The organism is Kluyvera sp. CHPC 1.2972 (genome assembly GCF_036759925.1).
Classification (GTDB): Bacteria; Pseudomonadota; Gammaproteobacteria; order Enterobacterales; family Enterobacteriaceae; genus Kluyvera.
This window is the reverse complement of the sequence record NZ_JAPKIB010000008.1, coordinates 1-115343: the sequence shown is the minus strand read 5'-3', so window position 1 is coordinate 115343 and position 115343 is coordinate 1. Positions and strand designations below refer to the sequence as shown.

The following is a 115343-nucleotide window of genomic DNA, read 5'->3' as shown; positions in this document are numbered from 1 at the left end:
CAGGCGCTTGCCGCTTTCACCGGCGTGCATTTTGGCGTTCACGTCGAGCGCCGCAAACAGCGGGTAGAACGGGCTGGTAGAAGCATGCATCATAAAGGCGTTGTTCATGCGCTTATGGCTGACATAGCGCTGCTGGCCCTTGATATGGCTGTCTTTTTTATGGATCTGCGAGGTCTGAGAGAAGCCCGCCTGCTGTTTGTGTACCGACTGGGTCACCAGAATGCCCGGATCGTTTTCGTTCAGATCCAGCAGCAGCGGCGAGCAGTCTTTCATCATCGGAATAAACTGTTCGTAGCCAACCCAGGCAGAGTCAAACAGAATGTAGTCGCACAGGTGGCCAATCTTATCCACCACCTGACGGGCGTTATAGATGGTGCCGTCGTAGGTGCCGAGCTGGATAATTGCCAGGCGGAACGGGCGCTGCTGGTTTTTACGTTCCGGCGCCACCTCTTCCACCAGCTTACGCAGGTATTTTTCATCGAAGCAGTGGGCGTCGATACCGCCGATAAAGCCAAACGGGTTACGCGCGGTTTCCAGATACACCGGGGTCGCCCCGGCCTGTAGCAGCGCGCCGTGGTGGTTCGATTTGTGGTTGTTGCGGTCAAACAGCACCAGGTCACCCTGAGCCAGCAGCGCGTTCAGCACCACTTTGTTCGAGGACGACGTCCCGTTCAGCACGAAGTAGGTTTTGTCAGCGTTGAACACTTTCGCCGCGTGCTGCTGCGCTGCACAGGCCGCGCCTTCGTGGATCAGCAGATCCCCTAATGCCACATCGGCGTTGCACAGGTCAGAGCGGAACAGGGTTTCGCCGAACCAGTCGAAGAACTGGCGGCCTGCCGGGTGACGGCGGTAGAACTGGCCGCCCTGGTGCCCTGGGCAGTCGAAGGCCGCGTAACCTTTGCCCACGTAATCCACCATGCGGCTGAAGAACGGCGGCAGCATTTCGCTTTCGTAGCGATCGGCAGCGGCGTCGAGCTGTTTGCCATAGTAGTCGGTGTTATCGTCGCACAGTTCAAAGACCCCGGTGACGCGCGGCAGTACGTCGGCCGGCAGCGTGTCTTCACAGCAGACGGCGACGAATACCGGCAGGCCAAAACCGGTCGCTTCGATGGTTTTCAAAATACCGTTAGTGGCGTCTGCTACCGACAGCACCACGGCGGAAACGTCGGTGAAGTCGGTGCCGCGCACATCGCAATTTTCACGGCGGCTGGCGAAGCAGGAAGTAATAGTCGCGCTCACCGCAATTTTGTTATTAAATTGGTTCATCATTTTCTCGATATATAAAAATAAATAAGGGGAGACCCTCCGACATCATGTATTTGTCGGATAATCAGAAATAGGTTCTAATAGGTTGTATGTTTTATTTAATTACGCGTGACAATTCCTCACCTTGCAGTGAAAAAGGGAAAGCCACAAACCAGAAATAAATAACGGGTACGGCGCAGCGTTATGCGGATGCACAATACACGATAGATTCCGGTGCTTAAGGGCGTAATAGCGATAAAACAGACATGACGTGGCGGAATAGCGTTCCGACCCACACCATTGAAGGGAGGTTATTTAGAGTTGAAGATATGAAAGTCGAAGCAGCTACGTTGGCTTACCATCATAATATGGGTAATACGTCTGATATGCGGCCAGGAATGGCTATTGTTTTCCATGTTCGTCTACTCATTGGAATTTGCGCTTATTCTGATTAAATCGCATGAGACGTTTCTTGATTTTAATCAATTAAACGAACAAGTCGCTCCCGCGCCCCTTTTTTCCAGGAATGAAAAACTGAATGAAAAATCTATTTTTCGGGCAGACATAGATTGTCATATTCGTACATATTCGCGTTCATCGTTGTCGTGCACCCGGCGACAGGCCTGTAGAAGCAGGATTATTTGTCATACAAATAATTTTTTATTGCGCGCCGCCGTTGTGAAAGTGCTGGAGGAACGGCAGGCACGACGTCATAAAAATCGCATAAAAATGCAATGTTATGAATTTAAATTCATTACGGTATTTAACGAATAATGTGACGTTTAGCACAATAAGCTTATTACCCCCTACTACTGATGAGGTAATTCTCAGCGTAACCATACGCACAAATTCTGAAAATCAGTATGATCCGCCCTTTGTGCTAGCCTGAACCGCTTCAGCAACGATATCATTTGCTAGCCAATCTTTTTACTTCTCTGACCCCGACAAAGGAAAAATAATGACGACGCAACGTCTGGTGAGCCTGATCACAGGCGTGCTGATTATCGCTATTTTCCTACCCATTGCCCTCAGTCTATGGCTGGCAAATCGTCAGGCGAATGACCTGTTCGAGAAAGAGATGAGCAGCTACGCCGAGCGCGTGCTGGCGCGTACCCAGCGCGTAAAACAGCAGACCAAAACTGCGCTGATGGAAGTGAACCGTTTTCAGGGCACACCCTGTACTCTGGCGCACCTGCGGGAGATACAGAAAATCTCCTATATCCATCAGTACATTCAGAACGTGTTCTACCTTGATAAGCATAACAGCGCCTGCGACCTGCTGAGCAACACGCTGTCTGAAAAGGTCCCCGGCACCGAATTCACCACGCCTGCGGGCTATACCGTCTTTCTCACCCTGCGCCACGATCTGCAAACCGATGCCCCGATGCTGGCGGTAAGTCACGGCAAATATATGGTGATGATTGACCCGGACTCATTGATTGACGTACTGCCGGACCCGACCTATCCGATTTACGCGGCCCTGATCAACACCCAAAATCACCATATTATCGCCAGCAACCATCCGCTCGACCCGGACATCTGGGAGCACCACCTGCAGGCCTATCAGCCGGTTATGGAGTATGACCAGACGGTGTACCGCCAGCGCGTGCTGCCTGACGTTGGGGCGATTCTGCTTACCTGGTCCTCAGTGAAGCCGCTATCGACCAGCTGGCATCGCCAACTGATGCTCTGGCTGCCATTGGGGCTGCTGATTAGCGGGCTGGCCTCCTTTTTAATTCTGCGCATTTCGCGCCGCCTGCAGTCTTCCCACTACCGCGTACTCGAGGCGATCAAAGCCAAAGAGATCACCGTACACTACCAGCCGGTGGTTTCGCTCGAGGACGGGCGGCTGGTCGGCGCCGAAGCGCTAGCTCGCTGGCAGCAGGCCGATGGTCGCTGGCTGCCGCCGGATCTTTTTATTGCCGTGGCGGAACAAACCGGCGTGATTTGCCAGTTGACCGAGCATATCGTGCGCTGCGTGTTTAACGATCTGGGCCACTGGCTTTCGCAGCATCCTGAGGTCACGATTTCGATTAATATCACCGCCGCCGATCTGAGCTCGCCCACCCTGCCCGACCTGCTGCGCCAGCAAATCCAACTGTGGAACGTGGCACCCACCCAGATAGCGCTGGAGCTAACCGAGCGCGACCTGATCGCGCCGCAGACCGCGCGCCCAGTGCTACAGGCTTACCGGGAAATGGGACACAAGGTGTACATCGATGATTTTGGCGTCGGCTACTCGAGCCTGAGCTACCTTCAGGAGCTGGAGGTCGATACGCTTAAAATCGACAAAGCCTTTGTCGATGCGCTGGAGCACAAGGTGGTTACCGGCCATATCATTGAAATCGCCAAATCGCTGAACCTGAGCATGATTGCGGAAGGTATTGAAACCACGCATCAGCGCGACTGGCTGCGCGCGCACGGCGTCCCGGCCGGACAAGGCTGGCTTTACAGCAAAGCGTTAGCAAAAAAAGAGTTTATGCAGTGGGCGCAGGCCAACCTCTCGCAGAACCACAGCGAAGAGAACATCTCCCTGCAGACAGCGAGTCAATAGTCGACTCGCGTTATCTGGAACGGGGTGAGCCTTAGTGCTCCCCTCGCTTTGCCAGCCATACGGTATGCCCACCGCACTCCGAGTCTTCCATTTTCATCTCCAGCACCGCAAAACCGTGTTCCGCCAACAGTTCCCGATACGCTTCTGGGGCCAGGCTAGCGTGGAACAACGGTTCCCCTTCAAATTCACCCATGGCGATGCCGTGACCGGTGCCGCTGGTGAACATCAAGGCGCTGCCGGGATGGCTATGACGGGCGAAGACGGAAAACATGCGGCGCTGGTCATCCTGGGTGAGGTGGAAAAAGCTGTCCCAGGCAATCAGGCCGTCGAAGGTTTCAGCAAGATTTAGCGTCCGCATATCGTGGTGCAGCCAGCGCTGTTCGGGAAAACGCGCACGGGCGCGGGTCAGCATCGCCGGTGCGCCATCTACCCCGGTCAATGCGCAGCCCTGCTGGATAAAATAGTCGGCAATCGGCTGACCGTTACCGCAGCCAAGATCGAGCATTTTCCCGGTCGTCCCCATCGCCGCCAGCAGCTTATCCAGCCAGCGTTGTTCAAACAGCGTTCGTGAGCGTTGTTGGTAAAACGCTTCGGCGTGACGCTGATACAGGTCGAGAATAGTACGCGCGGCGGGATGGTCCATCTTGGGCCTCATGGTGGTGGAATGACGTGCTGAATTCACAGATTAGCCCATCTCATAGGCAAAAGTCCCCGTCTGGTTTTCATTCGTGCATTCCCTTTCCCCGCCGCGCCTCCAACAATGGCAGAGCATCTGCACACAACGAAAACGTGGAGAAAACCATGACTGAACAGCACCCTTCCCAGGACTGGCTCGACCTCAGCGGCAAGGTTTTTGCCGTCACCGGCGCGGCAAGCGGCATCGGCGAAGCCATTGCCACCGCGCTGGCACTACAGGGCGCCAACGTCGCGCTACTCGACAGCAACCCGCAGCGTTGCGATGCCGTGCGGCAGAAACTTGAACATCTGCCGGGAAAACGCGTGGCGGTAGCCTGCGATGTCAGCCGCGAAGAGCAGGTTAAAGAAGCCGCGCTGAGCGTGCGTTCGCTGCTCGGCCCGTGCGATGGCTTAGTCAACGCGGCGGGAATTTTGCGCCCGGCAGGGCTGGCGGAGATAAGCCTTGAGCAGTGGCAAGCCCAGCTCAACGTCAACCTGACCGGCTATCTGCTGTGCGCCCGCGAATTCGCCCACGATATGCGGGCGGCAAAGCGCGGCAGCATGGTGCATATTGGTTCCATTTCCGGGCGCATTCCGCAGCCGTGGAGCGGCGCGTATAGCCCTGGTAAAGCCGCCGTGGGTCTGTTGTCACAGCAGATTGCCGTGGAGTGGGGTCAGGACGGGATTCGCAGTAACCTGGTGGCGCCGGGAATGATCGAAACCGCACTGACCGCTGAGTATTACGCGCAGCCGGGGGTGCGTGAGAGCCGTGAGGCGTTTACCGCCAGCCAGCGAATCGGCAAGCCGGAAGATATCGCCAACGCGGTGCTGTTCCTGCTGAGTGACAAATCGAGCTATATCAACGGGGCAGAAATTGGCGTCGACGGCGGCCTGCCGACCATGCTGATGGGCAAACTGCCGCGTCCGGGCTTTACCCGCTAAACGCTACATTGCCTGGGCAGGCTCCGCGCATTCCTGCGTCGGCTTCTCGCGAAAATCACGCGGCGAGAGGCCGGTGCTGCGACGGAAAAAGCGGGAGAAATAGGTAGCGTCGCTAAAGCCGAGGTAGTCCGAAATCTGGCTGACCGTCATGCTGGTATAAAGCAGGCTGCGCTTGGCCTCCAGCAACAGCCGCTGGTGCAGCACGCTGAGCGCGCTGCAGCCGTGAAACTCTCGACAGAGGGTGTTGAGATGCACCCCGGACATGCCAATCTGGCGGGCGTAGTGCGCCAGCGGGAAATGTTCGCGGTAGTGGTTTTCCACCAGTTGGTTAAAACGGCGAATGGCGGTGCGCTTACGCTCCACCTTATCACTCACCTCCGCGGGCCCGCTGGTCTGGCGGTTGAGCCAGACCATCAGCGCGCTCAGCAGCGAATGCAGCATCATGTCGCGTGCGTCGTTATCGGCCTGATACTCCTGCTGTAAACTCTGAAACAGGGTATGAATTTGCGCTCCCGCATCACCGACCGGTACGCGAACGGCGCGGTTTAGCACCTGCAAGGGGCGACCAAACAGCTGTTCAAATTTTGCCACCAGCGGTGCGGCAAGCGACAACGAATAGCCCTGGGTTCCCGGCGAAAAGCGGAAACCGTGGACGCAGAGCGCAGGCATGACCTGCACGCAGGCGTCGGTGAACGGCTGGCGAACGCCTTCAATTTCGATTTCACCCTGGCCCTGTTGGATATAGAGGATCTGCACCAGATCGGTATGTTGATGGGCGCGGATGCTCCAGTCGTAGAGGCTGCTGCGACTTTGGATCGATTCGCAGTGCAGGAGGTCCGGCGTCGGCCAGTGCCAGCTTTCGCCGTAGAGTTTAAAAACCGGGATGCTGTTGGCGAGGTTCATGGTGCCTCCGTTGGGGTGGAGAGAGGATTTCCCCTCACCCTAGCCCTCTCCCCAAAGGGGCGAGGGGACCGATTGGTGTTGTTTGTCGATTTGCTCCCTCTCCCTTTCAGGGAGAGGGCCGGGGTGAGGGTAACGTCGTCGCCCGAATCAACCGCGTCTCCTGCGCCACAATAAACGGCTCAGAAGCTTTAAGATAGGCGGCAAAATCCGGATGCGTATCGCGCAGGCGGCTACGACGTTCATACTCCGCCAGGCTCTCATAGCCCCACAGGTGCACAAACTGGTTCTGCGGCCCGACGAGGCTGGTGTAAAACCCCAGCGGGTTGCCCAGCGTTTCACGCAGTATCGGCATCGCCAGCCGGTCAAACACCTCAAGAAATTCGTTCATTTTGCGCAGACGGATAGTGTAGATACGGTGATCGATAATCGGCAAGGTCATGATTTAGCCTCCTGCGCTTGATGGGTCGGCCAGCCCAGCGGCCCAAAGCGGTCGTAGGGTTTCGGCCACGGTGCGGTTTCGCCAAGCGCAATAGCGGCGTGAATCGGCCAGTTCGGGTCATCCAGCATCCCCCTGCCAATCGCCACCAGATCTGCCCGCTTCTCCTGCACGATCGCCTCGGCCTGCTGCGCTTCGTAAATCAGCCCGACGGTAATCACCACCGCCTGCGGCAGCGCCTGTTTTACCGCCTCGGCGAACGGTACCATATAGCCCGGCTGGTCGGCATCCGGCGTCTGGTGATAGATGTTATAGCCGCCGGAAACGTGCAGATAGTCGTAGCCCAGCGCGTGCAGTTCGCGGGCAAACTGCACCGCTTCATCAAGCGACAGCCCACCTTCAGCAAATTCACCGCCGTTAAAGCGCACGCCCAGTGGGCGGGTTTTCGGCCAGACTTCACGCAGCGCACGGGCGACCTGTAGCGGGAAACGCATACGGTTTTCCGGGCTACCGCCGTAGTCATCTTCACGCTGATTGCTGATCGGCGAGAGGAATTGGTTCAGCAGATAGCCATTGGCCGCGTGCAGTTCGATAAAATCGACCCCGGCGTTCAGCGCCCGTTGGGCGGCATCCACAAAGCCCTGAGTGATGCGCCTCATTCCTTCTTCGTCTAATACCTGCGGTACGCGCCAGCCGGGTTTATACGGGATAGCTGAAGGGGCCACCGTCGGCCAGCCACCCTCTTCGTCCGCCAGCGAGGCACCCTGGTTACGCCACGGCGCATTGGTGCCTGCCTTGCGGCCCGCGTGGTTGAGCTGCACGCCAATCGGCGTGTTGCTGTAGGTGCGAATGTCGGCCAGCAGCTTTTGCAGCGCCTGCGCCTGTTCGCGACTCCACAACCCGAGACAATGCGGGGTAATCCGCCCGTCCGCCGTGACGCCGTTGGCCTCGCAGATCACCATACCCGCGCCGGAAATCGCCAGGCCGCCGATATGTTGGGCGTGCCACGGAGTCGCCACGCCGTCCGCCTGCGCGGAGTATTGCGACATCGGCGGGACAACAATACGGTTCGCCAGCGTCAGCGGGCCGACCTGTAGGGGACTAAAAAGTGTAGACATCATGTTCTCCTGATTTATGAGGCTTCGCGTTCGGGTAACCGCGCCGTGTCGCCGCGTGCCGCCATGCTGCGGGCGGCGATATAGCCGAAGGTGGCCGCCGGGCCAATGGTGATCCCCGCGCCCGGATAGCTGCCGCCCATCATGCTCGCCATCTCGTTACCGGCGGCGTAAAGGCCCGGAATGGGCAACCCCTGGTTATCCAGCACCCGCGCTTCACCGTCGGTTTTCAGGCCATGGAAGGTACCGAGGTCGCCCATATAGAGCTTCACGGCGTAGAACGGCCCCTGCTCTATCGGCGCGACGCACGGGTTCGGCTGATGGTTGGCGTCGCCGAGGTAGCGGTTATAGGCCGACTCGCCGCGCCCAAACTGCGGGTCTTTGCCCTGACGCGCGTCGGCGTTGTAGTGGTTAACGGTGCCTTCCAGCGCGTCAGCGGAAACCCCCATTTTCTGCGCCAGCTCGCTGAGGGTTTTTCCTTCCAGCAGATAGCCGCTTTTCAGGTAGACCGAGACCGGGATCGGCGCGGGTTTAGCAAACCCCATACCGTACTTACGCAGCGCCCGGCGGTCGCAGATTTGCCAGGCGAAGGTGTCGCTATCGTCACGGCAGGTTTCAATCATCGCGATACCAACGTCGTGGTAGGAGTCGGCCTCATTGCAAAAGCGCACGCCGTGGCGGTTGATCATGATAAAACCTGGCTTGTAGCGGTCGACCAGATGCGGGAAGACGTACGACTGACGACCAATCTGCACCTTTGAGGCCGGGATCCACGCCGCGCCGTTGGCGTAGCTGTCGTCAAAGCGGGCGCCAATACGCTCGGCCATGGCAATCCCGTCGCCGGTATCCACGCCGGGCGGCGTCGGCGAAAGCTGAATTCCACCGCGACGCACGTGCGGGTAGAGTTTTTTCAGCCGCTGCTCGTCGCGGGCAAAGCCGCCGGAGGCCAGCACCACGCCGCGTCGGGCGTACAGGTTGACCCGCTCACCGTTCAGATCAACCACCACACCGCACACAACGCCATTTTCAACAATCAAATCCTTCGCCGCCACGCCGGTGTGAATCGGTATGCCGAGATCCAACGCCGAACAGGCCAGGCGGGCCACCACCGCATTGCCGCCGTTGGCGGTGATCCCGCGCCCGTAGCGCGCGACCTCCAGCAGGTGGCGGCTCAGGCGTTTGACCACGTAGGCGAACGATTTCAGCGAGCGGGTGGCGTTGAAGAAGTGCTTCAGGTCGTTATTCGAGGAGCTAAACATCATCCCCATAAACGTGATGGTGCGCAGCGGTTTGCGCAGGCGCGGCATGGACTTGCCCAGTTCGCGAATATCAAACGCCTCCGGTACCACTGAACGCCCGCGCATCACGCCGCCGGGGGCATCGGGATGGTAATCGGGGTACTGGTAGAGGTTGCAGCGAAAGCGAGTGTGCTCTTCAAAATAGCGCAGCATCTCCGGGCCGTTTTTAAGAAAGGCATCGACCACCTCCGGGCGGAAGCTGTCCCCTGCTTCGCCCTGCAGGTAGGTTCGCGCGGCGGCCTGACTGTCTTCAATGCCCTGCTGGCGTGCCAGATGGTTGTCGGGGATCCACAGCACGCCGCCGGAAAACGCGGTGGTGCCGCCGAAGACTGTCTCTTTTTCGATAACCTGGACATCCAGCCCATTCAGGCCCGCGGTGACCGCGGCCGACAGCCCGCCGACGCCGCTGCCTATCACCAGCACATCGCACTCGCGGACGGGGAGTTCTACAGCCATAGGGTACCTCGCAGATGAATGATTTTTATTATTTTGCTGATGTTATAAAAACGTTACATATGCATTTTTCACAGCCCACTGGGGAAAAAGAAGGGCACTTTCACACCAAAACCTGCACTTTTCGACAATTGCGAAGAAGTGTGTTCTGGCGCAAATTTTTGCCTTCGCCGCTATAGAGAAGCGACGTTTTTCCGCCCTATCCACGTCACAAGATGAAGATTCAGCACTTGCGCGATGGCGCGTTTTATCACCGAATAAACGTTATTCGCCATCAGTGCATCACTCACCGCTACAGGACAAAACCGGCATCATGCCTGCTCACGCTAACGCGCGCCGAACGCTACCCAACTACGCCCTTTACGGCGCGCAGGACGATCCCACCGCCGTGGATAGCGTGCATCACGAGCGCATTCCGTCGCGGGCCAGTCGCTTTGGGTTTGAGATTGAACCGCACTTTCACGACGCATTAATCCAGGCGCTGTACATCACCCACGGCGGCGGCGAGACCTCGATAGACGGCCAGACCTGGCAGCTGGAAGCGCCGTGTCTGGTGGTTATTCCGGCACGTTCCGTTCACGGCTTTCATTTTCGCGATGACATTGACGGCCACGTGATCACCACCGCCCAATCGGCCATTGAGTCGATCGCCATGACCGCCGCCCCTGAGCTGTTAGCCTTCGTGCGCACGCCTGCGGTGCTGGCCGTTGACCCGGCGAGCCCCCGTGGCGCACCGCTGGAAGCGTTGTTCGATGCCATCGGCCGTGAGGCAGAACACCCGGAACGCTGGCAGTACACCGCCGGGCTGGCGCTGACCATCGCCCTGTTCGTGCAGATTGCCCGCCTGAGCGAAAAAGCGCGTCTGGCGGGTAACCCCTCACGTGCTGCGCTGGTTGCCCGCATTGAGCGCTTTCGCCTGCTGCTCGACGATCGCTGCCGTAGCCGCCAGCCGGTAGCCAGCTACGCCAGCGCCATGGGCATTTCCGCCGGCCAGCTCACGCGGATTTGCCGGGAAGCGTTCGGCATCTCCGCCATTGAGGCCATCGACCGCCGCGCCGTGCATGAAGCCCGGCGGCTGCTGGTCTACTCCAGCTTCAGCGTCAAGCAGATAGCCCGCGAGTTGGGCTTTCGCGACGAGGCCTACTTTGGCCGCTTTTTCCGCAAGCAAACCGGGCTGCGGCCCACTGAATACCGTATTCAGGAGCAGGGCCGCCTGTCGCACGCCGTTTAATCTTCGCGCGCGCGCATCTGTACAAACAGGTGCTCCGGCCCTGAGTTGGTGAGGTTGTTGCCGCGGACATACTGGATGGGACACGCCGGGTCGAGACTCATCGCCCCCACTTTGCGCGCCACCAGCTTCGCGGCAATCAGCGTTTCGAGCTTGGCCAGCGGCTGGCCGAGGCACTTGTGAATGCCGTTGCCAAAACCAAGATGCCCGCTGCTGTCGCGGTCAATGTTGAAGGTCTCACCATCGATAAACTTGCGGCTATCGCGGTTAGCCGCCGACAGCAGCAGGCGTATCACCGCGCCTTTCGGGATGGTCACCCCCGCCACGGTGGTGGCCTCGGTGGTGATGCGGCTGACTCGCTGGACGGTGCCGCGATAGCGTGCCACCTCTTCCACAAAGCGGTCGGCGTCATCGGGGTTTTCGCGAAGGCGCGCCACCAGCTGCGGCTGTTCGGCAAACATGCGGAAGGCGTTCGCCACCAGGATGGTGGTGGTGTCGTGCCCGGCGATAAAGACGAAAGCGCACAGCTCTTTTGCCTCTTTTTCGCTCAACTGCCCCGCTTTCCACATGCGGGCAATATGGCCACCAATCGACTGGCTGTTGCTGAGATAGAGCCGCTCCATCGCCTCTTTCAGATAGGCAAAGAAGGCCATTGCGCTCTGCTCGTCGGTGCCAGTACCGGGGGCATTGCGCGCCAGGCGGCCAAAGTAGCTGAAGGTTTCATCTGACCAGAACTTCATTTTCTCTTCGTCTTCGTTCGGCACGTCGATCATCGCCGAAATGGTGGCGATACTGAGCGGAATGGCAAAATCTTCCACGACATCACCGCCGCCGTTGGCGATCATCTGGTCAATTAAAGCCTCAGCGCGGCGTTCGATTTCAGGGATAAACGGTTCAAGCGACAGCGGCATAAACGACGGCTGCGCCACTTTGCGCAGGCGGGTATGCCCAGGCGCATCGAACAGCGTGAGGAAGGTCAGCGGCGGCGGGCTCACGACTTCTGAAGAGAAAAGTTTCGGGTTACGGATCGCCTGGTAGACATCGTCATAGCGCGACAGGAACCAGACGTCGGTGGTGGCCGACTGGCAGCGCAGCACCGGCGCGTGTTCGCGCATCCAGCGATAGTGCTCATACGGGTCGCCCTGCGAACCGTCATCCACTACTTTGAACGGTGCAAGCCCTTCTGGCCACGCCAGTTCGTGGGAGTAAGGCGGCAGCGAGGGCTGAAGATCATGGAACGGGCAGCGCGGCGCTTCTGGCTCCAGCGCGGGTGGCGCGACGGGGAGTCCAATGGCGGCAGGGGCCGTTTTCAGCGCCAGCGCCCGGCTCATGGTGGTACGCGAGTGCTGCGCGTGCTGGGCCAGCACATCGCGGGCAGCGTTAAGATCGCCATATTCAAAGGCCGAGACCAGATCCCGGTGCTGCTGCACGATATCGCCGACGATCTCCACGCTGACGGTCAGCGCGCGGTCGATATAGTCACGCACCGTCAGCTGGGCGTAGAGCGCAATCAGCTGCGCGTTGCGGGTGGCCTCAATCAGGAACTGATGGAAGGCGTGGTTAGCCTCCACATAGCGCGGCACATCAAGGAAGCGCCGTCCGGAGACGAATGCCGCCGTGGCCTCGGCCAGGCGACGGAAGGTGGTCAGCTGCTCTCCGCTAAGCCGCCCCATGGTTAACTGCACCGCGCCAAGCTCCAGCGCCAGACGCAGGTCAAAGGCATCGTCCACATCCGCAGCGGCAATCGGTGCCTCCACGCTCGGCGCCGTCTGCGCTGCGCCCGCAAATTTCTCGTAGTAGAAGTTACGCGGCGTCAGCCCTTCGGCGTCCAGATAGCGACGCACGGCATCCACCATTGGCGGTGGGCCGCAGAGGTAAACGTCGGCATCACCGCCGTTCAGCATGCCCGCATCGATATGCTGGGTGACGTAGCCCTTGTGCGGCGCGGCGCTTTCCGGGTCGGCGACGGTACAGCGGTAGCTGAAGTTTGGCAGCTGTCGGGCGTAATCGTCGAGGGTCTCAATCGCCACCCGATCTTCATCGCGGGTGATGCCAAAAATCAGGTGCACCGGCTGGTGCGTGGCGTTGTCATCCACCAACGCGGCCAGCATCGACAGGAACGGTGCCAACCCGGTGCCACCAGCCAGGAACAGAACCGGACGCTCCACCGGGCGCAGGTAAAAGCTGCCCATCGGCCCGCGCAATGACATCGCATCGCCGACACGAGCGCGCTCACTCAGCCAGGTCGACATCAGCCCCTGCGGCACGTTACGCACCACGAACGAGACCTCGGTTTCTCGCGGCCCGGAGCTGAATGAGTACGAGCGCGTCTGGTCGCTGCCCGGCACCTGCACGCTGACGTACTGGCCTGGCAAGAAGCTCAGCGCCTGGCGGTCGTCGAGCGCAATGGAGAAGGTTAACGTTGTCGGTGACAGCGCGCGGCTGGCGGTGATATGCCCTTGATACGTAGCCACACAGGCGGCGTCTGACGCGGCGGCAATCTCTACCACGCAGTCGCTGGACGGGCGCATCTGACAGGTCAACACCCTGCCCGCGCGGGCCTCTTCGGTGGAGAGTGCGTCGTCCACGTAGTCGCCGTGCTGATAATCACCGGAGGCGCAGGTGGCCTTACAGGTGCCGCAGACGCCATCACGGCAGTCGAGCGGAATGCTGATTCTGGCGCGCAGCGCGGCATCAGCAACGGTCTCACCGGTGCGGCACTCCAGGGTCTGCATCGCGCCGTCTTCAAAACGAAGGGTAATCTGATGGGTCATCTCTCTCATCCTCCAGGCTATTGCGGTCGGAAAATCCGATGCCTCATCAAATGCTGGATGGCGTTCAGGTACAACGGACAGAGATGACATTAAGCAGGACAAAACCGGCATGCTGCTAGGTTAGCGGGGGCGGTCACATTTATTGGGAGGGGAAAAAAGGGAATTAGACTTATGGAAAACGGGGTTATTGCGGTGCTTTTCCCCTCACCCTTTTAGGGAGAGGGCCGGGGTGAGGGTATTAGTTAAACAAACAATCAATGGAACGCTAATTATTTTCATATTGAATTGATAAGCATTATCAATTCAATATATTGTCGCCAGCTCTCTCCAGGATATTGGATATCCTGCATTTTTCGCCTCGGGACAGGCGGGAGGTTCACTGAATTTACCCTGTTCCATAAGGTTATCCGATGAATTCCAGCCTTGCCTCCAGCGCCGACTCCCCCGCGCTGGCGATTGCCGCCCGCTATCGTCGGGTGGTTATGCAGCGTTACCTGCTTGCCGGCGTGGTACTGCTCTGCATCCTCTGCTCCCTGCTGCTTGATTTTACCCTCGGCCCCTCGGGCATCTCCGTATCGACGCTGTGGCAGACGCTGTTCCACGCCGACGCCGCCGATGCGGGCACCCGCGTGATTGTCTGGGAGTTGCGTTTACCGTTCGCGCTGATGGCGATTCTGGTCGGCATGGGCTTAGGGCTTGCCGGGGCGGAGATGCAGACCATCCTCAACAACCCGCTGGCCAGCCCGTTTACCCTCGGCGTCTCCTCTGCCGCCTCGTTCGGCGCGGCACTGGCGATTATTCTGGGGATCGGCATTCCGGGCATTCCCGACCAGTGGTTTATCTCGGTGAACGCCTTTGTCTTTGCGCTGATGGCCTGCTTTATTCTCGACGGCATCAGCCGCTGGACGCGGGTTGCCACCTCCGGCGTGGTGCTGTTTGGCATCGCGCTGGTTTTCACCTTTAACGCGCTGATATCCATTTTGCAGTTCGTCGCCAGCGAAGACACCTTGCAGGGTCTGGTGTTCTGGACGATGGGCAGCCTGGCGCGCGCCTCGTGGGACAAGCTGGCGATTCTGGCGGTGGCGCTGCTGATTATCACCCCGCTGTCATTGAAAAACGCCTGGAAGCTGACCGCGCTGCGCCTTGGCGAAGACCGCGCCGTCAGCTTTGGCATTAACGTGCGTAAACTGCGTCTGGCGACGCTGCTGCGCATCAGCATTATCTCAGCGCTGACCGTGGCCTTCGTCGGCCCCATCGGCTTTATCGGCCTGGTCGCGCCGCACATTTCCCGCATGATGTTTGGCGAAGACCACCGCTTCTACCTGCCCGGCAGCATGCTGATTGGCGCGCTGGTGCTGTCGCTGGCGTCGGTGGTGTCTAAAAATATCGTCACCGGGGTCATTATTCCGGTGGGCATCGTGACCTCGCTGGTCGGCGTGCCTTTCTTCCTGAGCATTATTATTCGCCACCGAGGAACGCTGTAATGGATGGCCTCTCTATTCGCGACCTCCATACCGGGTATGGCAAAAAGAAAATCATCGACGGTCTGACCACGCCAATTCTGCCCCGCGGCCAGATTACCGCCCTGCTCGGTCCGAACGGTTCGGGTAAATCGACGCTGCTGCGCGCGCTGGCGGATCTCAACCCGGCGCAGGGCGTGCTGTCGCTGAATGGCGAAGACCTGATGACGCTGATGCCCGCCAAACGCGCCCAGAAGGTGGTTTATCTGCCTCAGTCGCTGCCCGCCGGTGTGCATCTGCACGCACTGGAGTCGGTTATCGTGGCGCGTCGCGCCAGCGGCTACCACGAAGGCAACGCCGAGCAGGAAGCCTACGCCATTCTGGAAAAACTCGGCGTCGCCCATCTGGCGATGCACTACCTCGACCAGCTCTCCGGCGGCCAAAAACAGTTGATTGGCCTGGCGCAGTCCCTGATCCGCCAGCCGGATCTGCTGCTGCTTGATGAACCGCTGAGCGCCCTCGACCTCAACTTCCAGTTTCACGTGATGGATATCGTCGCCAGAGAGACACGGCTGCGCAATATCGTCACGGTGGTGGTGATCCACGATATCAACATTGCCCTGCGTCACGCCGAATATGCCGTGATGCTGAAAAACGGTGCGCTGGTAGCAAGTGGCGTACCGGATGAGGTGGTGATTCCACAAAATCTGGCGACCGTTTACGGCGTGCGTGGCCGGGTCGAACATTGTTCACAAGGGCTACCGCACGTGGTGGTCGATGGATTAACGACATAACAATAATCGTAAGACGGGGAAATCATGACGATGAAGAAGGCACTATTAGGCGCAGCGCTGCTGCTTTCACCGCTGCTGGCGATGGCGGGTAACTGGCCGGTAACGGTCAAAGATATGGACAACCGGACGGTCACGGTCACGCAGGAGCCGCAGCGCATTATTCTGCAGGACGGCCGCGATATTCTGACGCTGGCGGTGCTGGAGCGCGACAATCCGTTCGCCAAAGTGGTGGCGTGGAACAACCTGCCGAAAAAACAGGATACCGAAACCTGGAACGTTCTGAAGCGTAAATGGCCCGAGGCGGATAAGATCCTCGATATGAAATTCTCCGACCAGGGCAACGTTGACCTGGAGACGGTGATCTCTCGTCACCCGGATCTGATGATTGCCCAGCTGCGCGCGAAGCCATCGCTGGTACAAAGCGGCGTGCTGGCGAAGCTCGAGGCGCTCCACGTGCCGGTTGTTTTCGTTGACTATGAACTGCATCCGGTTGAGAACACCCTGCCAAGCATCGCAATGCTCGGCAAAGTGCTCGGCCAGAGCGACCGCGCGCAGGCCTATATCCACTTCTATCAGCAGCGCCTGGACACCATTCACCAGCGCCTGGCTAAGGTTGAGAAGAAGCCATTAGTGTTTATCGAGCCGATTGCCGGGGTTGCCGGGCTGGATAACGGCTGCTGCTTCACCCATGCGCGCAACGGCTGGGGCGGTCTGGTCGAAGCCGCAGGCGGCGTGAACATTGGTTCGCAGCTGCTGCCGGGCGCCACCGGCAATATCTCGGTGGAGAAAATCATCTCCATGAATCCGGACTACTACCTGATGACCGGCTCTAAACGCCCGGGCAAAGGCACGGCGATTATTCCGTTCGGCTACAACGTGCCGGAAAGCGACGTGGTCAGCGCCTTTAACGCGCTGCTGGCGCGTCAGGGTGTGAGCAGCATTCCGGCGGTTGTCGCAGGGCATACCGGGGCGCTGTATCACCACTTCTATAACAACCCGTACAACATTATCGCCATCGAGACGCTGAGTAAGATTTTCTATCCAACGCAGTTTAAAGATGTCGATCCCCTGGCGGATTATCATCAGCTGATTACCCAATTCACCCATATTCCGGATGATAAGGTGATTCTGAGCTATACGCCTGGGAAGTAAAAAACGTGTGGCGTCAGTGAAATTTTTCACTGGCGCCTTTTTTATTCTATTTTACCGATCAACGATCGCTATTCTGAAATCGCTATTAACGTCGGTTATATTCAGCTAAAATAATAATAAAGTCAGTGACTATCATTCGATAAACAGTAGTACTAAATCCTATACCAAATAGGTAATAAAATTAAAATGACGTTAAAAATAAAACACTAACCTCCCCCACTTTATCTTTATATATCATAGTGATTTTCAAGTTTTAATATTTTCAAAACAAACGCAAATTCACAAAATATCGTGTAAATTGATATACATCAGTTTCAAATTAATTCCCTGTAGACACCATCAATCTTGATTTTAGTCAACGCCCGGTCAGGTTATAAAATGCATTTTATAGCGCTCTTATATTGACTAGGTGAATGATTAATTGGTTTTAAGACTTGAACAGATGTTTAGCAGGCCATCAAGCCTGTGGGGTTGGTTGATGTGTAATGCCCTGAACGGCATTGCGATCGTTATCTGCTTTGCCTCCATTAGCGCCGTTATCGGTATCAGAGAAGGTGTCTGGCATATTGTCATCACCGTCGCCATTATTATTTCAGCATTTTATAGCGCTAACTATTTCGCTGCCCTGGAATCACGTAATGATTCCCGCCGTTATTATTTACTGGTGTGGGTAATTATCACTATCGCAACTAACTTTATTCGCGTCTGGGGCTAATCCCTACGCTGCATAAAATACACAACGCACAACAATAAGGATGCACGCCTTGACGCTGGCAATGATTTTTATCCTCATCAATAACCATAAAGGGCTGTCGGCACTGCTACTGCTGATAATTCTGACGCTGTTCTGGATACTTGGCCCACGGGTAAAAAAGCTGCTGGACGGCATTAAAGACCCGTCCTGATAGCTTGATGGGTTACCGATGCGCCCGCATCGGTAACCCATCACGATAATTAGCCCATCTCACTGCACTGGCAGCCAATCTTAACGCTCGCAAACTTGTATGCCGCCACGAGATAAAATAGCGCAATCGCAAAACCGACAATCGGATAGAACAGCAGGCTAAACAGCGCGACAACCAGAATATGCCCCACACCCGCCATTAAAAAACCACGACGCTTTAAGCGCAGTCGCCCGTAAGAAAAGACAAACGCCAGATAGGCGATGATAAACAGCACAATCACTAGTTTGAACGATAAAAACTGCACCGAGAAATTCATCCCAGCGACGCCCAGATGCGGCAGCGCAAGAAGCACGAACAGGGTGAAAAAGAGCAGCGAGGCGAGCTTGACCCACGCCATTACGCCCTTCCAGAAAGAGATACGCGTCATCATGAAATCCTTAATTCGAAGATAAGCGGCGTTGGGGCATGTCGAATAACCTCAACGCCGGGAAGGTATTGCTAGACCGGAATATTGCCCGGCGAGTAGCCCGGCAGTCGACGAGCCGGGAGAATGGCCAGCGCGGAGATCAGCGCCATGATCAGGATCCCGAGCTTCAGCGCCTTCAGCCTGGAGGTCTCGTTAATGTCCATCGCTTCCTGCACCTGCGCAGGCGTCGCCGAGGTATTTTCCAGCACCGTCTCCAGACGCTCGTTGCTGACAAAGTTGATGTTATCCAGATTCACCTCCGCCTGAAGTTCAGCGGTGACCACCGGCGAGGCCACCACGCTTTTCATCACGCTGGCACTGAGCAGGCCAACCAGCAGCGCACCCGCAACCGCCGTACCAATGGCGTTTGCCAGATTACTGGTGGTGCCGCGAAGCGCCCCTACGTCGCTTGCCAGCGATTTAGGTGAGGAGCTGACCAGTACGTTGAACACCAGCGTGACCAGCGCCCCCTGCCCCATGCCGAAGACAATCAGCCCCACCATCACCGGCCATTCACTCCAGTTATTGGTGACAACCCAGGAGAGCCAGACCAGCGCCGCGCAGCAGACGATGAACCCCGAGGTGGCAATCTGTTTCGGCGTGAATTTGTCGTACAGCTTAATCACCAACAGCGCGGAGAAGAACACCGACAGGTTGAACGGCAGCATCGCCACGGTGGTCGCCATCGGCGTGCGTCCTTGCACAATCTGGATATACAGCGGCACGGTGAAGTTCAGCATCGCCTCCAGCGCCACCACGGCGAACATCACGGTGACGGCGGCTTTCTCAGACGGCGAGTCCATCACTTCTAGCGCAATCAGCGGCGTGCGGCCGCGCTGTTTGATATGACGGTTCCACATCACAAACCCTTGTAGCAGGATAAAGCCCACCACAATCATCACCGGCGCGGGTGACAGGCCGTTCAGAGTGAACGGCGCGGCGGGTTTCGCCATCAGGCCACCCCAGCCGTTCAGGTTATTGAATCCCAGCGAGAGCAGTACAATAGCGCTGGCAGCCAGCAGCAGGCCGACCACATCTATCTGCACGCTGGGGTCGCCTTCGTCTTTACGCAGACGGAAGCTCAGGGCAAAGGTGATAAGCGCCAGGACAATCATCACGGCAAACACCGGACGCCAGCCGATCCAGGTGCCAAAAACACCGCCAATCAGAAACGCCGCTACGCCTGCACCCGCGCGGGCGGAACCGAGTGAACCGAGTGCCGTCGCCTGCTGCTTGCCCTTGTAGTTTTCCGCAATCAGCGCCACCAGCGATGGCACCAGCGCGGCGGCGGTAAGCCCGCAAAGCGCCTGCGCGGCAATCATGGTTTGCACGTTCTGGCTGATAACCATGAAAATCTGCGCGCCGCCAAAGACCAGCACCGACACACGAAAGACGATGACCGGACCAAAGCGCTGGCTGAGCTTAGAACCCGCCATCACAAACGCGGCGACGGAGAGCGAGTACATAATAATGCCGGTGGCAATATCGGTAGGCGGCACGTTAAAGCTGTTGACCATGCCGCTAAGCGCAACCGGCAGTGAAGCGACGTTAAATGACATCAGCACCTGGGCCAGCGCGATGGCGATCATTGGTGCCCAGGAGCGCTGCTGTTGTTCTGCGGTTATTGTACTCATCGGTTACTCCTGCGCCGTTAGGCTACGGTTATCGGTATAGGGTTTAGCGACCAGCAGATCCATCCCCAGACAGCGCGATAATGATCGAATGGCTTTCTGCGCTTTAACGCTATTTCCGGCACCATCGAGCAGCGGAGAGAAAGCGCTTAACGCACATTTTCCCGGCGAGACGGCAATAATGCCGCCGCCGATACCGCTTTTAGCGGGCAGCCCGGTTTCATATAGCCATTCACCGGAGGTTTCATACATTCCCGACGTCAGCATCACGGCGAGGGTATAATGACAGATGGCATTATTAATAATTTTATCTCCGGTTACCGGGTTAATTCCGCCGTCGGCAAGGGTTGCCCCCATCACGGCTAAATCACGGGAATTAATATTCAGGCAGCATTGACGGGTATACAGTTCGGTAGCCATTTCCGGGTCACACCCCAGGCGTCCGTAGCTATAAAGCAGATGGGCAATTCCACGATTGCGATAATTACTCTGGCAGGCGGATTGATATATTTCTTCGTTTAACGTCAGCTTACGCCCGGCAAATCCGCAGAGGCCGTTATAGATATAGTGCCATTTCTCTTCTTTAGTTTTTCCCGGCGTAAAGCTGGTGGTGGCAATGGCCCCGGAATTGACCATCGGGTTCGTCAGTTTTGTGGTCGACTGCTCAATGGCTGATACCGAGTTAAACGGCATCCCGGTACCGTTGACGCCAAGCCGTTCGCGCGCCGCTTGCGGCCCAATGGCCTGGCACACCAGCGCAAAGATAAAGGGCTTGGAGATGCTCATGATAGTGAACTCGGTCTCCACATCACCGATGGAGAACTCGTAGCCGTCCACGCCTTTGAGGTAGATGCCAAACAGGTTCGGGTCGACGCGGGTTAATGCCGGATAGACCGTCGAAACGGCACCCTCTTGCTCGGAGCGCAGGGCCGAATAAACGTCCGTAATCAGGCGTTCAATGTGTTCACCGCTGGGCAGCGATATATTTTGGTTATGGTGGTCCCTGGAATAATATTCCATAAAGACGTTCCTTTATTTTTGGCGCACAGCAGAATAACAAAATTTATGATTTAAATTTTGCTGTACGAATAAGCGTATTGAAAGACGTAGCGTGACCTATGCGCTAGACAGGGTAAATAACCGTCGAGCGGTAAGGAAAAAAATAGTAGGTGCTGTGAGAAACAGCGGGGGCAATTATGGCGTAGAAGGGGGTTTGGTCTGCAGGTAGCGTTGACTTCGGGTGGTGATATACATTTGCTTATCCATAGCATATGACTCATTGGTAATGAATGATTGATGTTTTTCCTTAGAGCGGCGGCATTATAGCGTTATTTCCGTTAAAGATTCGCCAACTGAATGTAAATAAGTGTCATTTGAGATACCAGTTAAACAATATAACCATAAAGTGGTATACCTGAAATATTTAAATAATCTGACAGGGGTAATTCTGGTAAATTACCTGCTGTTATTAGCGCTTAATTGTAGATATTTTTCCTGTTTCCCAGTTCCGCGCATTACCCTTACCCCGACCCTCTCCCTGGAAGGGAGAGGGGGATACGCGTCATATCAGGGTTTCGGACCAAACATTGCCTCAAGCTGTTTCTCATCAGGCATCCCCACCACCTGCTGCAGCTCGTTCTTGTCGTTCATATAGTAAATTGCCGGCGTGGCGTTCGCGCCTAAATCATCCATCATCTTCTGATGCTGTTGCAGCAGATTGAAGGTTTCGCGCGGCGTGACGCCGTCAAAACGCGGTAATTTCTTACCGTTGGACAATTCGTAATCTCGCCAGGCCGCTACCGGATCCGCCGCGTTAAGAATGGCCGTCGCGTTGCGCCCGCTTTTCGGGTTCAGGAAGGCCACTAGCAGCGTATTGAGCTGGACGTGACCTGCCTCAACCCACGGCTGCGCCGCCGCCCAGAAAGTTTTGCAGTAAGGGCAGAAAGGATCGGCAAACACAAACACCTTTCTCGGCGCGGTATCGGCCCCCTCCTTCAGCGCGTGGGCGCTATTGAGCGTTTTCCACATCTCCTGGCCCATCGGTACGTAAATCGCTTCGGTAAAGTAGCCTTCACTCAGGTTTTTACCTTTGTCGTCATAAAGGTACCCCGATACCACGTGCTTGCCGTCGGGAGTCAGGAACAGGTTCACCCCCATATCCTGATACTTCCCGACCCAACTTTTCAGCCCGCCGGGAGCCTCCACCTCTTTAATGATGGTGATGTTCTGCTGTTCGCTAAAGCGCTTCACGATATCGGGAAGCGGCGCGCTGGCGTAGGCGAACGCCGGGAGTAGTGCCAGCGACGTTAGGATAATCGATTTCATCATCGTCCCTCTCTGAACGGGGGATCGCTCCCCCGGAAGTGAATTTACTGTTTTTTCAGCGCGTCGCTGACCATAGCATCAAACTGCTCATAAGGAACCCAGCCGGAGAGCATTTCATCGCCGATCAGCGTGGCGGGCGTACCCTGAATACCCAACTGTTGCGCCAGCGCGAGGCTTTTCTTTACCGTTTCAAAGCTCTCACTGTCCGGTTCATTCACCACCACGCCCGCTTTCTGCTTGGCCTGAGCGATGCTGGCATCGTCGTGATAACCCTTTTTCGCCATCAGCAGATCGTTAAACTTCATAAATTGCTCCGGGTGAGCACGCCAGACGGTGAGCGCATCCCGGGCCGACGTCACCGAGCTTTCCGAGCGGTAAGGCAGGAATTTGAACACCACGGCAACGTCCGGGTATTTCGCCACGATCTTCTCCAGATAAGGATCAAATTTCTTGCAGTATGGGCAGTTATAGTCGGTAAAGACCACCAGCGTCAGACGCGGTTTCGCCGCCCCGATACGCGGGGAGTTGGGGTCGCGATAGAGAAAATCGCTGTTCTGCGCGATGACCGATTTCATCTGCTGCTGGCTGGCCTCGGCGCTTTGCTGATCCAGCTTTTCTGCCGCAGCGGCCAGAATTTCCGGGTGCTTAAGCAGCGTCTCCTGCACTAATTCCTGGACGCGAGCCTCCTGGGCTGGCGTAAGCGCTGGCGCGGCAACGGCCTGCAGTGAGGCGGTCATTAAAAGCGTAAACAGAAGCGTGTATTTCATGATTCATTAACCTTTGGCATGTTTCAGGGCGGTGAGCAGCGTTTGTTGGTCCAGCAGCGGCGAGAGGATCTCGCCCTCGGGCTGGCCCGGCCCGTAGACTTCATTGAAGGGGATGGCGTAGCGGTTGCGCTTTTGCAGGAAGGCGGCGATCGATGCGGAAGGCTTGCTCCAGTCACCGCGCAGCGCCACCACATCCGGGGCGTTCAGCGCCGCGACGATCTCCGGCTGGTTCAGCACGCGCATTTCATTCACTTTGCAGGTCACGCACCAGTCGGCGGAGATATCCACGAAAACGCGTTTGCCCTGCGCAAGCGCCTGATCAATCGCCGCTTCGCTGAGCGGCTGCCAGCGAATGTCCGCGCTGGCCTCGGTGGACGAGGCTGACGGCGACTGAATCAGCCCGCGCAGCTGGTAGCCGCCAAGGCCGGTGAGCAGAATCACCGCCAGATAGAACGCCGCGCCGCTGCGCGGGCCAGTGAATATAACGGCCACCAGCGCCACAATGGCCAGCAGCAGAATGACCATATCGCTGACCCGGTCACCCAAATGCAGGCTCAGCAGCGACGCCAGCCACAGGCTTGAAGCCAGCATCATCAGCGCCAGAATGGTTTTCAGCATCGCCATCCAGCGTCCCGGACGCGGTAAGAGCGCGGCGGTTTTTGGCAGCAGCGCCACCAACAGCCAGGGAATCGCCATCCCGATACCAAGCGCGATAAAGATAAGCCAGAGATCCTGAAGCGGTGCCCCCAGCGCAAAGGCCACAGCGGTGCCGAGGAACGGCGCTGAACACGGTGTGGCCAGCAGCGTAGCAAACATCCCCTCAAAGAAACTGCCCAACATCCCGTTGCCACCGGCGGTTGCCATCCTGCCGACCATGGATGACGGCAGCAGTACGGCAAAGGTGCCAAACAGGTTTAGCGCGAAGATAAAGGTGACGGCGACCATCAGGCCAATAAACCACGGGTTTTGGAACTGGATCCCCCAGCCCAGTGCCGCGCCGGTCAGCTTCAGCACCGTGACCATCGTCGCCAGCAGCGCAAAGGAGACAAGGATCCCGGCGCTGGTCGCGAGGAATCGCAGGCGGATACTGCGCGTATCCGACCCGGCGTGGAGCACCGCGCTCAGTTTCATCCCCATCACCGGCAGCACGCAGGGCATCAGGTTGAGGATAAACCCGCCGAGCAATGCAAACAGCAGCATCTGCACGATACTGACGCTGGCTGCATCGGGCGCATTGGCGGTCTGATCGGCCCCTACCGTCAGAGTGGTTTGCTGGGCTTTGCCGTCGCTGGTGAGGACAAAGGAGAGCGTTTTCCCCGCGAGTGTTGCCGGTTTTTCGCCCCACTCGTCCGTCACCGGCGCACTCACAACCAGCTCCGCGCCGTGCATTTTGATACTCGGGTCGCCGGGAATAATGCCGCCGTCCATCGGGTCAAAATAGATTTCCGGGGAACGCCACGTCCCCGCAGTGGTGCCGGTGATCACCAGACGATCGCCCTCAAGGTGCGCCGCGAGATCTTCCGAAATACCCTTGTCCGCCGGGATAGTGCGCATTGCCTGCTCGAACGTATCCTGAAACTGGCCGTCGACCGGCTGGTTAAAATCAAGATGCAGCGGGTAGTCCGTTAATAGACAGACGTTGCTGCAGGTCGAGAGCGTCAGCGTGCCGTCCAGCACATCCCCCGGATTACCGGTGATGATCATCGGGATCACCACCCGGTTATGGTAGCCCTGGGTAGTCAGCCCCGAAATATCAAAGCGCGACGGCACCGGCCAGTACCACTGCGCCTTTTCACCGTTTTTCCAGTGAATTTCGGGCGCCACGCCCCCTTCTCCCGGCGATCGCCAGTAGGTTTTCCAGCCGGACTGTAGCTCAACGGTCAGCAAGCCATACAGGCGGTCCTGCCCTCTTTCCGCCTGGAAACGAATCTTAGCGTGGTCATTTTGCGGGGACGTAAGCCACCCGGTATCGGCAGCGTGAGCGGCACCCACGCAGGCCAGCAACAGGAGGAGTAATCCCCTGAAGATATTCAACATGTTTTTTCTCCGTGAATTAAATAATCAATCGTCGTCAGGACGATGATTCATTCACGGAAAACGCAGTTTTTGAGGTGTATGCGAAGCGTGGGCGGCCGTCTGGGCACGTCGCGGAAGACAAACGTACGCACTTCAGCGAATAGCTGAATCAGGGCCAGGAAGATGATAACGGCAGGCAGCGCGCCGTCGAAGAAAACGGGCTGCGCGCACAACAGCGAGTTGGCGCTAAGCTGGCACGGTGAAGGCCCAACCTGGGATTCGTCCGTTGCCGGCGTGGAGAGAGTCTGAACCGGGTTGCCGACCTGCTCAAGAAAATGGTGCAGATAGACCGCCCGCTGCACCAGGCAAAGCGCCATGGCGAGGCAGGTCACTATCAAGAACCCTTTAGCAAGAAGCTGACGATTACGCATAAATTACCAGACGTTTCAGAACAGCCGAATCATAAACAATCCTCAACAATGCGCAAGGCCGCGAGTGTAAGGTTTTGTCTTACTGAGGCGGGTTCCTGCTCTATAGTTAATCCATCATCACCCGATTGAGGCTGCACCGACCATGATCGCGGCATTTCCCGGCATGTTCATGCTTCTGCTGACTTCGCTGACCTTCAGCACCGCGCTGCAAGCGGCGGACGGACAGCGCATTAAACAGCGGGCCGATGCGGTGCTGACGCTGATGAGCTACATGATTGTGCCGGATATTACCGCCAGCGATCTCAATATCGGCTCGGGCTCCGACGATAAAACCGAGCTGTCGATCACCCAGTTTGGCGGTGGCGCAACGATGGGCGACACTTTTCCGCTTTATCTCGAAGGGGCGATGGGCTACAGCCGCTACGATCCGCAGTTCGTCATCAGCGATGGTGACCAAAGCCGACGTATTCCGACCAAATGGAACAGCCTGACGGCCACCGGCGGTATCGGCTGGGATTTCAGCCTGCACCGCGACCGTTGGGGCGGCAACCTGGTACTGCGTCCGATTGCCAACGTGATGCTCGGCACCATGGCGAGCGATCTGCGGGTCGGGAAATGGGCGCTGGAGCGGCATCGCAACGCCGAGTATGACTTTCTCGACGGCGGCCGGCTCAATGCCTATGGCCTGGGCGGTTCATTAATGCTCGACTATGAACTGGTCTCCCCGGCGCAGGATATTGACATTGAACTGCGCTATACGGGCATGAATCTGCAAACCTTCGGCAACACATCCAGCGCCGTTGAGGGCAGCGCCACAGCACAAAACCTCGGGCTTTATCTGCGCCGTCGCGCCCCACTTTTCGACTGGACGCTGCTGAAAAGCCCGGTGCGCTATGTGCTGGAAGGGGCGCATACCGAGTACCTCGGCGAACAACGCGGCACGTTAGGGTTTGATAGTTTGAGCTCGGTCGGGATTGGGATTGAGATGGACAGCAGTAAGTACCCGGTCTTTATTACCCGCACGCGGCTGGTGGCGCGCTATATGTTTGGCAACGGCACCAGCGGCTATGGCGTGGGATTAGCCATGAGCTTTTAGCCGCCAGGAAAAAGGCCTGACAACGTCAGGCCTTATCGTAGATTACGGTGCGGTGCTGTGAATTTCCGCTACACGTTTACGAACGCCGAACCATCCGGCCACCAGCAGAATAGCAATCAGCGGCAGCGAGGCGATGGTGTAGGTGCCGTTCGGATAATCGAACGCCATCAGAACCAGTACGCTCAGCAGGAACAGCAGCGTCAGCCAGGAGGTAAACGGCGCGCCCGGCAGCTTGAAGTTCACGTCCGCGGCCTTGCCTTCTTTAATGGCCTTACGCAGGCGCAGTTGGCACACCATGATAAACGCCCACGAAGCGATAATGCCCAGCGAAGCGAAGTTCAGCACGATTTCAAAGACCTGAGACGGCACCAGATAGTTCAGGAACACGCCCACCACGTAGACTACCAGCGTCGCCATAATGCCTGCGTACGGCACGTGCTGGCGGCTCATTTTGCTCATAAACTTCGGTGCGGAACCGCCCATCGCCATCGAGCGTAAGATACGCCCGGTACAGTAGAGGCCAGAGTTAAGGCTGGAGAGCGCCGCCGTCAGTACCACGATGTTCATGATACTGCCGATATAAGGCACACCGAGCTTAGAGAAGAAGGTCACAAACGGGCTCTGCCCCGCCTGGTAGGCCGTCCACGGCAGCAGCAGCACCAGCAGCACCACCGAACCCACGTAGAACAGGCCGATGCGCCAGATAACGCTGTTGATGGCGCGCGGCACCATGGTCTGCGGGTCTTTACACTCGCCCGCCGCGGTACCGACCAGTTCAATGGAGGCAAAAGCAAATACCACGCCCTGTACCAGCACCAGCGCAGGCAGCAGGCCGTGCGGGAAGAAGCCGCCGTTGTCGGTTATCAGATGGAAGCCGGTAGCATTGCCGTCCAGCGGTTTGCCGCTGCCCAGATAGACGGTCCCGACGACAAGGAACACCACAATCGCCAGCACTTTCACCAGCGCAAACCAGAACTCCATCTCGGCGAACCACTTCACACCAATCATGTTCATGGTGCCGACAATCGCCAGCGCGCCCAGCGCAAACACCCACTGCGGCACGTCGCCAAACGCGCCCCAGTAGTGCATATAGAGCGCGACTGCGGTGATATCGACAATACCGGTCATTGCCCAGTTGACGAAGTACATCCAGCCCGCCACATAGGCGGCCTTTTCGCCGAGAAACTCACGGGCATAGGAGACGAAGCTGCCGCTCGACGGGCGGTGCAGTACCAGCTCGCCCAGCGCGCGAAGAATAAAGAACGAGAAGATGCCGCAAACCAGGTAAACCAGCGCCAGCGCCGGACCTGCCATTTGCAAACGCGCACCTGCGCCGAGGAATAAACCGGTACCGATAGCGCCGCCGATGGCGATCATCTGTACCTGTCGGTTACCCATCGCCTTGTGATAACCCTCTTCGTGGGCGTTCAGCCAGCTTCGTTTTGCCGCGCGTTGCTCCGCGGCCTGTGAGTGTTGTGTTTCCATTATTACCCTGTACCTGTCTGATGTATGGAATGCATAAGGTTATCGAATGAATACGGAACGCCTATCCAGGACAACCCGCGCGGTTTTTCCCGTCATTCTGCGTAGGGATAAAACTGCCGCGAAGCATCCTACCTGCAATTATTAAGCGGCGCAAAACATACGCTTACTCTTCAGACCTCTTTCACGCATAAAACGGTGCCCTCTGCGAAAACGCCGGTCACTTGCTCTGGGTTAGTGCTTTCCCCGGAGACGGGTACAAAAAAGGCCTCCCATAGGAGGCCCGTAAACGCGATGATTTATTGGGTGGAATAATTTAACGGTGGCCTGCTTTCTGCCGACGGAATATTTCCACCGATGCCGCCAGGCAGAGAATATAGCCAAAGAGTTCCGTCCCTTCTTCCACCATATTTTTCACCTCCCGAACGTAGCCATCCTGTAACAGGGAGTGCCAGAGCAACGACATGCCAAACAGGCGAGAAAACACCAGCGTGGCCAATAATCCCACGAGCATAATCCCGAAGGCGGGTTTTGCTGTATACAGAGTGAGTTGATGTAATACTCGCTGAGGCTGTCGAAACGCGTAGATAAGCGCCGTAATACTGACTGCCAGTGCAAACCATACCCAGCTGCCGTGGTGGATCAGGTCAAAAATGCCGTCGAGTTCGCGGATCAGCATGGCCATAAAGAAGCCGGCAATCAGGGTATTACATTGGCGCATATCGGGTTGCTTACGTGCCGCCACGAGGTGGATCAGGACGATAAGCAAGAGGATAGTCTCCTGAACAATCTCGGTGAGCGAGACTTCAGACAGGCTATTTTTGAGAATATTGACATCAATATGCAGGCATAAAATAGCAGCGCCGGTCGCCAGCGATAAAAAGAAGCAGCGTAAAAATAAATTAACTAAAATCATAATATTCACGGTCTTTTAATAAACAAACAGTTTACATTGCAGACCGTAACAGAACTTATCCTTATGTGCCTCAACGAGGCATGAAATTTAACAATTATTGCGTTATTCCAGAATAATAATTAATACCACCATGGTACCTGGAATATATTTTAGTATGAGAAATACCTGACAAATATATTAGGCGCGCTGCGGTAAAGATGCTTCTTCAGGGGACTTCGGGGCTGCGAGAAGCTGGGCGCAAGGGTAAGGGGAACTCCAACACTGAGCGGCTTTTAATGCTTACGTCATCATCAATCTGTGACCACGTTGCATGGCTTTTATTCGTGTACGATTGCGATACCGGTGATGTGATATAGGTCAGTAGACAACTAAAAAAAACCGTCAGCAAATAGGTAAAAGCAAATGCATTCTCGCATTTGCTTTTTATTTCTCATGATAATTAAATAGGTTTATTCACGTTGATATTCGGTGCCCATAATGATGATGCCACCTTTCGATTTTTCAATCGAAATATTATTATACGTCGTGTGAGCGACATAGGTTTGTTGATCCTTGCTGACATCCCATTTGTCGACAGCAAGGTTTCCCACCCCAGGGAACTTGATGTTTTTCTCATCAATCTTAATCACTAGCCCCGTCCCGGCGTTCTTCCACGTACCATAAACCCCGTCATCACCGCATCCCGACAACAACGCCACCAGACCAACAACCCAGAGAAGTTTACGCATATCCATTCCTTCGCCATCACCATTTTTGGTGGTCTATTCGGCCACCGTCCCAGAGGCTTTATCTTTAACCAGCAAGCGTCTCCGCACTGTTAACGCCAGCGAGAATTAAATGAAATTTTTCCAGCCTCGTATTATTTGATCATTTAAAAATAAAACATTTAATAGCCATGAGCTATCACCAACAATGATAGTAGACATAGTGTGAATAAGTTATAGGTCAATATTTGAAGTGTGTCATGTAGACTATAGTCAGAAATGGAAAAGACATTTCTTCTGAAAGATTGTGGGCCTGTGCAGTACATCAATGCACTTAACCCGTTTTTACACAGCCAGGGAGGATTATCATTACAGAATATTGACTGTTACTTAAATTCTCAGCGTATTAGATAGGCGTTTCACTTCAACACCCCCCACGCTTTCAGCAACCAGTCCATCAATGAGGCCTCGTCGCTAAACGATTTATAATTGCTGTCTTTTTTGCCTCCACGCGGACCAAACGTCGCGAGACTCACTGTAAACCCGTCGCTGGTTTCCGATTTACTGATCCACATATGCAGGGTATCGCCGTAATTATAGCTATAATGTGCATCACCATACTTGCTGCTCTGGCTGGGTTCCTGGTAGTTCCAGTGCCCTTTAAATTGCTCATTCTGCGCCGCCAGCTCCTCGGACAGGCGTCGCGTGGCCTTTGCTTTCGGGTGGTGAACCAGATCGGCCGTGCCACTCTTCATTTTGCGGATTTGGTCAGCAATAGACCCCTCCGATGCAGCAGATTCTTCCTGCTGTGCCGCTGCAATACCGTTCTCGGATAACGACAGTTCCAGAGCGGCAATCTTCTCACCGCGGGCCTTATGGGCGCGAACTACGGTGTTATAGCGGTCGACCATGTCGTTGTAATCCGCTTTGAGAACGGAAAGCTCACGACGCAACTCTGCTAACAACTCGCCGCTGGCGGAGTCGTTCTTTATTTGCAGTAGGCTTGCCGGGTTTACGCCCTGCTCTTGCATCGCACTGGCCAGCATTTTCAATGCCTGTGCGGCCTCATTGGCGCTGGAGTTGTTAAACGCCATTTGCATGAACTTGTTCAGTTTGGCATTCATGGTTTATCTCCAACTAATCCAAAGGGTTGCGTAGCTGATATTGTGCTGAATATTCAAAGTCCGTCCCAACACACCAAAGCAAAAAGGGGTTACCTTTCGGTAACCCCTTCTTTTAATTGGCGGAAGCGTAGAGATTCGAACTCTAGAACCCTTTCGGGTCGCCGGTTTTCAAGACCGGTGCCTTCAACCGCTCGGCCACGCTTCCAATGAGGCGCACTATAAACATCCCGAACGGACCTGTAAAGCACCAAAACGTTCGTTTGCCTGAAAAACAGTCAAAATGCTGTTATTCGCCTGAAAAAACAACAAAATGGCTATTTTACCAACGCTTTATTCCTCTGATTTCCGCCTAATGCTTTTTGATATAGATATCTTTCGTGGAGAAATTCCCCAGTCTATCCGGTGTGAAGCCGCCAACCCATGGTTTCACCAGGTGCGTACGCACATAGTGATAGACCGGAATTGCCGGTACATCTCGCCCCAGTAGATCTTCCGCTTTCTGGTAATCACGCGCACGTTGGGCAACATCCTGCGTCTTCGCCGCGTCGCGTAGCGCTTCATCGTAGTCCGGGTTGCTGTACTTCGCCGTATTCTCGCTGTCGCCGGTACGGAAAGTGTTGAGGAACGTCGACGCATCATCGTAGTCAGCAATCCAGGCGTAGCGCACGACGTCAAAATTACCGGTATGCATCGCATCCAGCATGGTTTTCCATTCCTGATTCTGGAGCTTGGCTTCAACGCCGAGATTTTTCTTCCACATTGAGGCCGCCGCAATCGCGATGCGCTGGTGCGATTCTGAGGTGTTGTACAGCAAGTTGAACGACAGCGGGTGCGCTTCATTAAACCCAGCTTCTGCCAACAGCTTTTTCGCCTCAGCCAGACGCTTATCGCGCGGCCAGGAGGCGTATTCAGGCCCGTGAAGCTTCACGCCGCCAATATCTGGCTGGCTCACCACCCACGCCGGGCGCTGCCCCTGCCCCAACACCTTATCGGCGATGATGTCTTTATCCAGCGCCATATTCAGCGCGCGGCGCACGCGAGCATCGTTAAACGGCGGTTTCGTGGTGTTGAACTCATAGTAATAGGTGGCCAGCTGTGGCTTAACGTCCACCTGATCGCCGAGCGTCTTTTTCAGCTGGCTGAACTGGTTAATCGGTAAGGTATAAACAATATCGACTTCCCCAGCCTTGTAGCGGTTTACATCAGAAGCTTCAGAACGAATAGGCAGATAGGTCACCTTGTTGACTACCGTCTTCGCATTATCCCAGTAGCGCGGGTTGCGCTCGGCCACAATGCGCTCGTTAACCACCCATTGCGAGAGCGTATAAGCGCCGCTGCCCACAAAGTGCTCCGGCTTCACCCATTTATCACCAAAGCGGCCTATCAGGACTTTATCCAGCGGGACCATCGACGGGTGCGCGAGCATGGCGAGAAAGGCGGAATTTGGTTGATTAAGGGTCACTTCGATTGTGGTATCGTTCAGCGCCTTCACGCCGAGGGTGTCCGGGGCTTTCTTACCTAAGGCGATATCCGCCGCATTCACAATATGCATATTGCCCGGGTAGCTGGCGTAAGGGGACGCGGTGGCCGGGGTAACCAGGCGCTGCCAGCTCCAGACGACATCCTGCGCAGTAATCGCAGAGCCATCCGACCAGGTAATACCGGGACGCAGGTGGAACGTCCAGACGGTGTTGTCTTGATTGTCCCAGGACTCCGCCAGTCTTGGCTCAATGCTGCCGTCGGGTTTCACCGCCACCAGCCCATCAAACAGATCGTTGAGGATGTTAAACTCAACGTCGCTTTCCACTTTATGCGGGTCAAGTGAAGCAGGTTCATTGCCGTTGCCGCGCACCAGCTCCTGTTTGTCCGCCAGCGCAGTACCTTCCGGTACGTTTGCAGCCTGTGCAGCACCGCTTAAACCTAGCGCCAGTAGCGCGATCGTGATGTTGTTATTGTGTTTTAATTTCATTTCCATTGCCTTGTCGTTATAACCCTTTTCACTCTTGGCATGAAGCGGTGATAACGCAAGGGCTTTCAACAACCTATAAGAGATTGATCTCGCTCTTTCTGGCTTTATTGATAGAATCTGTGACCGACCAGTAATACCCTGATTCGGCAGAGTAAAGATGGGTAAAATCATTTGGGAATAAAAGAGAGATTTCTTATTCTATGCCACTAATAACATCTGTCATAAGAGAGTGACTCATGGATCGCATAATTACTTCATCGCGTGACCGCTCATCGCTGCTGAGCACACATAAAGTCCTGCGTAACACCTATTTCCTGCTGAGCCTGACGCTGGCGTTTTCCGCCATTACCGCCACGGCCAGCACCGTGCTGATGCTGCCGTCTCCGGGCCTGATCCTGACGCTGGTTGGCATGTACGGGTTAATGTTCCTGACCTATAAAACGGCCGATAAGCCGGTGGGTATTCTGTCCGCTTTCGCCTTCACCGGCTTCCTGGGCTATATCCTGGGGCCAATTCTGAACGCCTATCTGTCTGCGGGCATGGGTGACGTTATCGGGATGGCGCTGGGCGGTACGGCGCTGGTGTTCTTTAGCTGCTCGGCCTACGTGCTGACCACCCGTAAGGACATGTCCTTCCTCGGCGGTATGCTGATGGCCGGTATCGTGGTGGTGCTGATTGGTATGGTGGCAAACATCTTCCTGCAGCTGCCTGCCCTGCACCTGGCGATTAGCGCGGTGTTTATCCTGATCTCTTCCGGTGCCATCCTGTATGAGACCAGCAACATCATCCGCGGCGGTGAGACCAACTACATCCGTGCTACCGTTAGCCTGTACGTCTCGCTGTACAACATCTTTGTCAGCCTGCTGAGCATTCTGGGCTTCGCAAGCCGCGATTAACCCCGACTCAACGGACTCAAGGCCTCGCTTATGCGGGGCCTTTTTATTTGCTACACTTCCCGCCATCTGTTTGTTGCGTGAAATATTATGCTTATCTACGAAAACACCGAAATTGAGACCGATAGCGAAGGCTATCTCAAAGACACCACACTATGGAGCGAAGGGCTGGCAGAGGCGATTGCCGCCAATGAAGGCATTACGCTGAGCCCTGAGCACTGGGAAGTGGTGCGTTTTGTGCGTGCGTTCTATCTGGAGTTCAACACCTCGCCGGCGATTCGTATGCTGGTTAAAGCGATGGCGAACACCTTCGGCGAAGAGAAAGGCAACAGTCGCTATCTGTATCGTCTGTTCCCGAAAGGCCCGGCCAAGCAGGCCACCAAAATCGCGGGCCTGCCTAAGCCTGTGAAGTGCATTTAATAGCGAATACTGAAGTTGCTCCACGCTTTTTCGGGTTGATGAGGTTCGGCCAGAACTTTATCAACCCGGGCGCTGCGCGGCCCGCCCGCTTTTAACCATGCCAGTAGCTTCTCAACCTGTTCATCATTGCCGCAGGCCACAACCTCCACGCTGCCATCATCCAGGTTCAACGCATAGCCGCGCAGGCCAAGGCGCGCAGCCTCCTGCTGGGTAAAAAAGCGAAAGCCTACGCCCTGTACCTGGCCGTAAACCCAACAAATCACGCATCTATCCATGCGGTTCTCCTCCGGTATGGTTCAGACGATTAACCCCACTCTACCGCCAATTGCCCTGACATTCTTCCGCTGTTCGTTGCATTTGTGCAGCGAAGTCGGGAAAATGCAGCCTGATCCCTTCCTATATAGTCAGATAAAAAACTATGAGTGTACGTTTAGTGTTAGCCAAAGGGCGCGAAAAATCATTGCTGCGCCGTCATCCCTGGGTCTTTTCCGGTGCGGTTGCTCGCATGGAAGGCAAAGCTAGCCTCGGTGAGACCATTGATATTGTTGATCATCAGGGTAAATGGTTAGCCCGTGGCGCATATTCTCCAGCGTCGCAAATCCGCGCTCGCGTGTGGACATTCGACGCCAACGAAACCATCGATATCGACTTCTTCGTACGTCGTCTTCAGCAGGCGCAAACCTGGCGTGACTGGCTGGCGCAGAAAGACGGGCTGGACAGCTACCGTCTGATCGCCGGTGAGTCTGACGGCCTGCCGGGCGTGACTATCGACCGCTTCGGTTCCTTCCTGGTGCTGCAGCTGCTGAGTGCCGGTGCGGAATACCAGCGTGCGGCGCTGATTAGCGCCCTGCAAACGCTGTATCCGCAATGTGCGATTTACGATCGTAGCGACGTTGCCGTACGTAAAAAAGAAGGCATGGAACTGACCCAAGGGCCAGTGACCGGCGAGCTGCCACCTGCCCTGCTGCCGATTGAAGAGCACGGCATGAAGCTGCTGGTCGATATCCAGGGTGGCCATAAAACCGGTTATTACCTCGACCAGCGCGACAGCCGTCTGGCAACGCGTCGCTACGTGGCGAATAAACGCGTCCTGAACTGCTTCTCCTACACCGGAGGCTTTGCGGTTTCCGCGCTGATGGGCGGCTGCAGCCAGGTGACTAGCGTGGACACCTCTCAGGAAGCGCTGGACGTTGCACGTCAAAACGTCGAGCTGAACAAGCTGGACCTGAGCAAAGCCGAATTCGTTCGCGACGATGTCTTTAAGCTGCTGCGTAAATACCGCGACCAGGGCGAGAAGTTCGATGTGATCGTCATGGATCCACCGAAATTCGTGGAAAATAAAAGCCAGCTGATGGGCGCCTGCCGCGGCTATAAAGACATCAATATGCTGGCGATCCAACTGCTGAATCCAGGCGGTGTGCTGCTGACCTTCTCCTGCTCCGGCCTGATGACGACGGATTTATTCCAGAAAATCATCGCCGATGCCGCAATTGATGCCGGTCGTGATGTACAATTTATAGAGCAGTTCCGTCAGGCAGCCGATCACCCGGTGATTGCAACCTACCCGGAAGGATTGTACCTGAAAGGATTTGCCTGCCGCGTCATGTAACTTGAAAAGCGAAATGGTGTCTATATATGTAGAGATACAGAGATAACGCCATTTCCCGGGAGGTGAGTATGATGATTACCAGCAAATTCGGTATTGGCCAGCAGGTGCGTCATTCCCTGCTGGGCTACCTGGGCGTGGTGGTAGATATCGACCCGGTTTACTCACTTGACGATCCTGACCCCGACGATCTGGCGGCAAGCGACGAGCTTCGTGCTTTGCCGTGGTATCACGTGGTGATGGAAGACGACGAAGGCCAGCCGGTGCACACCTATCTGGCCGAAGCCCAGTTGAGCAGCGAACCGAGAGAAGATCACCCAGAGCAACCTACGATGGATGAACTGGCGCGTACCATCCGCCGACAGCTACAGGCACCGCGGCTGCGTAACTAGTCGCCGCATTAATGACAAAACCCCGCATTGCGGGGTTTTTTGTTATGAAGTGACGGTGAACATCTTTATTTCGCGAGGCCCAAACGAGGGATCTCAATCGCAGGGCAACGGTCCATCACCACCTGCAGACCCGCGTTGCGCGCCAGCACGGCCGCCTGTTCGTTAATCACCCCAAGCTGCATCCACAGCGTTTTGGCGCCAATCGCAATCGCCTCCTGCGCCACGCCCCATGCGGCTTCGGAATTGCGGAACACATCCACCATATCGACCTTCTCTGGCACATCAGCAAGCGTGGCGTAGCCCTTCTGCCCCAATAGCGTACCGCCAGCCACCTTCGGTGACACCGGGATCACGCGATAGCCTTGATCCAGCAGGTATTTCATCACCCGATAGCTCGGGCGGTCAGGTTTATCGCTCGCCCCTACCAGCGCAATGGTGTGGGTGTTGGTCAAAATGTTGGCAATATCATTTTCTGTCATCATTATCCTCCTGGCTAATAGATTAAGTGTACGCGAGCACGCTGATGTCGCGCGTCAAATTTTTGCGATTCAGAGCTTGCAGGCTGATTTGCTTGCAGTAATCTGTCTGGATTACACACTTAGGGAATGGCTTTATGGAACTGACGACCCGCACCTTACCGGCGCGTAAACACATTGCTCTGGTGGCACACGACCACTGCAAAGATATGCTGATGAAATGGGTGCAGCGCCACCGGGATTGCCTGGCACAGCATACGCTGTCAGCTACCGGCACCACCGGTAACCTGGTGCAACGCGCCACCGGTCTGGAAGTGAAAGCTATGCTGAGCGGCCCAATGGGCGGCGATCAGCAGGTTGGCGCACTGATTTCTGAAGGTAAAATTGACGTCCTGATCTTCTTCTGGGACCCGCTAAACGCCGTACCGCACGACCCGGACGTTAAGGCGCTGCTGCGTCTGGCAACCGTCTGGAACATCCCGGTTGCCACCAATGCGTCCACCGCCGACTTTATCATCCAGTCACCGAACTTTAGCGAGCCGGTTGATATTCTGATCCCCGACTATCAGCGCTACCTCTCCGAACGCCTGAAATAAGCGTCCGCCAGGCCCGGAGTCGCAACAGCGACTCCGGCTTATCTTACGGTTTACGTGCCACTGGCACCGATAGCTGCTTCAAAATATCGACGAACGGTGACGGCTGTTTAGCATTAAACAGTAACCAGACGCGCAGACGCGCGCGGGTGATCGCCACATACAGCAAACGACGTTCTTCGGCATCCGGGAAATCTTCCGGCGCAGGCAGCAACGCTTGTTCCATAATCGACTCCCGCGCGGGCGCCGGGAAGCCATCAAACCCTTCCTGTAATCCCAGCACGATAACGTAATCGGCCTGCTGGCCCTTGCTGGCGTGAACGGTCATAAAATCGATATTCAGCTTCGGCCAGCGGGTCACCGCTTTTTCCAGTGCAGCCGGTTTCAGATGGTGATAGCGCGCCAGTACCAGAATCCGCTGATCCTCGGTGGCATAGCCGCTGAGCTTATCGAACAGCGCATCGAGCTTATCGTCCTCAAGCAGCGTCACCGCATTTTTATCGCCTGCCGTCAGGCTGTTGAGCGGTTTACTCAGTTGATGAGGGTTCTGCTGAATAAAGCGATTGGCAATTTCGCCAATACGACCGTTGAAACGGTAAGTGGTGTCGAGCGCACAGTTATCGCCTTCACCAAAATAGTGATTAAAGGCGGTTGTCAGCGACAGTTGCGCGCCGCTAAAGCGATAGATTGCCTGCCAGTCATCGCCCACGGCATAGAGCGAGGTGTGCGAATTCTGTTTGCGCAGCGCTGCCAGCAAAGCGGCTCGCTGCGGGGAGATGTCCTGAAACTCATCAACCAGAATATGCTTCCACGGGCTGACAAAGCGCCCTTTTTCCAGAATATTGATGGCCTGATGGATAAGCCCGGAGAAGTCGACGGCGTTTTCTTCTTTCAGCGCCGTTTTCCATGCTTTCAGCAACGGAGCCATCAGCTTAACGCGTTTGCCAAACAGATCGCGTACCTCTTCCGGGGCGCCAGCAATCATCTCCGCCTGCGAGCCGCCGTGCATGCGCATCAGGCTCACCCAGCGGTCGAGGCGGCTGCCCATGCGCTTAACGATCTTTTCATCTTCCCAGAAATTCCCCTCGGCAACGTCCCAGCCCAGTTCATCCTGTATCCACTGCCGCCAGCCCTTAGCCTGAGCTTTTTTCTCCCGACACTGCTGCTGCCAGCACTGGGTAAAAAGCGTATAACGGGCAGTTGTATCATTCTCTAGCTTGCTAACCACGGGCACTTTTTTGCTGCCCTGCTGAATAATATGGAGCGCCAGTGCGTGGAAGGTTCGCGCTGTAATAGCATCGGTATGCAGGCGCGTTTGCAGGCGCTCATCCATCTCCTGCGCCGCTTTGCGCCCAAAAGCCAGCAGCAGAATTTGCTCAGCAGAGGCTTCGCCGCGCGCCAGCAGCCAGCCCGCGCGTGCCACCAGCACGGACGTTTTACCACTGCCAGCCCCCGCCAGCACCAGCAGCGAACGCTCGCCGTTTACCACCGCCCTGGCCTGAGAGGCATTCAGCGGCGATGACTCTATCTGTTCGAAAAATTCATGGTACTGCTCGAGCATGGCATCGGTATAACGCTGATTATGCAGCGCACGCCCACTCTCTTTATCTGCGAACCATGCCTGGCACTGCTGCCACGGCTCGCGGCAGTTATCAAATGCCTCGAGGCGATCGGTCGGCAGCGGTAAACCTTCCAGCGCCTGCATTATCTGCTCGCGTATCTTTTTCGCCTGTTGACGCGTGAGCCACTGCGTTTCCACACTGCTGCCAGCGATAATCGCCAACTGCTTTTCGAGCAGTTCAGCAGCAATTTCGCTCATCTCCACGCCCCACTGCTGCCAGAGCCCGCTTAAATGACGGTGAAAGCGCTGCGTCTCTCCCCATTCAGTTCCGTGCAGACGCACAACTTTGTCCTCAGGCAACACAAACTCCAGCTCCCCCCACACCAGGCCACGCTTGCAGTTAATCGCAAGGAGCTGGTTGAAAGGAATGAGGTATTCATGTTGAGGGCCGGAAACTCTGACGCCCGCATTGAGGATCTCAACCCGGTCGTAGGGGTGCTGCGCCATGCGCTTGCCCAGCGTCGTTGCTTTTAATTCCATGTTGTGTCGAATCCTGACTTTTTCGATACCTCACAGTGTAACCGCCAGAGAATAGGTGCTCCAGCGCAAAAAAACGTTACAATCATCAGGTCTTATTATTCACAACGCAGCACAGGGGATTTATGCGTACAGTTCTGAATATTTTGAATTTTGTATTAGGTGGATTTCTGACAACGCTGGGCTGGCTGTTTGCGACGCTGGTCAGCATCATTCTGGTTATCACGCTGCCGCTTACCCGCTCCTGCTGGGAGATAACCAAACTGTCGTTATTACCTTACGGCAACGAAGCCGTTCATGTCGATGAGCTGGACCCTGCAGCCAAAAACGGCGTGATGAACGCAGGTGGGACCGTGCTGAATATCGTCTGGTTCGTGCTGTTTGGCTGGTGGCTATGTCTGACGCATATCGTCGCCGGAATAGCCCAGTGTGTCACCATTATTGGTATCCCCGTCGGTATCGCTAACTTTAAAATTGCCGCCATCGCCCTTTGGCCGGTGGGCCGACGCGTAGTGCCAGTGGAAGTGGCACGCGCGGCGCGTGAAGCCAATGCACGCCGCCGTTTTCAGTAATCAGGACGACTAATCGCTATGCTAAGCCCGTTGCTTCGCCGCTATACATGGAATAGTACCTGGCTCTACAACGCCAGAATCTTTATCGCGCTCGTTGGCACTACCGCACTGCCCTGGTGGCTGGGCGATGCCAAACTGACTATTCCGCTCACCCTGGGCGTGGTTGCTGCGGCGCTGACCGACCTTGATGACAGACTTACCGGGCGGTTGCGCAACCTGGTGATCACCCTTATCTGTTTCTTTATCGCGTCTGCGTCGGTCGAGCTGCTGTTTCCATGGCCGTGGTTGTTTGCGCTGGGTTTAACCATTTCGACCATCGGCTTTATTCTGCTCGGCGGCCTGGGGCAACGCTACGCGACCATCGCCTTTGGTGCGCTGCTGATTGCCATTTACACCATGCTTGGGGTCTCGCTCTACGCGCACTGGTATCAACAGCCAGTGCTGCTGATTGCCGGCGCTGTCTGGTATAACGTGCTGACGCTAACCGGGCACCTGATCTTTCCTATTCGTCCGTTGCAGGATAATCTCGCCCGCAGCTATGAGCAGCTTTCCCGCTATCTTGAGCTAAAGTCGCGTCTGTTTGACCCGGACCTCGATGATGAAGACCAGGCACCGCTGTATGAGCTGGCGCTGGCGAATGGGCAGCTAATGGCGACGCTCAATCAAACCAAAGCGTCTCTATTAACGCGCCTGCGCGGTGACCGCGGGCAGCGCAGCACTCGCCGAACGCTGCACTACTATTTTGTCGCCCAGGATATTCATGAACGAGCCAGTTCATCACATATCCAGTACCAGGCATTGCGAGATACCTTCCGCTACAGCGACGTGATGTTCCGCTTCCAGCGCCTGCTCTCCATGCAATCGATAGCCTGTCAGGATCTGGCAAAAGCCATTTTGCTGCGTACACCCTACCAGCATGACGCCCGGTTCGAGCGCGCGTTTTCCCATCTCGATGCAGCGTTAGATCGCGTTCGCGCCAGCGGTGCCGCACCAGAACAGATGAAAGCGCTTGGCTTTTTACTCAACAACCTACGCGCCATCGATGCGCAGTTGGCAACCATCGAGTCTGAACAACTGCAATCGCAGGCAAAAAGTGAAACGGAAACCCTGCTGGCGGACGATAGCCTGCACGGTTTTGCCGATATTCGCTCACGCCTGAGCCGCAATATGTCGCCGGAATCGGCGCTATTTCGTCATGCGGTGCGTATGTCGCTGGTGCTGTGCGCAGGCTATGCGTTTATTCAGTTTACCGGTTTAGAGCATGGCTACTGGATCCTGCTCACTAGTCTGTTTGTTTGCCAGCCCAACTATAACGCCACCCGTCACCGCCTGGCGCTGCGTATCATCGGTACGTTAGTCGGCGTGGCGCTTGGGTTGCCGATACTATGGCTGGTACCTTCGCTTGAGGGCCAACTGGCACTGATTGTTGTCACCGGCGTACTGTTCTTTGCCTTTCGCAACGTTCAGTATGCGCACGCCACAATGTTTATCACGTTATTGGTGCTGCTATGTTTTAACCTGCTCGGTGAAGGCTTTGAAGTGGCGCTGCCGCGCGTGGTGGATACATTGATTGGTTGCGGTATAGCCTGGGTCGCCGTCAGCTTTATCTGGCCGGACTGGAAATTCCGCAACCTACCTCGCGTGCTGGAACGCGCGGTAGATGCCAACTGCCGCTATCTGGATGCAATTCTTGAGCAATACCACCAGGGGAGAGACAACCGCCTGGCGTATCGAATAGCGCGACGAGATGCCCATAACCGTGATGCCGAACTGGCCTCAGTGGTCTCAAACATGTCAAGCGAACCGAAAGTCACCGCCGAAATGCGGGAAACGGCGTTTCGTCTGCTGTGTCTGAACCATACTCTGACCAGCTATATTTCCGCTTTGGGTGCCCATCGGGAAAAACTGACGACGGCGGAAATTCTGGCTCTTCTGGACGATGCGGTGTGCTACGTCGATGACGCGCTGCACCACCAGCCTTCTGATGAAGCGCGGGTGCAGCTAGCATTAAGCGGTTTAGCCGCGCGAATCCAACATCTCGATCCTCGCCCGGACAGCAAAGAGCCATTAGTGTTACAACAAATTGGCCTGATGATTTCGTTGTTACCTGAAATCTGCCGCCTGCAAAAGCAGGTTATGGCATAACGTCAGCATCATGGGCATAGGCCAATGCCCATTCCAGCAGCTCCTGTCGCCGTTGCGCCGGGAGCGCTGCGGCATGAACGCCAGCGATCGCGCCTTCCAATGAGTACAGCACATTAATACTGAGCTGTTTGCGAATGCGTCGAAGCGCTAACCACGCCTTTTCCGCGCCTATCTGCTGTAGCATTCGAACATCCTTAATGCCCGCTTCACTCAGCAACAGTTCCATATGAAAAGAGAGATTGGGTAGATCTTTTATCCTCAGCGGCCCCTGCTGATTTTTCTCCCTCTGTGCGTCTGCCAGTGAGAATTGCCCCAGTTGTAATAACGTCGGCTGATCGGACCAAAGCATACTGTCGACATGGAAATACTTTAACTGCTGTGAACCCCCTCTCTTGCGTAACGTTAATAATGGCGGCGAATGTTTAGCCTGGTATGGCGCACTCTCCTCGCACATCCTTAGGTACAGCTCCCCTTCAGAGACCATTGCAAACACGGCATTGTTGACGGCAAGGCTATAGCCGCCGAACAGCGCCCGTGACTTAATTTTGCCCAACAGCGAAAAATATTTCTGGGACTGATAAATCCGTTTATATGATATTTTTTTCATGATTAATCCTTAATAATCATGGACATGGATGCATTAGATTTGTTAATGGAAGGCATAATAAGCAACATAGGCGCGTTCTTTCGGCACGGCAAGATGAATTTGCCCTCAGGGGCATTTAGAGTGCATTTTTGCGAGTTGCTTTCAGAAAATGAGGTTGATCTTTAATCTTTGGGGTAGTACTGTATATTCATACAGTAACCCACAGGGCTGGATTAACTATGTATACTTCTGGTGTTGTAAATCATTCTTCTGCTGCGGTGACGACTTCCGCTTCCCATACTTTTACGCCTGTAAAAGTGCCGTCTGCTGCTTTGATCAGCGAAGTCCTCTATCGGGAAGATCAGCCGATGATGGCGCAGCTATTACTTCTACCGTTGCTGCAGCAGCTCGGTCAGCAGTCCCGCTGGCAGCTTTGGCTAACGCCGCAACAAAAGTTGAGCCGCGAGTGGGTACAGTCATCCGGTCTGCCACTAACGAAAGTTATGCAACTGCGCCAGATGTCTCCCTACGATATGCTTGATTCTATGGTTCGGGCATCCCGTACCGGAAATTATAGTGTGGTTATCGGCTGGCTGACGGATGAATTATCAGCGGAAGAACATGCCCGATTACAACGTGCTGCGGAGGAAGGTAACGCGATGGTGCTCATTATGCGACCAGTTCAGCCTGCATCTCATTCAACAGGACAATTTAATGGGCTAAAAATTCACTCCAATTTGTATCATTGAGTGAAATTAGGATTATTCCTGGGATTTTTTTTGCTGTCTTTTTATCTTCACGATTTTATGACTGATTTTAGACAGAACGCTTGTCTGGTGCGGTTCGCGGTATTTTATATCGATTAATTTTTCGACATATTTGTTAAATATTGCATATACAACTCTTTTTTTTTCATAAGCCTGACGGAGTTCACACTTGTAAGTTTTGAACGACGTTGTAGACTTTACATCGCCAGGGGTGCTCAAGCTTAACCGCAGTTATCTGCTGAGTATTTTATTAAGCCACGCCCCCGGTGGAAGGATTTAACCGTGAGTCTATTTAGAACTTCATGGCAAATTTTGGATGATAACGAGGCGCAAAAAATGAAAAAGACAGCTATCGCGATTGCAGTGGCACTGGCAGGCTTCGCTTCTGTAGCGCAGGCCGCTCCGCAAGACAACACCTGGTATGCTGGTGGTAAACTGGGTTGGTCCCAGTTCCATGACACCGGTTGGTACCAGAGTGACCTGAACAACAACGGTTCTACCCACAACAGCCAGCTGGGCGCAGGCGCGTTCGGTGGTTACCAGGTTAACCCGTATGTTGGTTTCGAAATGGGTTACGACTGGCTGGGCCGTATGGAATATACCGGTAGCCAGACCAATGGCGCACTGAAAGCTCAGGGCGTACAGCTGACTGCTAAACTGGGCTACCCAGTAACCGACGACCTGGACATCTACACCCGTCTGGGCGGCATGGTATGGCGCGCTGATTCCAGCAACAACAAAATCGGTGACAACCACGACACCGGCGTTTCCCCAGTATTCGCTGGCGGCGTTGAGTGGGCTGTTACTCGTGACATCGCTACCCGTCTGGAATACCAGTGGGTTAACAACATCGGCGACGCAAACAGCGTTGGCGTACGTCCTGACAACGGCATGCTGAGCGTAGGCGTTTCCTACCGCTTCGGCCAGCAGGATGCAGCGGCTCCAGTAATCGCTCCAGCTCCGGCTCCAGCTCCAGAAGTACAGACCAAACACTTCACTCTGAAGTCTGACGTTCTGTTCAACTTCAACAAAGCAACGCTGAAACCAGAAGGTCAGCAAGCTCTGGATCAGATGTACTCCCAGCTGAGCAACCTGGATCCTAAAGAAGGTTCTGTAGTGGTTCTGGGCTTCACCGACCGTATCGGTTCTGACGCTTACAACCAGGGTCTGTCCGAAAAACGTGCACAGTCCGTTGTTGATTACCTGGTATCTAAAGGTATCCCAGCAGACAAAATCTCCGCACGTGGCATGGGCAAATCTAACCCAGTTACTGGCAACACCTGTGACGGCGTGAAAGCGAAAGCTGCGCTGATCGACTGCCTGGCTCCAGATCGTCGCGTAGAGATCGAAGTTAAAGGTAGCAAAGACGTTGTAACTCAGCCTCAGGCTTAAGTTCTCGTCTAATAAAAAACCCCGCTCTGCGGGGTTTTTTTTGGTCTGAATCTGTAGCAACCAACATGAACGTAGCGAGTTCGCCTACTTCTCTTTACCCAGCATCGCCTCCAGATCCTGCTTCAGGCTGGACATCTTCGTTGCATATTTTTCTTTATTCTCGGCATCTTCAATAAGCTGAACAACCGTTTCAGACAAGGTTTTGCCACGACGCTGTGCAAGCCCTGCCAGGCGCTGCCAGACGACGAACTCCAGATCGATGGACTTCTTACGGGTATGCTGATGCTCGGCGTTAAAATGACGTTTACGTCGCGCACGAATCGTCTGCTTCATACGGTTCACCAGCTGCGGATTCATGTGCTGAGCTATCCAGTCATTCACCAGAACCGGTTCATTTTCCAGTTTTAGCAAAACATCGACAGCCTCTTGCGCGGCGCTGGCTTCAATGTAACGGGTAATGGACTCACCTTCCCGATGCTTTTTCACCAGGTATTTCCACTTCCAGCCGCTTTCAAGATTTTCCAGTTGTTGATATTTCATTGCGATCTCAGTGTGACCGTGTAACTCTTTTCAGGATAACAGTTTTTTCTCGATGTGCTGAGAAGAAATCTGCAACTGTGATACGGATAAAGCTAGCGCTCAAATATACTTCCCTATTCTCCGTGAGCTTCCCTGCGGCATCAGGTATAATCACGCACTTTACATCTGACTAAAAATAGCGACATTGACTATAAATACTCTTTCCCGGCGCTTTCTCGCCCCCGCGACTGAAGCATACCAGGCGCTATTTGCCCAGCCTGATTTAGCCTCAGAAAACGACGCATTATTCAGCGAACTCCAGGCCCGTTTACACTACGCGCTGGAGCAATTTCTGCACCCACAAGGAATCTCTCCGTTCTTGCTGGTCAAAGCACCAGAAGAAAAAGAGTACCTGCAGTTGCTTTCACAAACGGCCCTCTCCCTGCGCAATAGCGAGGAATCCGCCCTGACAGGCGTTGATTACCAGGCTGTTGGTGGCAAAGTAACAATGCAACCAGCCCATAGCGCAGATGACAATTTCGCAAGCCTCGGCCCCATCATTTTTGCCGATTGGGTCGAAGCAGAACAACTTTTTGGCTGCGTTCGTCAATTTAATGGCGAAATCAGCCTGCAGCCAGGCCTGGTGCATCAGGCCAATGGCGGCATTCTGATCCTCTCTTTGCGCACGCTGATGTCGCAGCCTATCCTGTGGATGCGTTTAAAAAACATCGTTACCCAGCAGCGCTTCGACTGGCTGACCTTTGATGATGCGCGTCCGCTGCCGGTGAGTATCCCTTCCATGCCGTTAACGCTGAAGGTCATGCTGGTCGGTGAGCGTGAATCGCTGGCAGACTTCCAGGAGATGGAGCCCGAACTGGCCGAGTCCTCGCTGTACAGCGAATTTGAAGACAGCCTGCAGCTAACGGATGAAGAAGCCCTCAGACAATGGTGTCAATGGGTCTCCGGCGTAGCGCGTGAGAAATCGCTGCCTGGACTTGCAGCCGACGCCTGGCCGCTTCTGATGCAGGAAGGTGCCCGTTACAGCGGCGACCAGGAGGTCATGCCGCTCTGCCCGCTGTGGATTAGCCGTCAGCTGCGTGAAGCTGCGCCGTTTACCACAAACGACACCATCAATGCCGAGCAGTTGAAAACGATGCTGGTGCAGCGTCAGTGGCGTGAAGGGTTCCTGGCCGAACGTATGCAGGACGAAATCCTGCTGGAGCAGATCCTGATTGAAACTGAAGGCGAATGTATCGGCCAGATCAACGCCCTGTCGGTGATTGATTTCCCTGGCCACCCTCGCCCATTCGGTGAACCTTCGCGCATTAGCTGCGTGGTACACATCGGAGACGGCGAATTTACCGACGTCGAACGTAAAGCCGAACTCGGGGGCAACATTCACGCCAAAGGGATGATGCTGATGCAGGCCTTCTTAATGGCCGAGCTGGATCTGGAACAGCAACTGCCGTTTTCCGCCTCCATCACCTTTGAACAGTCTTACAGTGAAGTCGACGGCGACAGCGCCTCCATGGCCGAGCTCTGTGCGCTTATCAGCGCCCTGGCAAACGTGCCGATTAACCAAAGCATTGCCATGACCGGCTCTGTCGATCAGTTTGGTCGCGCCCAGCCGGTTGGCGGTCTGAATGAAAAAATCGAGGGTTTCTTTGCTATCTGCGCCCAGCGCGGCCTGAGCGGCAAGCAGGGGGTCATTATCCCTTCTGCTAACGTGCGCCACCTGAGCCTCGCAACCGAGGTGCAGGAAGCGGTTGAGGCCGGAGAATTCTCCATCTGGGCTATTGATGATGTGACTGATGCACTACCGCTTCTCACACAGCTGAACTGGGACGGTGAAGGGCAGACGCTGTTGCAAACTATTCAGGAACGCATCGCACAAGCTACGCAGCAGGAGCCTCGCTACCGCTATCCGTGGCCGTTACGCTGGTTAAATCGTTCAGCTTCCAACTGATCGGACTTGTTCAGCGTACACGTGTTAGCTATCCTGCGTCCCGAACTCAAAATAAGGCTTACTGAAAACATGGTAGATAAACGCGAATCCTATACAAAAGAAGACCTTCTTGCCTCTGGTCGCGGTGAACTGTTTGGCGCGAAAGGCCCGCAGTTACCAGCTCCGAGCATGCTGATGATGGATCGTGTCATTTCAATGACCGAAACCGGCGGCAACTTTGACAAGGGTTATGTTGAAGCTGAGCTCGATATCAATCCTGACCTGTGGTTCTTTGGTTGCCACTTTATCGGCGATCCGGTAATGCCAGGCTGCCTGGGTCTGGACGCAATGTGGCAGTTAGTTGGTTTCTACCTCGGCTGGCTTGGCGGCGAAGGCAAAGGCCGTGCGCTCGGCGTGGGTGAAGTTAAATTCACCGGTCAGGTTCTGCCAACTGCGAAGAAAGTGACCTACCGTATTCACTTCAAGCGCATTGTTAACCGTCGTCTGATCATGGGTCTGGCGGATGGCGAAGTGCTGGTTGATGGTCGTCTGATCTATACCGCTAACGATCTGAAAGTGGGCCTGTTCCAGGACACCTCTGCATTCTGATGCTGTTCGTCGTCAGATAGAACTGACGACAGGGTAGTATTGTGAATCTAAAGGCGAAACCTCCGCACTGCGGAGGTTTCTTTTTAAAGAGACAGTGTCAGGCGACTACCGCCCTGTCCTCCATGGCTTCTCGCCAGCCTCCCAGCCAGTAAGACCTCTGGTTAATGGTCTGGTATGGACACATTTCTTTTGGTCGTCCGGTAATCCCGGCCTGATACCCACGCTGATGTGCCCGCTCCAGGCGATCTCGTTTTTGTCTCTTCATGCCTCGTTTCCCTCATATCTTGGTCTGGTGGAAAAGAAAACAGTGGTTACAAAGTGTGCAGCCACATAATACGAATACCGCTAAACCATTCCCCCGTCAATGCGCAGAATTCATACCAATGTCATATTTGTGAGCTACTCAGAAGAACATTTGTACAAAAAATGTGAAGTGGGTTAAGTAAGCAATTGAGCGTAGAGACAAAAAAACCGCCGAGGTTTTGCACCATCGGCGGTCTTTAGAACAATTAATTCTACTTATGGTTACCGATTGATAGTCTGCGCTATCGAGGTCGCTTCCTGACTCCAGGCCTGCGCCAACACTTTCACCATGGCATCATAGCCGTCCTGCTGCTGCGCCAGTTCAATATGGAACGGACGCTTAGTCAGTTGGCCCTGATGGTTGAGCAGCCATTCCCCGCTCACGATAACTTTGCCATCGTAACGGCCATGGAAGCCATTTACCGAGACATTGAGCGTATCCTGGTCGCTGCCTAGCGGCTGCGAGGAGACGACCCAGCCCGGTAGCTGATTGCTGAGGTTCGCCACCAGCGTTGTGCGCAACTGCTGGTCCAGGGGACTCGCCCACAGGTTATTGCTGGCAATCACATACTGTACATCACTGGTCTGATAGACCACACCGCTACCCGCAAGGAAATCAGGAATGCTGACCTTTTCTACCCACAGAAGGCGCTGGTTTGCGCTGGCGCTGTTTTGCACCGTACCCGTTGCCTGCGGTAGCTGGTAATAGGTTTTATTTTCTGTGCTGCTGCAAGCTGCCAGCAGGCAGGCTGCGACCAGTACTAACCACTTTTTCATTATTTCGCCCTCTTAGGCTCTGGATCTTTTTTATCCTTCGCTTCGAATACCAGCGCGTTGCTCTTCTCATTCAGCGTCTTCAGCACCGGCTGCAGCTCACGTAAAACCTGATCCAGACGCTGCATGTCGCCCACCATCTTGTTGTAGGCGGCGGAGCCCGGCTGGAAGCCCTGCATGCTGCGGTTCAGCTCACGCAGCGTTTTCTGCATATCGGCTGGCAGCTGCTGAGCGGACTGGCTGGCGGTGATCTTGTTCAGATTATCCAGCGTCGTCTGCAGGCGGCGCATCGTGTTCTGGCTTTCGGTCAACGTATTCGTCGCCTGCTCAACCATCGGGGTCAGCGGCAGGTTGTTAATCTTATCGAGCGTATCGATCAGGCGCTGCTGGATCTGCGCCAGGCCGCCGCTGACGGTTGGGATAATCTGATGACCACCAAACTCAGGCATCTCTTTAACAGGTTTCTCTTTTGGATAGAAATCAAGATCCACGTAAAGTGCACCGGTCACCAGGTTACCCGTTTTCAACGCTCCACGCAGGCCGCGCTGGATAAGACTCGTCAGATGAGCGCCTACATCAGGCTTTTCTCCAAGTTCGCTAGCCAGACGTTCGGGTTCAATACGGACCATCACCGGAATACGATAGTCATCATTCAACGCTTGACGTAAACCTGGAACAAAATAGGGTACCTGTGCCACGGTACCAAGGCGAATGCCGCGGAATTCAACCGGCGCACCAGGCTGCAACCCGCGAACAGAGTCTTTAAAGAACATCAGGTAATCGATATGCTCGGTATAGAGTGAATCCTGAATGCTTTTCTGATCGTCATACAGTTTGAACTCTGACTTCTCCGCAATCGGCTGGCCAAGCTCGATACCTTCCGGTACATCGAAGCTGACGCCACCGCTAAACAACGTCGACAGCGAGCCCATTTCTACGCGCATCCCAGCGGAGGTCAGATCGACCGCTACGCCGCTGTCTTTCCAGAAACGTACGTTGCTGGTCACCAGTCGATCGTTTGGCGCGCTGATAAACAACTGATAGCTGATAGTGCGACTCTTCGGGTCAAAAGTACTCGTCTCAACGGACCCTACACGATAGCCACGGAACAGCACTGGGTCGCCCGGACTGAGCTGCCCTGCTTTTTTACTATCAAGCACCACACGAATGCCTTTCGCATCAGGCGGTGCCAACGGCGGTGAATCCAGTAACTGATAGCTGTTCAGCTCAGAACCTTTAGAGCCCGGCTGCAGTTCAATATAGGCACCCGACAGCAGCGTACCTAACCCGCTGATGCCTTCACGACCAATCTGCGGCTTCACGACCCAGAATACCGAGTCTTTGTGCAGCAGCTTTTCCATGCCGGAATTCAGTCGCGCTTTAATTTCTACGTGCGTTAGATCGTCGGTCAGCGTAGTGCTTTCGACAACCCCTACGTCAACGCTGCGGCTTTTGATCGTCGTTTTACCACCTTCAATACCTTCAGCGTTGGTGGTGATAAGCGTCACCTCCGGCCCCTGATGGCTGTAGTGATAAAATAAGATCCAGGCACCAATCAGCGCCGTTACGATCGGGAAGATCCAAACGGGAGACCAGTTTTTCACTTTCTGCACCTTTGCCTCCCCACTCTTGGTTTCCATGCTTTTACGACTCCTCATGGCTTGATTCAGGTTCCCGATCCCACGATAATCGTGGATCAAACGTCATTGCCGAGAACATGGTCATTATGACGACCAGCGCAAACATCAGTGCGCCAATCGCCGGATAAATATTCATTAAGCCCCCAATACGCACCAGGGCCGAAAGCACCGCAATAACAAAGACATCAATCATTGACCAGCGGCCAACAAATTCCACCACTTCGTAGATCAGATGCATGCGTTCACTGTCCCGGTGTTTACGCTTCATGCCGTTGGCGTCCAGACACAGCCAGGCGATGGCAATCATCTTCAGGGTCGGCACCATAATACTGGCGAGGAAGATGACCATCGCCACCGGATATGACCCCTCGCTCCAGAGCAGTACCACCCCAGCCAGAATGGTCGACGGCATTTTGTCGCCCAGTAAGTCGGTTATCATAATGGGTAGGATGTTGGCCGGGAGATAAAGCAAAATCGACGTCACCAGCAGGGCCATTGTCCACTGCAGGCTATTTTTACGTCGGGGGTGCCCTTTACTGTGACAGCGTGGGCACTCCAGCTGGTCGGCGGGTAAAATTGCCGTACAGCAGGCGCAAGAACGCAGCCCTTGACGAATACCGGTCACGCCGGGTTTTAGCGGTTGTTCAAGCTTAGGCATCGGAGCAATATCGTCCCACAGCCAGCGACGATCCACGCACTGGAAAGTTCGCAACTGCAAGAGACAAAAAAGGCACCAGGGCAGGAAGCTGCTGCCGACGCCAATATCGCCGTACGCCATCAACTTCACAAAACTCACCAGCACCCCGGCGAGGAAAATTTCCGCCATGCCCCAGGTTTTCAGGGTAAACAGAATACGTGCCAAAATCGCCTTCAGGTGATGCGGCATACGCACACGGTTAACCAGGAGCAGAATCGTAATCAGGCAGAATGCGGGAACGAGCTGAACAAACAGTAAGAAAAAAGTGCCAAGACTGGCGTAATTTTCCGAGAACATGACGCTCGGAATTTCCAACAGCTCAATTTCACTGCTGACCCCCGCTACGTTCATACTGATAAAGGGAAACAGGTTGGCCAGCAGCAGCATAAAGAGCGCGACCAGTACATAGGCCGTCGGGCGGCGCCGCGGCTCGTCCCACGCGGTGGTTAATGTTGTACCACAGCGTGGGCAAGTCGCCTTATGTCGGTGCTCCAGGTGCGGTAACGCCACCAGCATGTCACATTGTGAACACAGGATATGCTGTGCTGCATGATGTTGATCGCACATGAAAACTCCTCAATCAGGCGCCGTTTTTTAGCGCTTCCAGATATTCCCACCGTTCAAACGCTTCTTCCAGCGCCTGCTCAGCCTGAGCCAGATCGGCCAACACCTTTTGCGTATGGTCGTGAGGCTGGCTGAAGAACGATGCATCAGCGACCTGAGCCTGTAAAGTTTCCAGATTCGCTTCCAGCATTTCCAGCTTCTGCGGCAGTTGCTCCAGTTCGCGCTGCAGGTTATAGCTTAGTTTGGCACTTGCTCGTTTGACAGTTTCTGCTTTTGGCTGAACCACTTCCGCGCTTTTTTTCTCGTTCGCCTGTTTATGCGTCCGTGACTGCGATTGTTGGCCGCGCGCATCGTGATAGCCGCCGACATATTGACCAATGCGCCCTTCACCTTCGAAGATCCAGCATTCGGTGACGGTGTTATCAACAAACTGACGGTCGTGGCTGACCAGCATCACGGTGCCCTGATAGCCGTCAATAAGCTCTTCGAGCAGTTCGAGCGTTTCGACATCCAGGTCGTTGGTTGGTTCATCGAGAATCAACAGGTTACTTGGTTTCAGGAACAGTCTTGCCAGCAGCAGACGGTTACGTTCACCGCCGGATAGCGCACGAACCGGGGTCATCGCACGTTTCGGATGGAACAGGAAGTCCTGCAAGTAACCCAGCACGTGGCGCGGCTTACCGTTAACCATCACTTCCTGCTTCCCTTCGGCGAGGTTGTCCATCACCGTTTTGTCCGGGTCCAGCTCTGCACGGTGCTGATCGAAGTAGGCCACTTCCAGCTTGGTGCCAACGTGAATACGCCCGCTATCGGCTTCCAGTTGACCTAACATCAATTTTAGCAGCGTGGTTTTGCCACAACCGTTAGCGCCGATCAGCGCAATTTTGTCACCACGTTGAACCTGAGCCGAGAAGTCTTTTACCAGCACTTTGCCGTTAACCTGGTAGTTAACGTCTTCCATCTCAAAGACGATTTTGCCGGAGCGGGACGCTTCTTCAACCTGCATCTTCGCGCTGCCCATCACTTCACGGCGAGCGCTACGTTCGTTACGCATCGCTTTCAGAGCGCGAACGCGGCCTTCATTACGGGTACGACGCGCCTTGATGCCCTGACGGATCCAGACCTCTTCCTGCGCCAGCTTGCGGTCAAACTCGGCGTTTTGTAGATCTTCTACGCGCAGCGCTTCTTCTTTCTCCAGCAGATACTGGTCGTAGTCGCCCGGATAAGTCACCAGCTTGCCGCGATCGAGGTCGACAATACGGGTCGCCATATTGCGGATGAAGGAACGGTCGTGGGAGATAAAGATAATCGTCCCTTTGAAGGTTTTCAGGAAACCTTCCAGCCAGTCGATCGTTTCAATATCCAGGTGGTTCGTTGGTTCATCGAGCAGCAGCACACGAGGCGCGCTGACGAGCGCACGGCCCAGCGCCGCTTTACGCAGCCAGCCGCCGGACAGCGCCGCCAGCTCCATATCCGGCTCCAGACCCAGCTGTGCCAGCACTTCATTGATGCGGTTTTCCAACTGCCACAGGCCGTGGTGATCCAGCTGTTCCTGAACCTTCGCCAGCTCCTGCAGATTTTTATCGCTTGGGTCAGTCATCACCAGATGCGAGATATCGTGGTAGCGCTTGAGATACACCGCCTGCTCTTCGATACCTTCGGCCACGAAATCGTAGACGCTGCCCTGCACGTTACGCGGTGGATCTTGCTGCAGACGCGCCACAACTAGATCTTGTTCATAAATAATACGACCGTCGTCGAGACCCTGCTCACGATTGAGGATCTTCATCAGCGTCGATTTGCCCGCGCCGTTACGGCCAACCAGACAGACGCGCTCGTTATCCTCAATATGCAGTTCTGCATTATCAAGAAGCGGCGCATCGCTGAACGACAGCCAGGCACCGTGCATGCTAATTAATGACATTCTTTATTCCTTTCAGGCTGCGGTAATCAGCCAGCAGTTGTGGATCTGACGGTTGCGGGCGAAATCCTGAGACTGAGTTTTTTGGGTAATGTCTTGTGCTTTCAGTCCCAGTTCAGCCAGGCCGTCGTGGTCCATACGGAAACCGCGTTTGTTGTTGGAGAACATGATGGTGCCGCCTTTACGCAGCAGACGCTTCAGATCTTTCATCAGACGCAGGTGATCGCGCTGAACGTCAAACGCATCTTCCATACGTTTGGAGTTCGAGAAGGTTGGCGGATCGATAAAGATCACATCGAACTGTTCGTCGGTATCGCGCAGCCATGCCAGCACGTCCGCCTGCATCAGGCGATGCGCGCGGCCGGTTAAACCGTTGAGGCGCAGGTTACGTTCCGCCCACTCAAGATAAGTACGCGACATATCCACGGTGGTGGTCGAACGCGCACCGCCCAGACCCGCGTGCACACTAGCGCTGCCGGTATAGGAGAACAGGTTCAGGAAGTCTTTGCCCTTGCTCATTTCACCCAGCATACGGCGGGCGATACGGTGGTCGAGGAACAGGCCGGTGTCGAGATAATCGGTCAGGTTGACCCACAGGCGCGCGTTGTACTCGCTCACCTGCATGAAGTCGCCCTTCTCGTTCATCTTCTGATACTGGTTTTTGCCCTTCTGACGCTCACGGGTTTTCAGCACCAGCTTATTCGGCGCAATACCGAGCACGGCAATAGTCGCGGCAATAATGTCGAACAGACGCTGGCGCGCTTTGTTAGCGTCAACGGTTTTCGGCGGCGCGTACTCTTGCACCACCACCCAATCGGCGTAGCGGTCAACGGCCACGTTATATTCCGGCAGGTCGGCGTCATACAGGCGGTAGCATTCGATCCCTTCCTGTTTCGCCCATTTCTCATATTTCTTCAGATTCTTACGCAGACGGTTGGCGTAATCTTCCGCCAGCGAGGCAGGTTTCTCACCAGTGGTTTCAGCCAGGTGATAGTTTTTCTGTACGCAGTCCAGCGGGCCGTTTTTCGCTTTAAACTGACGCTCGGCGCGCAGCTGCAGGCAGCTTAACAGCTCCGGAGAGGCGCTAAACAGCGACAGGTTCCAACCGCCAAACTGGTTTTTCATGTTACGGCCGAGCAGGCTGTGCATCGCAATCAGCGCTGGTTCGCTTTCCAGGCGTTCGCCGTACGGCGGGTTACTGATAACGGTACCGTAAGGACCTTTCGGCAGCGGATTGGTCAGTTGCGCTACGTCTTTCACCTCAAAGGTGATAAGTTCGCCAATACCCGCGCGACGGGCGTTGCTACGCGCCAGCTCAACCACGCGGCTGTCGACGTCAGAGCCAAAGAAGCGCGATTCATAGGCGGCAAGACCGGCACGAGCGCGAGTCTGCGCATCAGCTTTCACTTCTTTCCAGACTTCATCGTCATGCTGCGCCCAGCCGCTGAAGCCCCAGTGTCCACGATGCAGCCCTGGCGCACGGTCGGTGGCCCACATTGCCGCTTCAATCAGCAGCGTGCCGGAACCACACATAGGGTCGAGCAGCGGCGTGCCCGGCACCCAGCCGGAACGCATGACGATAGCCGCCGCCAGGTTCTCTTTGATTGGTGCCATACCGGTACGATCGCGATAGCCGCGCAGGTGTAAGCCTTCGCCGCTCAGATCGAGAGAAATATAGGCGGTCTCTTTGTTGAGACGGACGTTGATACGCAGATCCGGATTTTCACGATCAACGTTTGGACGCGGCAGGTTTTTACGCGTAAAGGCATCGACGATCGCATCTTTTACCTTCAACGCACCGTACTGGCTGTTACGAATGCTATCGTTCAGACCGCCGAAGCTGACCGCAAAGGTGGCATCCGGGGTGAAGATCGAGGTCCAGTCGATAGCCTGCACGCCGAGATAAAGATCGAGATCGCTCCAGACGCTACATTCTCCCAGCGGCATCATAATGCGCGAAGCCAGACGACTCCACATCAGGCTTTTGTACAGAAGCTGCGTGTCGCCCTGGAAATGGACGCCGCCCTGGGCAATCTGGCACTCTTGGGCGCCCAGGCCTTCCAGTTCAGTTTTTAACAGCTCTTCCAGCCCACGGGCCGTACTGGCAAACAGAGAATTCATATCGTCACTTTTACTCGCAGAAAATTGTTGCGCATTATAGCCAATCTGCGCCCCATGTCATAAAGTTAAAGGCTTATTTTCGACTCAGGGACAGCGTTGTGGCTACATTATCGCGGCTTTTTATACATCCGGTGAAATCCATGCGCGGCATCGGGCTTACGCACGCCTTTGCCGATATTAGCGGGATGGCATTTGACCGCATTTTCATGATCACCGAGCCTGATGGCACCTTTATTACCGCCCGGCAGTTCCCGGCGATGGTGCGCTTTACCCCTGCGGTCCTTCACGATGGTTTACACCTCACCGCGCCCGACGGCAGCAGTGCGTTAGTCCGTTTTGCGGATTTCGTCGGTCAGCCGTCGCCAACCGAAGTATGGGGCAACCATTTTACCTCGCGTATCGCGCCCGACGCTATCAATCAGTGGCTGACGCCGTTCTTTAAGCGCGATGTCCAGCTTCGCTGGCTGGGTGATGACCTTACCCGCCGCGTTAAGCGTCACGATGCGGTGCCGCTCTCATTTGCCGACGGTTTTCCCTTCCTGCTGACCAACGAAGCCTCGCTGCGCGACCTTCAGCAGCGCTGCCGCGCCAGCGTTCGCATGGAACAGTTCCGCCCTAATCTGGTGGTGACCGGCGCGCAAGCCTGGGAAGAAGACGGCTGGAAAACGCTGCGTATTGGCGACGTGGTCTTCGATGTCGTGAAGCCCTGCAGCCGCTGCATCTTCACCACCATCAGCCCGGAAAAAGGGCAAAAGCATCCGGCAGCTGAACCGCTGAGCACGCTACAGTCGTTTCGCACCAACCCTGCCAACGGCGATGTGGATTTCGGTCAGAACCTGATTGCCCGCAATAGCGGCGTGGTTCGTGTCGGTGATGAAGTAGAAATTCTCACCACCGGCCCGGCCATTGTGTACGGCGCAGGGAAAGCCGATGAGGCGCTGGCACCGCAAACGCAACAGAATGCGCTCGTTGAAATTGACTGGGAAGGCAGTAGTTTTACCGGGAATAATCAGCAGATTTTATTGGAACAGCTGGAGCTACAGGGCATTCGCGTCCCTTACTCCTGCCGCGCAGGTATCTGCGGCAGCTGCCGCGTGACGCTGTTGGACGGTGAAGTCAGTCCGCTGAAAAAGAGTGCGATAGCCAACGATGGTACGATTCTCAGCTGTAGCTGTGTACCGAAAACGGCGCTGAAGCTGAAACTTTAAACCGCTTGTTCCAGGCTGTAACCGTCCAGCCCCGGCTGCGGTTGCAGTCTGTCGTTCATCACTTTGATAGGGTCGCCAAGCTGCATGGTGCGCCCAGCGAGAACCAGACCCGGCTGAGCCAGCAGACAGAGTGCCGCGTTTTCGCCCGGTTCTACCACCAGCAAATTCACCTGGCTATCATCGTCGCTCAGCCACACGGCCGCCGCATCGCCAGTTACCGGAGACCAGCTCTCTTCATGAGCGCGGAAGTGCCAGCTTTTCGGCATTTGCGGTTTCAGGAAGCGGATAGCCACCAGCGCATTAAGAATAAGCTCAGCACGATGTTCTTTTGACAACACCAGATCGCGGCATTTCTCTTCAAAGGAGAAATAAAGCGCGGCATCGTCAACGCAGAATCCGGTTGGCGCAAAAGCATCGGGGGTTAACATCCGGCGAGCAAAACGCGAACGAAACAACATACCATTGGCTAAATCGAGCATCATTCGATCGTGCTCTTCATCATAATACCAACGCCAGTTATCATCAGGTTTAATTCGCATTTTACTCCCCCGTCATATTCGCATCCGATGCATTGCCTGTTCTTCCGTTGCGTTACTTTGCCTTAAATAATAAAAGACCAATATGTTTAAATAAGCAACAGTAGGAAAATATAAAGCAACCAGGGCCGGAAATAAAGCCCTGGATCACAATACTGGGAAAAATACTAGATGTGAGTAATGATTTCTTTAATCAGCGGTGGGCCTTTAAAAATAAACCCGGAATAGATCTGCACCAGAGACGCACCGGCAGCCATCTTTTCACGAGCCGCAATCACCGAGTCGATACCGCCAACGCCAATAATCGGTAATTGACCTTTTAATTCGGCTGACAGCATACGAATAATTTCGGTGCTTTTTAATTGTAATGGACGACCGCTTAAGCCACCCATCTCATCGCAATTTTTCATCCCCTGAACCAGAGAACGATCCAATGTCGTATTGGTGGCGATCACCCCATCAATATTATGGCGAACTAAACTATCGGCCACCTGGATCAACTCTTCATGAGAAAGATCCGGGGCGATCTTTACCGCCACTGGAACATATTTATGGTGCTTTTGTTCGAGTTCAGATTGCTTATTTTTAATACCGGAAAGGAGATCGTCCAGCGCATCGCCATATTGCAGCGTACGCAGCCCTGGGGTATTTGGCGAGGAGATATTAATCGCAATATAACCGGCATAGGCGTAGATTTTTTCCATACAAATCAGATAGTCATCTTTGCCCTGCTCAACCGGGGTATCTTTATTTTTGCCGATATTAATCCCCAGAATTCCGTCGAAATGCGCTTTTTTCACGTTCTCGACCAGGTTATCAACGCCGTGGTTATTGAAACCCATGCGGTTGATCAACCCTTCGGCATCGACCAGGCGGAACAAACGCGGCTTGTCATTGCCCGGCTGCGGACGCGGCGTGACGGTACCAATCTCAATGGAACCGAAACCCATCGCCCCTAAGGCGTCGATACATTCGCCATCTTTATCCAGACCGGCTGCCAGACCCAGTGGATTTTTAAACGTCAGCCCCATGCAGGTGACCGGTTTTTCCGGCACTTTTTGACGCACGAGTGCTTCCAGCGGGGTGCCGGTGACGCGACGTAATTGTTGGAACGTTAATTCATGAGCGCGCTCTGGATCGAGCTGAAAAAGTGCTTTACGAACGAAGGGATAGTACATGAACTCTCCTGGATTCCCGGTGTGCAAACCGGGGGCGTATTATGTGCGATAACGCTCAGAAATGGAATTGACCTGCGGCAAAAAAAGCGCAATCGTTTTCCTTCTATTCAACCTCGACTGCACTCCGCATATGCATTTTCTGGTAATCCATCATCAGAAAAAGTATTTCGCCCAAGGTTTCCCCTCTGACACACTGATGCAAATGTTATCAATTCTAGATTCATGTTTGTTTTTAGTTATAAGGAGAGACCATGCGCGTCATTACTTTAGCAGGCAGCCCCCGTTTTCCTTCTCGCTCCAGCGCCCTGCTGGAGTACGCCCGGGAGAAACTCTCTGCCGCCGACGTTGAAGTTTTCCATTGGCATTTGCAGAACTTCTCCCCCGAAGATCTGTTTCATGCCCGTTTTGACAGCCCAGCACTACAAACCTTAACCGAGCAGTTGGCTCACGCCGACGGCCTGATTATCGCCACGCCGGTCTACAAGGCATCATTCGCTGGCGCATTAAAAGCGCTGCTGGATCTGTTGCCCGAGCGCGCGCTGGAAGGCAAAGTAGTGCTCCCGCTGGCCACCGGCGGCACGGTGGCGCATATGCTGGCAGTGGATTACGCCCTGAAACCAGTGTTGAATGCGTTGAAAGCCCAGGAGATCCTGCAGGGCGTGTTTGCCGACGATAGCCAGGTGACCGATTATCAACATAAGCCGCAGTTCAGCCCGAATCTGCACACCCGACTGGACAGTGCGCTGGAGACATTCTGGCAGGCGCTGCATCGGCGGGACATCCAGGTTCCCACGTTAAGTTCCGCGCGATTAACCGAACATGTTTGATAAAAAAAACGCCGTAGGGAAAAACCTACGGCGTTTTTGTTTGTCGATATCAATGTAACCGGAATTGCCACCGAGCCTCCCCGGAGTCGGCTCACGCTTCGTCCGGGCTACTGGTTAAGCTAAGGCTTTAGCAATCTTCTCGTACAGATCGCCAGAGAGATTTTCCAGCCCTTTCAGCTGCTCCAGCGCGGCACGCATTAACGCCTGACGCTTCGCATCGTAGCGTTTCAGGCGGATCAGCGGCTCAATCAGACGAGAAGCCACCTGCGGGTTTTTGCTGTTCAGTACGGTGAGCATTTCCACCAGGAACTGATAGCCGCTGCCGTCTGCCGCATGGAACGCCGCCGGGTTGCTGCCGGCAAAAGCGCCAATCAGCGAGCGAATACGGTTCGGGTTATTCATGCTGAATGAACGGTGGTTCAGCAGCTTACGTACCGTTTCCAGCACGTCGTCCGCCGGGCTGGTCGCCTGTAGAATCAGCCATTTATCCATCACCAGACCGTCATGATGCCATTTGTCATCATATTCCTGCATCAGCGCGTCGCGGCACGGCAGTTCAGCCGCAACCGCGGCTGACAACGCCGCCAGCGCATCGGTCATGTTATCGGCATGATGGTACTGCTCGCTCACCAGCTTATCGCCCAGCTCGCGGTCGCCAAACGCCAGATAGCGCAGGCAGGTATTACGCAGCGAGCGTTTGCCAATGTCGGCATGCTCTACGCGGTAGCTGTCGAGCTTGTTGGCGTTGTAAATCACCAGACACTCATCGGCCAGTTCCGTCGCCAGCGTGCGGGTCAGCGCTTCACGCACCGCCGCAATGGCAATAGGATCGATAATGTCGAACAGCTCAGCGATTTCGCTGGCTGACGGTAGCGTCAGGATCTCAGCCGCCAGCGCCGGGTCGATGTGCTCATCCAGCAGGATCGCACGGAACGCATCGGCCACGTGGACCGGCAGCGACAGCGGTTGACCCTGCTGATGACGCGCAACGTTCAGCTTGATATAGGTTGCCAGCAGGCTTTGCGCCGCATCCCAGCGGGAGAAGTCATTGCGTGCATGACGCATCAGGAACGTGAGTTGTTGATCGCTCCATTTATATTCCAGCTTCACTGGCGCCGAGAACTCGCGCAGCAGCGAAGGTACCGGCTGGAAGTAGACGTTATCGAAAACAAAGGTCTGCTCCGCCTGGGTCACGTTCAGCACGTGATGCACCGGATGCCCGTCTTTCTGCAGCGGGATCACCTTGCCTTCGTTATCGTACAGCTCGATGTCGAATGGAATATGCAGTGGGAATTTTTCATCCTGCTCGGCGGTCGCCGGCGTACGCTGACGAATGGTCAGGGTGTACTGCTCGGTTTCCGGGTTGTAGTCGTCGTGTACGCTGACGATTGGCGTACCGGCCTGGCTATACCAGCGGCGGAAGTGGGACAGGTCAACGTTGGATGCATCTTCCATCGCCTGTACAAAATCATCGCAGGTCGCGGCGCTGCCGTCATGACGTTCAAAGTACAGCTGCATGCCTTTCTGGAAGTTGGTTTCGCCCAGCAGAGTGTGCAGCATGCGGATAACCTCCGCCCCTTTCTCGTACACCGTCAGGGTATAGAAGTTATTCATTTCAATAACTTTATCCGGACGGATTGGGTGCGCCATCGGGCTGGCATCTTCGGCAAACTGCAGGCCACGCATGGTGCGCACATTACTGATGCGGTTCACAGCGCGCGAGCCTAAATCAGAACTGAATTCCTGGTCACGGAAAACGGTTAAGCCCTCTTTCAGGCTCAGCTGGAACCAGTCGCGACAGGTGACGCGGTTACCGGTCCAGTTATGGAAATATTCGTGGCCAATCACGCGCTCGATGTCGAGATAGTCTTTATCCGTCGCGGTATCGGTACGGGCCAGCACGTATTTGGAGTTAAAGACGTTCAGCCCTTTGTTCTCCATCGCGCCCATATTAAAGAAGTCGACGGCGACGATCATATAGATGTCGAGGTCGTACTCGAGGCCGAAGCGATCTTCGTCCCACTTCATGGAGTTTTTCAGCGAGGTCATCGCCCACGGCGCGCGGTCCAGATTGCCGCGGTCAACGAACAGCTCCAGCGCAACGTCACGGCCAGAACGCGTTTTAAAGGTATCGCGCAGTACGTCGAAATCACCGGCGACCAGCGCAAACAGGTAGCATGGTTTCGGGAACGGATCCTGCCACTGTACCCAATGGCGACCATTTTCCAGCTCACCTTCGGCAATGCGGTTGCCGTTAGAGAGTAGGAACGGATATTTGGTTTTATCGGCGGTAATTTTGGTGGTAAAGCGAGCCAGCACGTCCGGGCGGTCCAGATACCAGGTAATGTGGCGGAAGCCTTCAGCTTCACATTGGGTGCAGAGCGCTTCGCCAGACTGGTACAGCCCCTCTAAGGCCGTATTTGCCGCTGGGCTGATTTCATTCACAATCTTCAGGGTGAAACGTTCTGGCAGACCCGCAATAACCAGATAGTTCTCTTCTTCTTTATAGTTGTCCCATGGCTCGCCGTTAACGTGAAGAGAGATCAGGGTTAAATCTTCACCGTTCAGACGTAGCGGTACATCAGACGCTGCGTGGCGGGAAACCTGGCTTTCCGCGGTCACGATGGTTTTTGCGGCATCCAGGTCAAAGGCCAGGTCAATATCACTAATCAGGTAGTCCGGCGCACGGTAGTCGTGGCGGTACTTGGCTTGGGGCTGTTGTGTCATAAAAAACCTTTAGCATCTTTTGTAAATGTCACCTCAGTCTATTCCTGTTGTGTTAAACGCGCTACGCAGAATCTTCATCTTTTCCAGTCAAATAGGGAAAAATGATACATTTACATAACATAACGCACAAAACGCCATGGTGACTCTTCGTGCCTTATGGTGTGATCGGGGTTCAATAAATCGATAAACAAGGTATACTCCAGCGATTCTCCCCTGTTGTTTATTGTACTAAACGCTCCTGTGAGAGGATGCTACTGCGCACCATGACACAATTCGCTTCTCCTGTGCTGCACTCGCTGCTAGACACAGATGCCTACAAACTGCATATGCAGCAGGCCGTGTTTCACCACTACTACGACGTAAACGTAGCGGCTGAATTCCGCTGCCGTGGGGACGATCTGCTGGGCATTTATGCTGACGCTATTCGCGAACAAGTCGAAGCCATGCGTTCACTCACCCTGCAGGATGACGAGTACCACTGGCTCTCCGGCCTTCCTTTCTTTAAACAGGATTACCTGAACTGGCTGCGTGATTTTCGCTATGACCCGCAGCAGGTCTCCGTCACCAATGATAATGGCAAGCTCAATATTCGCCTTGAAGGCCCGTGGCGCGAAGTCATCATGTGGGAAGTTCCGCTACTGGCGGTAATTAGCGAGCTGGTTCATCGCTACCGTTCGCCGGAAAACGGTGTACCGCAGGCGCTGGACATGCTGGAGCGTAAACTGGTCGACTTTAATCAGCTGACCGCCGACATCGATATGTCCGCCTTCAAGCTGATGGATTTTGGTACCCGCCGCCGTTTTTCCCGTGAGGTACAAGAAGCAATTGTCAGCCGCCTGCAGCAGGAATCCTGGTTTACCGGCACCAGCAACTACGATCTGGCGCGACGTCTGTCGCTTACTCCGATGGGAACGCAAGCACACGAATGGTTCCAGGCACATCAGCAAATCAGCCCTGACCTTGCCACCAGTCAGCGCGCCGCGTTGGCCGCCTGGCTTGAAGAGTATCCCGAACAGCTCGGTATTGCCTTGACCGACTGTATTACCATGGATGCCTTCCTGCGTGATTTTGGCCCAGAATTCGCCACCCGCTATCAGGGGCTGCGTCACGATTCGGGCGACCCGTTTGAGTGGGGCGAAAAAGCCATCAACCATTATAAGAAGCTGGGCATTGACCCGCTGAGTAAAGTGCTGGTGTTCTCCGATAACCTCGACTTAACCAAAGCCGTCGAGCTTTATCGTCATTTCTCGTCGCGCATTAACTTAAGCTTCGGTATCGGCACGCGCTTGACCTGTGATATTCCGCAGGTGAAACCGCTGAATATCGTCATCAAGCTGGTTGAGTGCAACGGTAAACCGGTAGCAAAACTCTCCGATAGCCCGGGTAAAACTATCTGTCACGATAAAGCGTTTGTTCGCGCTTTACGTAAAGCATTTGATCTTCCGCAGATCAAAAAGGCGAGTTAATCACCAAAGGGAGCCTGTATGGCTCCCTTCTTATTTAATTATTTCTGAAAACACCCCTTCTCCATGCTAATTCTGCTTGTCTGATAGAAGATGACAGGTAACATAGATATCCCCCCGCCGTTCCGGGGAAAACGATTTTTTTATTGGACTACGAATAGAGAGACTATTATGAGCGTTGTGCCTGTAGCCGACGTACTCCAGGGCCGCGTAGCCGTTGACAGCGAAGTCACCGTGCGCGGCTGGGTACGTACCCGCCGAGATTCAAAAGCTGGCTTTTCCTTCCTCGCCGTCTATGACGGTTCCTGCTTTGATCCTGTACAGGCCGTTATTAATAATTCTCTGCCCAATTACAATCAGGAAGTGCTGCGTCTGACCACCGGCTGCTCCGTGATTGTCACCGGCAAGATCGTCGCCTCTCAGGGTCAGGGCCAGAGTTTTGAAATTCAGGCTTCCAGCATTGAAGTAACCGGCTGGGTTGAAGATCCCGACACCTACCCGATGGCGGCAAAACGCCACAGCATCGAGTATCTGCGCGAAGTGGCGCACATGCGTCCACGTACCAACCTGATTGGTGCGGTTGCACGCGTACGCCATACGCTGGCGCAGGCGCTGCATCGTTTCTTCGACGAGCAGGGTTTCTTCTGGGTTTCTACCCCGCTGATTACCGCTTCCGATACCGAAGGCGCTGGTGAAATGTTCCGCGTTTCTACGCTGGATATGGAAAACCTGCCGCGCAACGATCAGGGTAAAGTCGATTACGACAAAGATTTCTTCGGCAAAGAAGCGTTCCTGACCGTTTCCGGCCAGCTGAACGGCGAAACCTATGCCTGCGCGCTGTCGAAAATCTACACCTTTGGCCCGACCTTCCGCGCTGAAAACTCCAACACCAGCCGCCACCTGGCAGAGTTCTGGATGCTGGAACCCGAAGTGGCGTTTGCCGATCTAGAAGATAACGCCCGTCTGGCAGAAGCGATGCTGAAGTACGTCTTTAAAGCCGTGCTGACCGAACGTGCGGACGACATGAAGTTCTTCGCTGAGCGCGTAGATAAAGATGCTGTCGATCGTCTGGAACGTTTCGTGACCGCTGATTTTGCGCAGGTCAATTACACCGACGCCGTCACCATTCTGGAAAACTGCGGCAAGCAGTTCGAGAACCCAGTGTACTGGGGCGTGGATCTCTCTTCCGAACACGAACGCTATCTGGCCGAAGAGCACTTCAAAGCGCCGGTCGTTGTGAAAAACTATCCGAAAGAGATCAAGGCGTTCTATATGCGTCTTAACGAAGATGGTAAAACCGTTGCCGCAATGGACGTTCTGGCGCCGGGCATTGGTGAAATCATCGGTGGCTCTCAGCGTGAAGAGCGTCTGGACGTTCTGGATGCGCGTATGGCGGAAATGGGTCTTAATAAAGAAGACTACTGGTGGTACCGCGACCTGCGTCGTTACGGCACCGTTCCACATTCAGGCTTTGGCCTGGGCTTCGAACGTCTGATCGCTTACGTCACCGGCGTGCAGAACGTCCGTGACGTGATCCCGTTCCCAAGAACGCCGCGTAACGCCACTTTCTAAGGTTATCGCTCCAACAAGGCCAGCCTCAGCGCTGGCCTTTTTTTGCCCACCATCGTAAAGAAATCTTTTTTTAATTTAGCAAACTTAAACATCAACCCCCTTCCCAACGACCTTTGTTACAGCACATTTCATCGCAATAATTAAGTACAAAAAATAACCACAATACTTTTGCGGATCAGATTTCACTAATGCCTTAGCATATTTTTTGAGCAAACACACAGCTATCCGGATGGCTAAAAAAGGTCATAGCAAAAAGTTTGCCTCTTGGGTCTTGGCGATAAGAAAAGGTGTTATACAAATAAAAGATAAGAAATTCATATTGATAGATAAGTGATAGTTCAATTAACCCGCACCCACCTCAGAATTTTGAGATAGTTCACAAAGTTCCTTAAAATTCACACAATGTTACACATTATTTCTTTTGGTTACTCATTCTCGATGTTTGTAGCATTTTCAGGGTGGCGAAAGCGCGTTTGGAATGGAAAGATGCCTCTCAGACACATAAAGACACCAAACTATCATCAATAGTTCCGTAAATTTTTATTGACGGAAGTAATTGGCGGCAGTGGCGAGTGTCTATAAAAAAAACCTAATGAGGGTAATAAATAATGATGAAGCGTAATATCCTGGCAGTGGTAATCCCTGCCCTGCTGGTAGCTGGCGCAGCAAACGCGGCCGAAATCTATAACAAAGACGGCAACAAACTGGACCTGTACGGTAAAGTGAACGCTGAGCGTGATTTCGTCACCAGCGGCGACACCAGCAACTCCGACAGAACCTATGCGCAGCTTGGTTTCAAAGGCGAAACTCAGATCAACGACCAACTGGTTGGTTTTGGTCAGTGGGAATACCGCTTCATGGCGAACAACGCTGAAAGCACCCCAGCGACTAACAAAAACCGTCTGGCCTTCGCTGGCCTGAAAGCGGGCGACGCTGGCAGCATCAGCTACGGCCGTAACTACGGTATCGTTTACGACGTAGAATCCTTCACCGATATGGCACCATCCTTCTCCGGTATGACCTGGGGCGGCAACTACGTTGATAACTACATGACTAGCCGTAGCACCGGTCTGCTGACCTACCGCAACAGCGATTTCTTCGGTCTGGTTGACGGCCTGAGCATGGGTATCCAGTATCAGGGTAAAAACGAACGTACTGATGTTAAAACTTCTAACGGTGACGGCGTAGGCTACTCCCTGGGTTATGATTTCGGTGAAGGCTTCGGTCTGATCGGTTCTTACAGCAACTCTAACCGTACCACCGATCAGAAAGCTGACGATCTGGGTAACAAAGCAGAAGCATGGGGTATCGGTGCTAAATACGACGCGAACAACGTCTACCTGGCAACCACCTACGCTGAAACCCGTAACATGACTCGTACCGGTTCCTCCGGCGACGCTGGTTTTGCTAACAAAACTCAGAACTTCGAAATCGTTGCTCAGTACCAGTTCGACTTCGGCCTGCGTCCAGCAATCTCCTACGTTCAGACCAAAGGTAAAGACCTGGCTCCAGTAACTAACGCTAAAGGCACCTTTACCGGTGGTGATGCAGACCTGGCTAAATTTATCCAGCTGGGCGCAACCTACTACTTCAACAAAAACTTCAACGTAGCAGTAGACTACTACTTCAACCTGCTGAACAAAAACGACAACTACGCTCAAGTGGTTGGCGGCCTCAACGGCAACGACGACATGATGGCTCTGATGGCAACTTACCAGTTCTAATCAGCATACCCTCCTCGTTATATGCCTATAAAGCAGGACTTCGGTCCTGCTTTTTTACGTTCCTAAGATGAAGATCGTATCTTTTGAAAACCTTCGCGCTTTTAGTCTCTAACGGTTGGCATTTTGTAAATCTGCCGTTAACCTGATAGCGGATTTCCCCCGAACTAATAAATGGAACCTCGTCATGTTTGAGAACATTACAGCCGCCCCTGCCGACCCAATTCTGGGCCTGGCCGATCTGTTTCGCGCCGACGACCGCCCGGGTAAAATCAATCTCGGGATTGGTGTATATAAAGATGAAACCGGCAAGACCCCGGTTCTGACCAGTGTAAAAAAAGCTGAACAGTATCTGCTGGAAAATGAGACCACCAAGAATTATCTCGGCATTGATGGTATTCCTGAGTTTGGTCGCTGCACGCAGGAACTGCTGTTTGGTAAAGGTAGCCCTATCGTTAGCGATAAGCGCGCCCGTACCGCGCAAACCCCTGGCGGTACCGGCGCTCTGCGCGTCGCGGCGGACTTCCTGGCTAAAAATACCGACGTGAAACGCATTTGGGTCAGCAATCCAAGCTGGCCGAACCACAAAAGCGTCTTTGGTGCTGCGGGCCTCGAGGTACGCGAATACAACTACTACAGCGCTGAAAAACACGCGCTGGACTTCGACGCGCTGCTGGCAAGCCTGAACGACGCTCAGGCGGGTGACGTAGTGCTGTTCCACGGCTGCTGCCATAACCCAACCGGCATTGACCCTACGCTTGAGCAGTGGCAACAGCTGGCACAGCTTTCCGTTGAGAAAGGCTGGCTGCCGCTGTTTGACTTCGCGTATCAGGGCTTCGCTCGCGGTCTGGAAGAAGATGCGGAAGGCCTGCGTGCCTTTGCTGCACTGCACAAAGAGCTGATTGTGGCGAGCTCCTTCTCCAAAAACTTTGGCCTCTACAACGAGCGCGTGGGTGCCTGTACGCTAGTGACCGCCGACGCCGATACCGCCGACCGCGCCTTCAGCCAGATGAAAGCCGTTATCCGCGCGAACTACTCTAACCCACCGGCGCACGGTGCATCCGTTGTAGCGACTATCCTTAGCAACGACGCTCTGCGTGCTATCTGGGAACAAGAGCTGACCGATATGCGCCAGCGCATCCAGCGCATGCGTCTGCTGTTTGTGAATACGCTGCAGGAAAAAGGTGCCAACCGTGACTTCAGCTTTATCACCAAACAAAACGGCATGTTCTCTTTCAGCGGTCTGACCAAAGAACAGGTTCTGCGTCTGCGCGAAGAGTTCGGCGTTTATGCCGTGGCCTCCGGCCGTATTAACGTTGCAGGAATGACGCCAGACAACATGGCGCCACTGTGCGAAGCTATCGTCGCCGTGCTGTAATATGCGAGTAGCCCGGACGAGGTGCGTAGCGCCGACTCCGGGTAGACATAAAAAAAGGCCGCATTCGCGGCCTTTTCTGTTTTCTTACCAGACGGGAAGTTCATCCTGCAGGAACGGGTTATGCTGACGCTCATAGCCAATCGTCGACATTGGCCCATGCCCGGCAATAAACTTCACGTCGTCACCCAGCGGCAGCAGCTTGCGCTTGATAGCGTCAATCAGCTGCGCGTGGTCACCGCGCGGGAAGTCACTGCGCCCTACGCCGCCTTTAAACAACACGTCGCCGGAAATCAGCAACCGCGCATCATTATCAAAGAAGACCACATGGCCCGGCGTATGCCCAGGACAGTGCAGCACCTGCAGCTTCACGTTGCCCACACTGACGGTATCGCCTTCATTTAGCCAGCGATCCGGCGTCAGCGGCTGGCAGTCATCCAGACCAAACATCCGGCTTTGGGCCGGCAGCCCCTGCAGCCAGAACTCGTCTTCTTTTTCCGGCCCAATCACCGGCACACCGTAGTGCTGTGCCAGTTCCGCCGCCGCACCCACATGATCAAGATGACCATGGGTCAGCAAAATTTGCTGCAACGTCACGCCAGCCTCGGCAACCTTCTGTTTGATGGTCTCTGCATCACCGCCTGGATCGACCAGCGCCGCCAGTTTAGTTTGCTCACACCAGATCAACGAACAGTTCTGCGCGAACGCAGTGACCGGAATAATACGATAATTCATGCTGCTCCTGTTTATACTCAGCACCGTTCAGATACATCAGCGCATCTGAACTGTCGGGCGTAGAGTTACCAGTGCCGAACCGGACCGGTATCAATATGCACAAAGTTGCTACGTGGGTAATATCCTACACCACCTGCGCGCATAGATAACGCTGCTTTGCGTATATTACTTAATGAAATACCTTCAATATGGAAATCCATTGCCTGACCTTTCGTGTGGTAGCTCTTTTTGGCTACCCCACTGCTGTGCGCTCGCAGCTCATTATTGGTATCAAGGGAACGATACCCGGAGATTAATTGCACAGGCTTATTTGTTCCTAATAATCCCTGAAGGCGATAAAGCTGATCAAACAAAGAAGGATCGATGCTCTTTATTTTATTCGCGCGATAGTCACGGAAAAAATGGTTTAGTTTTGCTAATTCATCCTGAATATAGCCTCGGCCGTCAAAAAACTCGGCTTTTAGCAACTCGCCCGTATGTAGATTACTCAACGTTAAAATACGCGGACGAGGGGTCGAGAGGGTCGCAAGTGCAGGCGTGGGTAAGATGGCGGCAGCGCCAAGCGCAACCCCACCTAACGCCAGCAGTTTGCGGCGATTAGCGTCAAATTTGTCCATGATAATCAGGTCTACAGTCAGTAAATGTGATCGAAATATATGCACTTCTGGCGCACGTATTGCACCTTACCGGGCATCAAAGCCAGCGTCAAGGCGGCCTGTAGCGCAGAACCACCAGCCCCAGGCGTTCGGGACTGGTATCTACGCTTTTTATTCGACCACTACATTACCTGAACTACTTCATTTATCTGATTAATTGTTCCGCTTTTGGCAAAATTTGTGCGCCGGATCGCGCCGTGACATCGTAATTGTAAATATCTGTTCGATATTGTGTCTGACCATCAGCGCCAACAAAGGCTGTCAGATAATAGAGATTAACCGGAATATTCTGCCGGATATTAACGTATCTCGTATTACCTTCCTTCAGCGCATCAGATATACGCGCGTCATTCCAGCCAGCATCCTGTAACAGCATATTTGCTAAATCAGAGGCTTTATTTACCCGCACGCATCCCGAACTTAATGCCCGCGCATCTTTCTGGAACAGATTATGGTTAGGCGTATCATGCAGATAAATCGCATCTGAGCTTGGCATATTAAACTTATAGCGACCCAATGAGTTATGGTCACCCGGCGCCTGCTGGAAGCGGAACGGTAAATTCGACGGCGTGATCGTTGACCAGTCCACGCGCCACGGATCGATGGTTTCTTTACTGTTCCAGCCGCGCAGCACGGTATAGTTGTGGCGCTCCAGATACCCAGGGTCATTACGCAGTTTTGGCAGGATATCATTACGCGCCAACGTCGGCGGTACGTTCCACGGCGGGTTGACTACCACGTTATTCAGCGCGCTGCTCATCATCGGCGTTTTACGATCCGGGCGACCCACGATAACGCGTGAGGCCAGCGCTTCGTTGCCGTTGAGGTAGTAGACCAGCGAATACGCCGGGATATTCACCATAATCCCGGTCGAGACTTTCCCCGGCAGCAGACGCAGACGTTGAATATTCAGCGCCAGCACGCCCGCACGTTCTGCAGAAGAGACGTTAAGCCAATCCCGCGTTGAAGCGCCGATCACCCCATCAGCCCCTAGGCCCTGCGCCGCCTGGAAACGCTTAACCGCATCCACCAACTGACGATCGTAGGCCGCAGGTCCGCTCTTCGCTGCTTTTTTCGTTTTGCCAACGTTATCCCCCGGTAGCGGGATCGCCGGGCTGGTATCCAGCACGCCGTTACGCTGCAGAATTTCACGCAGTGCAGGCACGTCGTTGCTCCACTGCCCCGGACGTAGCGCCGTCGTGGAGGTCAGCTTCGGCCACGGGCGGGTATCCCCCACCAGCGCAAGCAGCGCCTGATGCATCGCCGCATACTGCGGATGCTTCGGCGCCAACGCGGTAATAAACGGCACCAGCGAGCCGTTATCCAGCGCCATTTGCCATTTATTCATCACCGACAGCGGCGGCGTCGCCAGGGTGTAAGGTTTATCGCTGTACAGCCAACGGCTACCCTGAACCGGAATACCGCTAATGAAGTGCAGATAGCCCATCAGCGCATCAGAGAGCACGACGTCGCGAGCCATACCGCTGACGTTAGGATTCGTGAGCAGTTCAACCCATTGGGTAAACTGCGGCTGGAAACCGGCAATGGCCACTTCCGCAAGCTGCTGCTGGAAGTCGCGAACCGCTTCGCGGTTCTCCCACATGGGTTTCATCTCGCGGGCAGCGTAGAGCGTCACCAGCGGGTTCATATAGACGGGTTGATAGCCGGCAGGCAGTAACGACTGGATCTCAGCGCGGCTTTTTGCCGCCGCGCCTTCCGCCAGTGGCGTAGTGCCGACAAGGTTCGCCATCACGGGCGATTGCGCGCCCGGTTGGAGCAGCACCGGTGACGGCTCTGCAGGCAGTGCGCTACTGTCAGACGGCACCAGTTCTGGCTCGCCCGCAGCAGCGGTAAACAGTGGAGCAAACGTCATCGCCAGACATAAACTTACCGCTGACAACCGACGACCATTTTCTTTTTTCAGCAACATCCCTTGCCCCCTGTTAAATATACGAAGACCCGTAACGTGGGCTTACCTTCAGTATATAAAGACAAAAACTTTTTTGCCCGGTCAAATGTAAAGAAGTCTAAAGATAATAACGCGCGCTAGGCTAAATACGGATAACAAAAAAGGCGACATAAATGTCGCCTTAGGTGTCGTTTTCGGATTAAGTGCCATTTCCCGCGGCCGCTTTTGGACGACCGGGCGGCACTTTACGATGCGTCGGCGGTGCCTGGCAGCGTTTCCGGCAACTGGGCGGCAAAGCCGCGCAAGCCCACCACGTGAACGTGTTCGTGGTTGTTCACCACTTTACGTACCAGCTTGTAGGTGGTGCCCTTCTCTGGGCTGATGTTTTCCGGCGCGGCGATAATCAGCTGCATCTCCAGACGTTCACAGAGTTCGAACAGCGTGGCGATAGAACGGGCATCCAGACGCGCCGCTTCATCGAGGAACAGCAGACGGCACGGAGACAAGTCTTTACCGCGCAGACGACGCGCTTCATCTTCCCAGCTCTGTACCACCATCACCAGAATCGACATCCCGGTACCGATAGCTTCACCGGTCGACAGCGCACCGGATTCCGCACGCAGCCAGCCGTCGGAACCACGGTTAACCTCAACTTCCATCTCCAGATAGCTACGGTAGTCGAGCAGCTCTTCGCCGATGGTCTGCGGCGTCCGCTGACCCATGTCAATTTGCGGGTTCAGACGCTGATACAGCTTCGCCAGCGCTTCCGAGAAGGTCAGGCGATTGCTGTTGAACAGATCCTGATGCTGCTCGTGCTGTTCAGAGAGCACATCCAGCAGCATCGAGTGAGTCTCACGCACGTTAACGTTCAGACGCACGCTGTTGACCTGACCGAACGACACGCTCTGCAGGCCCTGGTTCAGTTGGCGAATACGGTTCTGCTCGCGCTGAATGGTCTTACGGATAATGTTCGCCACGCTTCGGGAACTGATCGCCAGCTTCTGTTCACGGTTGGTCAGCTCTTCCGTCAGACGGCTCAGTTCGATTTCCATCTGTTCGATGGCTTCGACCGGGTCATCGGTGCGGATGATATCCTGACGAATACGTTCGCGCAGGTGCTGATAAACGGCGACGAAGAACTGGATCTTACGTTCCGGACGTTTCGGGTCTTCCGACATGCGCAGCACATCGCGCAGGTGTTCGTTATCCGCGACGGCCAGACGCAGCGCACCCAGCGCCTTATCCGACATGGAGCGCAGATCGTCGGCGGAGAGATAGGCCAGCTCGCGGCGGTGCAAACGACGTTCAACGTTGTTGTCTTTCACCAGACGCATCACCGCACACCAGCCCGCTTTCGCACTCACCACCTGCTCGCGCATTTCGAGGTAATCACGTTCCAGCTTGCGCAGCTTACGGGTCAGGTTATCCATCTCTGCTTCGCAGAAGGTCAGCGCTTTTTCCAACTGATTGCGGCGCGCACGGTTGTTGCTCAGCTGCGCGTGCAGTTCGTCGCGACGAATACGCGCGCGCTCTTCGGCGCCCGCATCGGCGCGTACGCCAATATCTTTCAGCTCTTTATACAGATCGTTGAGCAGCTCTTTTTTGGTGTCATAGGAGCTTTTCAGCGACGCCAGCACCTGGCTGTACTGACTGACCTGCGCGGCGTGGGTACGCAGCGCTTCACGGGCGCGGCTACGCTCGCTTTCCGCCTGCGCCAGACGTTCGCGCAGTTTTTCGTTCAGATCGCTATTGCCGGAGAGCATCTCCGCCGAGTCAGAGTAGCCGAAGTGCGCACGACGCTGCACCACTTCCGTCAGGGCAAACGCCTGCTGACGCGCTTCGCGCTGCACCTGCTGTGACCAGGCATAATCTTCTTTCAGCTGTTCAAACTGTTCCGGGTCGTTCTGCAGAACAGCAACGATCGGCTCCAGTTTGGCCAGTTGGTTGCCATGCTGTTGAATAAAGCGCGCGGCTTCCTGAGCTTCATCCAGACGCTCCTGGATTTCTTCCACGCGGTCGGCCAGCGTCTCGTCAGCCAACAGGCTCAGACGTGGCAGCAGGCGGTTAAGCTGGGCCACGCCCTCTTTCGCCTGTTCGTACTGCGCCTGCTGCTGCTGATTGTCGCTTTCATGGCTGCTGAGCGCACGTTCCAGTTCATTGCGACGGGTGTTCAGTTTGCGAATTTCCGCTTCCGGATCGTCCTCAAACGCGACCGACAGGTGGCTGCCGATAAAGCGACTGAACGCCTGATGCAGACGCTGGGTTTTCTGTACGTCGAACGACAGAGTCGCAAAACGTTCGGACAGCCCTTCACGCTCGGCGTGCAGGCTCTCAATGCGGCTTTCGCGCGCAGCACGACCAAACAGCGGTAGCGATGGGAAGCGGGAATAACGCCACTGGCGATCGGAGGTTTTCACCACCACCGCTTTTTCCAGCTCATCGACGTTGAATACGCTGTCATCGAAAGACTGCGGATCCCCTTCAATCAGATAGAGATCTTCCGGGCAATCTTCCAGCCCTTCCAGATACTCGGCGATCTGCGACAGATCCGGCACCACGATGGCATGGCGAGACGGCCCGTACAGCGCGGAGAAGTACGGCGCATCATCGAGGCTGACATCATCATAGATTTCAGACAGCAGCACGCCGCCAAAACGTTCCGCCAGCGCATTCAGACGCGGGTCTTCAGAACCACCAGGCTGGCTAAGACGTTCAATTTCGTCATCCACCGCACGTTTGCGCGCGCCAACTTCATCGCGTTCTACGATGGCTTCGCGTTCACGTTCCAGCAGTTGTTGCAGGTATTCGGTCACATCCTGGCTGGACTCAAACTGCTCGCCGCTTTGCTCACACAGCTGGTTAAGGCTGTTTTGCGCTGCCAGCCAAACCGGCGCGCGGTGCATCAGCGCGGAGATACGCGATTGCAGCTGTTCCTGCTCCTGGCGCAGCGCCATGCGCTGTTCGCGGGCATCAGTTACGCAGTCGCTCAGCGCGGCAATACGCGCTTCCAGCTCGTGATGCAGCTTTTCGAGTTCGTCGATGCCGTACTGTTTGCCCTGACGTTTGCAGAAGTCAGCCAGCAGACGCTCGGCTTCCTGCTGCTCGCGCAGACGCTGTTCCAGTTCGTTCAGACGGCTGCGCAGCGGTTGCGCCTGTTCTGCCAGATGACGCTGGTTAACGCCGTCGCGCAGCAGTTCACGCGCCACTTGCCAGGCTTCGTTACGTGCCAGCGGCCCGTTAATAGCTTCAACAATCTGGAATGCCTGTTCAAACTGGCTGTGCGCGGTCTGTGAGACGCTCATTTTCTGTTCGAGCGTCAGCAGTTTTTCCGTCGCTTCCTGCTCTTTGGCCTGGAAGGTTTCCAGCCATTCATCCGCACTTTCCGGGGTTAAGTCCGGCAGATGACACAGGGCTTTTGCACGCTCCAGCGCCTGCAGCGCCTGAGTGTACTGAATAGCGCGCGTCTGCTGAACGTCCAGCGCCTGCTGATAGTCAGCGAGCTGGCTTTTCAGCTCATCCACTTCCAGCTCGGCGGCTTCGGCACGCGCTTCGTTCTCTTCCTGCTGCTCGGCGGCTTCGGCAACCACTTCGTTCTGTTCTTCCAGACGAATTTGCAGCTCATCTAAGTCCGCTTCGTAGCGTTCAATTTTTTCTTGCTGGCGCAGAGCGGTCTGCACCAGGTTCAGATGGTCGCTGGCGGCCTGATGATCGGCTTCCAGATCCCCTTCTGCCCCGTTGTGCTCCTGTAGCTCACGGGCCATATCGACGTGCTTATACTGCTCGGCCGCCAGCTGGGAGCGAGAGGTGAACAGTTCGCGGCGATATTCCAGCGCCTTATCGAGGTGTACGCGACGTTCGTTGGCGTGGCGCATGTAGTCCGCGGCCACGTAGTCAGTCGCTTCAGAAATCAGGTGCTTAAACAGGTCGCGGTCAGATTGGGTAACGCGAATCGCTTCCAGCGTCATACGGTTTTCTCGCAGCGCCGCTTCCATATCCTGGAAGGCTTTACGTACGCCGCTGTTTTCCGGCAACAGGTAGTCACGCAGCGAGCGGGTGATGGCGCTGGAGATACCGCCGTACAGCGACGCTTCAATCAGGCGGTAGAATTTACTACGGTCAGACGCAGAGCGCAGACGACGTGCGACGATGCCCAGATCGAACATCAGCGCATGGTAGTCGGTAATCGAGTTGAACTGCTTGAACTGCACGCCTTCGATAGTATCGAGCTTGTCTTTCAGCTCCTGCAGGCTCAGCACGCGCGCCTGACGTTCGTTCATCGTTTCGGTCAGCAGCTGCGTCGGCTGGATGGAGGTCGGCAGACCCTGAATCGCAAACGGCTTGATATCGACCTTACGGTCGCGCCCGGCAACCTGCTGCAGACGCACCCCCACGACAACGCGTTGGTGACGTGAGTTCACGACGTCCAGCACTGAGTAGCAGACGCCCGCCTTGAGCTTACCGTGCAGACCTTTATCGCGAGAGCCACTGGTGGCTCCGGCTTCCGTGGTGTTACGGAAGTGCAGCAGGGTTAAGTCTGGGATCAGCGCCGTGACGAAGGCTGCCATGGTGGTGGATTTACCGGCACCGTTACCGCCCGAGAGCGTGGTCACCAGTTCATCTAAGTCGAAGGTACGGGCAAAGAACCCGTTCCAGTTAATCAGCGTTAGCGAACGAAATTTACCGCGATCGATCATTACTCTTCCTCCCCGCTATCCTGCTGATTATCGTCGTTCTCGTCATTGAGCTGCAGATGGTTTTCGATAGCCATCGCTTCGCCATCGCGGATCATACGCAGCTGCGCTTCTCGCGCGTCATCGCCGGAGCGAACGTCAGCACCGAAGCGGAACACCGATTCGGTAATGCGGAATTTGCTGCTGTCATGCCCCATAAACCACACCATTCCGAGACGGCGCAGGCGGTTGAGCGAGGAACGCACCTTCTCCTGCAGCTTCTGGCGGTCGAGGTCAGAACCCGTGGAGCGGTTGTTGACCAGCTTCAGCAGTTTGGCTTCGTCGGCCAATGCCAGCAGTTCGTCATACAGCTCCTGCTGGGTGAAGATGCCTTCGTTCGCCAGACGTTCCGGGCTGAGATAGAGGTAGCAAAGAATTTTGCCGACCATCATGTCCAGTTCGGATAAGACCGAGCGAGGAATCAGCGTGGTGGAGCGCGGACGCAGGTAGAAGAACCCTTCCGGCGCGCGAATAAGCTCCACGTTATAGCGAGCATAAAACTCTTCCAGATACTCCTGGAAATCCATCAAAAAGGCGTGGTTGTCCAGTTCATCCAGACCGATGTGACGACCACCGCGCAACGCGCTATCCAGCGCAGGAAAAAGGGGGTTGGCCAGGGCCTGTGCCAGTTTAACCGGCATCACTTGTTCAATATTTGTCGATGACATGCGCCTGTACCTTGGCTCCGTAATCATTAATCGACTGCCATTTAGCCGGCAGTCCGGTGAAATCTGCTTGCGCCACGCCCAAACGTACCGCCTGGTCTACCACGATCCTCGCCACGTCGAAGTGACGCGCGCGCGGGTACTGCACCAGGTACTCTTTCACCACCAGACCGAGGTCCAGCGGCAGCTGTTTGGTTCGATAGATAGCCAACTGTTCTTCAATTAGCGCGGCGAGCTGTTCGCGAATTTCGTTAAATTCTTCGTACTCTAAATCCGGCGGAAGTTCCCCGGTGACTTCTTCATCGCGCAACGTCATCTCTTCATCACGCATGTCCAGCAGACGGTCAGCGCTGGCGTAGGTGAGCGCCCACGGCGCGTCGAAGTAAGACTGCACCGACTGGCGCAGACGCTGGGCAAAGACGCGGTTTTTATCCATATCGATAGCGGTACGAATAAATTTATGCACGTGGCGGTCATAGCCAATCCACAGATCAATCGCCTGTTGGCCCCAGCTCACGATGCGGTCAAGTTTGCTTTGTAGATCGAATACCAGCCGGTCGACAAAGTGCAGATCGTTATGGCTCAGCGTGGCATCCTGAATGCGCAGCAGATTAGCCTGCAGCTTGTCGCCCGCCGCATCCAGCGTATCCTGCAGTTCGCGCAGGGTGCCGGACGTTTCAGAGAGCAGCAGTTCACAGCTGGAGATCGCCGCACGCCAGTCTTTATTCAACAGCTGCGCGATGTCGTCTTTCACCGATTGCTGTTGCTCATCCATGATGCGCTGCGTCAGATCGATACTGTCGAAAATTTCCGCCACCGAGTATTTCAGCGGCGCATAAACGTTACGGTGCCAATGGAACTCATCGCCGCCCTCGTCGGCGGAATCCGCCGCGCGCTTCAGTTCGCTGGCGACAATCGACAACTGCATGGAGAGGCGCAAAGTGGAGAATTCACGCTGGCGTATATAGTAGTCGGTGATGCCGATCCCCAGCGGGGTCAGACGATAGATGGCGTTCCCTTCCGTGATTTCGCTGGTAAAGCGGTTCAGCAGACGTTGGCGAACCAGGTCGTTAATCGCGTTATTGGCGCGAGTGCCGATGGTTTCACTGGTTTGCTCAAACGCATCACTGACGTGACGAAACGCATCCACCAGCTCGCCTTCCGTCATTTCACCTTCCAGTCGTTCACCGTTCAGCGTTGCAATAGCCAGCAAAAACGAGAGCCTATCGACGGGTAGCGAAATGGCGAAATCGTTTTTCCTGGCCCAGGCAACCAGCTCGGGGACTGTCTGGGAAAATTCACTCATCGTTTATCCTTGTTTCTGTCTGCGGCTTAAGCGCGGTGACATGAATATAGCGCCCCAGGCTAATATAAGGTTCCTGGCGGCAATAGCGCGTTTCAAGCTCCAGCAACATGTCAAAGCTGTTCTTTTGCATCTGCTTATCGCGCAGATAGTCATGAAACACCCGCACACCGGTTTTCCCGTTAATTTGCCAGCCAATCGCTTCCAGCCAGCCATAGACCTGCTGCGGGTCGCGCGGGTAGTTCGGCGACAGCGTACGTCTTTTCTTTTTTGGCATGCCCAGCGCCACGTAATCGAAGTTGCCGACCACCATGTTACGCATCAACAGGCCGTTTGCATTGTAGAACATTAATGATAATGCGCCGCCCGGACGAAGCACCGACCACAGCGTTTTAAGCACGTCCTGCGGTTCAGCCACCCACTCCAGCACAGCGTGAAACAATATCAGATCAACCGGGCTTTCCAAATGCTCCGCCACGTCCTGGACCGCGCATTGTACGAAATGCATGTTGTGGCTCACACCTTTCTCGCTGGCGGCCTGAGTTGCTCGGTCGATCATTTCAGCAGAAAGATCGCAGAGCGTCACATGGTGCCCGCGCTCCGCCATTTTGATGGCCGTCTGGCCTTCGCCGCCGCCAGCATCCAGGATACGCAGCGGCTGCGGCCCCATTTTCGCCAGCAGGGCGTCAAGATCTTGCCACAGAATAGCCTGGCGCAGCTGTCCCTTCGTGGTGCCGTATATATTGCGGGAAAACTTATCCGCAATGTCATCGAAATTGCGATCCTTCACAGGACATCCTCACATCGCCAGTGACAAAGGGGCTATTTTGTCACACCCACGGCGATAATGAAGCTATCTGGTGTAATATCGCTGCATTCATATGGTCAGATGGTTAAAAAAGGAACGGTACCGAATGCTTTTTATGCTGAAAAAGTATATCGGCGGCATGATGCTGCCGCTGCCACTGCTTCTGTTATTGATAGGTTTGGGAATAATCCTGGTCTGGTTCACCCGCTTTCAAAAAATGGGCAAATCCGCCATTACCCTGGGATGGATAGTCCTGCTGCTGCTTAGCTTACAGCCCGTAGCGGATAGGCTGCTTAAACCGATTGAGGATACGTATCCTACCTGGCACGGCGAGCAGCCGGTGCAGTACGTGGTTGTACTCGGCGGTGGGTACACCTGGAACCCGGAGTGGGCACCAAGTTCGAACCTGATCAACAACAGCCTGCCGCGACTGGCGGAGGGCATGCGCCTGTGGCAGGCCAATCCGGGTTCGAAAATGATCTTTACCGGCGCACGAGCAATAACCAATACGGTGAGTACCGCAGAGGCGGGGGCTCGAGTGGCTGAGAGTCTGGGCGTGCCGCGCAGCGAGATTATCGTGCTGGATACGCCAAAAGATACCGAAGAAGAGGCTAGCGCCGTCAAGGCCGCAATAGGCGATGCGCCGTTCCTGCTGGTCACCTCCGCCTCGCATCTGCCGCGCGCCATGATCTTCTTCCAGCACGCGGGGTTGCACCCACTCCCAGCGCCTGCCAACCAGTTAGCCATTACGTCACCGCTTAACCCGTGGGAGCGTATCATCCCTTCCCCGGTCTGGCTGATGCACAGCGACCGGGTCGGCTATGAGACATTGGGGCGTATCTGGCAGTGGTTGAAAGGAGACTCAGGCGAGCCAGGGGCGCAGTGACGTTGCAGCAAGGTCAAAGCTGGCGCGGTTGAATTTGCCGGTATTAACCAGCTTGTCAACTTCATCCCATAATAGATAGAGCCAGCGCCGCCAGAGAAATGCTTCCGCCACCGGCGCGCGCTGGAGATAGTGCCATAATAGCTGTTCCGCCTGTCCGCTGTCGTGCAGACGGAACAGTTCATACTCCCGCGGGGCCCAGAGAATCGCCCCCGGTCCCACCATCGCCAGCAGTTGGTCGCTGCGTGAATCTTTCAGCATGCTGCGCAGAGTCAGATGTCCGTGCACCAGCACGCAGTTATCGCTAAAACCTTCAAATAGTGCGTCCAGACACTCACGAGTGCGGAACAACAGCCGCTTATCCTGCATGGTCAGGCCGGTATTCTGGTAGAGATTGAGCGTTCCCCACAGCACTTCAATGCGCTGGCGATACCAGTGCGGCCAGCTATTTTCCTGCGTGCCGTCGACAAAGCCCACGCAGCCCGAACTGTCTACCCGATGCCACGCCAGCAGCGCTTCAACAATTTGATCTTTCAGCGCATCCCAGCGCTGCGGGTTACGGGTTGGCGCCTCCACCGGCACGCCGCGCAGGCGCTCAAGCAGCAATACGTCCGGCCCCGGGTGCTCTTCATGGGTCATCACCCCATACACCACCGGCATTCGTACGGTACCGCTGCGTGCCAGCATGGAGATTTTCCACGCCAATTGACGCGCCACGCCCGGCGATGAAAAGCTCCGTGCCACCAGCGGCATAGGATTTCCTTCGGCATCATAAAGCGACCATAGCGCGGTATCCGTCTGCTCGTTGATACGTTCCACGCGACTGAGCGATTCGCCCAGCAGGTGACTGAGTTCTGCACGTAGCTGTTCCATGTCGATTACCCCTATAAAAGCCATTGCTTTCATAATGAGCATATGAAAAGTGAATTTCACCAGACAAGATCAAAATTGCAACAGAAAGTCAGGAAATACTCAGGCGAGAATAGCCCCCCCGCGATGGAGGGGCGAGAGGATTACTTCAGTTCAGCGCGAACGCGCTCCAGGTCTTCTGGCGTATCAACGCCCGTTCCCGGTACTTCTTTCGCCACAGCAACGTGAATTTTTTCGCCGTACCACAGCACGCGCAGTTGTTCGAGCATTTCGATGTGCTCCAGCGGGCTCGGTGCCCAGTTCACGTAACGGCGAATAAACCCGGCACGGTAGCCGTAGATACCAATATGGCGCAGCAGCGTGTCGCCAATTTCCTCACGGCTTTTGGCAAAACGATCGCGATCCCATGGAATGGTGGCGCGGGAGAAGTAAAGCGCATAGCCGTCCTTGTCCATCACCACTTTCACCGCATTCGGGTTGAAAGCTTCTTCGGCGTCATGAATCGGTACCGCCAGCGTTGCCATACCGGAGTGACTGGCCGCCAGATTATCCGCCACCTGACGGATAATCACCGCTGGGATCATCGGCTCGTCGCCCTGGACGTTAACGATAACGGTGTCATCGCTGAAGCCGCATTTCTCGACCACTTCCGCCAGACGTTCGGTTCCGGACTGATGATCGGCACGGGTCATGCATACTTCACCGCCCGCCGCTTCCACAGCTTTTGCCACTTCGGCATGATCGGTCGCTACGATGATGCGATCCGCCCCGGATTCACGTGCGCGTTCCAGCACGTGCACAATCATCGGCTTACCGTTGATGTCCTGTAACGGTTTACCTGGCAGGCGCGTAGAGGCAAAGCGAGCCGGAATAATCACGACAAAACTCATGGGCGGTTCTCTTCAGCAGCTAAGACGCGGGCTTCGTTTTCCAGCAATACGGGGATACCGTCACGCAGGGGAAACGCCAGATTATCAAGTTTGCAAATCAGTTCTTGCTTGTCCTGGCTGTAATAGAGTTTACCGTTGCAAACCGGGCAGGCAATAATTTCAAGTAGACGGTGATCCATGGTTCCTCCTGATGGGCCGTATCGAAAACCAGTGCAGCATATCATAGAGCGCTACCGGCCTGCGTCAATCTCCCATCCGTGTCGTTGTTCACTAAAGAGTTTTTCAGCGACCGTTCCGAGCATCACCCGTGTCGCCCCCTGCCAGCGAGCAAAATCGTTAATCGCCATCATGAGTCCCTTTTCAAGCTGCTGGCTAACGCGTACACCCGCTTCCAGATACAGTGCAAAAATCTCCAGCACGCCTTCAGCACGATGCATTTTGCTGTCCATACGCCCGACAAGCTCCCCACGATGCAACAACGGCAGCACGAAGTAGCCGTACTGGCGTTTTGGCGCTGGCGTGTAGCACTCCAGACGATAGGTGAAGTTGAAAAACTGCTCTGCACGTTTGCGATCCCACACCACGGGATCAAACGGTGAAAGCACCGCACTGTGCGTAGCATTAAGCTTGCCTTCCGCCGCACGCACCAGCTCCGGTTGCAGGCTGTGATGGACCCACATCTCGCCAAGCTGGTCGACGTTGACCGGAACCACCAACTGCCGTTCCTGCCACCCGGCCAGCAGTGTGGCTAAGTCTGGTCGACGCAGGCGATAGTAGTCAGCCAGCCACTCGGGGCGAAAAATGCCCAGGCTGCGGGCGCTGTTTTCCAGCATCACGGCTTCAGCCTGCGGTTGCGGCAGCGCCTGTTTCTTATCATCCCAATGCGGCATAACCCGTTCAGTCAGGTCGTAAACACGCTGGAAGTTCCGCCGCGCAATAACCATCACCTCTCCAGCGGTAAACAACCCTTCGAGATGGCGCTTGTGCGGCTTCCATTCCCACCACCCGCTCTCCCCTTTACGCGGATGGGTAAAATCGGCCGAGCGAACCGGGCCGTTTTCGGCAATATGGGATTTCAGGGCCGCGATATCCTCGGCATGTTCGTCCATCCAGCTTTGATGGTACTTCCAGCCCATATTATGTGGTGACAGCATGCGGTGACGAACCAGCGTGAAGTCACTGCGCGGCAGAAAACAAGCTTCGTGCGCCCAGTACTCCATCAGTTCGCCACGAGAGAGCGCATCATCAAGCCAGGTTAATGGGTAGGCGCCAAGGCGGCTGAACAGCACCAGGTAGGGGCTGCGCGCCACCACGTTGATGGTGTCTATCTGTAACAGGGACATTTGCCGGATGGCAGGAAGGATATCGCCCGCTTTGGGCTGACGGCGTGGGCGGGTAAGCAACCCCAGTGCCGCAAGGTGAAGATGGCGTGCGGCACGAAGAGTAAGAGGCAATTCAGACATGCGGGCTCCCCAGATGATAGCCCGCCGCCGTTTAGCGTCGAGCGAGGGTGATCAGTTCCTGAAGCAGCGTCTGCGCGCGGTCGCCGGAAAGTACGGCATCGACCGGCAGATACCACCAGTTTTCCTGCGCAAAGTGACGGCATTTGACCGCGTCTTTCTCCGTCATGATAAGCGTTTGCCCCGGCTCAACCAGCGCCTGAACATCCGCTTCGGTCAACGCCTGATGATCCGCTAATGCAACCGTACGAACCGGGTTCACGCCACAGGCATTCAGCGTGGTAAAAAAGCGCGGGGGATGACCAATACCGGCCATCGCCACCACATTTTGCAGGTTCGAGACAGACTGGCGTTCGCCGGTCAGCAGATTAATGGCATCGCCGGGCTGCAGCGTCATCGGAATTTCACCCGACTGCGCGTTGCCGCCGTTTACGATACGGGCATCCACCGTTTCCAGTCTTGACGCCCGCTCACGCATCGGCCCCGCAGGAAGCCACCAACCGTTACCAAAGCGGCGCACGCCGTCGATAACCACAATCTCTTTATCCCGCGCGAGGCGGTAGTGTTGTAGGCCATCATCAGTGACGATAAGCTGGAGGTCATGAGCCGCCAGTAACGCTTTCACCGCATCGACTCTCGCCGGAGAGACCGCCACGGGCGCGCCGGTGCGCTGGAAAATCAGCACGGGTTCATCGCCCGCCTGCGCCGTGGTGGTTTCAGCGGCTAATAGCAGCGGATAATGCTCCGCTTTACCGCCGTAACCGCGTGACACCACGCCAACGCGAATCCCCTGACGCTGGAGCTGCTCCACCAGCCAGATAACCACCGGCGTTTTGCCGTTGCCGCCCGCCGTGAGGTTTCCCACCACAACCACCGGACACGGCGCACGCCAGGATTTCTTAATGCCTAGCTGGTAGCACAGGCGAATGATGCCGCTCACCAGGCCATATAGCCAGGAGAGCGGTAGCAGCAAACGCCAAAGCGGCGATTCGCCAGACCAGATTTTCGCTATCATTCGCCAAACTGCATTTTATGCAGCTGTGCGTAGACACCGCGATGCGCCAACAGATCAGCATGGCTACCGCGTTCCACAATACGACCATCTTCAACCACGATAATTTCGTCAGCTTGTTCAATGGTCGACAGACGGTGAGCAATCACCAGCGACGTACGGTTTTTCTGCAGTTCGTCGAGGGCGGCCTGAATCGCACGTTCGGATTCAGTATCCAGCGCCGAGGTTGCTTCATCAAGGATCAGGATTGGGCTGTTGCGCAGCAGCGCGCGCGCAATGGCGATACGCTGACGCTGACCGCCGGAAAGCAGTACGCCGTTTTCACCGATGATCGTATCCAGACCGTCATCCATTTTATTGATAAAGTCCATTGCGTAGGCCATGCGGGCGGCTTCTTCAATCTGCTCACGGCTGAACTCGTCGGTTCGAGCGTAGGCAATATTGTTCGCGACCGTATCATTGAACAGGTGCACGTTCTGCGATACCAGCGCAACCTGATTACGTAGCGAAGTCAGCTTGTACTCGCGCAGGTCGTGACCATCGAGCAGGATTTCACCTTCATCAATGTCGTAGAAACGGGTCAACAGACTGGCGATGGTCGATTTACCTGAACCTGAACGCCCTACCAGAGCGACCGTTTTCCCTTCTGGAATAGCCAGGTTGATATTTTTCAGCGCCGGAGTTTCACGACCCGGGTAGGTGAAAGTCACATTGCGGAATTCAACGTTGCCTTTCGCACGTTCAACGTCCAGCTTGCCTTCGTCTTTTTCCTGCTCGCTATCAAGGATAGAGAACAGCGTCTGACAGGCCGCCATACCACGCTGGAACTGCGCGTTGACGTTGGTTAACGATTTCAACGGACGCATCAGAGCAATCATGGAAGAGAAGACCACGGTAATGGTACCGGCCGTCAGGGTTTCCATCACGCTTGGGAAGCTCGCCGCATACAGCACGAATGCCAGCGCCAGCGATGCAATCAACTGAATAATCGGGTCAGAGATAGAGGACGCAGAGACCAGCTTCATGCCCTGCAAACGCATCTTGTTGCTGACCTTATCAAAGCGGTTGGTTTCCACTTGCTGGCCGCCAAACATCAGCACTTCTTTATGCCCTTTCAGCATCTGCTCAGCGCTGGTGGTCACCTGGCCCATGGTGTTCTGCATGTTCTTACTGATGCTACGGAAACGTTTAGAGACAACGCGAATAGCTATCGACACAATCGGTGCCAGAACAATGAGGATCAGCGACAACTGCCAGCTGTAGTAGAACATCATGATGAACAGACCAATGATCGATGCCCCTTCACGCACTACGGTAATCAGTGCGTTTGATGAAGAGGAGGCAACCTGCTCAGAATCATAGGTAATACGCGACAACAGCGTACCGGTAGACTGTTTATCAAAGAAAGAGACCGGCATTCCCATCATATGGCCGAATAACCTGCGACGCATGGTCATCACAACCTTGCCGGAAACCCAGGAGATACAGTAACTAGAAACGTAGCTTGTGATACCACGCAGGACCATCAAACCAATAACGACCAGCGGCATCCACAGCAGCACTGAGCGATCCGTTTTACCAAAACCATCATCCAGTAACGGTTTAAGAAGCGATAGCATGAAGGTATCGCTGGCTGCGTTAAGGATTAACGCAACGCCCGCCACGATCAGTCCTGCTTTGTACGGCGCTATAGTCGGCCAGAGTCGGCGGAAGGTCTGCCACGTGGAGAGATCTTTGTCGTTCTGCATTCAAAAAACCAGCTTGTGTTGAAATAGCCGCATATTCTACCCGTTATCGCGAGTCTCGCCAAACCACTGATGATACCAACGAGGTAAAAGTTGATCTCGTAAGCCTTCAATACGCCAGCCATTCGCGCTGAATGTCACAGTTATCTGCCCCTGATGCGGAGTATCAAACCAGTCGTAGTGGTGCTGGAGGTAGCGCGTCCTCACCTTTGCAGAGGGCAGTCGCCACGCGTTATAGCGGGATGCGGAAGCCAGAGCGGCAGCGCCGCCCACCCGTTGTATCAGTGCCATACCCGAAGAGGTCGAGCTACCATGATGTGGAACCTGAATAATTGTAGACGCAAAAGGCTGCCAGAAACGGCTAATCATGGCCATTTCTGCCGATAATTCAATATCTCCCGTTAGCAGAATGCTGTTTTTGCCATCATCCACCCTGACCACACACGAACCATTGTTACCTTTGGCTGGCTGCCCAGGCAGCGGCCAAAGCGCCTGAAAGGTGAGTCCCTGCCACTGCCAGCGCTCGCCACGAGCGCAGGGCTGATGCCCTTTCCAACCCAACGGGCTTTTAATCCACACCTGCGGCCAGGCTTTTTGCAGCGACAACAATCCGCCTCGATGATCCAGATGATCGTGGCTGAGAATAATGCCCTGCGGCGTGAGTTGATGCCAGCGTAGCCAGGGAATAATCAACTGTTCACCGCTATTACCCTCCGGCCATGCCAGGCCAGTATCATAGAGTAGCGCTTTATCCCCCCTGGAGATAACCATCGCCAGCCCCTGTCCTACGTCCAGCATGGTGACCTGCCAACGGTCTGGCGGCGTTTTTCGCCAGATGGGAAAAGAGAGCAGCACGCACAATGAGAGCCCCAGCGCGGGATACCGCAGCCAGCCATTTAATCGCCACAACGCCAATGCCAACCACGGCAACAGGGATACGCCTAACCATGCGCTTCCGATATTCCACCACCCTGCAGGCAGCAAGCGCAGGTAGCCAAACACCGCCGACATGACCCCATTGCTAGCGTGCCAGGCTGCCATTTCCACCGCTATTGGCCCGCATAGGTGCATCAGCATCGCGAAAAGAATCAATGGCACTGCGACAAACGTTACCACCGGAACCGCAATCAGGTTTGCAAAAAGCGACGTCGTGCTGACGCCATGAAATAGCAGGATCTGCAACGGAGCTAACAGCAACATAAGCCCCAGTTGCAGATGGATAAGACCCACCAGCGGACGCAGTATGCGCGGATAGCCTTCCGTTGGCAGCGGAGCCCACTGGTACCAGAAGATGAGGGTGGCGACGGCAAATGCTGACAGCCATAGACTATCTGACAGTATCGCAAGAGGAGCGATAAATACGATTGCCGCCAGACAGCAAAGCCACACCTCCCATCCCGTCCAGCGCCTACCGCTGAGACGTAATGCACACCAGAGCAGTGCCGCAACCACGGTTCGTAGCGCCGGAGGCTGCATTCCGGTCAGCCACGCATAGGCAAACCCGCTAACCAGTGAGGCCAGCAGCGGCAAGCGCCAGCTGATAAGCCAACCGGGCAGGAAAAACTGGATACCGCGAATAAGCAGCCAGCCGAGCGATGCTCCTAGCGCGATATGCAGCCCGGAAATCGCCATAAGGTGTGACGTTCCGGTCTCCTGCATGAGTGTTTTAATCTCTGGCGATACCGACAGCCGCTCGCCCATACCCAACGCCAGCATCACATCCCGCCAGCGAAAACCATCCAACGTCGTTTGCAGAGAAGCAAGATACCGGGCGCGCAGGCTACAGCGGCTATCCAGAACCTGTGCCGTCACCATGCGGCCAGTCAATGGGCGGTGTTGCGACAAAGCATAGCGCTGGGCGTCAAACCCACCGTCGTTGAGCTGCCCATGCACTGCCCTGGCGCGAATCGTCATGCGCCAGCGCTGCCCCGCGCATGGCGGCTGCGGCAAATAGCTGCCATACAGCGTGATAAGGGGGCTGGCAATCAGGCGTCGACCATCCAGATGCGTTATCGTCCCCTGATGCGTTGTTTGCCCATCGCTCTGGGTCAGGACCATCTCAACCTGGCGGTTTTTGCCGGGGATAGCTTCAGCAGGCCATTGCACCTGCCACGCCGACAGTACACCCCAGCAAAATATCAGGCCAGTAATGCTTATTGCTCTCCCTAACGGCACGCAAAAGCCCAGCGCTATCAGCGCCGGAATGGCGATATAGACGGTGTTAAGAGAGGGTAAATCTGGCAGTACGGTCAGCGGAAAAATGCCAGCTAGCGTGCAGCAGGCAAGTCCAGGTAAACGCATCGACACCTCCTTGTTTTCGGGAGTGTCGTGCATGCAGGTCTCACTGTCGCATGGCAATTATCCCAACTGCGAGGCGGGTTCAGAGGAATGTTCAGAACATGCAGAAGTGACAATAAAAATGCGGGAGGGATTCCAGATATCCGTTCGAAGCCGAACCGTAGACATGAAAAAAGCACCCGCAGGTGCTTTTTTCTCAACCAAGTTTACCGCCAGACGGCGGAAGAAACTCAATCGTAAATATTGGCGCGATCGCGCAGTTCTTTACCCGGCTTAAAGTGCGGCACGTACTTGCCTTCCAGTTCCACTTTGTCGCCAGTCTTCGGGTTACGCCCGGTACGTGGTGCTCTGTAGTGCAGAGAGAAGCTGCCGAAACCGCGGATTTCAATGCGCTCACCCTGTGCCAGGGTAGAAGCCATATGCTCCAGCATCTCTTTCACCGCATCTTCCACTGCCTTAGCAGGGATATGGGATTGCTGGCTGGCAAGTCTTTCAATCAATTCTGACTTGGTCATGATTCCTCCGGTTTCCTTTCAAGGAAAATTAGCTAACAGCTTATTAAACAAGGGCGGCCGTAGCCGCCCTTTGTGCTAGATTACAGGCCTAAACCTGCAATCTGTCAAGTAAACTCATCACATTTCAGGTTGTTAAACCCGAATGCGTAAGATTACTCGCCTTTAGCTGCTTTGAATGCTTCAGCCATTGCGTTGGAGAAATTGCCTTCTTCCTGTTTGTTGTTAACAGTAGCGATTGCATCTTTCTCGTCAGCTTCGTCTTTAGCACGTACGGACAGGCTAATTGCGCGGTTTTTACGATCAACACCGGTGAATTTAGCTTCAACGTCGTCGCCAACGCTCAGAACCAGAGTTGCATCTTCAACGCGGTCACGGGATGCTTCAGAAGCACGCAGGTAACCTTCAACGCCGTCGGCCAGTTCTACGGTTGCGCCTTTAGCGTCAACTGCAGTGACTTTACCGTTAACGATAGCGCCTTTCTTGTTCAGAGCAACCCAGTTGTTGAACGGATCTTCTGCGAGCTGTTTAACGCCCAGGGAGATACGTTCACGTTCTGCGTCAACCTGCAGAACAACTGCAGCGATTTCGTCGCCTTTTTTGTATTCACGTACTGCTTCTTCGCCTGCAACGTTCCAGGAGATGTCAGACAGGTGAACCAGGCCGTCGATGCCGCCGTCCAGGCCGATGAAGATACCGAAGTCAGTGATAGACTTGATTTTACCTTCAACACGGTCGCCCTTGTTGTGGGTTTCCGCGAACTGCTGCCATGGGTTGTTTTTGCACTGCTTCAGACCCAGGGAGATACGACGACGTTCTTCGTCGATATCCAGAACCATAACTTCCACTACATCACCAACGTTAACAACTTTGGATGGGTGGATGTTTTTGTTGGTCCAATCCATTTCGGAAACGTGAACCAGGCCTTCAACGCCTTCTTCGATTTCAACGAAGCAGCCGTAGTCGGTCAGGTTGGTCACGCGACCAGTCAGTTTGGTACCTTCTGGATAACGCTTAGCGATAGCTACCCATGGATCTTCGCCCAGCTGTTTCAGGCCCAGAGAAACACGAGTACGTTCGCGGTCGAACTTCAGCACTTTAACAGTGATTTCGTCGCCAACGTTTACGATTTCGCTTGGGTGCTTAACGCGTTTCCAAGCCATATCGGTGATGTGCAGCAGGCCGTCAACGCCGCCCAGATCAACGAATGCACCGTAGTCAGTGAGGTTCTTAACGATACCTTTAACTTCCATGCCTTCCTGCAGGTTTTCCAGCAGCTGATCGCGCTCTGCGCTGTTTTCGGATTCGATAACGGCACGACGAGAAACAACAACGTTGTTACGCTTCTGGTCCAGCTTGATTACTTTGAACTCAAGCTCTTTGCCTTCCAGGTGCAGAGTATCACGCACTGGACGAACGTCTACCAGAGAACCTGGCAGGAACGCACGAATACCGTTCAGCTCAACAGTGAAGCCACCTTTAACTTTGCCGTTGATAACACCAACTACAGTTTCAGCTTCTTCGTAAGCTTTTTCCAGCGTGATCCAAGCTTCGTGACGTTTAGCTTTCTCACGGGACAGCAGGGTTTCACCGAAGCCGTCTTCTACTGCATCCAGAGCAACGTCAACTTCGTCACCAACCTGGATTTCCAGCTCGCCCTGGGCGTTTTTGAACTGCTCTGCCGGAATGGCAGACTCAGATTTCAGACCGGCGTCAACCAGTACGATATCTTTGTCGATAGCAACAACAACACCACGAACGATGGAACCCGGGCGGGTTTCGATTTCTTTTAAGGATTCTTCAAACAGTTGAGCAAAAGATTCAGTCATGTTTAATCTTCAGGTTAATATTAACGTCCACCTGACACCATGTCGGATGGGGTTGTTTCACATACCCGCTGTCAATCCATTGCAACGGGGGTACTGCAAATTCGGTCGCGTTTTACGCGAGTGCCAGTTTCTGGCGCGCATAGTCTAACGCTTTTTCAATTACTTGCTCAATGCTTAAGGTGGTGGAATCCAACACTAAAGCATCGGCCGCAGGAACCAGTGGCGCAACAGCACGATTACGATCGCGGTCGTCACGCTCCTTTATCTCTGCCAAAAGGCGCTCAAAGTTAACACTAAAGCCCTTTTCCTGCAACTGTAGCATGCGACGGTGCGCACGTTCTTCCGATGAGGCATCAAGGAAAATTTTCACAGGCGCATCCGGAAACACCACGGTGCCCATATCACGACCATCGGCAATCAGACCAGGGGCTTCGCGGAAGCCGCGCTGACGGCGCAAAAGCGCTTCACGCACACGTGGGAATGCCGCTACCTGGGACGCCGCATTGGCCACTTCCTGAGTGCGGATTTCACCGCTGACGTCTTCGCCTTCCAGAATAACTTCCAGCGTGCCGTCCGTAGAGACGAAGCGTACGTCCAGATGCACGGCCAGCGGCACTAACGCGTCTTCAGATGCGACATCCACATGGTGGTGCAGCGCGGCCAAAGCCAGCACGCGATAGATAGCGCCGGAGTCCAGCAAATGCCATTGCAATGCTTCTGCCATTGCTTTGCACAGCGTGCCTTTACCCGCGCCGCTAGGGCCGTCAATGGTAATTACCGGGGCAATTGCCGTCATCTCTTTCTCCTTAATGAAAGGCATATACAACGTAAACGCCGCGCATTATACGCATCTCTGGGCCGGACGGTTACTGTTGTCTGTCTGAGAATGACAAAATCAGGTCCATGAATTAGCGGGGGAATAGATAATTATAGCGGGCTGGTGCGACGCCAGCCCGGAAAGTGACAATAATTTACTTTTTGTCAGCCGCAATGCGCTCTTTGATATGTTCTGAACGCTCCGTTGACGGCGGGTGCGAGTCAAACAGGGATTTCGTGTGGCCGGAATCGAGGCTTGCCAGTTTGTCGAAGCTACCCACCAGGCCCTGAGTGCTGATGCCACGTTTTTTCAGCAGGTCGTAGGAGAAGTCATCAGCCTCTGACTCTTTCTCACGGGAGAATTTCGCATTAATCGCCCCTTCCGCGACATCGCCTAACTGCGAGCGGGAAAGCTGGGAAGCGACACCGCTGGTGGCTGAAATCGCGTCGCGGGCGGCTACCACGGCATAGGCCGCTTTCATTTCTTGCAGAGAGTGGCCCAGCGCGACGTGCCCCAACTCGTGCCCCAGCACGCCTTCCACTTCGTTATCAGTCATCATATCCATCAGACCGCTGTAGACGCGTACGCAGCCATTCGCCATTGCCCAGGCATTGACGTCGCTGGTCATATAGACCTTGTAGTTAACCACCGTGCCATTAATGTTGTTCCCCAGCGCTTTAGCGATTTTAGCCAGACGTTTGCCATACTTGCTTTTCGCACTTGCGATCTGATTCCCGCTGTCCATCTCTTTGCATCCCTGATTGGCGAGAGATTTCGCATCAGCATCAGTCAGCGTAGCCGCTTTGTAGGCCGAAAGCCCCGAGCTCGCAATCTTATTGCCGTCGAGACCGTTCATGTTTTTACACCCTGCCAACAGCGTGGTTGATATAGCAAGCGCCAGCCATAGCTTTGTATTCTTCATATGAATCATCCATTGATTAATTATAAAAATATCAATTAGTTAAACGAATAAAAGAGTAGCATTGCGATGGGAGTGTAAAAAGTCCGAAAAAAAACGCCGGCAGGATGTCGGCGTTTTACTGAGGAATGACAGCGTTAGGCTAACGTACTGATACGCGCCAGCTGTTCGAAATAGTCCGGGAAGGTTTTCGCCGTGCATTTCGGATCAAGGATGGTAACCGGCGTATCCGACAGCGCCACCAGCGAGAAGCACATCGCCATACGGTGATCGTTGTAGGTCCCAATCTCGGCAAAATTCAGCGCTGCCGGTGGCGTAATGCGAATGTAGTCTTCACCCTCTTCCACTTCTGCGCCAACTTTACGCAATTCAGTTGCCATCGCGAACAGGCGGTCCGTCTCTTTCACGCGCCAGTTGTAGATATTGCGCAACGTGGTTGTGCCTTTCGCAAACAGCGCTGCCGTCGCGATTGTCATCGCCGCATCAGGAATATGGTTCATGTCCATATCGATGGCATTCAGTTCGCCGCGGGTACAGGCAATAAAGTCGTCGCCCCAGGTGATGGTCGCGCCCATTTTTTCCAGCACGTCGGCAAAGCGAATGTCACCCTGCACGCTATAGCGTCCAATCCCTGTCACCTTAACGGTACCGCCTTTAATAGCGCCAGCGGCGAGGAAGTAGGAAGCGGACGAAGCATCGCCCTCGACCAGATACTGGCCCGGAGAAACGTACTGCTGGCCACCACGCACGATAAAGCGCTGATAGTTCTGGTTTTCCACTTCAACACCAAACGTTTTCATCAGGTGCAGCGTAATGTCGATATAGGGTTTGGAGACCAGATCACCTTTAATGGTGATGGTCGTATCCTGGGGTGCCAGCGGCGCCGTCATCAGCAACGCGGTCAGGAACTGGCTGGAGACGCTGCCGTCTACTTCAACACTACCGCCGTTAAAACCGCCCTTCAGGCGCAGCGGTGGGTAGTTTTCTTGCTCCAGATACTCAATCTGTGCGCCGCCCTGACGCAGTGCGTCGACCAGGTGACCAATCGGGCGCTCTTTCATGCGCGGTTCGCCAGTCAGGACGATGTTGTTGGTGCCAAGACACAGTGCCGCCGCCAGCGGACGCATCGCGGTACCGGCGTTGCCCAGGAACAGCTCCAGTTCGCCGGAGGCCTGAAGTGGGCCAGCGTTGCCGGTGACTTCGCAGCGGGTACGGTCATCAGACAGGGTGTATTGAATTCCCAGCGCCTTCAACGCGTTCAGCATGTGGCGGACATCATCGCTGTCCAGCAGGTTAGTCAGAACGGTCGTGCCGCGCGCTAACGCCGCCAGCAGCAAAGCGCGGTTCGACACGCTTTTAGAACCAGGCAGGTTAATCGTGCCATCGACGCGCGCGATAGGTTGTAACGTCAGGGATTCCATGAAACTCAACTCTCAAAAACAGAAGTAAAAACCCCACGGACAGGCCGTGGGGATGAATAAAAAAAGCCAGATTAACCGTGACGACGCTCGAAATCCTGCATGAATTCCGTCAGCGTCTGTACGCCTGCCAGCGGCATGGCGTTGTAGATAGAAGCACGCATCCCGCCCACCACGCGGTGGCCTTTCAGCGCATGCAGACCCGCCGCAAAGGACTCTTCGAGGAACAGTTTGTCCAGCGCGCTGTCCGCCAGCTGGAACGGCACGTTCATACGCGAACGGTTGGCACTTGCCACGTCGTTACGATAGAAATCGCTGCCATCAATGGTGTTATACAGAAGATCGGCCTTCTGCTGATTAATACGGTCCATTGCGGCAACCCCGCCCTGCTCTTTCAGCCACTTGAAGACTAAACCTGCCAGATACCAGGCGAAGGTCGGCGGCGTGTTGAACATGGAGTCGTTATCGTTCAGCACGGTGTAGTCGAGAATAGACGGGCAAGCAACGTGCGCTTTACCCAGCAGGTCTTCACGCACGATAACCAGGGTTAAGCCCGCCGGGCCGATGTTTTTCTGTGCGCCAGCGTAGATGACACCGTAGCGGCTCACGTCAATTGGGCGCGAAAGAATGGTTGAGGAGAAGTCAGCGGCAACAATCACGTCTTTACCAAAGTCTGGCGTCTCTTCGATGGCAATGCCGTCGATGGTTTCGTTCGGGCAGTAGTGCAGGTAAGCCGCATTATCAGAGAGCTGCCAGTCGCGCATCGGTTTCACCGCGCGCTTACCGTCAACGGTCACTTTGGCGTCAATGACATGAGGGGTGCAGTATTTTTTCGCTTCTTTAACCGCGCTTGCCGCCCAGTAGCCTGCGTCAACGTAGTCCGCAGTGGTTTTGTCGCCGAGAATGTTCAGCGGTACGCCCGCGAACTGCCCGCGTCCACCACCGTGACAGAACAGAACCTTGTAGTTGGAAGGGATGTTAAGCAGGTCGCGGAAATCTTTTTCTGCTTCCTCTGCCACGTGGATAAACTCTTTACCGCGGTGGCTAACTTCCATTACCGACGTGCCTAATCCGTTCCAGTCGCAAAGTTCTTTTTGCGCCAGTTTAAGGACATCTGCCGGAAGCATTGCCGGACCTGAACTGAAATTAAAAACCTGAGCCATAACCCTCACCACATTGCAATGTTGTCTGACCGCATGCCTCGCGCGTCATCAAACGCGTGGGCATAAGTTATTCCTGTGGCTATTGGTTTTATCATTCAGTGACACAGCCCGCAACGGATAATCCCGCACAGGGCAAAAATGCGTAGAGAATCACACAACAGAATCTATCGACTTGACGAAACAAAATGGTCTATTCCGCTATTTGTATTTGCTGGATGAAGTTTCTACGCAAAATCATTCAAGTTGTATCAAGGTGGCAAGGGAGTGAATCCCCAGGAGCGTACATAAGTACGTGACTGGGGTGAACGAGCGCAGCCAACGCAGAGACAACTTGAAGGATGAAGCGTATAGCGATTGTCATGCAAACCCCGTATCATTGCGCGCTTTCCGTACGACAAAAGAGATTGCTATGACGCAAACCTATATTCCCGGCAAAGATGCCGCACTGGAAGATTCCATCGCTCGCTTCCAGCAAAAGCTGCTCGACCTGGGCTTCGATATTGAAGAAGCTTCCTGGCTGAACCCGGTTCCTAACGTCTGGTCGGTGCATATTCGTGATAAGGCATGCTCTCTGTGCTTTACCAACGGTAAAGGCGCAACCAAAAAAGCCGCGCTGGCCTCCGCGCTGGGCGAGTATTTTGAACGTCTCTCCACCAACTATTTCTTCGCTGACTTTTGGCTGGGCGACAAAATCGCTAACGACCCGTTCGTTCACTACCCGAACGAAAAATGGTTCCCGCTGACCGACGACGATGAAGTACCGGAAGGTTTGCTCGACGCTCGCCTGCGCGCTTTCTACGATCCTGACGATCAGTTGACCGCCAGCATGCTGGTTGATCTGCAGTCCGGCAACGACGATCGCGGCGTATGCGGCCTGCCATTCACCCGTCAGTCAGACGGTGAAACCATCTATATCCCGATGAACATCGTGGCCAACCTGTACGTCTCTAACGGCATGTCTGCGGGCAACACCCGCAACGAAGCGCGCGTTCAGGGTCTGTCGGAGGTCTTCGAACGCTACGTGAAAAACCGCATCATCGCGGAAAGCATCAGCCTGCCGGAAATCCCGGCCGAGGTGCTGGCGCGCTACCCAGGCGTCGTTGAGTCCATCAAAACGCTGGAAGCGGAAGGTTTCCCAATCTTCGCTTACGACGGTTCCCTGGGTGGTAAATACCCGGTTATCTGCGTGGTACTGTTCAACCCAGCCAACGGCACCTGCTTCGCCTCCTTCGGTGCCCACCCTGATTTCGGCGTCGCGCTGGAACGTACGGTCACCGAACTGCTGCAGGGCCGCGGCCTGAAAGATCTCGATGTGTTCACCCCGCCAACCTTCGACGATGAAGAAGTAGCAGAACACACCAACCTCGAAACCCACTTCATCGACTCCAGTGGTCTGATTTCCTGGGATATGTTCAAACAGGATGCAGACTACCCGTTTGCCGACTGGAATTTCTCAGGCACCACCGAAGAAGAGTTCGCCACCCTGATGGCTATCTTCAAAGAAGAAGATAAAGAAGTGTACATTGCCGACTACGAGCACCTGAGCGTTTACGCTTGCCGCATCATCGTACCGGGCATGTCCGATATCTATCCGGCAGAAGATCTGTGGCTCGCCAATAACAATATGGGCAGCCATCTGCGTGACACCATTCTCTCCCTGCCGGGTAGCGAGTGGGAAAAAGAAGAGTATCTGAATCTGATCGAACAGATGGATGACGAAGGTCTGGACGATTTCACCCGCGTACGTGAACTGCTGGGCCTGGCGACTGGCCCGAATAACGGCTGGTCTACCCTGCGCGTGGGCGAGCTGAAAGCAATGCTGGCACTGGCGGGTGGCGATCTCGAGCAGGCGCTGATCTGGACCGAGTGGACCATGGAGTTCAACGCGTCAGTATTCAGCCCTGAGCGCGCCAACTACTACCGCTGCCTGCAGACGCTGCTGCTGCTGTCTCAGGAAGAAGAGCGTGAGCCGCTGCAGTACCTGAACGCGTTTGTACGTATGTACGGTGCAGACGCCGTTGAAGCGGCCAGCGCGGCACTGAGCGGTGAAGAGGCCTTCTACGGCCTGCAGCCAGCAGACGGTTCTCTGGAAGCCTTCCCGGCGCATCAGTCGCTGTTGCAGGCTTACGAAAAGCTGCAGCGTGCGAAAGCCGCTTTCTGGGCGAAATAAGGCTTTTCCCGCAGAAAAAGTAGGTTTAACGTACCGTCTACGCTATATTACGGGGCCAATTGATGGCCCCTTTTTTTATTTTCGCGCTTCGCCTCGCGAATGTGTGAAAATAAAGTTAAATATAAGTAAATACTATATTTAGTAGCTTACGTTTGTTGTTAATTTGCCCGATCATTACTCCATTTTAATTAACGAGTAAAATGAAGGGTAAAGAAAAAATTCAACTGAATTTGCAAATCTTAAAAATTATTTTTATCTTATAGCTCAAACACTTACCCTGAGATCGTTGAAAAACCATTCGTTCTTCAGGCCTATAAGCCAGGCGAGATATGATCTATATCAAATTCTCATCTATAATGCTTTGTTAGTATCTCGTCGCCGATTAAATAAAAAGAGAGAGTTAGTGTGAAAGCTGACAACCCTTTTGATCTACTCCTTCCTGCTGCGATGGCCAAAGTTGCCGAAGAAGCGGGTGTCTATAAAGCAACCAAGCATCCGCTGAAAACCTTTTATCTGGCGATTACTGCGGGCGTCTTTATCTCGATTGCTTTTGTTTTTTACATTACCGCAACCACGGGTACCGCAGGTATGCCATTCGGCATCGCGAAACTCATTGGTGGTATTTGCTTCTCCTTGGGCTTAATTCTTTGCGTGATTTGTGGCGCAGACCTCTTTACCTCTACCGTGCTGATCGTGGTGGCGAAAGCCAGCGGCCGCATTACCTGGGGTCAATTGGCGAAAAACTGGCTCAACGTCTATGTTGGTAACCTGATTGGCTGCTTGCTCTTCGTGATGCTGATGTGGCTGTCCGGCGAGTACATGACGGCCAACGGCGGATGGGGGCTTAACGTCCTGCAAACCGCTGACCACAAAATGCACCATACATTTATCGAAGCCGTCGCTCTCGGCATCCTGGCGAACCTGATGGTCTGCCTGGCAGTGTGGATGAGCTACTCTGGTCGCAGCCTGATGGATAAAGCCATGATTATGGTTTTACCGGTTGCCATGTTCGTTGCCAGCGGTTTTGAGCACAGTATCGCAAACATGTTTATGATCCCAATGGGTATCGTAATACGCGATTTTGCTAGCCCGGAATTCTGGACCGCTATCGGTTCTACTCCGGAAAGTTTCTCTCACCTGACCGTGATGCACTTCATCACCGATAACCTGATTCCCGTCACTATCGGGAACATCATCGGCGGCGGTTTGCTGGTTGGGTTGACATACTGGGTCATTTACCTGCGTGGCGGTGACCGTCATTAATTGACGATTGCTCCAGGCAGTAAATAAAAAGTCCACTTAAGAAGGTAGGTGTTACATGTCCGAACTTAATGAAAAGTTAGCCGCAGCCTGGGAAGGTTTTACCAAAGGTGATTGGCAGAATGAAGTAAACTTACGTGACTTCATCCAGAAAAACTACACTCCGTATGAGGGTGACGAGTCCTTCCTGGCTGGCGCTACTGAAGCGACCACCAAGCTGTGGGACAGCGTTATGGAAGGCGTTAAACTGGAAAACCGCACCCATGCGCCAGTTGACTTTGACACCGCCGTAGCTTCAACCATCACTTCCCACGACGCTGGCTACATTAATAAGTCGCTGGAAAAAATCGTTGGCCTGCAGACTGAAGCCCCACTGAAACGTGCTCTTATCCCGTTCGGTGGCATCAAAATGATCGAAGGTTCCTGCAAAGCGTATGATCGCGAACTGGATCCAATGATCAAAAAAATCTTCACCGAATACCGTAAAACCCATAACCAGGGCGTATTCGATGTTTACACCAAAGACATTCTGAACTGCCGTAAATCTGGCGTTCTGACTGGTCTGCCAGATGCTTACGGCCGTGGTCGTATCATCGGTGACTACCGTCGCATCGCGGTGTACGGTATCGACTTCCTGATGAAAGACAAATACGCACAGTTCCTGTCTCTGCAGTCTGACCTGGAAAACGGCGTAAACCTGGAAGCGACTATCCGTCTGCGTGAAGAAATCTCTGAACAGCACCGTGCGCTGGGTCAGATCAAAGAGATGGCTGCTAAATACGGCTACGACATCTCTGGTCCGGCTACCAACGCTCAGGAAGCTATCCAGTGGACTTACTTCGGCTACCTGGCTGCGGTTAAATCTCAGAACGGCGCGGCAATGTCCTTCGGTCGTACCTCCAGCTTCCTGGATATCTACATCGAACGTGACCTGAAAGCAGGCAAAATCACTGAGCAAGACGCTCAGGAAATGATTGACCACCTGGTCATGAAACTGCGTATGGTTCGCTTCCTGCGTACCCCTGAGTATGATGAACTGTTCTCCGGCGACCCAATCTGGGCGACTGAATCTATCGCAGGTATGGGCGTTGATGGCCGTACTCTGGTTACCAAAAACAGCTTCCGTTTCCTGAACACCCTGTACACCATGGGTCCTTCTCCAGAGCCGAACATCACCGTTCTGTGGTCTGAGAAACTGCCACTGGCGTTCAAAAAATATGCCGCTAAAGTGTCCATCGACACCTCTTCTCTGCAGTACGAGAACGATGACCTGATGCGTCCTGACTTTAACAACGATGATTACGCTATCGCTTGCTGCGTAAGCCCAATGATCGTTGGTAAACAAATGCAGTTCTTCGGCGCACGTGCAAACCTGGCGAAAACCATGCTGTACGCCATCAACGGCGGCGTTGATGAAAAACTGAAAATGCAGGTTGGTCCTAAAACTGAGCCAATGAAAGGCGACGTTCTGAACTACGACGAAGTCATGGATCGTATGGACCACTTCATGGATTGGCTGGCTAAACAGTACGTCACCGCGCTGAACGTCATCCACTACATGCACGACAAGTACAGCTACGAAGCCTCTCTGATGGCGCTGCACGACCGTGACGTTATCCGCACCATGGCGTGTGGTATCGCCGGTCTGTCCGTTGCTGCTGACTCCCTGTCTGCAATCAAATATGCGAAAGTTAAACCGATTCGTGATGAAAACGGTCTGGCTGTTGACTTCGAAATCGAAGGCGAATACCCGCAGTTTGGTAACAACGATGCTCGCGTCGATGACATGGCGGTTGACCTGGTAGAACGTTTCATGAAGAAAATTCAGAAACTGACTACTTACCGTAACGCTATCCCAACTCAGTCTGTTCTGACCATCACCTCTAACGTGGTTTATGGTAAGAAAACTGGTAACACCCCAGACGGTCGTCGCGCTGGCGCGCCATTCGGCCCAGGTGCTAACCCAATGCACGGTCGTGACCAGAAAGGTGCTGTTGCCTCTCTGACTTCCGTTGCTAAACTGCCGTTTGCTTACGCTAAAGATGGTATCTCTTACACCTTCTCTATCGTTCCTAACGCTCTGGGTAAAGACGACGACGTTCGTAAAACCAACCTGGCTGGTCTGATGGACGGTTACTTCCACCACGAAGCGTCTATCGAAGGCGGTCAGCACCTGAACGTTAACGTTATGAACCGCGAAATGCTGCTCGACGCGATGGAAAACCCTGAGAAATATCCTCAGTTGACCATCCGTGTATCTGGCTACGCAGTACGTTTTAACTCCCTGACTAAAGAACAGCAGCAGGACGTTATTACCCGTACTTTCACTCAATCTATCTAATAGATTTGACTGAAATCGCGATTAAAAACGCGTAAAATGAAGGCTCCACCTCGGTGGGGCCTTTCTTATAACCAACACTCGCTGAGTGGATTTTGCTTGCTGACTTCTATACTGAAGTTAACAAGCAAAATAAACTCGACGCGGCTTTATAACCGTGCTCGCAAACCTGGCTGTAAAGCCGGGAAGAACTGGAGATAACACCGCAATGTCTGTAATTGGTCGTATTCACTCCTTTGAGTCCTGTGGCACCGTTGATGGCCCAGGCATCCGTTTTATTACCTTCTTCCAGGGCTGCCTGATGCGCTGCCTGTATTGCCACAACCGCGATACCTGGGACACCCACGGCGGTAAAGAGATCACCGTTGAAGAGCTGATGAAAGAAGTGGTGACCTACCGCCACTTTATGAATGCATCCGGCGGCGGCGTGACCGCGTCCGGCGGTGAAGCTATTCTGCAGGCCGAGTTTGTGCGCAACTGGTTCCGCGCCTGTCACAAAGAAGGTATTCATACCTGTCTCGACACCAACGGTTTCGTTCGTCGTTACGATCCGGTCATTGATGAACTACTGGAAGTGACTGACCTGGTGATGCTCGATCTTAAACAGATGAACGACGACATTCACCAGAACCTGGTCGGCGTCTCCAACCATCGTACGCTCGAGTTTGCCCAGTACCTGTCGAAGAAAAACATTAACGTCTGGATCCGCTACGTCGTGGTACCAGGCTGGTCAGATGATGACGATTCTGCGCATCGTCTCGGCGAGTTTACCCGTGATATGGGTAACGTTGAGAAAATCGAACTGCTGCCTTATCACGAGCTGGGTAAACACAAGTGGGTCGCGATGGGCGAAGAGTACAAGCTGGATGGCGTGCACCCGCCGAAGAAAGAGACCATGGAACGCGTGAAGGGTATTCTCGAGCAGTATGGTCACAAGGTGATGTACTAACTCCCCTACTCGTCCCGGCGTCGCTTGCGCTCGGCCGGGCTACAGACATCAAACCCGGCTTAATGCCGGGTTTTCTTTTAGCGCTTTTTACGCGCCAGCAGCGGGAAGATCAGTCCTAATCCCACCAGCACAAACGGCGTGGCGACGTTAAGCGACAGCTGGAAGGCCCACTCCGGCGTAAAGGCGGCCATTTTCGGGAAGATACCAGTCAGACAGGCAAACGCGGTAAACAGGAAGCACCATACACCAACGGTCAGCGCAAGCTTCCGGTTGCGGATAAAGACATACTCCGACTGGTATTTCTGTCCCAAACGAATCACTGCGATAAATGCCACGAACACCCACAGATAACGCAGCGGCATCACCACCGAGTTCAGGTTCAACAGCCATTTGTAGAGGTCGTTCATATCACCGATGCCGAGCGTCGGCAGCATAATCAGCAGCGCCACCAGCACCAGCGTTAACAGATAGCCATTTACCGGCGTACCCGATGCATTGGTTTTGCAGAGCTTCTGTGGGATATAGCGACTGTCGGCATCACTGAGCAGGACTTTCAACGGTGCATCAATCGAGAACACCAGCGCGGCAATCTGCCCCAGGGTGTTCGCGATAGCGTAAATCACCATCAGGGTGTTGCCCATATGGTAATAATCGCCCAGTTTCTGGAACGCGTAGTACTGGCCGTTCGCCATCAGGTCGTTAGGAATATTATTTGAGTCGAACATCATCCCCATCGCCAACGACCCAAGGATGGCACACACTGCAACCATCACCGCCAGGAAGATCATCCCACGCGGGAACTCTTTGCCCGGATTACGGGTGTTATTGACGTAAGGCGAGATTTTTTCCGCGCCGCCCACGGCAAATACCAGCATCGAGATGGTGGTGATATAGGTAAAGTCAAAGTGCGGGATAAAGGTTTGCCAGGTGATGTTGGTGGTGGCAATTTTCACCTCAGTAATAGCCGGCGCCGTCACCGCCATCACCACGTACAGCAGCGACATCACGAACATGGCGATCCCGGCAATCGACCCTACCAGCTTCAGCGATTTCATCCCTCGGGATGCTACCCACATGAAGAAGACGAAAAGCACCAGCGTGAAGCCCTGGAGCGCCACCACACCATATTCGGTGATAAGCGAGCCATTTCCCTTTATCGCCCAGCCGAGCGCAATCAGGATGGCCTGAGGCTTCTGAGCCAGATAAGGAATATGGACGACCCAGTAGGTCCAGGCAGCCAGATAGGCCAGCCCCGGCCCCATCGTATTTTTAATCCAGGTACTGACACCGCCCTTACCGTCTTTAAAGGTCGAACCAAGCTGACCGACGATAAGCGCATAGGGTGTGAAATAAAGTGCAAAGATAAATAACCATGAGAAAACAACCACCAGCCCCTGGTTGGCGTAGTTGTTGACGACGTTACCGAAACCCCAAACCGTAATAAACGACATCAGCGCGATGTTATACCACCGCAGCTGCTTTTCTTGTTCGCTTGCCATAAATTCCGTTCCTTGAATGTTATTGTTCGCAAGTGCGATTTTTTTTTCGACGGAGATTATGCGAGTACTAATCCAAAATGGGTAACGTAAACGTGCAGAATTCCAACATCTCGCACATTTAATCGGGTTTATTTTCTGGAAGTCAGAGGAATATAGGCTCGCCCTCACCTACGCAAAAGCAGCGCAGCATTACTCAGTATAGTAATGCTGAAAGATTGGCGCGTTATGTTGCCACAACGCGCCTACAAGATCAGGCGTGAGCCACTGGCGTAGGATGGTGCCCCGCTTTGCGCAGCAGCATCATAAGATAGATGAACGATACCCCGGCAATCATAATAAACAGCAGGTTATCAGAGTAGTTTTGCATCAGCATCGCCGTCAGCGACGGCCCAACCAGGCTACCGATGGTATAGCTCAGCAGCAGCGCCTGGTTCATGGAGACCAGCTGATGATGTTCTACTTTCTCACACGCCCAGGCCATCGCTACCGGATACAGCGTGAAGCCCGCTGCGCCAAGGATAAACAGCGCTGGTGCCATCGCAGCCTGACTCAGCATGCCCAGGCAGCCGACAATCACCACAAACACCTGTACACGCAGCACCATCAGACGGCCATAGCGGTCTGCCAGACGACCAATCGGCCACTGCCCCAAAATGCCCGCACTGACCATCACCGCCATCCAGAACCCAATCCCGGAGTCACTGACGCCGCGGTGGTTCAGATACAGCGGCATCAGGCCATAGAGTGAGCCCAGCACGATACCGGAAATAATACAACCATTCACGCCCAGACGTGCCTGACGCAGTTTGAACATCGGCCAGACACGCGTGCTTTCGTCCTGCACGTCCTCCTGCTGGTTCAGGATGCGGGTAAACAGCAGCGGCAGAATGCCCGCTAACACCACACCGGTCATCAGCGGAAGAATAGTCGCCATGTCTGTCGGCAAGCGGCTGACAATAATCTGCCCCAGCACAGTACCGATGTAGTACATCATCATATAGGCCGCCAGCAGGCGCCCACGGTTACGCGACGTGCCGCTGCACATCAGCGCGCTCTCCACCACGACCCAAATCATGGCGCAGCCAACGCCCGCGATAAAGCGCCAGAACATCCAGCTCCAGAAGCCCACCATAAAGCCCAGCCCCACGCAGCCCGCGGCAAAAATCAGCGAAGCGATGTAATAGCTGTAATTAAATCCAAGGCGCTTAATCAGTCGGCCGGTGAGCATGGTACCGACCAGGTTGCCGGTAAAATAGGACGAGCTGACCACTCCCACCTGCCAGGTTGGCAAGTTTTCATGGGCGAGCCAGAGCGGGACGAGCGTGTTTAATACCGCGATCGCCAGCGTCAATAAGAGTAAGCCGCAGAGCAACAATAGCACTGGGCGAGTATAGGTGGACATGGGTTCAAACCGTGAGGATAGACAGATTTCGTGCGCATCATGCCACTGCCAAAAACATTGTCAATCCACCTGATTTCAACGGCTAAAGGCTTTCTGGCTCAACGATTGACGTTTCTTATTCAACGCAACGATAAGCTGCGCTTAAGTTATCTTATTATTTTGTTTTTATTGAAAATAAGAAGAAACAGCAGAGAAAGGATCAGTCGAAAAAATTCATGAACAAAAAGTGCCAGGGCCGTATGCCCTGGCAGCTTATTTTGCTTAACTGGCGACCGCCATACCGACGGTCATGTGCAGACCGTAGAAAACGCCACGACCCAGCATCTCCCCCACCAGCACCAGCACAAACGCCAGGCTCAGAAGCGGCAGCGCTGGCTGGTAGCCTTTGAGCTGCGGCCCTACCCAGCAAACCAGCGCCAGAGCGATGGCGACAATACGCCACGCCATCAGCGAGCCATAGTCTGGTACCAGTGCCGAAGCCTGCTGAATGGAGCTTTGAATCGAAGCTAGCTCTACACCCTGCATTGTGGTGACAATCACGCTCACCACCAGTGCAGCAAGGCTGATAACCGGCAGCAAACGCATGCCCCAACCCTCAACGCCTGCCCAGCGCAGCAACAGATAGCCGAGCAGCGGGCCGCCGATAAACAGCGTCAGGAAGAAACTCAGCGGCGTCCAGATGGTGTACCAGGTAGGCACGGTATCAATGGTGTTGTAGACCCGCACCATCATCCAGACAAACACTACGCCCAGCACCGCCGTCACTACCAGCCACACGCTGCGCAGCGCGCAGGAGAGCTTATTGGTGACCGCCAGCAGCCAGCCGATACCGCCGACGGCAAAGAAGATTGCGCCGCTGGCAATTTCGTTACTCAGCGAGGAGGCGCCCACGCGGTTCAGCGAGTTAAAGGCGCGCATTGGTGAACCGAGGTGCATGGTCGAAGCGATAAAGCCAATGCCCATCAGCACCCACAGCGCAAACATGCTCAGCACTACGCGCTGCTGCTGTTCACGAGGAAGTTGCCCTTTCATCAATGCAAGTGCCAGAACGATAAATCCGCCCGCCACGCATTGCCCAAAGACCGTGAAGATCATCAACGGCCATTCATGCCATCCACTACCCATCTCACACCTCCTTCGGATTGGCCAGATAGCCAGTGGTATCGCCGCACGGACGTGCATTGGCGTTAGGTTTAATCACAATGCTGGGTTTGGTGAAGTGCGCGGACGGCAGCGGCGCTACCGCCGCAAGCGTGCCGTGCTTCTGACGCAGCGCTTCGATAGGGCCGAAGTCCAGCGCACGCAGCGGGCAGGATTCCACGCAAATCGGCTTCTTGCCTTCCGCCACGCGCTCATGGCAGCCGTCGCATTTGGTCATGTGACCTTTAGCTTCGTTGTACTGCGGCGCGCCGTACGGGCAGGCCATGTGACAGTAACGGCAGCCGATGCAGACATCTTCGTTGACGACCACAAAGCCGTCTTCACGTTTGTGCATCGCGCCGCTCGGGCACACTTTGGTACAGGCCGGGTCTTCGCAGTGGTTACAGGCGATGGACAGGTAATAGGCAAAGACGTTCTGGTTCCAGACGCCGTTGTCCTCCTGCCAGTCGCCACCCGCGTATTCGTAAATACGACGGAAGCTGACGTCCGGAGTTAAGTCTTTGTAATCTTTACAGGCCAGCTCGCAGGTTTTGCAACCGGTGCAACGAGCGGAGTCAATAAAAAAGCCATATTGGGTAGTCATCGGTTACTCCTTACACCTTCTCAACCTGGACAAGGTTCGTGTGCGATGGGTTGCCTTTCGCCAACGGCGACGGGCGTTGAGTGGTCAGCACGTTAATGCAGCCCGCCTGGTCGATACGTCCGGAATCCGGGTTGTACCAGGCCCCCTCACCCAGCGCGACGATGCCCGGCATCATGCGCGGCGTTACCTTAGCTTCAATATGCACTTCCCCGCGGTCGTTAAAGATACGCACGCGATCGCCATTGGCGATGCCGCGCTTCTTCGCATCCAGTGGGTTGATCCACATCTCCTGACGACAGGCCGCTTTCAGCACATCCACGTTGCCGTAGGTTGAGTGAACGCGGGCTTTGTAGTGGAAACCGGTCAACTGAAGCGGGAACTTCTCGGCCAGCGGATCGTTGTAGTTTTCAAAGCCCGGGGTGTAGATCGGTAACGGATCGATAACATCGCCTTCTGGCAGCTCCCAGGTCGCGGCAATTTTTGCCAGATCTTGCGAGTAGATCTCAATTTTCCCGGACGGTGTGGTCAGCGGGTTAGCCTGCGGATCTTCACGGAAGGCTTTATAGGCCACGTGATGCCCTTCCGGGTCACGCTGTTTGAAGATGCCCTGCTTACGGAAGGTATCGAAGTCCGGTAGTTCCGGCACGGCCTGACGAGAAAGTTCATGCAGATGGCGCATCCACCCTTCCTGGGTACGCCCTTCGGTGAACTGCTGCTCAACGCCCATGCGTTTCGCCAGCTCCGTGGTCATGTCATAAATCGTTTTACACTCAAAGCGCGGTTTGATGACCTGGTCGGTAAAGATGACGTAGGACATGTTGCCGCAGGAGGCATCCATCGCGAAGTCCATCTGTTCAGACGCAGTACAGTCTGGCAGCAGAATATCGGCATATTTCGCCGATGAGGTCATATGGCAGTCAATCACCACAATCATTTCGCACTTCTTATCATCCTGCAGAATTTCATGAGTACGGTTGATTTCGGAGTGCTGGTTAATCAGGCAGTTACCGGCGTAGTTCCAGATCATTTTGATCGGCACATCCAGCTTGTCTTTACCGCGCACGCCATCACGCAGCGCCGTCATTTCCGGCCCGCGGACGATCGCATCGGTCCACATAAACATGGAGATACTGGTCTGTACCGGGTTTTCCAGCGTTGGCATACGCTCAAACGGCACCTCATAGGAGCCTTCACGCGCGCCGCTGTTGCCACCGTTGATCCCGACGTTACCGGTCAGAATCGACAGCATCGAGATAGCGCGGGTGGCAATTTCACCGTTAGCGTGACGTTGCGGGCCCCAGCCCTGGGAGATATAGGCCGGTTTGGCTAGCGCAATTTCGCGCGCCAGTTTCACGATGCGCTCAGCAGGAATGCCGGTAATGGTCGATGCCCATTCCGGCGTTTTCGCCGTTGCATCGCTGCCCTGCCCAAGGATATAGGCTTTATAGTGACCGTTAGCTGGTGCACCTTCCGGAAGCGTTTTTTCGTCGTAGCCGACGCAGTATTTATCGAGGAACGGTCGATCGACCAGGTTTTCAGTGATCATCACCCACGCCAACGCCGATACCAACGCCGCATCAGTACCTGGGCGGATAGGGATCCACTCATCTTCACGCCCTGCACCGGTATCGGTATAGCGCGGGTCAACGATAATCATGCGCGCATTAGATTTCTGGCGCGCCTGCTCCAGGTAGTAGGTCACCCCGCCGCCGCTCATGCGTGTTTCACCAGGGTTATTACCAAACAGCACGACTAGCTTACTGTTTTCGATATCTGACGGGCTGTTGCCGTCTGCCCAGCCGCCGTAGGTGTAGTTCAGTCCTGCAGCAATCTGTGCGGAAGAGTAGTCACCGTAGTGGTTCAGATAGCCGCCGCAGCAGTTCATCAGACGTGCGATCAGCGTTTTTCCCGGTGGCCAGGAACGGGTCAGCGTCCCGCCGAGGGTGCCGGTGCCGTAGTTAAGATAGATAGATTCGTTGCCGTAATCTTTAATCAGCCGTTTCATGTTATCGGCAATGGTGTCAAAGGCTTCTTCCCAGCTGATGCGCTCGAATTTACCTTCGCCACGTTTGCCCACCCGCTTCATCGGGTACTTCAGACGATCCGGGTTATAGACACGACGACGCATTGAACGACCGCGCAGGCAGGCGCGAACCTGGTGGAGGCCATCGTAGTTATCATCGCCGGTGTTATCCGTTTCGACGTATTTAATCTCGCCATCGACAACATGCATGCGCAGCGGACAGCGGCTGCCACAGTTTACCGTGCACGCACTCCAGGTCACGCGCTCTACCGCCGTGGTTGGTGCAATCGCTTCTGCGGCGTGCGCAATACGGCTGAAAGGAAGCGTAAACGCACTGCTGGCCATCGCCAGTCCGCCTATGGCCGTGGTTTTCATCAAACCACGACGGCTGACCTCAGCTGCCAGTAAAGCATCGGGGGTTTCAGTTTTCATGGACTCTCACTTCGTTGCTAACATTGAAAACATGACTCGTTATATAGTTATATATATAACGAAATGTTATTATTGTAGTTTTATATGCTGGTGGTACTTAGAAGGGAGTATTAAACGTTCTACCGGGAGAGGTATTGTTCAGTATCAATGCGGATATAAAAAAAGCGCCTTGCGGCGCTTTTTTGTGGAACAGGCAGGATTAACCGATGTATTCCAGACCGTTCATGTATGGACGCAGTACCTCAGGCACTTCAATGCGGCCATCTGCCTGCTGGTAGTTTTCCAGCACGGCAACCAGCGTACGACCTACGGCCAGGCCAGACCCGTTCAGGGTGTGAACCAGACGCGTTTTCTTGTCGGATTTGCTGCGGCAGCGAGCCTGCATGCGGCGCGCCTGGAAATCCCAGACATTAGAGCAAGAAGAGATCTCGCGGTAGGTATTCTGCGCAGGAACCCAGACTTCGAGGTCATAGGTTTTGCAGGCGCCGAAGCCCATGTCACCGGTACACAGGATAATTTTACGGTACGGCAGACCCAGCAGCTGCAGGACTTTCTCTGCATGACCGGTCATCTCTTCCAGCGCTTCCATGGAATCTTCTGGACGCACGATCTGCACCATCTCAACTTTATCGAACTGGTGCATACGGATCAGACCACGAGTGTCACGGCCATAGGAACCCGCTTCAGAGCGGAAGCACGGCGTGTGCGCGGTCATTTTGATCGGCAGATCGTCTTCGTCGATGATTTCATCGCGCACCAGGTTGGTCAGCGGCACTTCTGCCGTTGGGATCAGCGCGTAGTTGCTGCTGTCAGCTTCTTCTTCCAGCGGGCGAGTATGGAACAGGTCACCGGCGAATTTTGGCAGCTGGCCCGTACCGTACAGCGTGTCCTGGTTCACCAGGTAAGGCACATAGTTTTCGCTATAGCCGTGCTGTTCAGTGTGCAGATCCAGCATGAACTGCGACAGTGCGCGGTGCATACGGGCAATCTGGCCTTTCATCACGACGAAACGTGAACCGGTCAGCTTCACTGCCGCGGCAAAATCAAGCCCGCTGTGCATTTCGCCCAGCGTCACGTGATCGCGGATCTCGAAATCGAATTCGCGCGGCGTGCCCCAGCGGCTAACTTCAACGTTGTCGTTTTCGTCACGGCCAATCGGTGCGTCGTCATGCGGGATATTCGGGATGGTCAGTGCAATATCGCGAATCTCAGCCAGCAGAACATCCAGCTCTGATTTAGCGGCATCAAGTTGTTCGCCAAGCTTGTTCACTTCCAGGCGTAAAGGCTCAATGTCTTCCCCGCGTGCTTTCGCCTGGCCGATGGATTTCGATCGCGAGTTACGCTCTGCCTGCAGATTTTCAGTTTCTACCTGCAGTACTTTACGACGCTCTTCAAGAGCGCGAAGTTTATCTACATCCAGCTTAAAGCCCCGGCGTGCCAGTTTTTCTGCGACTGCGTCTGGCTCTGTACGCAGCAGATTGGGATCGAGCATGCTTATCCTATGCTTATCGAATTGAAAGTGGAGTATGCGACCACAGCCCGTGGTCGCAGAGGTACATCGACAACATTACCGCAACGACTGCACTAGCGGTAGCGTTTTGTGCGGCTATTTTGATCCTGTTCAGCGAGCCAGGCGAGCTTTTCGCCAATCTTGCCTTCAAGACCTCGGTTAGTCGGGTGATAGTAGCGCGTTTGTGCCATTTCGCTGGGGAAATACTCTTCACCGGCGGCGTAGGCGTTGGGCTCATCGTGGGCGTAGCGGTACTCCTGCCCATAGCCCATCTCTTTCATCAGTTTGGTTGGCGCATTGCGCAGGTGTACTGGCACATCGTAATCAGGACGTTCGCGAGCATCGGCCATTGCGGCTTTAAAGGCGGTGTAGACCGCGTTGCTTTTCGGCGCACAGGCCAGGTAGACAATCGCCTGGGCGATAGCACGCTCCCCTTCGGCCGGGCCGACGCGGGTAAAGCAGTCCCAGGCAGAAATCGCCACCTGCATGGCGCGCGGGTCAGCATTACCGACATCCTCAGAGGCAATGGCCAGGCAGCGGCGGGCAACGTACAGCGGATCACCACCTGCGCTGATAATACGGGCATACCAGTAGAGCGCGGCGTCGGGCGCACTGCCGCGTACCGACTTGTGCAGCGCCGAAATCAGGTCATAGAAGCGGTCGCCTTTATTATCAAAACGAGCACTGCGTTCACCGGCAATTTCGGTCAGAAGTTGAGGCAGCAGCACGCGTTTACCAGAATCATCCAGCTCCGCCATGTCAGCCATCATTTCCAGGGTGTTCAACGCACGTCGGGCGTCGCCGTTCACCAGTTCGGCAATTGCACGGCGCGTCTCGTCCGGTAGGACAATATCCTGCCCGCCGTAGCCGCGCGCCTTGTCTTCCATCGCCTGAGTAAGTACTTGCTCAATATCCTCGGTGGTCAGGGATTTCAGCAGGTAGACGCGCGCACGGGAGAGCAGCGCCGAATTGAGCTCAAACGAAGGATTTTCAGTGGTTGCGCCGATAAAGGTGATGGTGCCGTCTTCAATATGCGGCAGGAAGGCATCCTGCTGGCTTTTATTAAAACGGTGGACTTCATCGACAAACAGAATGGTGCGACGACCAGCGTTGCGGTTCTGTCGAGCGCGCTCAATGGCCTCACGAATCTCTTTCACCCCGGAGGTGACGGCGGAGATCCGCTCAACATCGGCATTGGCGTAGCGAGCAATCACTTCCGCCAGCGTCGTTTTGCCGGTACCCGGCGGCCCCCAAAGGATCATCGAGTGCAGATGACCGGCTTCAATGGCGCGAGGCAATGGCTTGCCAGCAGCCAGCAGATGCTGCTGGCCGATATACTGCGCTAAGTTTTCTGGCCGCATACGGGCGGCCAGAGGTTGAAATGCATTATCGGAAAAATCGAGCGACAAATTGCTCACGCAGGCCTCTTACTTACGCTGATCGTCCACCGTCACGCCCTGCGGCGGTGTAAAGGTGAATTTGGAGGCGTCGATTGCGCCGTTCTGCTGCGATTTCAGCTGGTAGCTACTGCGCTGATCGTCCTGCTCAATCGCGCTGAACTGATGGATTGTGCCATCGCGCCCTACGTTGATGGTGAATTTCTTCAGATTGCCGTTGCTGCCGCGTGGCGTCAGCACGAAATCATCACCGGTCTGCTGGATATTGTATTGCTGCCAGTCGCTGGCCTGGTTACGTGCAATCAGCATAAACGGCGTGTTGCCGGTCGCGTCTTTCAGCCAGGTGGCAGTCGCTTGCTCAACAAACGGGTTGTAGAACCACAGGGTTTTGCCGTCAGAGACCAGGATGCTTTCATCTGGCTGGGTCATATGCCAGTTAAACAGGTTTGGGCGTTTTACCCACAGATCGCCCTGACCTTCCTGCACCGCGTTGCCGCTGCCATCAGTCACTTTCTGAGTGAAGCTGGCATGGAAGCTACTCACTTTATCAAGACGGCTTTTCAGGTCACCTGCAGCATCAGCCCATACGCTGCTGACGACAAAGCTGGAAAGTAATGCACACGTGATCGCTACCTTTTTCATTATTAATCCTTAATTAGCCTCATGCTCCCGGCAGGAGAGCCTCTGTCACTCACTCTAAGACTTCGCCCAGAGCGGTGACAGAAGAAAATACTGAATTCTGACTTATTTACCCATCTTTGCAATCAATCGAACGGCGGCGGAGCCAGCACTTCTCGGTTGCCGTTGTGCCCTTGTTCACTGACGATCCCCTGCGCTTCCATCTGTTCGATGATACGCGCAGCACGGTTGTAGCCAATGCGGAACTGGCGCTGTACGCCGGAGATTGACGCTTTGCGTTTCTGGGTCACGAAATTGACCGCCTGATCGAACAGTGGATCCAGCTCTTCACCGCCATCAAAGCCACCGCCGCCGCCTTCGCTTTCACTGTCGGAGGTGATGCCATCGACATACTGCGGACGGCCACGTGCTTTCCAGTCCTGTACCACCGCGTGGACTTCCTGGTCACGGACAAATGCGCCGTGCACACGTACCGGGTTGTTCGAGTTCGGCCCGGCATAGAGCATATCACCCATGCCGAGCAGCGACTCTGCGCCACCCTGGTCAAGAATGGTACGGGAGTCAATTTTACTGGAAACCGTAAACGCAATACGGGTTGGAATATTAGCCTTAATAAGACCGGTAATCACATCCACCGATGGACGCTGGGTTGCCAGCACCAGGTGGATACCCGCGGCACGCGCTTTCTGCGCCAGACGCGCGATCAGCTCTTCCACTTTCTTGCCGACGGTCATCATCAGGTCAGCAAATTCATCGACCAGCACCACGATATACGGCAGTTTTTCCAACACGGGATGCGTAGCATCCATGCTGTCGCCCGGTTTCCAGTAAGGGTCCGGAATCGGACGGCCCATGCGCGCCGCTTCGGCAATTTTTTCGTTATAACCGGCAAGGTTTCGTACACCAAGCGCCGACATCAGCTTGTAGCGACGCTCCATTTCGTTGACGCTCCAGCGCAGGGCGTTAGCGGCGTCTTTCATGTCGGTGACCACTTCAGTCAGCAGATGCGGGATCCCTTCATAGACCGACAGTTCTAGCATTTTCGGGTCGATCATGATGAAGCGCACGTCTTCAGGCTGTGCTTTATAGAGCATACTGAGGATCATGGCGTTCACGCCGACAGACTTACCGGAACCGGTCGTACCAGCAACCAGCAGGTGTGGCATTTTGGCGAGATCGGCCACCACCGGCTCACCAGCGATATCTTTACCCAGCACCACCGTCAGCGGTGACGGGTTGTCGCGGAATTTATCGCAGTCGAGCACTTCACGCAGGTAAACGGTCTGACGTTTCTTGTTCGGCAGTTCCAGGCCAACGTACGGTTTGCCAGGAATGACTTCCACCACGCGAACCGCAACGGTCGACAGCGAACGCGCCAGGTCACGGGACAGGTTAGAAATACGCGCAGCCTTCACGCCCGGCGCCAGATTCAGCTCGAAGCGGGTGATAACCGGCCCCGGGGAGTAGTTTACGACGTCCGCTTTAATGCGATAGTCGGCCAGTCGGGTTTCCACCAGACGCGCCATCTGTTCCAGCGCAAAGGTATCTACCGGCTCCACTTCCGTTGGTGGCGGCGTTAAAAGATCCAATGACGGCAGCGGCGTCGTCGGCTTCTGCAGTGGACGATCGTCACCGTTACGCATCAGCAGCGGGTGAATCAGGCTCTCCTGCTGCGGTGGCGTTACCGGCTGATGTGCAGGCTGCTGCACATGCTGTTGTGGCTGAGCATACTGTTGCTGCGGCGCATGCTGAGGCTGGTGATAGCTTTGAGCATGCTGCGGCGGTTGTTGCTGTTGATAATGCTGTTGAGGCGGCGGCGTCACCGCAGGCTCAGGCATCACGCTCGGCGTGAACAACGGCGCTTTCGGTGTCTCATCCACCAGCGTTTTCATCGGCGAGAATTCAAAATCGTCGAGGGAGAACGGGTGTGCGCCTTCAGGCTGTTCGCTGGCATAACGATTCTGCTGAGACGCGGCGAACTGGCGTGCCAGTTCCGCTTCTGCGGCAACATCTTCATCGTTCTCTTCGAAAGCATCGTTATTCTGCTCGTCCGCTTCGCCATAGCGTTGCTGCTGCGAGGCGGCAAACTGGCGAGCCAACGCATCCTGCTGCAGCGCATCGGCTTCGTCGTCGGTCAGCGGCTGATTATCGTCAGGCTGATAGCGCTCGGCTGCGCGCGCTGCGCGCTCCTCGGCCATCCGCTGCGATGGCAGCTTGATGCCGTATGAGGCCAGCTCACGGCGCGTCGGCACGCGAACGCGATTAGGGCGCGGCAGCTGTGGGCCAATGCCTTCTTTAACCTGCGAACGTGGGCCTTCAGCCGGGCTAAACAACGGCGCTGAAGCCGCAGCTGCTGCGGTTCCGGCAGCTGCAGCTGCCGCATGACGGACACTGGCGGCTACCGGTGCAACGGCAGCGGAAGGTTCTGGTACGGAAACCGGAATGGACGGCGCGGTCGATGCCCGCTGTTCCATTGGCGCTAACGGTTCCGGAATGGGTTGATACCACGCCGCCAGCTGTTCACGTTCACGTGCGCGTTTCTCTTCCACTTCTTCGAAATAGTACAGCGGCGGACGGTGAGCAGGTTTAACTTCTTCTTCCACTACCGGTTCTGGTTCGACGGTAGGGGCGTGTTCAGCTTGCGGTACGTTCAAATATTCCGATTCAGCGGCGTACGGCTGTTCTTGCTGCGGCTGTTCATAAACAGGCTGTTGCGGTTGCGCATACTGCGGCTGCTCGTAAACAGGCTGCTGTGGTTGCGCATACTGCGGCTGCTCGTAAGCAGGCTGCTGCGGTTGCGCGTACTGCGGCTGCTCGTAAACAGGCTGCTGTGGTTGCGCATACTGCGGCTGCTCGT

General features: G+C 54.8%; 94 protein-coding genes, 1 tRNA gene and 1 pseudogene (1 of these 96 running past the window's edge). 31 read left to right on the top strand and 65 right to left on the bottom strand.

Translation table 11 applies throughout. The annotated features are described in order from the left end of the window. Nucleotides 1-1266, bottom strand: the 5' portion of a protein-coding gene (speF, locus tag V6944_RS14340) for an ornithine decarboxylase SpeF (protein WP_333499443.1). It extends 903 nt beyond the left edge of the window; only the first 1266 of its 2169 coding nucleotides appear in the window; its start codon is at nt 1264-1266; its stop codon lies off the left edge, out of view. Between the two features lie 290 nt (nt 1267-1556). Continuing rightward, nucleotides 1557-1661 (bottom strand): leader peptide SpeFL, encoded by a 105-nt coding sequence (speFL, locus tag V6944_RS14335; RefSeq protein WP_185666490.1) that lies wholly within the window; start codon nt 1659-1661, stop codon nt 1557-1559. A gap of 542 nt (nt 1662-2203) precedes the next feature. Between speFL and V6944_RS14330 the strand changes: the two genes are divergently transcribed. Next, on the top strand, nt 2204-3799 hold the full coding sequence (locus V6944_RS14330) for an EAL domain-containing protein (protein ID WP_333499442.1): 1596 nt from the start codon (nt 2204-2206) through the stop codon (nt 3797-3799). Nucleotides 3800-3830: 31 nt separating this feature from the next. Here the strand turns inward: V6944_RS14330 and V6944_RS14325 are convergent, their stop codons facing one another. Beyond that, nucleotides 3831-4442 (bottom strand): class I SAM-dependent DNA methyltransferase, encoded by a 612-nt coding sequence (locus V6944_RS14325; RefSeq protein WP_333499441.1) that lies wholly within the window; start codon nt 4440-4442, stop codon nt 3831-3833. A gap of 158 nt (nt 4443-4600) precedes the next feature. Here V6944_RS14325 and V6944_RS14320 point away from each other — a divergent pair, with 158 nt between their 5' ends. Next, nucleotides 4601-5416: an SDR family NAD(P)-dependent oxidoreductase gene (locus V6944_RS14320; RefSeq protein WP_333499440.1), complete on the top strand. Its 816-nt coding sequence runs from the start codon at nt 4601-4603 to the stop codon at nt 5414-5416. Nucleotides 5417-5419: 3 nt separating this feature from the next. Here V6944_RS14320 and V6944_RS14315 read toward each other — a convergent pair whose 3' ends face one another. The 4 genes from V6944_RS14315 to V6944_RS14300 form a co-directional block, all read right to left on the bottom strand. Continuing rightward, nucleotides 5420-6319: a helix-turn-helix domain-containing protein gene (locus tag V6944_RS14315; RefSeq protein ID WP_333499439.1), complete on the bottom strand. Its 900-nt coding sequence runs from the start codon at nt 6317-6319 to the stop codon at nt 5420-5422. A 106-nt stretch (nt 6320-6425) separates the two neighbouring features. Then, nucleotides 6426-6758: an NIPSNAP family protein gene (locus V6944_RS14310; protein ID WP_333012488.1), complete on the bottom strand. Its 333-nt coding sequence runs from the start codon at nt 6756-6758 to the stop codon at nt 6426-6428. Then, nucleotides 6755-7876 carry an NADH:flavin oxidoreductase/NADH oxidase gene (locus tag V6944_RS14305; protein WP_333499438.1) on the bottom strand — a complete coding sequence of 374 codons (1122 nt, stop codon included), beginning with the start codon at nt 7874-7876 and terminating at the stop codon, nt 6755-6757. The genes V6944_RS14310 and V6944_RS14305 overlap by 4 nt, the downstream gene beginning before the upstream one ends. A gap of 11 nt (nt 7877-7887) precedes the next feature. Then, the gene (locus tag V6944_RS14300; protein ID WP_333499437.1) at nt 7888-9624 is read right to left on the bottom strand and encodes an FAD-dependent oxidoreductase; all 1737 of its coding nucleotides are present in this window, start codon (nt 9622-9624) and stop codon (nt 7888-7890) included. Nucleotides 9625-9934: 310 nt separating this feature from the next. On the opposite strand from V6944_RS14300, the gene V6944_RS14295 reads away from it, so the two are divergent. Next, complete coding sequence (locus tag V6944_RS14295) at nt 9935-10852, top strand: helix-turn-helix domain-containing protein (RefSeq protein ID WP_333499436.1); 918 nt, start codon at nt 9935-9937, stop codon at nt 10850-10852. On the opposite strand, the gene V6944_RS14290 is transcribed toward V6944_RS14295, so the two are convergent. Both V6944_RS14290 and benC read right to left on the bottom strand, forming a co-directional pair. Continuing rightward, nucleotides 10849-12579: a cytochrome P450 gene (locus V6944_RS14290; protein WP_333499495.1), complete on the bottom strand. Its 1731-nt coding sequence runs from the start codon at nt 12577-12579 to the stop codon at nt 10849-10851. The two genes, V6944_RS14295 and V6944_RS14290, sit on opposite strands and share 4 nt — an antisense overlap. 33 nt (nt 12580-12612) lie before the next feature. Then, nucleotides 12613-13623, bottom strand: a pseudogene (gene benC / locus V6944_RS14285) (benzoate 1,2-dioxygenase electron transfer component BenC); the annotation flags it as partial. A gap of 482 nt (nt 13624-14105) precedes the next feature. Between benC and V6944_RS14280 the strand changes: the two are divergent. The 5 genes from V6944_RS14280 to V6944_RS14260 all read left to right on the top strand — a co-directional run bounded on the left by V6944_RS14280 (nt 14106) and on the right by V6944_RS14260 (nt 17934). Next, nucleotides 14106-15107, top strand: coding sequence for a FecCD family ABC transporter permease (locus V6944_RS14280; protein WP_442910744.1), 1002 nt, complete (start codon nt 14106-14108; stop codon nt 15105-15107). Then, nucleotides 15107-15877, top strand: coding sequence for an ABC transporter ATP-binding protein (locus V6944_RS14275; protein WP_333499434.1), 771 nt, complete (start codon nt 15107-15109; stop codon nt 15875-15877). Before V6944_RS14280 ends, V6944_RS14275 begins: the two co-directional genes overlap by 1 nt. 24 nt (nt 15878-15901) lie before the next feature. Continuing rightward, nucleotides 15902-17029 (top strand): ABC transporter substrate-binding protein, encoded by a 1128-nt coding sequence (locus tag V6944_RS14270; protein WP_333499433.1) that lies wholly within the window; start codon nt 15902-15904, stop codon nt 17027-17029. Between the two features lie 478 nt (nt 17030-17507). Continuing rightward, nucleotides 17508-17744, top strand: a complete 237-nt coding sequence (locus V6944_RS14265; protein WP_185666515.1) for a hypothetical protein — start codon at nt 17508-17510, stop codon at nt 17742-17744. A gap of 49 nt (nt 17745-17793) precedes the next feature. Further along, nucleotides 17794-17934 (top strand): hypothetical protein, encoded by a 141-nt coding sequence (locus V6944_RS14260; RefSeq protein ID WP_333499432.1) that lies wholly within the window; start codon nt 17794-17796, stop codon nt 17932-17934. Between the two features lie 49 nt (nt 17935-17983). Here the strand turns inward: V6944_RS14260 and V6944_RS14255 are convergent, their stop codons facing one another. The 7 genes from V6944_RS14255 to V6944_RS14225 all read right to left on the bottom strand — a co-directional run bounded on the left by V6944_RS14255 (nt 17984) and on the right by V6944_RS14225 (nt 25570). Then, nucleotides 17984-18364: a hypothetical protein gene (locus V6944_RS14255; protein WP_333499431.1), complete on the bottom strand. Its 381-nt coding sequence runs from the start codon at nt 18362-18364 to the stop codon at nt 17984-17986. A 68-nt stretch (nt 18365-18432) separates the two neighbouring features. Next, the gene (locus tag V6944_RS14250) at nt 18433-20034 is read right to left on the bottom strand and encodes an MFS transporter (RefSeq protein ID WP_333499430.1); all 1602 of its coding nucleotides are present in this window, start codon (nt 20032-20034) and stop codon (nt 18433-18435) included. Nucleotides 20035-20037: 3 nt separating this feature from the next. Beyond that, on the bottom strand, nt 20038-21051 hold the full coding sequence (gene glsA / locus V6944_RS14245) for a glutaminase A (protein ID WP_333499429.1): 1014 nt from the start codon (nt 21049-21051) through the stop codon (nt 20038-20040). Between the two features lie 546 nt (nt 21052-21597). Continuing rightward, nucleotides 21598-22356 carry a thiol:disulfide interchange protein DsbG gene (gene dsbG / locus V6944_RS14240; RefSeq protein ID WP_185666753.1) on the bottom strand — a complete coding sequence of 253 codons (759 nt, stop codon included), beginning with the start codon at nt 22354-22356 and terminating at the stop codon, nt 21598-21600. A gap of 44 nt (nt 22357-22400) precedes the next feature. Next, nucleotides 22401-23123, bottom strand: coding sequence for a DsbA family protein (locus tag V6944_RS14235; protein ID WP_185666519.1), 723 nt, complete (start codon nt 23121-23123; stop codon nt 22401-22403). A gap of 6 nt (nt 23124-23129) precedes the next feature. Continuing rightward, nucleotides 23130-25160 (bottom strand): protein-disulfide reductase DsbD family protein, encoded by a 2031-nt coding sequence (locus V6944_RS14230; RefSeq protein ID WP_333499428.1) that lies wholly within the window; start codon nt 25158-25160, stop codon nt 23130-23132. A gap of 47 nt (nt 25161-25207) precedes the next feature. After that, on the bottom strand, nt 25208-25570 hold the full coding sequence (locus tag V6944_RS14225; RefSeq protein WP_333499427.1) for a hypothetical protein: 363 nt from the start codon (nt 25568-25570) through the stop codon (nt 25208-25210). A gap of 163 nt (nt 25571-25733) precedes the next feature. On the opposite strand from V6944_RS14225, the gene V6944_RS14220 reads away from it, so the two are divergent. Continuing rightward, nucleotides 25734-26666 carry a hypothetical protein gene (locus V6944_RS14220; protein ID WP_442910743.1) on the top strand — a complete coding sequence of 311 codons (933 nt, stop codon included), beginning with the start codon at nt 25734-25736 and terminating at the stop codon, nt 26664-26666. A 42-nt stretch (nt 26667-26708) separates the two neighbouring features. On the opposite strand, the gene ansP is transcribed toward V6944_RS14220, so the two are convergent. The 6 genes from ansP to V6944_RS14190 all read right to left on the bottom strand — a co-directional run bounded on the left by ansP (nt 26709) and on the right by V6944_RS14190 (nt 32861). Beyond that, nucleotides 26709-28151 carry an L-asparagine permease gene (gene ansP, locus V6944_RS14215; protein WP_333499425.1) on the bottom strand — a complete coding sequence of 481 codons (1443 nt, stop codon included), beginning with the start codon at nt 28149-28151 and terminating at the stop codon, nt 26709-26711. Nucleotides 28152-28464: 313 nt separating this feature from the next. Further along, a complete protein-coding gene (locus V6944_RS14210; RefSeq protein WP_333499424.1) occupies nt 28465-29064 on the bottom strand; it encodes a transporter in 600 nt (199 codons plus the stop codon). Between the two features lie 449 nt (nt 29065-29513). Continuing rightward, nucleotides 29514-29792 carry a hypothetical protein gene (locus tag V6944_RS14205; RefSeq protein ID WP_333499423.1) on the bottom strand — a complete coding sequence of 93 codons (279 nt, stop codon included), beginning with the start codon at nt 29790-29792 and terminating at the stop codon, nt 29514-29516. Nucleotides 29793-30187: 395 nt separating this feature from the next. Continuing rightward, on the bottom strand, nt 30188-30892 hold the full coding sequence (locus tag V6944_RS14200) for a hypothetical protein (protein ID WP_333499422.1): 705 nt from the start codon (nt 30890-30892) through the stop codon (nt 30188-30190). Nucleotides 30893-31009: 117 nt separating this feature from the next. Next, nucleotides 31010-31097 (bottom strand) — tRNA-Ser (locus tag V6944_RS14195). A 144-nt stretch (nt 31098-31241) separates the two neighbouring features. Further along, nucleotides 31242-32861 (bottom strand): ABC transporter substrate-binding protein, encoded by a 1620-nt coding sequence (locus tag V6944_RS14190; protein WP_333499421.1) that lies wholly within the window; start codon nt 32859-32861, stop codon nt 31242-31244. A gap of 236 nt (nt 32862-33097) precedes the next feature. On the opposite strand from V6944_RS14190, the gene yccA reads away from it, so the two are divergent. Both yccA and tusE read left to right on the top strand, forming a co-directional pair. Then, complete coding sequence (gene yccA / locus V6944_RS14185) at nt 33098-33757, top strand: FtsH protease modulator YccA (RefSeq protein WP_052284078.1); 660 nt, start codon at nt 33098-33100, stop codon at nt 33755-33757. Between the two features lie 87 nt (nt 33758-33844). After that, on the top strand, nt 33845-34174 hold the full coding sequence (gene tusE, locus V6944_RS14180; protein WP_333499420.1) for a sulfurtransferase TusE: 330 nt from the start codon (nt 33845-33847) through the stop codon (nt 34172-34174). On the opposite strand, the gene yccX is transcribed toward tusE, so the two are convergent. Then, a complete protein-coding gene (gene yccX / locus V6944_RS14175; RefSeq protein ID WP_333499419.1) occupies nt 34171-34449 on the bottom strand; it encodes an acylphosphatase in 279 nt (92 codons plus the stop codon). The genes tusE and yccX overlap by 4 nt on opposite strands. A gap of 143 nt (nt 34450-34592) precedes the next feature. On the opposite strand from yccX, the gene rlmI reads away from it, so the two are divergent. After that, entirely contained in the window at nt 34593-35783 is a 1191-nt protein-coding gene (rlmI, locus tag V6944_RS14170) for a 23S rRNA (cytosine(1962)-C(5))-methyltransferase RlmI (protein ID WP_333499418.1), read from the top strand. A 71-nt stretch (nt 35784-35854) separates the two neighbouring features. Continuing rightward, nucleotides 35855-36172, top strand: a complete 318-nt coding sequence (gene hspQ / locus V6944_RS14165; RefSeq protein WP_220441056.1) for a heat shock protein HspQ — start codon at nt 35855-35857, stop codon at nt 36170-36172. 65 nt (nt 36173-36237) lie between these two features. Here hspQ and V6944_RS14160 read toward each other — a convergent pair whose 3' ends face one another. After that, nucleotides 36238-36651 (bottom strand): CoA-binding protein, encoded by a 414-nt coding sequence (locus V6944_RS14160; protein WP_185666755.1) that lies wholly within the window; start codon nt 36649-36651, stop codon nt 36238-36240. Between the two features lie 134 nt (nt 36652-36785). Between V6944_RS14160 and mgsA the strand changes: the two genes are divergently transcribed. After that, complete coding sequence (gene mgsA / locus V6944_RS14155) at nt 36786-37244, top strand: methylglyoxal synthase (protein WP_185666531.1); 459 nt, start codon at nt 36786-36788, stop codon at nt 37242-37244. Nucleotides 37245-37287: 43 nt separating this feature from the next. On the opposite strand, the gene helD is transcribed toward mgsA, so the two are convergent. Beyond that, on the bottom strand, nt 37288-39342 hold the full coding sequence (helD, locus tag V6944_RS14150; RefSeq protein WP_333499417.1) for a DNA helicase IV: 2055 nt from the start codon (nt 39340-39342) through the stop codon (nt 37288-37290). 122 nt (nt 39343-39464) lie between these two features. Between helD and V6944_RS14145 the strand changes: the two genes are divergently transcribed. Next, nucleotides 39465-39911: a YccF domain-containing protein gene (locus tag V6944_RS14145; protein WP_333495760.1), complete on the top strand. Its 447-nt coding sequence runs from the start codon at nt 39465-39467 to the stop codon at nt 39909-39911. Between the two features lie 18 nt (nt 39912-39929). After that, the gene (gene yccS, locus V6944_RS14140) at nt 39930-42056 is read left to right on the top strand and encodes a YccS family putative transporter (RefSeq protein ID WP_333499416.1); all 2127 of its coding nucleotides are present in this window, start codon (nt 39930-39932) and stop codon (nt 42054-42056) included. Here the strand turns inward: yccS and V6944_RS14135 are convergent. Beyond that, the gene (locus V6944_RS14135; protein WP_333499415.1) at nt 42046-42663 is read right to left on the bottom strand and encodes a TfoX/Sxy family DNA transformation protein; all 618 of its coding nucleotides are present in this window, start codon (nt 42661-42663) and stop codon (nt 42046-42048) included. The genes yccS and V6944_RS14135 overlap by 11 nt on opposite strands. A gap of 218 nt (nt 42664-42881) precedes the next feature. On the opposite strand from V6944_RS14135, the gene sulA reads away from it, so the two are divergent. Then, the gene (gene sulA / locus V6944_RS14130; protein ID WP_333499414.1) at nt 42882-43391 is read left to right on the top strand and encodes an SOS-induced cell division inhibitor SulA; all 510 of its coding nucleotides are present in this window, start codon (nt 42882-42884) and stop codon (nt 43389-43391) included. 354 nt (nt 43392-43745) lie between these two features. Next, complete coding sequence (gene ompA, locus V6944_RS14125; RefSeq protein WP_333499413.1) at nt 43746-44801, top strand: porin OmpA; 1056 nt, start codon at nt 43746-43748, stop codon at nt 44799-44801. 84 nt (nt 44802-44885) lie between these two features. Here ompA and matP read toward each other — a convergent pair whose 3' ends face one another. Continuing rightward, nucleotides 44886-45341: a macrodomain Ter protein MatP gene (matP, locus tag V6944_RS14120; protein ID WP_333499412.1), complete on the bottom strand. Its 456-nt coding sequence runs from the start codon at nt 45339-45341 to the stop codon at nt 44886-44888. 184 nt (nt 45342-45525) lie between these two features. On the opposite strand from matP, the gene V6944_RS14115 reads away from it, so the two are divergent. Then, complete coding sequence (locus V6944_RS14115; protein ID WP_333499411.1) at nt 45526-47286, top strand: Lon protease family protein; 1761 nt, start codon at nt 45526-45528, stop codon at nt 47284-47286. A 69-nt stretch (nt 47287-47355) separates the two neighbouring features. Further along, nucleotides 47356-47874 carry a bifunctional 3-hydroxydecanoyl-ACP dehydratase/trans-2-decenoyl-ACP isomerase gene (fabA, locus tag V6944_RS14110; RefSeq protein WP_185666540.1) on the top strand — a complete coding sequence of 173 codons (519 nt, stop codon included), beginning with the start codon at nt 47356-47358 and terminating at the stop codon, nt 47872-47874. Between the two features lie 97 nt (nt 47875-47971). Here fabA and rmf read toward each other — a convergent pair whose 3' ends face one another. The 6 genes from rmf to rlmKL form a co-directional block, all read right to left on the bottom strand. Further along, on the bottom strand, nt 47972-48139 hold the full coding sequence (gene rmf / locus V6944_RS14105) for a ribosome modulation factor (RefSeq protein ID WP_035892402.1): 168 nt from the start codon (nt 48137-48139) through the stop codon (nt 47972-47974). A 260-nt stretch (nt 48140-48399) separates the two neighbouring features. Continuing rightward, on the bottom strand, nt 48400-48954 hold the full coding sequence (pqiC, locus tag V6944_RS14100) for a membrane integrity-associated transporter subunit PqiC (RefSeq protein WP_333499410.1): 555 nt from the start codon (nt 48952-48954) through the stop codon (nt 48400-48402). After that, nucleotides 48954-50591, bottom strand: coding sequence for an intermembrane transport protein PqiB (pqiB, locus tag V6944_RS14095; protein WP_333499409.1), 1638 nt, complete (start codon nt 50589-50591; stop codon nt 48954-48956). The genes pqiC and pqiB overlap by 1 nt, the downstream gene beginning before the upstream one ends. Before the next feature lie 4 nt (nt 50592-50595). After that, nucleotides 50596-51855 (bottom strand): membrane integrity-associated transporter subunit PqiA, encoded by a 1260-nt coding sequence (gene pqiA, locus V6944_RS14090; protein WP_333499408.1) that lies wholly within the window; start codon nt 51853-51855, stop codon nt 50596-50598. Nucleotides 51856-51868: 13 nt separating this feature from the next. Beyond that, nucleotides 51869-53776: an ABC transporter ATP-binding protein gene (locus V6944_RS14085; RefSeq protein ID WP_333499407.1), complete on the bottom strand. Its 1908-nt coding sequence runs from the start codon at nt 53774-53776 to the stop codon at nt 51869-51871. Between the two features lie 12 nt (nt 53777-53788). Further along, on the bottom strand, nt 53789-55894 hold the full coding sequence (gene rlmKL, locus V6944_RS14080; RefSeq protein WP_333499406.1) for a bifunctional 23S rRNA (guanine(2069)-N(7))-methyltransferase RlmK/23S rRNA (guanine(2445)-N(2))-methyltransferase RlmL: 2106 nt from the start codon (nt 55892-55894) through the stop codon (nt 53789-53791). A 98-nt stretch (nt 55895-55992) separates the two neighbouring features. On the opposite strand from rlmKL, the gene V6944_RS14075 reads away from it, so the two are divergent. Then, on the top strand, nt 55993-57102 hold the full coding sequence (locus tag V6944_RS14075) for a YcbX family protein (protein ID WP_333499405.1): 1110 nt from the start codon (nt 55993-55995) through the stop codon (nt 57100-57102). On the opposite strand, the gene zapC is transcribed toward V6944_RS14075, so the two are convergent. Both zapC and pyrD read right to left on the bottom strand, forming a co-directional pair. Beyond that, the gene (gene zapC / locus V6944_RS14070) at nt 57099-57641 is read right to left on the bottom strand and encodes a cell division protein ZapC (protein ID WP_333499404.1); all 543 of its coding nucleotides are present in this window, start codon (nt 57639-57641) and stop codon (nt 57099-57101) included. The two genes, V6944_RS14075 and zapC, sit on opposite strands and share 4 nt — an antisense overlap. 164 nt (nt 57642-57805) lie before the next feature. After that, a complete protein-coding gene (gene pyrD / locus V6944_RS14065; protein ID WP_333499403.1) occupies nt 57806-58816 on the bottom strand; it encodes a quinone-dependent dihydroorotate dehydrogenase in 1011 nt (336 codons plus the stop codon). Between the two features lie 251 nt (nt 58817-59067). Here pyrD and ssuE point away from each other — a divergent pair, with 251 nt between their 5' ends. After that, nucleotides 59068-59643: an NADPH-dependent FMN reductase gene (gene ssuE, locus V6944_RS14060; RefSeq protein ID WP_333499402.1), complete on the top strand. Its 576-nt coding sequence runs from the start codon at nt 59068-59070 to the stop codon at nt 59641-59643. A 114-nt stretch (nt 59644-59757) separates the two neighbouring features. On the opposite strand, the gene pepN is transcribed toward ssuE, so the two are convergent. Then, on the bottom strand, nt 59758-62370 hold the full coding sequence (pepN, locus tag V6944_RS14055; RefSeq protein ID WP_333499401.1) for an aminopeptidase N: 2613 nt from the start codon (nt 62368-62370) through the stop codon (nt 59758-59760). 263 nt (nt 62371-62633) lie between these two features. Here pepN and pncB point away from each other — a divergent pair, with 263 nt between their 5' ends. The 4 genes from pncB to V6944_RS14035 all read left to right on the top strand — a co-directional run bounded on the left by pncB (nt 62634) and on the right by V6944_RS14035 (nt 68504). After that, the gene (pncB, locus tag V6944_RS14050; protein WP_333499400.1) at nt 62634-63836 is read left to right on the top strand and encodes a nicotinate phosphoribosyltransferase; all 1203 of its coding nucleotides are present in this window, start codon (nt 62634-62636) and stop codon (nt 63834-63836) included. Nucleotides 63837-64004: 168 nt separating this feature from the next. After that, nucleotides 64005-65405 carry an asparagine--tRNA ligase gene (asnS, locus tag V6944_RS14045; RefSeq protein WP_333499399.1) on the top strand — a complete coding sequence of 467 codons (1401 nt, stop codon included), beginning with the start codon at nt 64005-64007 and terminating at the stop codon, nt 65403-65405. A gap of 608 nt (nt 65406-66013) precedes the next feature. Beyond that, on the top strand, nt 66014-67129 hold the full coding sequence (locus V6944_RS14040) for a porin (protein ID WP_333499398.1): 1116 nt from the start codon (nt 66014-66016) through the stop codon (nt 67127-67129). Nucleotides 67130-67313: 184 nt separating this feature from the next. Next, a complete protein-coding gene (locus V6944_RS14035) occupies nt 67314-68504 on the top strand; it encodes an amino acid aminotransferase (protein ID WP_333499397.1) in 1191 nt (396 codons plus the stop codon). An 84-nt stretch (nt 68505-68588) separates the two neighbouring features. Here the strand turns inward: V6944_RS14035 and V6944_RS14030 are convergent, their stop codons facing one another. The 7 genes from V6944_RS14030 to cmoM all read right to left on the bottom strand — a co-directional run bounded on the left by V6944_RS14030 (nt 68589) and on the right by cmoM (nt 79289). Next, on the bottom strand, nt 68589-69236 hold the full coding sequence (locus V6944_RS14030) for an MBL fold metallo-hydrolase (protein WP_123651307.1): 648 nt from the start codon (nt 69234-69236) through the stop codon (nt 68589-68591). Nucleotides 69237-69301: 65 nt separating this feature from the next. Then, a complete protein-coding gene (locus V6944_RS14025) occupies nt 69302-69853 on the bottom strand; it encodes a YcbK family protein (protein WP_185666553.1) in 552 nt (183 codons plus the stop codon). A 184-nt stretch (nt 69854-70037) separates the two neighbouring features. After that, on the bottom strand, nt 70038-71822 hold the full coding sequence (gene ldtD / locus V6944_RS14020) for a L,D-transpeptidase (protein WP_333499396.1): 1785 nt from the start codon (nt 71820-71822) through the stop codon (nt 70038-70040). A 224-nt stretch (nt 71823-72046) separates the two neighbouring features. After that, nucleotides 72047-76495 carry a chromosome partition protein MukB gene (mukB, locus tag V6944_RS14015; RefSeq protein WP_333499395.1) on the bottom strand — a complete coding sequence of 1483 codons (4449 nt, stop codon included), beginning with the start codon at nt 76493-76495 and terminating at the stop codon, nt 72047-72049. Further along, the gene (gene mukE / locus V6944_RS14010; RefSeq protein WP_333495781.1) at nt 76495-77199 is read right to left on the bottom strand and encodes a chromosome partition protein MukE; all 705 of its coding nucleotides are present in this window, start codon (nt 77197-77199) and stop codon (nt 76495-76497) included. The genes mukB and mukE overlap by 1 nt, the downstream gene beginning before the upstream one ends. Continuing rightward, nucleotides 77180-78502, bottom strand: coding sequence for a chromosome partition protein MukF (mukF, locus tag V6944_RS14005; RefSeq protein WP_035892424.1), 1323 nt, complete (start codon nt 78500-78502; stop codon nt 77180-77182). Before mukF ends, mukE begins: the two co-directional genes overlap by 20 nt. Then, complete coding sequence (gene cmoM, locus V6944_RS14000; RefSeq protein ID WP_333499394.1) at nt 78495-79289, bottom strand: tRNA uridine 5-oxyacetic acid(34) methyltransferase CmoM; 795 nt, start codon at nt 79287-79289, stop codon at nt 78495-78497. Before cmoM ends, mukF begins: the two co-directional genes overlap by 8 nt. A gap of 124 nt (nt 79290-79413) precedes the next feature. On the opposite strand from cmoM, the gene elyC reads away from it, so the two are divergent. Continuing rightward, nucleotides 79414-80193: an envelope biogenesis factor ElyC gene (gene elyC, locus V6944_RS13995; RefSeq protein ID WP_333499393.1), complete on the top strand. Its 780-nt coding sequence runs from the start codon at nt 79414-79416 to the stop codon at nt 80191-80193. Here elyC and V6944_RS13990 read toward each other — a convergent pair. From V6944_RS13990 to serC, 13 genes are all read right to left on the bottom strand, one after another. Then, nucleotides 80170-81063 carry a YcbJ family phosphotransferase gene (locus tag V6944_RS13990; protein ID WP_333499392.1) on the bottom strand — a complete coding sequence of 298 codons (894 nt, stop codon included), beginning with the start codon at nt 81061-81063 and terminating at the stop codon, nt 80170-80172. The two genes, elyC and V6944_RS13990, sit on opposite strands and share 24 nt — an antisense overlap. Nucleotides 81064-81203: 140 nt before the next feature. Next, nucleotides 81204-81950, bottom strand: a complete 747-nt coding sequence (gene kdsB / locus V6944_RS13985; protein ID WP_333499391.1) for a 3-deoxy-manno-octulosonate cytidylyltransferase — start codon at nt 81948-81950, stop codon at nt 81204-81206. Next, nucleotides 81947-82129, bottom strand: coding sequence for a protein YcaR (gene ycaR, locus V6944_RS13980; protein WP_035892430.1), 183 nt, complete (start codon nt 82127-82129; stop codon nt 81947-81949). The genes kdsB and ycaR overlap by 4 nt, the downstream gene beginning before the upstream one ends. Before the next feature lie 51 nt (nt 82130-82180). Then, on the bottom strand, nt 82181-83413 hold the full coding sequence (locus V6944_RS13975) for a winged helix-turn-helix domain-containing protein (RefSeq protein ID WP_333499390.1): 1233 nt from the start codon (nt 83411-83413) through the stop codon (nt 82181-82183). Between the two features lie 31 nt (nt 83414-83444). Further along, nucleotides 83445-84425, bottom strand: coding sequence for a tetraacyldisaccharide 4'-kinase (gene lpxK, locus V6944_RS13970; protein WP_333499389.1), 981 nt, complete (start codon nt 84423-84425; stop codon nt 83445-83447). Beyond that, complete coding sequence (gene msbA / locus V6944_RS13965; RefSeq protein WP_333499388.1) at nt 84422-86170, bottom strand: lipid A ABC transporter ATP-binding protein/permease MsbA; 1749 nt, start codon at nt 86168-86170, stop codon at nt 84422-84424. The genes lpxK and msbA overlap by 4 nt, the downstream gene beginning before the upstream one ends. A gap of 36 nt (nt 86171-86206) precedes the next feature. Beyond that, nucleotides 86207-88468 carry a ComEC family protein gene (locus V6944_RS13960; RefSeq protein WP_333499387.1) on the bottom strand — a complete coding sequence of 754 codons (2262 nt, stop codon included), beginning with the start codon at nt 88466-88468 and terminating at the stop codon, nt 86207-86209. Between the two features lie 227 nt (nt 88469-88695). Then, the gene (gene ihfB, locus V6944_RS13955; protein WP_015965094.1) at nt 88696-88980 is read right to left on the bottom strand and encodes an integration host factor subunit beta; all 285 of its coding nucleotides are present in this window, start codon (nt 88978-88980) and stop codon (nt 88696-88698) included. A gap of 152 nt (nt 88981-89132) precedes the next feature. After that, entirely contained in the window at nt 89133-90806 is a 1674-nt protein-coding gene (rpsA, locus tag V6944_RS13950; RefSeq protein WP_185666566.1) for a 30S ribosomal protein S1, read from the bottom strand. A 112-nt stretch (nt 90807-90918) separates the two neighbouring features. Continuing rightward, a complete protein-coding gene (cmk, locus tag V6944_RS13945; RefSeq protein WP_185666567.1) occupies nt 90919-91602 on the bottom strand; it encodes a (d)CMP kinase in 684 nt (227 codons plus the stop codon). A 175-nt stretch (nt 91603-91777) separates the two neighbouring features. Further along, the gene (locus V6944_RS13940; RefSeq protein ID WP_333499386.1) at nt 91778-92545 is read right to left on the bottom strand and encodes a M48 family metallopeptidase; all 768 of its coding nucleotides are present in this window, start codon (nt 92543-92545) and stop codon (nt 91778-91780) included. A 134-nt stretch (nt 92546-92679) separates the two neighbouring features. Then, nucleotides 92680-93963 carry a 3-phosphoshikimate 1-carboxyvinyltransferase gene (gene aroA, locus V6944_RS13935; protein WP_333499385.1) on the bottom strand — a complete coding sequence of 428 codons (1284 nt, stop codon included), beginning with the start codon at nt 93961-93963 and terminating at the stop codon, nt 92680-92682. A gap of 71 nt (nt 93964-94034) precedes the next feature. Further along, nucleotides 94035-95123 carry a 3-phosphoserine/phosphohydroxythreonine transaminase gene (gene serC / locus V6944_RS13930; protein WP_333499384.1) on the bottom strand — a complete coding sequence of 363 codons (1089 nt, stop codon included), beginning with the start codon at nt 95121-95123 and terminating at the stop codon, nt 94035-94037. A gap of 409 nt (nt 95124-95532) precedes the next feature. Between serC and ycaO the strand changes: the two genes are divergently transcribed. From ycaO to pflA, 4 genes are all read left to right on the top strand, one after another. After that, nucleotides 95533-97293: a 30S ribosomal protein S12 methylthiotransferase accessory factor YcaO gene (gene ycaO / locus V6944_RS13925; RefSeq protein ID WP_333499383.1), complete on the top strand. Its 1761-nt coding sequence runs from the start codon at nt 95533-95535 to the stop codon at nt 97291-97293. Between the two features lie 405 nt (nt 97294-97698). After that, entirely contained in the window at nt 97699-98556 is an 858-nt protein-coding gene (gene focA / locus V6944_RS13920; RefSeq protein WP_333499382.1) for a formate transporter FocA, read from the top strand. A 55-nt stretch (nt 98557-98611) separates the two neighbouring features. Then, nucleotides 98612-100894: a formate C-acetyltransferase gene (gene pflB / locus V6944_RS13915; RefSeq protein WP_333499381.1), complete on the top strand. Its 2283-nt coding sequence runs from the start codon at nt 98612-98614 to the stop codon at nt 100892-100894. A gap of 205 nt (nt 100895-101099) precedes the next feature. Continuing rightward, on the top strand, nt 101100-101840 hold the full coding sequence (pflA, locus tag V6944_RS13910) for a pyruvate formate lyase 1-activating protein (protein WP_333499380.1): 741 nt from the start codon (nt 101100-101102) through the stop codon (nt 101838-101840). 77 nt (nt 101841-101917) lie between these two features. Here the strand turns inward: pflA and V6944_RS13905 are convergent, their stop codons facing one another. The 9 genes from V6944_RS13905 to V6944_RS13865 all read right to left on the bottom strand — a co-directional run. Continuing rightward, entirely contained in the window at nt 101918-103339 is a 1422-nt protein-coding gene (locus tag V6944_RS13905; RefSeq protein WP_333499379.1) for an APC family permease, read from the bottom strand. A 250-nt stretch (nt 103340-103589) separates the two neighbouring features. Then, on the bottom strand, nt 103590-104741 hold the full coding sequence (locus V6944_RS13900) for an MFS transporter (RefSeq protein ID WP_333499378.1): 1152 nt from the start codon (nt 104739-104741) through the stop codon (nt 103590-103592). A 261-nt stretch (nt 104742-105002) separates the two neighbouring features. Further along, nucleotides 105003-105866, bottom strand: a complete 864-nt coding sequence (locus V6944_RS13895; protein ID WP_333499377.1) for a dimethyl sulfoxide reductase anchor subunit family protein — start codon at nt 105864-105866, stop codon at nt 105003-105005. Between the two features lies 1 nt (nt 105867). Beyond that, nucleotides 105868-106485 carry a DMSO/selenate family reductase complex B subunit gene (locus V6944_RS13890; RefSeq protein ID WP_333499376.1) on the bottom strand — a complete coding sequence of 206 codons (618 nt, stop codon included), beginning with the start codon at nt 106483-106485 and terminating at the stop codon, nt 105868-105870. Nucleotides 106486-106495: 10 nt separating this feature from the next. Then, nucleotides 106496-108940, bottom strand: a complete 2445-nt coding sequence (gene dmsA / locus V6944_RS13885; RefSeq protein WP_333499375.1) for a dimethylsulfoxide reductase subunit A — start codon at nt 108938-108940, stop codon at nt 106496-106498. Nucleotides 108941-109139: 199 nt separating this feature from the next. Next, nucleotides 109140-110432, bottom strand: a complete 1293-nt coding sequence (gene serS, locus V6944_RS13880; RefSeq protein ID WP_185666576.1) for a serine--tRNA ligase — start codon at nt 110430-110432, stop codon at nt 109140-109142. A 92-nt stretch (nt 110433-110524) separates the two neighbouring features. Then, nucleotides 110525-111868, bottom strand: a complete 1344-nt coding sequence (gene rarA, locus V6944_RS13875) for a replication-associated recombination protein RarA (protein WP_333499374.1) — start codon at nt 111866-111868, stop codon at nt 110525-110527. Between the two features lie 9 nt (nt 111869-111877). Beyond that, the gene (gene lolA / locus V6944_RS13870; RefSeq protein ID WP_333499373.1) at nt 111878-112489 is read right to left on the bottom strand and encodes an outer membrane lipoprotein chaperone LolA; all 612 of its coding nucleotides are present in this window, start codon (nt 112487-112489) and stop codon (nt 111878-111880) included. 122 nt (nt 112490-112611) lie between these two features. After that, nucleotides 112612-115343: DNA translocase FtsK (locus tag V6944_RS13865; protein WP_333499372.1), on the bottom strand; the 2732-nt coding region annotated here is incomplete at its 5' end.

Coding starts and splice junctions, on each gene's coding strand:
- V6944_RS14040 (WP_333499398.1), top strand. CDS start 66,014: ATGATGAAGCGTAATATCCTGGCAGTGGTAATCCCTGCCCTGCTGGTA.
- V6944_RS14300 (WP_333499437.1), bottom strand. CDS start 9,624: ATGGCTGTAGAACTCCCCGTCCGCGAGTGCGATGTGCTGGTGATAGGC.
- V6944_RS14230 (WP_333499428.1), bottom strand. CDS start 25,160: ATGTTGAATATCTTCAGGGGATTACTCCTCCTGTTGCTGGCCTGCGTG.
- V6944_RS14085 (WP_333499407.1), bottom strand. CDS start 53,776: ATGTCATTAATTAGCATGCACGGTGCCTGGCTGTCGTTCAGCGATGCG.
- V6944_RS14325 (WP_333499441.1), bottom strand. CDS start 4,442: ATGGACCATCCCGCCGCGCGTACTATTCTCGACCTGTATCAGCGTCAC.
- hspQ (WP_220441056.1), top strand. CDS start 35,855: ATGATTACCAGCAAATTCGGTATTGGCCAGCAGGTGCGTCATTCCCTG.
- V6944_RS13940 (WP_333499386.1), bottom strand. CDS start 92,545: ATGAAGAATACAAAGCTATGGCTGGCGCTTGCTATATCAACCACGCTG.
- V6944_RS14145 (WP_333495760.1), top strand. CDS start 39,465: ATGCGTACAGTTCTGAATATTTTGAATTTTGTATTAGGTGGATTTCTG.
- ycaO (WP_333499383.1), top strand. CDS start 95,533: ATGACGCAAACCTATATTCCCGGCAAAGATGCCGCACTGGAAGATTCC.
- serC (WP_333499384.1), bottom strand. CDS start 95,123: ATGGCTCAGGTTTTTAATTTCAGTTCAGGTCCGGCAATGCTTCCGGCA.
- rlmI (WP_333499418.1), top strand. CDS start 34,593: ATGAGTGTACGTTTAGTGTTAGCCAAAGGGCGCGAAAAATCATTGCTG.
- mukB (WP_333499395.1), bottom strand. CDS start 76,495: ATGATCGATCGCGGTAAATTTCGTTCGCTAACGCTGATTAACTGGAAC.
- pqiA (WP_333499408.1), bottom strand. CDS start 51,855: ATGTGCGATCAACATCATGCAGCACAGCATATCCTGTGTTCACAATGT.
- msbA (WP_333499388.1), bottom strand. CDS start 86,170: ATGCAGAACGACAAAGATCTCTCCACGTGGCAGACCTTCCGCCGACTC.
- V6944_RS14025 (WP_185666553.1), bottom strand. CDS start 69,853: ATGGACAAATTTGACGCTAATCGCCGCAAACTGCTGGCGTTAGGTGGG.
- zapC (WP_333499404.1), bottom strand. CDS start 57,641: ATGCGAATTAAACCTGATGATAACTGGCGTTGGTATTATGATGAAGAG.
- elyC (WP_333499393.1), top strand. CDS start 79,414: ATGCTTTTTATGCTGAAAAAGTATATCGGCGGCATGATGCTGCCGCTG.
- aroA (WP_333499385.1), bottom strand. CDS start 93,963: ATGGAATCCCTGACGTTACAACCTATCGCGCGCGTCGATGGCACGATT.
- sulA (WP_333499414.1), top strand. CDS start 42,882: ATGTATACTTCTGGTGTTGTAAATCATTCTTCTGCTGCGGTGACGACT.
- V6944_RS14305 (WP_333499438.1), bottom strand. CDS start 7,876: ATGATGTCTACACTTTTTAGTCCCCTACAGGTCGGCCCGCTGACGCTG.
- yccS (WP_333499416.1), top strand. CDS start 39,930: ATGCTAAGCCCGTTGCTTCGCCGCTATACATGGAATAGTACCTGGCTC.
- pyrD (WP_333499403.1), bottom strand. CDS start 58,816: ATGTACTATCCCTTCGTTCGTAAAGCACTTTTTCAGCTCGATCCAGAG.
- pncB (WP_333499400.1), top strand. CDS start 62,634: ATGACACAATTCGCTTCTCCTGTGCTGCACTCGCTGCTAGACACAGAT.
- V6944_RS14225 (WP_333499427.1), bottom strand. CDS start 25,570: ATGCGTAATCGTCAGCTTCTTGCTAAAGGGTTCTTGATAGTGACCTGC.
- lolA (WP_333499373.1), bottom strand. CDS start 112,489: ATGAAAAAGGTAGCGATCACGTGTGCATTACTTTCCAGCTTTGTCGTC.
- V6944_RS14310 (WP_333012488.1), bottom strand. CDS start 6,758: ATGACCTTGCCGATTATCGATCACCGTATCTACACTATCCGTCTGCGC.
- V6944_RS14210 (WP_333499424.1), bottom strand. CDS start 29,064: ATGATTTTAGTTAATTTATTTTTACGCTGCTTCTTTTTATCGCTGGCG.
- V6944_RS13905 (WP_333499379.1), bottom strand. CDS start 103,339: ATGGCAAGCGAACAAGAAAAGCAGCTGCGGTGGTATAACATCGCGCTG.
- rpsA (WP_185666566.1), bottom strand. CDS start 90,806: ATGACTGAATCTTTTGCTCAACTGTTTGAAGAATCCTTAAAAGAAATC.
- mukE (WP_333495781.1), bottom strand. CDS start 77,199: ATGTCATCGACAAATATTGAACAAGTGATGCCGGTTAAACTGGCACAG.
- V6944_RS14270 (WP_333499433.1), top strand. CDS start 15,902: ATGACGATGAAGAAGGCACTATTAGGCGCAGCGCTGCTGCTTTCACCG.
- V6944_RS13895 (WP_333499377.1), bottom strand. CDS start 105,866: ATGGGTAGTGGATGGCATGAATGGCCGTTGATGATCTTCACGGTCTTT.
- V6944_RS13975 (WP_333499390.1), bottom strand. CDS start 83,413: ATGTCTGAATTGCCTCTTACTCTTCGTGCCGCACGCCATCTTCACCTT.
- tusE (WP_333499420.1), top strand. CDS start 33,845: ATGCTTATCTACGAAAACACCGAAATTGAGACCGATAGCGAAGGCTAT.
- serS (WP_185666576.1), bottom strand. CDS start 110,432: ATGCTCGATCCCAATCTGCTGCGTACAGAGCCAGACGCAGTCGCAGAA.
- rmf (WP_035892402.1), bottom strand. CDS start 48,139: ATGAAGAGACAAAAACGAGATCGCCTGGAGCGGGCACATCAGCGTGGG.
- glsA (WP_333499429.1), bottom strand. CDS start 21,051: ATGGAATATTATTCCAGGGACCACCATAACCAAAATATATCGCTGCCC.
- pqiC (WP_333499410.1), bottom strand. CDS start 48,954: ATGAAAAAGTGGTTAGTACTGGTCGCAGCCTGCCTGCTGGCAGCTTGC.
- ycaR (WP_035892430.1), bottom strand. CDS start 82,129: ATGGATCACCGTCTACTTGAAATTATTGCCTGCCCGGTTTGCAACGGT.
- rlmKL (WP_333499406.1), bottom strand. CDS start 55,894: ATGAATTCTCTGTTTGCCAGTACGGCCCGTGGGCTGGAAGAGCTGTTA.
- ompA (WP_333499413.1), top strand. CDS start 43,746: ATGAAAAAGACAGCTATCGCGATTGCAGTGGCACTGGCAGGCTTCGCT.
- V6944_RS13960 (WP_333499387.1), bottom strand. CDS start 88,468: ATGCGTTTACCTGGACTTGCCTGCTGCACGCTAGCTGGCATTTTTCCG.
- V6944_RS14030 (WP_123651307.1), bottom strand. CDS start 69,236: ATGAATTATCGTATTATTCCGGTCACTGCGTTCGCGCAGAACTGTTCG.
- V6944_RS14255 (WP_333499431.1), bottom strand. CDS start 18,364: ATGATGACGCGTATCTCTTTCTGGAAGGGCGTAATGGCGTGGGTCAAG.
- asnS (WP_333499399.1), top strand. CDS start 64,005: ATGAGCGTTGTGCCTGTAGCCGACGTACTCCAGGGCCGCGTAGCCGTT.
- V6944_RS14135 (WP_333499415.1), bottom strand. CDS start 42,663: ATGAAAAAAATATCATATAAACGGATTTATCAGTCCCAGAAATATTTT.
- V6944_RS14205 (WP_333499423.1), bottom strand. CDS start 29,792: ATGCGTAAACTTCTCTGGGTTGTTGGTCTGGTGGCGTTGTTGTCGGGA.
- V6944_RS14190 (WP_333499421.1), bottom strand. CDS start 32,861: ATGAAATTAAAACACAATAACAACATCACGATCGCGCTACTGGCGCTA.
- V6944_RS14280 (WP_442910744.1), top strand. CDS start 14,106: ATGCAGCGTTACCTGCTTGCCGGCGTGGTACTGCTCTGCATCCTCTGC.
- V6944_RS14160 (WP_185666755.1), bottom strand. CDS start 36,651: ATGACAGAAAATGATATTGCCAACATTTTGACCAACACCCACACCATT.
- pflA (WP_333499380.1), top strand. CDS start 101,100: ATGTCTGTAATTGGTCGTATTCACTCCTTTGAGTCCTGTGGCACCGTT.
- V6944_RS14220 (WP_442910743.1), top strand. CDS start 25,734: ATGTTCATGCTTCTGCTGACTTCGCTGACCTTCAGCACCGCGCTGCAA.
- V6944_RS14235 (WP_185666519.1), bottom strand. CDS start 23,123: ATGAAATACACGCTTCTGTTTACGCTTTTAATGACCGCCTCACTGCAG.
- matP (WP_333499412.1), bottom strand. CDS start 45,341: ATGAAATATCAACAACTGGAAAATCTTGAAAGCGGCTGGAAGTGGAAA.
- V6944_RS14275 (WP_333499434.1), top strand. CDS start 15,107: ATGGATGGCCTCTCTATTCGCGACCTCCATACCGGGTATGGCAAAAAG.
- cmk (WP_185666567.1), bottom strand. CDS start 91,602: ATGACGGCAATTGCCCCGGTAATTACCATTGACGGCCCTAGCGGCGCG.
- mukF (WP_035892424.1), bottom strand. CDS start 78,502: ATGAGTGAATTTTCCCAGACAGTCCCCGAGCTGGTTGCCTGGGCCAGG.
- yccX (WP_333499419.1), bottom strand. CDS start 34,449: ATGGATAGATGCGTGATTTGTTGGGTTTACGGCCAGGTACAGGGCGTA.
- ldtD (WP_333499396.1), bottom strand. CDS start 71,822: ATGTTGCTGAAAAAAGAAAATGGTCGTCGGTTGTCAGCGGTAAGTTTA.
- lpxK (WP_333499389.1), bottom strand. CDS start 84,425: ATGATAGCGAAAATCTGGTCTGGCGAATCGCCGCTTTGGCGTTTGCTG.
- dmsA (WP_333499375.1), bottom strand. CDS start 108,940: ATGAAAACTGAAACCCCCGATGCTTTACTGGCAGCTGAGGTCAGCCGT.
- ssuE (WP_333499402.1), top strand. CDS start 59,068: ATGCGCGTCATTACTTTAGCAGGCAGCCCCCGTTTTCCTTCTCGCTCC.
- pqiB (WP_333499409.1), bottom strand. CDS start 50,591: ATGGAAACCAAGAGTGGGGAGGCAAAGGTGCAGAAAGTGAAAAACTGG.
- V6944_RS14320 (WP_333499440.1), top strand. CDS start 4,601: ATGACTGAACAGCACCCTTCCCAGGACTGGCTCGACCTCAGCGGCAAG.
- V6944_RS13900 (WP_333499378.1), bottom strand. CDS start 104,741: ATGTCCACCTATACTCGCCCAGTGCTATTGTTGCTCTGCGGCTTACTC.
- V6944_RS14315 (WP_333499439.1), bottom strand. CDS start 6,319: ATGAACCTCGCCAACAGCATCCCGGTTTTTAAACTCTACGGCGAAAGC.
- ihfB (WP_015965094.1), bottom strand. CDS start 88,980: ATGACCAAGTCAGAATTGATTGAAAGACTTGCCAGCCAGCAATCCCAT.
- ansP (WP_333499425.1), bottom strand. CDS start 28,151: ATGGAAACACAACACTCACAGGCCGCGGAGCAACGCGCGGCAAAACGA.
- V6944_RS14265 (WP_185666515.1), top strand. CDS start 17,508: ATGTGTAATGCCCTGAACGGCATTGCGATCGTTATCTGCTTTGCCTCC.
- kdsB (WP_333499391.1), bottom strand. CDS start 81,950: ATGAGTTTTGTCGTGATTATTCCGGCTCGCTTTGCCTCTACGCGCCTG.
- V6944_RS14250 (WP_333499430.1), bottom strand. CDS start 20,034: ATGAGTACAATAACCGCAGAACAACAGCAGCGCTCCTGGGCACCAATG.
- helD (WP_333499417.1), bottom strand. CDS start 39,342: ATGGAATTAAAAGCAACGACGCTGGGCAAGCGCATGGCGCAGCACCCC.
- V6944_RS14330 (WP_333499442.1), top strand. CDS start 2,204: ATGACGACGCAACGTCTGGTGAGCCTGATCACAGGCGTGCTGATTATC.
- V6944_RS14295 (WP_333499436.1), top strand. CDS start 9,935: ATGCCTGCTCACGCTAACGCGCGCCGAACGCTACCCAACTACGCCCTT.
- V6944_RS14200 (WP_333499422.1), bottom strand. CDS start 30,892: ATGAATGCCAAACTGAACAAGTTCATGCAAATGGCGTTTAACAACTCC.
- pflB (WP_333499381.1), top strand. CDS start 98,612: ATGTCCGAACTTAATGAAAAGTTAGCCGCAGCCTGGGAAGGTTTTACC.
- mgsA (WP_185666531.1), top strand. CDS start 36,786: ATGGAACTGACGACCCGCACCTTACCGGCGCGTAAACACATTGCTCTG.
- speFL (WP_185666490.1), bottom strand. CDS start 1,661: ATGGAAAACAATAGCCATTCCTGGCCGCATATCAGACGTATTACCCAT.
- V6944_RS14035 (WP_333499397.1), top strand. CDS start 67,314: ATGTTTGAGAACATTACAGCCGCCCCTGCCGACCCAATTCTGGGCCTG.
- yccA (WP_052284078.1), top strand. CDS start 33,098: ATGGATCGCATAATTACTTCATCGCGTGACCGCTCATCGCTGCTGAGC.
- dsbG (WP_185666753.1), bottom strand. CDS start 22,356: ATGAAATCGATTATCCTAACGTCGCTGGCACTACTCCCGGCGTTCGCC.
- fabA (WP_185666540.1), top strand. CDS start 47,356: ATGGTAGATAAACGCGAATCCTATACAAAAGAAGACCTTCTTGCCTCT.
- V6944_RS13890 (WP_333499376.1), bottom strand. CDS start 106,485: ATGACTACCCAATATGGCTTTTTTATTGACTCCGCTCGTTGCACCGGT.
- pepN (WP_333499401.1), bottom strand. CDS start 62,370: ATGACACAACAGCCCCAAGCCAAGTACCGCCACGACTACCGTGCGCCG.
- V6944_RS13990 (WP_333499392.1), bottom strand. CDS start 81,063: ATGGAACAGCTACGTGCAGAACTCAGTCACCTGCTGGGCGAATCGCTC.